The sequence below is a fragment of the Streptomyces sp. NPDC053513 genome, assembly GCF_044544765.1.
In the GTDB taxonomy this organism is placed as follows: domain Bacteria; phylum Actinomycetota; class Actinomycetes; order Streptomycetales; family Streptomycetaceae; genus Streptomyces; species Streptomyces litmocidini.
In genome coordinates, this window is the sequence record NZ_JBITXP010000006.1 from 127,304 (window position 1) to 242,646 (window position 115,343).

Genomic DNA, 115,343 nt, shown 5'->3' on the forward strand with positions numbered 1-115,343 from the left:
GACGCGGGACGCGGCGGAGGAGGCCGGGCAGGCGGTGGCGCTCCCCCTCCCCGGCGAGCCGTTCGAGCCCGCGGGGAAGCTGCCCGGGGACTCCTGGTGGCGGGCGGTGTCCCGCCCGATCGCGCGCCCGTGGCGCCGGCCCCCCGGCATCGAGGTCGCGGTCGAGGCCCACGGCGACGACCTGGACCTCGCGGCCGAGCGCTGAGACCGGCCGGGCCTCGGCGCTCGGGCGGCTGCCGAACCGTCTCCCGCCCGAAGGGCACGCCCGGCGGGACCCGGCTCACCCGGACCGCTGCGCCGGCTCCGTGCCCTTCGGCGAGCCGCGTGACGAGGCGGCCGTCCGGCCGATCGCCGCGCCCGCGCGGTGTGCGTCGTGGCTCAGCGGCCGGTCGGCCGCTGAGCCGGTGTCAGCCCTCCGCCCGCCCCGCGATGCCGTCGAGGACCCGGTCGAGCCCCCACGCGTACTGCTCGTCGGAGACGAACCGCGCGGTCGTGCCCGCCGCCCCGGCCGTGCGCGGGCAGCGGTCGGCGGGGACGGCCCGGAGCTGCTTCCGCCGCGCTCCGCCGTGCGCCTCGGGCTCCGGTGGACGGCCGGCTTCCTGGCGTTCCCGGTCGCCGGGCCCGCCGGTCGTGCGGTGGTCGGCCCCGTCGACGACGCGGTGAGCGCGCTGGCGGGCGGGTAGTGACGGGGGCGGTGACCGGCGCCGGGCAGGCGCTCGTCTCCTCCGGCCGGCTGAGCTTGCCGCGCTGGTCCACGACCACCGCGGCCGGCAGCGGGCTCGGGCTCCTGCTCGGCGCCTCCCTGGCCGGCCACGGACCGATCTCGGCTCGTTGGCGCTCATGGGGGCCGTCGAGGGCGTCCTGCTCGGCGCGGCCCGGACCCGCGCCCTGCCCGGACGCCGCCCGTCCGCCGTGGCTCTGGGGCGGCGGCGATGCCGGCCTGTGGGCGGCGGGCCGGACGGCGACCACCCCGACGCCCCGGGCCGCGTCTGGCACCTCCCCAGTGACCCGCACACCCGCACCACCCGCGAGCTCGCCGGCCCGGCCCACCGCGCCACCGGTCGGCCCGGCGCCGCCCGCCTGCGCCGGATGCCGACGGCGGCCCTGTACGCGATGGGCGCGTTCAACCGCACGGTGCGCGAACTGATCGAGATGCGGTACGAGTTCGCGGAGCCGTTCGTCGTCGACTCCACCCTGATCCGGGACCGCCTCGGCGCCGTCGCCACCCCTGTCGAGGAGGCGCTGGACCGGACGGTGGCGGCCTGTCGCGCCTCTCGGGGGACAGCTCCCCGGAAATGAGGCGTGAGCGCGGGGACGAGCGGAAGCCCCGGCCCGGAGGGCGGGCGCCGCCGGGCCGGGGCTTCCGCTCTCACCGACCGTCACCGGACGTTTGGGGAAGAGGCGGGCGTGCGGGCGGATTCGGGCACCGGGGGGCGGCGCCGATCCGGCGGCCGGAGCGGGGCCCGAGGGGGCCGGCTCGGGAGCGGGACGCCGTTCCCGCGGAGGTGTGGGCCGGGCGGGCCCGTCCTCCTCCGGAGATTCCGGTACGGGACGGTTTCCGCGGAAGGGCGGGGGCGGCGGCGTCTCCGTACTGTTCCGTTCCCGGCCGCCGGCATCCCCTCCGGGCCACGGCATCGAGTTTCGGACGAATATTCTCGGCCACTCATATGAGGGCCGATACCAGAGCGGGCCGGTCTACGGGTAAGTTTGTCAACTGCGCACCGCACATGAACGGTTGACGACTACAGTGTGTGGCTGATGATCATCGGTAGGCTCATCGAACGTCTGTAGAACACCTCCCCCGTACACCCCCTGCAGAACACACACCCCCGCAGTACGCCGATTCCTGGGCACGTACCAAGGACACTCATGTCTCAACTTCGCGCACCCGCCTCGCGGTCCGATCGACGCGAGGGCGGGCGGCACGGCCGGCCAGGCGCCCGCTCCGCCACCGGTACCCGCAGCAACCCCCCGGCGCAGACCTCCGCACGGCTCCCCGCCGAAGCCCGCATACGCCCCCAACTCCTGCGTACCTCCGTGCTTCCCGCCGTCGCGGTGGCCCTGGGCGGCGCGGCGGCCGTCCTCTTCACCATCCGCTCCACCGGAGCCAGCCCGAGCCCCGGCCTCTGGGCCGCGCTCACCGGCGCCGCCGCCCTCACCATCGCCTCCGTGACGGCCGCCGCGCTCGGCGCCGACCGGGCGGCCAAGGCCGTCCTCGACCGCTGCAACTCCCTGCGCCGAGCCAGCGCCCGAGGGCAGAGCGAACTCCTGTCCGTCGTCGAACAGTTGCGCAGGGGAGAGGACCCTTCGGTCCGGCCGGCGCAGCCGACCGCCCCCGCCTCCGGCGACGAGTTCGACCTCCTCGCGCACGAGTTGACGCGCTCTCACGAAGCCGCCGTAGCGGCCGTCGTGCAAGCCTCGCGGCTCTCCAGCAGTGTCGGAAACGAACAGAAGGTCGAGGTCTTCGTCAACCTCGCCCGGCGCCTGCAGTCCCTGGTCCACCGCGAGATCCAGCTCCTCGACGAGCTGGAGAACGAGGTCGAGGACCCGGAGCTGCTCAAGGGCCTGTTCCACGTCGACCACCTGGCCACCCGCATCCGCCGCCACGCCGAGAACCTCGCCGTGCTCGGCGGCGCCATCTCCCGCCGCCAGTGGTCGAACCCGGTCACCATGACCGAGGTGCTGCGCTCCTCCATCGCCGAGGTCGAGCAGTACCCGCGCGTGAAGCTCGTACCCCCGATCGACGGTACGCTCCGGGGCCATGCCGTGGCCGACGTCATCCACCTCCTCGCCGAACTCGTCGAGAACGCGACGCTGTTCTCCGCGCCGCACACCACGGTGCTGCTGCGCGCCCAGTACGTCACGGCGGGCCTCGCGATCGAGGTCGAGGACCGGGGCCTGGGCATGCCCGTCACCGAGCAGAACAAGATGAACGCCCTGCTCGCCGACCCCGACCAGGTCAACGTCGCGCACCTGCTCCAGGACGGCCGCATCGGACTCTTCGTCGTCTCGGCGCTCGCCCGCCGGCACGGCATCGCCGTGCGCCTCCAGTCCAACATCTACGGCGGCGTGCAGGCCGTCCTCGTCCTCCCGCAGGGCCTCCTCGGCTCCGACCCCGAGGGCCTCGCGCAGCACGAGCGCCAGACCGCCGCGACCGCCGGCTCCGCGGCGATCCCGCCCGACCAGGTGCAGATCCAGCCGCAGGCCCGACCGGCGGCCGCCGTCACGGCCCAGACCCAGGCCCCGGGCCACGCCCCGGTCCAGACCCCGGCCTCCGCGCCCGGTCACGCCCCGGTCCAGACCCCGGCTTCCGCGCCCGGTCACGCCCCGGCCCAGGCCCCGGCACCCCTGCCGCACCAGGCACCGGCCACGGCCCCGGTCGCGGCGCAGGCCACGGGCCACGCCCCCGGCCACGCTCAGGCGCCCGCGACGGCCGACACGAACGGGACGGCGGCCCCCACCGCTCCCGCGCCGCGGTCCGTACCCTCGCCCTCGCCCACCCCGGAGCGGGCCGCCGTCCGCCACGAGGAGGCCCCCGTGCCCGGCTCGCACCCGTACCTCCGTACGAGCGAGCGGCCGAGCGGATACGGAGACCCCGGCCCCGCCCCCGCGGTACCGGACGGGCCGGCCGGCGCCGGGCCCGCCGGCCCGCCGGACCACCTGCTCTCGCCGCTCCCCCCGGCCCCCCGTGCCGAGGACGGCGGCAGGCCCCTGCTCCCCAAGAGGCGCGCACAGGAGCACATCGTCCCGCAGCTGCGGGACGAGCCCGTGGCCCGCAAGACCGAGGAGCACGCCCTGCACGACCCGGGTCTGATGGCCGCGTTCCAGCGCGGCATCGGCCTCGCCGAATCCCAGCCCGCCCCCCACGAATCCCAGCGTCCCGGCGACGCCCACAAGGAGTAGATCACCATGGCGAGCAATGTGCCGACCGGCCATTCCTCGGACCTCGACTGGCTGCTCAGCGGACTGGTCCAGCGGGTCCCCTACACCCGCAACGCCGTCCTGCTCTCCTCCGACGGTCTCGTGAAATCCGTGCACGGTCTCGACCCCGACGCCGCCGACCACATGGCGGCCCTCGCCTCCGGGCTGTACTCGCTCGGCCGCAGCGCGGGCGCCCGCTTCGGTGACGGCGGCGAGGTCCGCCAGGTGGTCGTGGAGCTCGACTCCACCCTCCTGTTCGTCTCCACCGCGGGCTCCGGCACGTGCCTGGCCGTCCTCGCCGGGCGCGAGGCGGACGCCGCCGTCCTCGGCTACGAGATGGCGATGCTCGTCAAGAGCGTCCGGCCGTACCTGGTCACCCCCGCCAGACAGGCCGCCGGCGCGGTCGGCGGGCGCGGGCAGTAGACGTGACGTCCCATCAGGAAGGGCCCTGGCTCGACGACGCGGCCGGGCGGCTGATCCGCCCGTACACCGTGAGCGGCGGCCGGACCAAGCCCACCACCGCCCTGGACCTGCTGTCCATGGTGATGGCGACCGGTTCGAGCCCCCAGCCTCACATGGGCCCCGAGCACAGCCTGGCCCTCGGGCTGTGCGACGGGCCCACCTCGGTGGCCGAGATCGCGGCGCACTTACGGCTTCCGGCCGTCGTGACCAAGGTCCTGCTCTCCGACCTCGTGGACTGCGGGGCGCTGACCGCCCGGGCGCCCCGCTTCCACGCCAATCCAACCGACCGTTCCTTGCTGGAGGCAGTGCTCGATGGCCTACGACAACGGCTCTGAGCGCCACGACGGTTTCGCGACCGACCCCTTTCCCACCGCACTGAAGATCCTGGTGGCGGGCGGATTCGGCGTCGGCAAGACGACCCTCGTGGGCGCGGTCAGCGAGATCGAACCGCTGAGCACCGAGGAGCTGCTCACCTCGGTCAGCGCGGCCACCGACAGCCTGGAGGGCGTGGAGTCCAAGACCACGACCACCGTCGCCATGGACTTCGGCCGCATCACGCTCGACGCCCGCCACGTCCTGTACCTCTTCGGCACCCCGGGCCAGGAGCGCTTCTGGTTCATGTGGGACGAGCTCTCCGAGGGTGCGCTCGGGGCGGTCGTCCTGGCCGACACCCGCAGGCTCCAGGAGTGCTTCTCCGCCGTGGACTTCTTCGAGCGGCGGGGCATCCGGTTCATCGTGGCGGTCAACGAGTTCGACGGCGCCTACCGCTACGAACCCGACGAGGTACGGGCCGCCCTCGACCTCAAGCCGGAGGTGCCGGTCGTCACCTGTGACGCCCGGATCTCCAGCTCCGGCATCCGCACCCTGCTGACCCTCGTCCAGCATCTGCTCACCACCATCCCGGACACCGTGCCGAGCTACGGAGCCACGCCATGACCTACGACCCGACCGGTCACCTCCTGCTGACCCCCATCGACAAGGAGGCGCCCGCCCGCGTGCAGCGGCTGCGCGAACTCGGTCTCGGGGAACGGCCGGACCCGGCGTTCGACGACTTCGCCCACCGGCTCGCCGAGGTGACCGGCGCCCCGTTCTCGATGGTCAACTTCATCGACGAGAACCGGCAGTTCTTCGCGGGGCTCCACACTCCCGAGGGCACCCACTCCGGCAGCGACCTGGGCGCGGCCGCCGCGGGCGGCGGCGGTGTCGGCCGCTTCATGGCCCGCGACCACGGCTACTGCCCGCACGTCGTGGTGCGGCGCAAGGCGCTCGTCCTGGAGGACGTCTGCGACTACCCCCGCTTCGCGGGCAACCCGGTCGTGGACGAGATCGGCATCCGTTCCTACATGGGGGCGCCGCTGATCGACCGCACCGGTGTCGCCCTCGGCACCATCTGCGTGGTCGACACCGACGTCCGGCCGTGGGGGCGCGCCGGTCTGGAGACGATCAAGGCGATGGCGGTGGAGCTCATGGAGCAGATCCACCGCCGCGAGGACGGCATGTTCTGACCGTCACCGCCTGATGACGGCCGGGAGCCCCGGTACGGCGGCCGCCGTACCGGGGCTCCCGGCTCGTGGGGGAGGGCATCAGACGTGCAGGAGCTCCGGCTCCGGCGTGCGGACCAGCTCGGACAGGCGCTCCGACCAGCTGCCCTTGTCCTGGCCGAGGGCGACCTCGGCCAGCCGCAGCAGCTGGATGTCGGAGGTGCCGGCCGGGGCGAAGATGTGGTGCGCGTCCCGGAGGTAGCGCTCGATGGCCCGGTCCGTGAAGAGGCCGGCGGCGGCGTGGATCTCCATGGCGTTGCGACCGGAGTCGATCGCCGACTCGACGTTGACGAGCTTGGCGTTCATCAGCTCGGTGTCGCAGGAGAGTCCCTGGTCGAGCAGGTGCACGGCGTGGTACGCGGCCAGCCGGGCGGTCATCAGCCGGGACTGCATCTGCCCCAGCTTCAGCTTGACCGTGGGCAGCTCGTGGAGCGGCTTTCCGTAGCGGATGCGCTCGGAGACGAAGCGGGTGGTCTCCTCCAGGATCGCCTGGTGGATGCCGAGCGAGACGGCGGTGAGGTTGGCCCGTCCGTACAGCACGCTGGAGGAGTACGCGACGGCCAGGCCGTCGCCCTCGTCGCCGAGCCGGTTGGTGGCGGGCACCCGGCAGTTCTCGAAGATCAGCTCGCCGAAGCTGAAGCCGTGGAGGCCCATCGCCTGCTGCTGGGGACCGGTCCTGAACCCCGGACGATCGGATTCGACCAGAAAAGCGGTGAGCCCCTTCGATCCCGGACCGGTCCTGACCACGACGCCGTGCAGATCACCGACGTGGCTGTTGCCCACGTAGACCTTGCTGCCGTTGAGGATGTAGTCGTCGCCGTCCCGGACCGCGCTGGCGCTCATGCCGAGGACGTGACCGCCGGACTCGGGCTCGGTGACCGCGATGGTCGGCAGGCACGCGCCGGCGGCGATCTCCGGGAGCCAGGTCTTGCGCTGCTCGTCGCTGCCGAAGTGGACGATCTTGGCGGTGCCCAGCTGGGAGGCCTGGACCATGGCGCCCATGGCGCCGCTGACCCGGGAGAGCTCCTCGATGATGATCGTCTTGGCCAGGTGGCCGGCGCCCATGCCGCCGTACTCCTGGCCGATTGTCGCTCCCAGCCAGCCCTGCTCGGCGATCTTGCGGGACAGCTCGTGGTGGACCGTCCGGGACTCCTCCATCTCGGCTATCCGGGGCCGGACCTCACGCTCCGCGAAGTCGCGGACCGTCTCCCTGAGCTCATGATGCAGTCGGCTGCTGAAGTAGCTGTCCATCCGAGTCCTCATCTGCGAAATGCCTGCCCGGCGGTTTGTCCGAGCAGGTGGAGCATCGGCAGTGGTCCCGTCCCGAACAGGCCGACCCGTTCATGGTGTTGATCTTTCCGGAACGGATCAATATCGCCATGAAGTTTGTCCGAAACAGGAGCGGTTGACGATCGGATCTGACTGTGTTTCGTGTGGTCTTGGCCCTCTCGACCAGGTCCGGACCTCCTTCCCCATGGTCGTCTTTTTGCCACATGTCCACGGCGAAGAAGGTGCCGATATGGACTGACAGATGCAGGGGTATGGCTGTATCACCCTCTTCCTCCTCATATGGGAGGCATTCCGGAACCTCGTCCTCCTCTCTTCCCGCCCCGGCGGCGCCCCTCCCCGGCCCCTCCGTTCCCCCTCCCGCCCCCGCCGGAGCAGGCGTGCGGGCACGTGCGGAGGCGCGGAGGTGCGTCACGGAGAGTGAACACCGCCGGCCCGGCGTGCGCCCGACCCCGGGCGCCCGGAAAGGCGTGCGCGACCACCGGTGAAAGTGCGGTATTGTTCTCATGCGCGTTCGGCCAGGGGAAACCCCAGGTCAGACGGGTATCGGGACGTGGCGCAGCTTGGTAGCGCACTTGACTGGGGGTCAAGGGGTCGCAGGTTCAAATCCTGTCGTCCCGACTCGAAAGAGTCGCAGATCAGGGGTCGTTTCAGAGCAATCTGAAACGGCCCCTTGATCGTTTCCGGGGCTACTTGGGGACCAGCGCGCTCGACCGACCGGAGCGCACCTCGACTCGGTCGAGGTGCGCTCCGTGGGGGTCGGGCCTCCCTCGCCGAGAACCGCCTTCGTCGGCGACCTCATCGGCCACGGCCCGCCCGCCGCGGCCGCCAAGGGCCGGCTGTGCTCCGCGACCCCGTCACCGGCCGTTGCACCCTGGCCTCTGCCGGCCACCCGCCGCCCATCGTGGTCCCGCCGGACGCCGGACGCCGGACGCCGGACGCCGGACGCCGGGCTGCGGCGCCCGACCGACCGTCTGGAGGCTCACTGCCGTCCGGGCCGTCCGCTGCCTGAGATCGGTCACGCCGTGCTGGTCCGGGCTGGTGAATCCGCGCCGAGCGACGACGTCACCCTGCCCCGGCCCGCACGCGCGCCCTGCCTCCGCGGCCCATCGGCGCCTGGTGCTTTCCGGCCGATCCGGCCGTTGCCGCCGAGGCACGGAAGGTGACGTCGTGTCAACTCGATGGCTGAGGTCCGGGCGACCTCGCCTTCACCACCGGGCCGATGGTCGGCGAGCCGGTCACGACCGCCGTCCGCCGTGCCGGCGGCCCCGTGGTCTGCGGCTGATCCACGAGCACGTCCTGGTCTGCGAGGTCACCGTCCCCGGCGACACCCGGCCCCGCCTGCGCCGGGCCCGTCGGGCCGACGAAGGCGGCCGCGGCCGGTGCCTCGTCGCCCGGCTCACCTCACGCAGGGGCAGCTGCTACGGCCGGGCCGGCAGCGGGCAGGACCTGTTCGGCCCAGATGACCTTGCCCTCCGGCGTATACCGAGTGCCCCAGTGCTCGCTGATCTGCGCCACCAGGAACAGTCCGCGGCCTCCCTCGTCCATGCCGGCCGCGTACCGCAGGTGCGGGGCGGTACTGCTGCTGTCCCACACCTCGCAGGTCAAGGTGCGATCGCGCAGAAGACGCACGTGAACCGGCGCTGCGCCGTACCTTATGGCGTTGGTGATGAGCTCGCTGAGGATCAGTTCCGTACTGAAGGCGAGTTCCTCCAGGCCCCACTCCTCGAGCTGCTCGGCCGCGCGGCTGCGCATGGCGCCGACCTCGCTCGGGTCGAACGGAACGTCCCACTGGGCGACCCGGCCGGGTCCCAGGGTGCGTGTCCGCGCGATGAGCAGCGCGATGTCGTCGGACGGCTGGCTGGGGAGCAGGGCGTCGAGTACGGCGCGGCGGCTGGCGTCCGGGTCCCGGCCGGGGTGGCTCAGTGCCGTGCGCAGCCTTTCCATGCCCTCTGCGATGTCCCGGGTCCGCTCCTCGACCAGCCCGTCGGTGTACAGGACGAGCTGGCTGCCTTCCGCCAGGCGCAGTTCCATGGTCTCGAACGGCATGCCTCCCAGCCCCAGCGGGGGGCCGGCCGGCAGTTCCGAGATCGTCGTCGTGCCGTCCGGGGCGACCACGAGCGGTGGCATGTGTCCGGCCCGTGCCATGGCGCAGTTCCGGGAGACCGGGTCGTAGACGGCGTACAGGCAGGTCGCGCCCAGAACGCCGCCCTCGGGGGCGGTGCCGTCGCCTTCCTGGTCCATGCGCTGGACGAGGTTGTCGAGACGGGCGAGGAGTTCGTCGGGCGGCAGGTCCAGGGAGGAGAAGTTGTGCACGGCCGTGCGCAGCCGCCCCATGGTGGCGGCGGCGTGCAGGCCGTGCCCGACGACGTCTCCGACGACGAGCCCGACGCGGCTTCCCGGCAGCGGGATCACGTCGAACCAGTCCCCGCCCACTCCCAACTGGGCGGGCTGGTAGAAATGCGCGACGTCCACGGCGCTCTGCTCGGGCAGATCCTGTGGCAGCAGGCTGCGCTGGAGCGTCACGGCGAGATGGTGTTCGCGCGTGTAGCGGCGGGCGTTGTCCATGCTGACCGCGGCGCGGCCGACGAGCTCCTCCGCCAAGGACAGGTCGTCCTCGTCGAACGGTTCCGGCTTCTGCGACCGCCAGAAGTTGACCACTCCGAGCACGACGCCCCTGGCCTTCAGCGGAGCGGCGATGAGCGAGTGGATCCCGTAGTCGACGATCGCCGATGTCCGGCGCGGGTCCTGGGCGTGCCAGCCCGGCGCGTCACGCAGATCGGGCACGAGCTCGGCCGCGCCTGTGCCGTAACCGCGGGCCTGCGGTGTGGACGGCAGGAAGTCGATCAGACTGCCGAGCGGGTACAGCGGGTGGTCGGAGCGGATGCCGTTGACCGCCGTGCGCCGCATGTCGGCGCCCGGGCCGGGCTCGTCGCCGTTCAGCACCGGATCGGCCAGGTCGACCGTCACGAAGTCCGCGAACCGGGGGACGGCGACTTCGGCCAGCTCCTCCGCGGTCCGCACCACGTCGAGCGTGGTGCCGATGTCGCCTCCGGCGTCGTAGAGCAGCTTGAGCCGTCTGCGGGCCGTTTCCGCTCGGCTGCTCAGGAGCCGCATCTCGGTGGAGTCGCGGATGGTGACCGCCGAGCCCTGCGGGCGGCCCCCCGGTCGGGTGGGCCGCTGGTTGACGACGAGCAGCCGGTCCCCGGCCTCCAGCACCTCGTCGGTGGCGATCCGGCCGGACAGCAGCAGGTCCGCCATCCGGCGGTCCATGCCGACCTCGTCGACGGGGCGTCCTTCGGCGTCGTCCGGCAGGTCGAGCAGCCTTCCGGCCTCGTCGTTCGCCAGGAGCAGTCGTCCTTCGCCGTCGGTGATCAGCACCCCTTCGCGGACGGCGTGGAGCACCGAGTCGTGGTGCTCGTACATGCGGGTCATCTCCTGCGTGCCGAGCCCGTGGGTCTGGCGGCGGAGTCTTCGGCTGATCAGCGCCGTGCCGACGGTGGCCAGCGCCAGGCCGCCGGCGATGGACAGCAGGATGACCGGAAGCTGTCGGTTGGCGATGCCGGTCACGCTCTTCACCGTCAGACCCGCCGAGACGAGGGCGACGACATCGCCTTCGGGCGAGTCGACCGGCACGATCGCCTGGATCTCCTTGCCGAGCGGCCCCTGCACACTCTCGGTGTGCACCTGGCCGGCGAGCGAGGGCTCGATCGTGCCGACGAACCGCTTGCCGATGAGATCGGGCTGAGGATGGCTGTAGCGGATGCCGTGGGTGTCCATCACCACGATGAAGTCCACCCCTGCGGCCTTGCGCGTCTCCTCGGCGAGGGGCTGCAGAACCGCGGACGGGTCCGGCGTCTTCAGCGCTTCCTGCAGGCCCAGGGACTTCGCGAAGGTCTGCGCCACGGAGACCGACCGGTTGCGAGCCTCTCGGTCGATGTCGTGCCGCGACTGCAGCACCAGGGCCAGCAGAGCCCCGGCGGCGAGCAGCACCACGATCGCCACCTGAAGGACGAAGACCTGCCCGGCGACGCTTCCGGATCTTCTGCCTAGGGGCGACCGCACCGGTACGCCGGACACGAGAGACGAGACGGGCTCACAACCACAGTTGTAACACCTCCCCGCGGCCAGGTCTCCGGCGCTCACCGTATGCGTCGGGGCCGCCGCACAGGGTCTCCGCTCCCGAGGGGCCGCGGGGGCGGGCGGCCAGGTGGGGGTGTTCCTTGTTCCCGGCGTTCCCGGCGGGACGTCGCGTCCGGTCCGGCGCGGGAGGGCGGAGGCCCCGCCCGGGACCGGTCACCGGACGTCACCTCTTCCGTCGCCGTGGTCCACGGTCGCCCGCGTCACCCGTCGCAGGTGTGGAACGTGCAGCGGCGGATGTCGACGACTCCGGGGAGGCCGGCGATCTCGTCCCTGAGGGCGCCTTCGGTCCGGCCGTCGGTGAAGGTGTCCGGCATGCCCACCCGGAGGATGAGCCGCCCGGCGTACTCGTAGACCTCCACGCGGGTGGCGCCGTGGTCCAGGAGCCGTTCCTTGCGTTCGTTGAACTGCCGGTCGCGGAAGCGGTCGGTGGAGTCCAGGGTGGCACGGAAGGAGGGGGGCGGTTCGTTCTCCGGGTCGTGGTCCTGGCCGGGCGGGGCGGCGATCAGCACGATGGCCGCAGCGGTGACGACGGGTGCGATCGCCGAGAACCAGGGACCAGGACGGTTGCCCGGGTCCACGAACGGCGCGATCACCAGGAGCAGGGCCGCCGGCGCGAAAAGGAACATGCCGATGACGGCGCCGATCACTGCCCAGGCGAGCAGGGCCGGCCCGATGACGAGGCAGGTCCGTGCGCAGGCCTTCGGATGGTCTTGCATCAGCAGCGGTGTGACGGCCACCAGCGCTGTCATCAGGAACGACCCACCCGAGAACGGAGCGATCAGCAGACCCAGGGCGGCGGCGAGCCCCGCCGTCACGACCCCTGCCACGATCCACGCACGCTGTCGGGCGGACACCCTCCGGCCGTCCTCCATCACCCTTGCCCCCTTCTTGAACGTGTTCAAGTTAGCACTTCGCGGGGGCGGGGGCGGGGGCGGGGGCGGGGGCGGGGCGGGGGCTGGTGTCGACGTCACTTCCGCATCCGAGGCGGCCCCTTCTCGTCGTGGCGAGTCGTGGCGAGGTTGCCGTACGCCCTCGCGGAGCCTGCCGGTCGGGAACCCGCGGCCGGCCGCGGTGGACGGCTCTGCAGTCCTGGCGTACGAGGAGGCGCCCCATCTGATGGGCGGTCAGGGGGTGGCGTCCCGTGTTCCGAGCCCGTACAGGAGCCGCCCGTTTTTCACGTAGGCCAGAGGGGAGTCGTCCCTGTCGCATGCCAAGGAGGGCCGGCTTCCGCCCTCGGCGTCGACCGTTTGCGTGCTCCACCTGCCGGCAAAGCTCCGTGCGTGTCCCGCTTGGCCGGCTTCAGTCGGCCGTCGCCGTAAGCGACACACGATTCCATGCACCAGCTCATCTCCGCGGGCGGCGCGGTGTTCTGTGGGGGCCCGGTGGTCACCATCTCCTTGAACCGGCAGCGCGGCTGACGTCGTCGTACCAGTTGACGAAGGGCGGTCCCGTCTCCTCCGCCAAGCGCCTGTGGACCTCCGCGCACAGCGTGCGGAAGGGACCGGGGTCCCAGGCCCGGCCCAGCTCGGTCAGAGTGGAGTCGTGGAGGCTGCCCAGTGCGTACCGGCGGTCGAATCCGTATGCGAGAGGGACCACGGTCCCGTCCGTCTCGACGACCAGAGGCGTCAGCCACGTACCGAGACGCCGCCCCTCCCGGCCCTGAACGGGGACGAACATCTCCGGGCGAGCACGCAGTTCGCCGCGCGTGGTGACGTCCACCTGTACGGTCATGCCGCCGGAGGACCGTACCCGGACCGCCTCCAGCACCGCGAAGGCCGGCTCCTTCACGTCCGGCACCGCGCCGTCGAGGAGTTCGGCGGCGTACCCGTCGGGCTCCAGCGGATGGATCTGGAGAAGCCCCGCCCCGGCATCCGCCGCGAACCGGGACACCCGGTCGAGCTCGTGGACGTTGAACCGGGTCAGCGTGAAGACGAACCCGAAGGCGATGCCCGATTCACGGACCGCCTGGAGCCGGCGTTCCATCAGGGCGAAACTCCTGGCATTCCGCCTCATCCGCACATGGCTCTCGGGCGTCCCGTCGAGCGAGACGGCCAGGGCGTCGACCAGACCGGTGAGCTCCGCCGGCCGGCGCTCGGTGAGCAGCATGCCGTTCGTGGTCACCGTGGTCCGCATGCCCTGCTCGCGAGCCGCGGCGAGCAGGGCGGGGAGCGGCGGGTGGAGCAGCGGCTCACCACCGGACACCCCGAGCACGTCGTAACCCAGCCCTGCGGCCTCGACCACTGCTCCGCGCAGAAGCGGCAGGGGCAGGGACTCGTCGACGTGCGGGCCCGAGGAGGAGTAGCAGTGTCGGCAGGACAGGTTGCAACGCCGAGTGGGGTGCACCTGCAGGACGGAGCGAGAGCCGGTGAGGCCCTCGGTCACTGCGTACGTCCGACGGACACCTCGACGACGTGATGGTCGATCGCGGTCACGCCGCGCGGGAAGACTCCGACCCGGGGCTGCCCCTGCCGCACGGGACATCGGTTCCCAGTCGGGTGACCCGCCGGCACCGCACGGTTTTCGTGCGGTGCCGGCATCTGTGTGCGCCGTACCGACCCGCGGTGTGTACGACGACCCCGCGACCGTCTCCGTGTCCCAGTCGTACCCACAGACCGTCTCCGCGTCCCAGGCCCGATCGTAGCCGAGTCGCAGCCGTGCTCGGGGCGAGCCGTACACCTTGGTCCAGGGCATGCCGCCGCAGCCGTACTCCGCGGAGGTGCCGGTCGTCGCTGCCGGGCCGGGCCCCGGATTCCGGACGATCATGACCGGGCGCGGGCGGTCAAATCCCGAACCATTTCCGCGTCAGCGCAGGTCAGCGGATTGTTCGAGCTTGGACCGCCCGCGCCGTCCGCGCCCGGGGGACGGGATGGAGTACCGGAGCACCGTCTCTCAACTGGCCGAACGACCAGTCGGTAGGGGTCTGTCGAGGGTGCGGCCGGAAAGGTGCGACCACATGTGCGATCACCCTCCGCGTCGACAAGACTCCGGTGCGCAGCCGATCGGCTCGCATCACCCAGTCACCCGCGAAGGGACACCCCCGTGCGCTATTTCCGTACCCTCGGCGCCACCGCGTTCGCCACCGCGACCGGCCTCGCGCTCGTCGGCACCGCCTTCACCGGCACCGGCACCGCCGAGGCGGCGCCCGCGATCCTCTACGCCCCCTCGGCGCTCGTGCTCACCCTCAGCGAGGGCGCGCACCCGGCGACCGACACCGTCGCCCGCGCGGTCACCCTGAACTGCGCCCCCGTACCGTCCGGCAGCCACCCCGCGCCGGAAGCGGCCTGCGCGGAACTGGCCGCCGCGGGGGGCGACTTCACGAGCCTGACGGGCTTACGGGGAGGCCGCCCCTGTACGCGCGAGTGGAACCCGGTCACGATCACCGGTGACGGCGTCTGGCAGGGCCGGCGCGTCACCTGGTCGGCGACCTACGGCAACCCGTGCGAACTGCGGGCCCGCACGGCGGGCGGCGCGGTCTTCGCGTTCTGACGGACCCCCGGGCACGGCTTTCCGTCAGGGAACCCCGACCCACCGGCGCTCCTGGTGAGTGCGGGCGGGTCGGGAGCCCCGCGGCCCGTGGGAGCGAACTCGCGGGCCCCCGCCGCCTCCTGTCGGTGGGGGCCGGTGAGCGGTACCGGCTCTTGCCGTGGGGGTCGGCGAGTGGTGCCGGCCGGGGGCGGGCCGGTGGCTGGACCGGATCGGAAGGGGCGCGCCGACTGAGGCGCGTCAGTCGCTTCCGACGCCCAGCGCGGTGAGCAGGACCAGGAGCACGGTCGCGACGGCGAACAGGCCGTGGCCGATGACGACCGGCACCGGGAAGTGCCGCTCGGCCGGCGTCTCCGTGTCCGTGCCGGCCGAGCCGGCGCGCAGGACCGGCAGCCAGCGCGCCAGCATGAAGAAGCCGAGCAGGGCGACCGGCACCAGCAGGCCGAAGGCGGTCCAGGCCAGGAACGTCCTGTCGACGGCGAGGTAGACGATCCACACCACCAGACCGGCGGCGGCGAGCGCGAAGTGCCCGAAGAGCACGGGCGCGGGCAGCCGGCCGGTGCCGGTGCGCTGCTGACGCACACCGCCGCGCCGGATCCACACCCCCAGCATGAAGAAGCCGCCGAGTGCGGTGATCAGCCAGGTGACGAGAGCTGCGATGTCCACGGGGACTCCAGTGAAGTGATCGGTTCGGTTCAGCGGGAGCGGCCGGGGCGTTCCCCGCCCGCGACGGTGGGGACGTAGCCGTCGGCCTGGGTGGCCTCGTCGGCCACCCGCACGCCGTAGCGGTAGGCGAGCTTGCCGCCGAGGAAGCCGGACACCCCCAGGACGAGGAGGCTCACCGCGGACAGCGCGAGCATCCCCGCGCCGACGCTGCCGGCCGTCCCGGCGGCGCGCCGCCAGAAGAAGCCGCCGGTGTAGGCGCCGGTCACCAGCAGGTTCAGCGTCATGTGGACCAGGGCGGTGCGCATCGCCGGGGTGCCCGGAGGGATGGCGAACAGGTCGAGGAACCCGACCGTCGCCGCCGCCAGCGCGCCGAGCACGCCCACGGCGATCAACCACATCGAGCCCCGCGTCAGGAAGCCCGGATCGCGCACCACGAGCGACGCGACGTCGAAGACCAGGCTCGTCACCCAGGCGCCGATCGGGACGGTCACCAGGATCGGGTGGAACGGATGACCGTACGGGCCCGCGAGCGCCGCGCTGACCGGCCGTTTCGCCTGCGACTGCTGTTCGCTGTACATGCTCGGCTCCTCTCCGCTTTTCACCAACAAGTCTTGTCTTTATTCTTTCCTTCCGTCAAGACATCCAGGCCACGGGCCTGTGCGCGCGGGCCTTTCTTCACTCTTGGGAGTTATCGTGACCGTGTGACCAGTGACGAGAGCAGCGAGGGCACGGGCGCGGCCCCGGCCGACCGCATTCAGTCCGTGAGCGTCCTGGGGGAGGAGTCCCGGCGTCGGATGTTCGCCTTCATCCGGCGTGCGGGCCGCCCGGTGACCCGCGACGAGGCCGCCGCGAGCGTGGGCATCTCACGCAAGCTCGCCGCGTTCCACCTCGACAAGCTCGTCGACGTCGGTCTGCTGCGCGCCCGCTACGGCACTCCCGGAGCGGTGCGCAGGGTCGGGCGCCAGCCCAAGGTGTACGAACCGACCGACACCCAGATCACGGTCTCGATCCCCGAACGCCGCCACCAGCTGCTGGCCGATCTGCTCCTGGAGGCCGTCCTCGCCCAGGGCGCCGGCGGGAGCGCCGCCGAAGCCGCCGTGACGGCGGCGGGGCGACGCGGGCGCCGGCTCGGGGAGGACGAGCGCGAGGCCGGCCGGCCCGGACGGCTCGGCGCGGAACGCGGTCTGACGCTGTGTGAGCAGATGCTCGAGGCCTACGGGTTCGAACCCGTCCGTGAGAACCCGACCGAGGTGAGGCTGCGCAACTGCCCGTTCCACCCCCTCGCGGCCAAGGCCCCCGAGCTGGTCTGCGGCATGAACCACGCCTTCCTCGCCAACTACCTCCGGGGACTGGAGGTCTCGGGCGTGGAGGCCGTCCTCGCCCCGACCCCTGGAGAGTGCTGCGTCCAGCTGCGGCCGGCGTCCGACGACGCCTCCCGGGACCGGCCCGGAGCCGAGGGCTGAACCGGTGCCGCGGCGGCCGTGTCGCGGGTGGGCCACGCGAGGTCGTCGACGGCGAGGAACGGCTCGCCGGCCACGCTCGCCGGGGTCGCCCCGGTGAGCGCCATGACGTCCCGGTGCAGATGGGACTGGTCGGCGTAGCCGGTGGCGGCCGCGACATGGGCCGCGCTTTCGCCCGCGACCAGGCGATGGGCGGCGTGATCGAAGCGGACCAGCTTCGCGGCGTACTTGGGCGGCAGGCCGAGCTGTGAGCGGAAGCGGGACCACAGCCGCTTCCGGCTCCACCCGACCTCGGTCGCGAGTCCGTCGACGCGGGCGAGGCCACGGCTGACGGTGATCCGGTGCCAGGCCCAGACCACCTCGGGGTCGACCGGCGGCCCCGCCTCGTACCGGCGTGCCAGCAGCAGGTCCGTCAACCCGAATCGCTCCTGCCACGAGGAGGCGTCGGCGAGTCGCTCGCGGATCCGGGCGGCCTCCCGGCCCCACAGGCCGTCCAGCGGCACGACGGCGCCGTCGAAGTCGGCGGGGGAGGCGCCCAGAACCGCGCGTGCGATCGCCGGGGACAGGCGCACCTGCACGCACTCGACGTTCTCCCCCCACACCCGGACCGTGCCTCCGGAGCCGAGCCCGGGCCCCGCGACGAGGCTTCCCCGCTGCCGTCCCGCGGCGGAGTCGAGTACGGGCGCCCCGTCGCCGAAGTCCAGGAGCAGCGTCACGGCCGGGTGCGGGACCATCCGGAGCGCGTCCAGGTCGGGGACGCGGAACCCGGCCATGGTGACACCGGCCACCCGGCTGGGCCGCCGCGGGCACGCGACGTCCCACAGGGCCGCACCGTGCGCGAACGTCCGCATGGGCCCATGATGCTACGCGGGCCGACCGGGGGAACATTCGTCCAATACGCCGGCGCGTACCGGCGGAGACAGTGGGCCCATGACCGTTTCCGAAGAGAACCCGTACGCGAACGGCGGCGCCGGGGCCACCGAGAGTGCGATCCTGCCGCTCGACGACGGCGAGGTGCACGTGTGCCAGGACGGCCCCCGTGACGCCCCCACACTCCTGCTCATCCACGGGTCCGCGTCCTCGACCCGCTCGTGGGACCCGATGGTTCCGCTGCTGGCCGGAGCCCATCGCGTCATCCGGATCGACCTGCTCGGGCACGGGCGGTCGGCCAAACCGGCCGACCGCGACTACGCGGTCCCGGACCAGGCGCGCCGGGTCGGCGAGGCGCTGGACCGGCTCGGCGTCGCGCACGCCGTGGTCGTCGGCCATTCCAGCGGCGGCGCCGTCGCCACCGCCCTCGCCGAGCACCGGCCCGACCTGGTGACCGCGCTCGTGCTCGTCAACACCGGCCCCGGCCTCGGCGCCCTCGTCGCACCGCAGGCCGCCGCGGCCGGCCCTTCGCAGTGGCCGCCGAGCGACGAGGAGCTCCGCCACTTCGCGAGCACCGCCGTCAGCCGCGCCGGCTACCGGGTCCCGGAGGAACTCCTGCACGACGTACGCGACATGACCCCGCACACGTTCACCGCGACGATGTCGGCCATGCACTCCTACCTGGAACAGCGGGCGCTGCCGGACCGGCTTTCGGTCCTGGGCAAGCCGCTGCTCGTGCTCTTCGGCGAGGACGACCGCAGGTGGCGCTCCTCGTCCGCCTCCGAATACCGCGCCGTTCCGGGCGCGCAGGTCGAGTTGCTGCCCGGTCTCGGGCACTCGCCCCTGCTCGAGGATCCGCGGCGGACCGCCGCCCCGCTGTCGGCCTTCACCGCGACCCACGCCGTACGGGCGGAGTGAGGGAAAGGGAGGGGTGCCATGCGGATCCTCGTCTCCGGCGCCAGCGCCGGCGCCGGAGACGAGGATCCGGTCCGGTCCTGGCCCACTGGCTCACCAGGCACGGCTTCTCCGTCACCGTCGTCGAACGCGCGCCGGCCCCGCGCATGGCCGGCGGCCACGCGGTCGACCTCTTCCGGCCCGCGATGAACATCTCGGAGAAGACGGGCGTGCTCCCGCGCATCGGGGAACGGGCCACCGGCACGACCCGGATGACCGCCCATCAGGAGGGCTCACGGCGTCCCGTCCGGGTGGACCTCGCCAAGATCTTCGACGCCGCCTCGGACCGGCACGTCGAGATCATGCGCGACGACCACGAGCGGGCGTTCCCCGCCTACGAGCGCGCGAGGGCGGAGCACGTACGAGGCAGCCGCGCGGGCGCGCCGAGCGCGGCGAAGACCCTGGTCCCCACCTCCCGCCTCGAGGTGTGGGGACTGGCCCGGGGCGCCCGCCTGATCTCCTCCCTGCCCGCGGGGCCCGGCCGCGCCCTGCTGGTGGACAACACCGTCGGCACCTCGATCCACGAACTGGCCCTCGCGCGTCGCCGCCGGGAGCGGGGTCTTCGTCGACGACGCCGAACCGAACGTGCTCGGCGCGCGAACCGTCGGGATGCGGGCCCACCTGCACGTCGACGCCTCCTCCGCCCGTGCGGCCCTCGCCGCGCTCGTCCCGGGGCTGCGGCCCACGGCGGACGGGGCCTCCGCGTGAACCACCCCGAGGGGTGCTCGACGGCGGGCCGGAGCCATGAGCGAGCCGCGGAAACAGGCCGGGAGGCGCGCGTCAATATGAGCTATCCCCCTCGAACCGCCGGTGTCGCGGGAGGGCCGGGGCCCCCTAACGTGAGCCCATCCTCGACCAGGGAGCTCCGACGAGTTCGCCATGCCTGCGGAGCGGTCGCTCGCGATGGGTAGGGGAGTGGTGTGGCATGGATCACCGCCGACACGCTTCCGGCCGAGGTGGGAGCAGCCTGATTCTGATGAGGCCTGAACTCGAATCGAATTCGAGTCGGGGGACAGCCGTCGACGGCAACTGCAGCGAACGGAGAACACTCGTGATTGTCGGAGTCCTCAAGGAGGCGCGGGCAGGTGAGCACCGTGTCTCGGCCACACCCGCCACGATCGAACCGATCCGCAAACTGGGGTACGACGTGGTCGTCGACTCCGGCGCGGGTGCCGCGGCGGGCTTCACCGACAGCGCCTACGAGGCCGCCGGCGCGACCATCGGTGACGCGACGGCCGCGGACGTGGTCCTCGGGGTCAACGCCCCGAGCCCCGATCAGCTGGACGGGGTACGGCCGGAGGCGACGGTGATCGCCCTGTTCGCCCCGGCGTTCGACCCCGCGATGGTCGAGGAGCTGGGCCGCCGGCCGTTCACGGCGCTGTCGATGGACGCCGTGCCGCGCATCAGCCGGGCGCAGTCGATGGACGTGCTGTCGTCGATGGCGAACATCGCCGGTTACCGGGCCGTGGTCGAGGCGGCGCACACGTTCGGGCGGTTCTTCACCGGCCAGGTGACGGCGGCGGGCAAGGTGCCGCCGGCGAAGGTGCTCGTCGCGGGCGCGGGCGTCGCGGGCCTGGCCGCGATCGGTGCGGCGGGCTCGCTCGGCGCGATCGTACGGGCGACCGACCCCCGCCCCGAAGTGGCCGACCAGGTCCGGTCGCTGGGCGGCGAGTACCTGTCGATCGAGTCCCCGGAGGTCGAGGTCTCGAAGACGGGCTACGCCAAGGAGATGGGCGACGACTACAAGGCGCGCGAGGTCGAGCTCTACGCCGCGCAGTGCCGTGAGGTCGACATCGTCATCACCACCGCCCTGATCCCCGGCCGGCCCGCGCCGAAGCTGATCACCGCGGAGATGGTGGCGAGCATGAAGCCGGGCTCCGTGATCGTCGACATGGCGGCCGCCAACGGCGGCAACGTCGAGGGCACCGTGAAGGGCGAGAAGACCGTCACGGAGAACGGCGTGACGATCATCGGCTACACCGACCTGGCGGGCCGGCTGCCGGCCCAGGCCTCCCAGCTGTACGGCACGAACCTGGTGAACCTGCTGAAGCTGATGACCCCGGACAAGGACGGCCGGCTGGTCCTCGACTGGGACGACCCGGTCCAGCGCTCGATCACCGTCGTCCGCGAGGGCGAGTCGGCCTGGCCGCCCCCGCCGGTCCAGGTCTCGGCGGCCCCGGCCGCCGCGCCCGCGGCGACGGAGACGAAGCCGCCGAAGCCGAAGAAGGAGCCGATGACGCCGGCCCGGCGCTTCGGCGGGGTGGCCGTCGCCGCCCTGGCGCTGTTCCTCGCCGCCGGGTTCGCTCCGGCGGCACTGCTGCCCCACGTGACCGTCTTCGTGCTCGCGATCGTGATCGGCTACTACGTGATCGGCCATGTGCACCACGCCCTGCACACGCCGCTCATGTCGGTGACCAACGCGATCTCCGGGATCATCGTCGTCGGCGCGCTGCTGCAGATCGGGCACTCCAGTACCGCGGTCACGGTGCTGTCGTCCGTGGCGATCCTCCTGGCCAGTATCAACGTCTTCGGCGGCTTCGCGGTGACGCGTCGCATGCTCGCCATGTTCAACCGGAGCTGACATGTCTGCGACCATCGCCGCACAGGCGGCCTACCTCGTTGCCGCGCTGCTGTTCATCCTCGCGCTGGCAGGACTCTCCAAGCACGAGTCCGCACGACTCGGCAACGCGTTCGGAATGCTCGGCATGGGCGTCGCGCTCGTCGCGACGATCGTGCTCGCGATCGACGGCGACATCAGCACCGCCGGCCTCGGCCTGATGGCCGTGGCCATGCTGATCGGCGCGCTGATCGGTCTGCAGCGCGCCCGTGGCGTCGAGATGACCGGCATGCCCGAACTGATCGCGCTGCTCCACTCCTTCGTCGGCCTCGCGGCCGTGCTGGTCAGCTGGAACGGCTTCCTGAACGTCGAGCACGAGCCCCACGGCCGCGAGGCCGAGGCCCTCGACGCGCTCGGCACGCTGGGCATCCACCACGCCGAGGTGTTCATCGGCCTGTTCATCGGCGCGGTGACCTTCACCGGCTCCATCGTGGCCTACCTGAAGCTCTCGGCGAAGATCAGCTCCAAGCCGCTCGTGCTGCCGGGCAAGAACGCGCTGAACCTCGGTTCCCTCGGCCTGTTCCTCGCCCTGACGGTGTGGTTCGTGATCACACCGGAGCTGTGGCTGCTGATCGCCGTGACGGTCCTGGCACTCGCCCTGGGCTGGCACCTGGTCGCCTCGATCGGCGGCGGCGACATGCCGGTCGTGGTCTCGATGCTCAACAGCTACTCCGGCTGGGCCGCGGCGGCCTCCGGCTTCCTGCTCGGCAACGACCTGCTGATCATCACCGGTGCGCTGGTCGGCTCCTCGGGTGCCTACCTGTCCTACATCATGTGCAAGGCGATGAACCGCTCGTTCATCTCCGTCATCGCCGGCGGCTTCGGCATCGAGGCGCCCTCGGCCTCGGACGTCGACTACGGCGAGCACCACGAGATCACCGCCCAGGCCGCCGCCGAACTCCTCGGCGCCGCCCGCTCGGTGGTCATCACGCCCGGCTACGGCATGGCCGTGGCACAGGCGCAGTACCCGGTCGCGGAACTCACCTCGAAGCTGCGGGCGAAGGGCGTCGACGTGCGGTTCGGCATCCACCCGGTCGCCGGCCGCCTGCCCGGCCACATGAACGTGCTCCTCGCCGAGGCCAAGGTGCCGTACGACATCGTGCTGGAGATGGACGAGATCAACGAGGACTTCGCCGACACCGACGTCGTCCTCGTGATCGGCGCCAACGACACGGTCAACCCGGCCGGCGCCGAGGACCCCGGCAGCCCGATCGCCGGCATGCCGGTCCTCACCGTCTGGGAGGCGAACAAGGTCATCGTCTTCAAGCGCTCGATGGCCTCCGGCTACGCGGGCGTGCAGAACCCGCTGTTCTTCCGCGAGAACACCTCCATGCTCTTCGGCGACGCGAAGGACCGGGTCGAGGACATCGTCGGCGCGCTCTGAGAAGCGCGGACGGGAGGCCGTCCCCTCCTCCGGGAGGGGACGGCCTCCGCACGACCCGGCGGCGGGGCCTACGACACCAGCCCCTGCCCCTCCAGTTCGGTGAGGCGTACGGTGCACAGCCCGCCGCGTTCGCTCTTCACGTCCGTCACCTTCAGCCGGGTGCCGGGGGTCAGGATGTACTCCTCCTCGCCCGTGAACGCGGAGAACCGCCGGATCCCCACCGCACGCGCCGGCGTCACCTCGAACAGGGTCCGCCGGCCGCGGCTCCCGAGGAAGGCCCGGGCCACGCTCGGCTCGGACGTGCACGACGAGACGCCCCACCACGTCACCGTGCGCCCCAGCGGATACTGGGACCGCAGGTCGAGCGCCACACCGCGCCACAGCGGCCGCGTCTGCGGCGGCAGCTCGGCGACGGCCGAGAACAGCAGACGCAGGTACGGCAGATACGGCACGAGCCGCTCCCGGTCCGGGGACCGCAGCACGGCGTTGATCTCGCGGTAGAACGCCGACTCGCACGTGTACAGGTACAGCGCCGAGATCGCGTCGGCGGACAGCCCGGTCCCGGACGCCCCGCCCGCGGCCTCCGCCTCCGCCACCTTGGCCTCCGCGAACCGGCTCGACCGCTCCACGTACCGGTCCAGGTTCGCGAGCACCTTCGTCACCGGCTCGACGGCCTTCCGGAAGTCCATCACCGGCGTGTCGAACACCCCGGTGATCGGCGGCAGGACGAGCCCCTCGTCCTTGACGCTGGTGAGCCGCTCCAGATAGAGCTGGTGCAGCTCCATCGTCGACGCGATGAACGCGCCCATGCGCTCCGCGACACCACCGCCGGACCCTCCCGCCCCGGCCGCGTCCTGGTCCCAGCCCCTGCGCGGCAGCCAGTCGACCGGCTCGGCCCCCACCGCCGCCAGGGCGTCGTTCACCCGGGCGAAGTGGTCCCCCTCGCAGAAGAGGTCGCCCTGCGCCGCCGGGTTCGCGTGGTCCAGGTGCCGGACCTCGACCCCCGGGTACTTCTTCTCCAGCCGCTGGACGACCCGCTTCAGGCTCCGGGCGTGCGCGCCCCACCAGGCGAACACCACCCCGCGGTCCTCCTCCTCGGCGTCCTGCTTCGCCCGGAGGATCTCCTCGACGATCTGCTCGGCCACCGGCCGCCAGAAGGACGTGTGCCGCTCGGTCGGCACGGCCCCGTCCGCGCTCGCCGTGAGCGAGGCGTTCAGCAGCAGCACGCCCTGGGTGAGCATCGCCTGGAACCACTCCGGCGGCTGGACCGTGTCCTCCTTCTTCAACAGCGCCCGGACGTCGGCGATCGGCGTCTTCTTGGCGATGCCGTACTTCCACATCGCGGCCGCCTTGATGAGGCAGCGGATGCTGACCACCCGGCCGAACTGGCTGTCCTTCCAGTCGTGGAAGGTGTTGTCGAACATTGCGATGCCGGTCGCGCTCTCCGCCCGCGGGTACGGGTTCTGCCCGAAGGCGACCACCTTCCACTTGTGCGGCGGATGCGGCTTCAGCGCCTGGAAGGTCAGCTCGCGCACCGGAACCACCTCCGGGCTCCGCTTCGGCCCGATGAAGGCCTCCGCCCCCGGCTGCGCCTCGATCACCGGGGCGAGCAGCGGCAGCCACGGCTCACCACCGCCCGTGAACAGCCCGGCCAGCCCCAGCGGATCCGAGGCCGACGCGGCGGCTTCGGCAGCCGGCTCCGACGCGGCGACGTCCGGCGTCTCGGCCGGCCCCGATCCCGCGACGTCCGGCGTCTCGGACGGCTCCGATCCCGCGACGGCCGGCGGCTGCTCCGGCACCTTGATCCGCACCCGCTGCGCCGGACCCGCGCCCTCGATGTCGGCGAGCTGGGCGAGCACCGCGGCCCGCAACTCGTCGTAGTCCGCGAACCCGTGGTCGTGGAACAGCGTGTACCCCGTCCACATCAGATTGGCGCACACCTGCGCGGGCACCCGGCCCGTCCGCGCGCCCATCCCGACGAGCGCCACCGACCGGATGCTGCCGGGCTTCGCCAGGTTCTGCAGGTGCACCGCCTGGAACGCCGCCGCGCACGCCAGCGCCACGTTCATCGTGTCGCTGACGTCCTGCGAGGACTGCCGCATCGTCGGCGTCGAGATCAGATGGCGCGGCACGGCCGCCCCGGACGGGACGCAGACCGCGCTGCCCACCGGCAGGCTCCCGCCGAACCGCTCGCGGATCGCCCGCTGCACCCGCACCTGCACCCCGGCGCCGAGGTGCCGCTTGACGACGGCGTCGACCCCTCCGTCCATCCGGCCCCGCGCGTTCGTGGGGGACACCCACGCGTCCGCGTCGACGTCCAGGAGGGAGCCCCGCCGGATCTCGACCCCGGGCGTGTCCGCGAACGCGGACTTCCAGGCGGTCACCACCTCGTCGTTGACGTCGACGAGAACGACCTTCAACGCACGCTCGACACCCACGAATTCCCCCTCCTCGCACAACCTTCCGAACGATCACGAAGCTATCGCCCGCCACTGACAACGCCCGTGAGCCGTGTCTCATCGGTCCAGGTCGCCTTGCTATGCAACTCGTTGCATAGCAAGATCGGGCGCATGGCGCTCGACCACGCGATCCTCGTGTCCCTGCTCGAGAAGCCCGGATCCGGCTACGAGCTGGCCCGGCGCTTCGAGCGGTCCATCGGATACTTCTGGACCGCCACCCACCAGCAGATCTACCGCGTGCTCAAGCGCATGGAGAGCGACGGCTGGGTGGACGTCCGGGACGTTCCCCAGCAGGGGCGCCCCGACAAGAAGGAGTACTCCGTCGCGGGACCCGGACGGGACGCGCTCTCCACGTGGCTGCACGAACCGATCGAGCCCGAGAGCGTGCGGCACGACCTCGCGGTGAAGATCCGGGGAGCCGCCTTCGACGATCCGGCCGCGCTGATCGGCGAGGTCGAGCGGCACAGGCGGGCGCACACCGACCGCCTGGAGCACTACCTCGCGGGCGAGGCGCGCGACTTCCCCGAGACCGAGACCGAGACCGAGACCGAGACCGGGACCGAGACCGGGACCCGCATCGGGACCGGGACCGGGACCGGCGCCGGCGTTCCGCTCGACGCCGAACGGGAGCTCCAGCACGCCGTGCTGCGCGGCGGCATCGCGTACGAGCGGATGATGATCGCCTGGCTCGACGACGTCCTCGCCACGCTCGCCCGGTTCGAAGCCGCCCGCTGAACCGAGCCGTACCCACCCCTCGATCCCTGAAAGGCGGACGTCATGGCCGACCCGCTGCTGTTCAACCCGCACACCTACGATCCCGCCCACTTCGACCCGGAGACCCGCCGGCTGCTGCGCGCCACCGTGGACTGGTTCGAGGCGCGCGGCAAGCGACGGATCATCGAGGACTACCGGACCCGGGCCTGGCTCGGCGACTTCCTCGCCTTCGCCGCGGAGGAGGGGCTCTTCGCGACCTTCCTGACGCCGTCCGCCGCCGCGGGCGAGGGCGAGGGCGACAAGCGCTGGGACACCGCCCGCATCGCCGCCCTCAACGAGATCCTCGGTTTCTACGGCCTCGACTACTGGTACGCCTGGCAGGTGACCATCCTCGGCCTCGGCCCGGTCTGGCAGAGCGACAACGCCGCCGCCCGCGCCCGCGCCGCCGAACTCCTCGCCCAGGGCGAGGTGTTCGCCTTCGGCCTCTCGGAGAAGGCGCACGGCGCCGACATCTACTCGACGGACATGCTGCTCACGCCCGACGGCGAGGGCGGCTTCCGGGCCACCGGCTCCAAGTACTACATCGGCAACGGCAACGCCGCCGGACTCGTCTCCGTCTTCGGCCGCCGCACCGACGTCGAGGGCCCCGACGGCTACGTCTTCTTCGCCGCCGACAGCCGCCACCCGGCGTACCACCTCGTGAAGAACGTCGTCGACTCGTCGAAGTTCGTCAGCGAGTTCCGCCTGGAGGACTACCCCGTCGCCGCCGAGGACGTCCTGCACACCGGGCGCGCCGCCTTCGACGCCGCCCTCAACACCGTCAACGTCGGCAAGTTCAACCTCTGCACCGCCTCCATCGGCATCTGCGAGCACGCGATGTACGAGGCCGTCACGCACGCGCAGAACCGCATCCTCTACGGCCGCCCGGTCACCGCCTTCCCGCACGTGCGGCGCGAGCTGACCGACGCGTACGTCCGGCTCGTCGGCATGAAGCTGTTCAGCGACCGCGCCGTAGACTACTTCCGCACCGCCGGTCCCGAGGACCGCCGTTACCTCCTCTTCAACCCGATGACGAAGATGAAGGTGACCACGGAGGGCGAGAAGGTCATCGACCTGATGTGGGACGTGATCGCCGCCAAGGGCTTCGAGAAGGACAACTACTTCGCGGAGGCCGCCGTGGAGATCCGCGGCCTGCCGAAGCTGGAGGGCACGGTCCACGTCAATCTGGCGCTGATCCTGAAGTTCATGCGCAACCACCTGCTCGACCCGGTCGCGTACGAGCCCGTCCCGACCCGTCTGGACGCGGCCGACGACGCGTTCCTCTTCCGGCAGGGCCCGGCGCGGGGTCTCGGCTCGGTCCGCTTCCACGACTGGCGGCCGGCCTACGAGGCGTACGCGCACGTGTCCAACGTGGCCCGTTTCCGCGAACAGGCCGACGCCCTCTGCGAGTTCGTGCTCAAGGCCGCCCCCGACGAGGAGCAGAGCCGCGACCTCGACCTGCTCCTGGCCGTCGGCCAGCTCTTCGCGCTCGTCGTCCACGGCCAGCTGGTCCTGGAGCAGGCCGCCCTGACCGGCCTCGACGAGGACGTGCTCGACGAGCTGTTCGCCGTCCTCGTCCGCGACTTCTCCGCGCACGCGGTCGAGCTGCACGGCAAGGACTCGGCGACCGAGCAGCAGCAGCTCTGGGCGCTCGGCGCCGTCCGGCGCCCCGTCGTCGACGAGGCGCGGTCGGAGCGCGTCTGGCAGCGCGTCGAGGCGCTGTCGGGCGCGTACGAGATGAATCCCTGACGGCCGGTCAGCCCTGCACCACCCGGCCCTCGGCGTCGACGACGACCGTGGACCAGTAGCGGTCCCACTCATCGTCGACCCACTCGGGCACCTGGCCCTCGGGGTAGCGGACGTAGCCCTCGGGGGGCTCCTGGCCGTCCGCCACGCAGTCGCCGCCGCTGGTGTTGCCGACGGCCTTGACCGGGTAGTGGCCGGAGCCGCAGACCCGGTCGTGGATCTGGAACCCGCAGCCCGTCAGGAGGAGGGCCGAGGCCAGGCCCGCGGCGGCGAGGCCGGGGAGGGAGCGCCGGGCGAACGCCCCGCCGGTCGTGCGGTGCTGCGGACGGGGTCGTCGGGTCTGCTGTGCGGTCACTGTCACGGGCCTCTCTCGCTGGTGCGCACAGTCTCGGCGAGCCCGAGGTCCCCGTGATGAGTACGCGTACTCAACCGGCCCTGAGCAGGGCGCCCTCTCCGCCGGCCACCCGCGTCCGGGCGGTGGCCGGCGGAGAGGGCGGGGGTGTCACGGCTTGGGCAGGGCGCAGCCGGCGCGGTTCAGGTCGATCACGCTGCCGGGGCCGATGCAGGGGACGATCGTGTACGTCTCCTGCGCGTAGTTGATGCCCTGGCGGACCGTCACGGCGCCGTTCTGGTCGACCTCGCACGGGTTGTTCACCGTGCAGCTCTGGCCGTCCTCGTTGCCCGTGTTGTTGACGGCGACGACCTTGCCGGTGTTCCGGTCGATGACCGGCGAGCCGGAGGTGCCGCCGATGGTGTTGCAGGTCGAGGTGTAGCGGACCGAGTCCTTCCAGGTCCAGTCGCCCTCCTTGAGGCGGTAGACGAACCCGTCGATGTCGCAGCTGTAGGTCCGCTTCCAGTACCCCGAGACCACCGTGATCGGCGTACCGGCCACCGGGTGGGTGTCGTTGAGGGTCAGGGCGCTGATCCCGTACGTGCTCTGTATCTGCGCGTAGGTCTTGGTCAGCTGGTAGATCGAGACGTCGGTGTCGGTCATCGTGCCGTACGCGATCTTGCTCGCGCGCAGGGTGCCGACACCGGTGCCGGCCGAGTTGAGCAGCGTGAACGAGCGGCTGGAGCGCTTGTTCAGGACGACCTCGCCCGGCGCCGGGAAGCCGGTCTCCAGGCAGTGGCCGTTGGAGAGGACGAGCGCGGGGTCGCTCGGCAGGGAGCTCGGGGTGCGGACGACGGAGCCGGAACAGTTGCTGAGCGCGACCGTTCCCGCGAAGTCGACGGCGGTCACGGCCTGGGTCTGGGGTGCGGAGGCCGGAGCCGGGGCCTGTGCGACCGTCTCCCGGGGTGCGGAGGCCGCGGCCGGGACCGCTGTCGCGCCTGCCAGGAGCAGGGCGAGCAGGGTGCCGGCGAGAGGCTTCTTCATGTGGGGGTTCCCCTCTGATGGCTGTGCAACCGAAGATCCTTCGGTTGTCATGCACATTCTTTGGAGGGGGGACCCCAACTGGCAAGACCGCCGCCCGGGTTGAGGAGAAACGCGTCAGGGCCGCTTCGGAACGGTCCGAAGCGGCCCCGGGGGCGTCGCGGGGATCAGACGGCCGGCGGCTCCGCGGTGGAGGCCTCACCGCCCGAAGGGCGCGCGTCGGGGGAGAAGAGGATCTTCACGGCGCCGTCGCGCTTGGCCTGGAACATGTCGTACGCCTCGGGCGCCGCGTCCAGCGGCAGCCGGTGCGTGGCGAAGTCGTCCACGCCCAGGGGATCGTCGTCGGTGAGCAGGGGGAGCAGGTCGTCGACCCACCGCAGCACGTTCGCCTGGCCCATGTGGAGCCGGAGCTGCTTGTCGAACATGGCGAACAACGGCATCGGGTCCGCGGCGCCCCCGTACACCCCGGAGAGCGACACGGTTCCGCCGCGCCGCACCAGCTCGACCGCCAGGTGGAGCGCGGACAGCCGGTCCACGCCGTAGCGGCGCATCATGCGCCCGGCGAGCCCGTCCGGGAGAAGGGCGACCATCGTGTGCAGTCCCTTGGCGACCGGGGCGCCGTGCGCCTCCATGCCGACCGCGTCGATCACCGCGTCGGGGCCCCGTCCGTCCGTGAGGTCCCGCACCCGGTCGATCAGCCCGTCGTCGGACAGGTCCAGGGCGTGCACCCCGCGGGTCGCCGCCCGGCTGCGCCGCTCGGCCACCGGGTCGATGCCGACGACGAGGCCGGCGCCCCGCAGCAGGGCGATCCGCGCGGCCATGTCGCCGATCGGACCGAGGCCCAGCACCACGACCGAACCGCCCGGCGGGACCTCGGCGTACTCGACGGCCTGCCACGCCGTCGGCAGCACGTCCGAGAGGTAGACGAACCGGTCGTCCGGCGGCCCCTCCGGCACCGGGATCGGCAGGGCGTCCCCGAACGGCACGCGCAGGTACTCGGCCTGGGCGCCCGGCACCTGCCCGTACAGCTTCGTGTAGCCGAACAGGGCGGCGCCCGTGTCGTACGCGTGCACCTGCGTGGTCTCGCACTGGGAGTGCAGCCCCCGCGAGCACATCGCGCAGGTCCCGCAGGACACGTTGAACGGCACCACGACCCGCGCGCCCGGCCGCAGCCGCCGCACCTCCGCGCCCACCTCCTCCACCACGCCCATCGGCTCGTGCCCGAGGACGTCGCCGGCGTCGAGGAACGGCCCGAGGACCTCGTACAGATGCAGGTCGGAACCGCACAGCCCGCTCGACGTGATCCGAACGATCACGTCCGTGGGCTCCTGCAGCACGGGGTCCGGCACCTGCTCCACCGAGACCTTCCGCCGGCCCTGCCACGTGACGGCCTTCATGGCGGTCCACCTTCCCGTCCGTCCGGGAGCACGGGCGCTTCCCCGTCCCGGAAGCTCGGCGATGTCGCTGCGGCGGCTACCCGGGGCGAGCGGGCCTACTCGCCCCGCTCCGGAGGAGTCGACCGCACCCTCCCGGGTAGCCGCCCCTTCGAGACCCCGATGGCACCACCGGGCTCGACCCGAGGAGCCGGCCGCGATGAACACGCGGATCGACACGACCGCCGACGACGAGATGCACCGCCACGATTCCACCCTGCGCACCTGCCGACCCGCCCGGACGAGGCCGGACGACCTGGCACCGGACGAGCGGGACGGCGGCGACCCGGAGCGGCACATCGTCCGGGGGGACGACTGACCACCGGAACCCGCCACGCCACGGCCGCCGCACGCACCGCGCGGCGGCCCGCCCGCGTCCCGCCGGCGCGGAGCCGCCGCACGGAGCCGGTGATACGGAACCGGTGGACCGTCTCAGTCCGACACGGCCGGGCCGAGGACGAAGAGGCCCTCCGTGCCCGTCAGCTCCAGCAGCCGCACCATCTGATGGCTGGGGGCCGCGAGCCTGAACGTGTGCCCCGAGACCCACGCCCGCTCCCTGGCGGCCAGCAGCGCGTTGAGTCCCGCGGAGTCGCAGAACGACGAGTTCCGGAGGTCGACGACGACCTCGGAGCCGGGGGGCGTCTCCTCGACGGCCCTCATGAGCGCGGTGCGCAGCTCCTCCGCGCTGTTGAGGTCCATGTCACCGATCACACGGATCACGTACGGATCGTCACGGACTGCCATCACACGCCTCCTCGTACGTCCGGCACCTGCCCGGCACAGCCCGCTTCACGCCTTCCGGCCGCGCCTGCGCCGCCGGACGGGGCGGGCCCGGGCCCCGCACGACTCGTACGCATCGGCGAATGGATCACTCGTTGGTGAGTTCCGCCGCCCCGCCCGCCGGCCGGACGCCACGCTGGGGGCGAAGGGCGACAGGGGAGGGGACGTGACGCGAGGACCGGGATCCCGTGGGGGTCTGGACGAGCGGGCGGTGTTACTGGCGGCGGGGCTCGCGGATCTGGCGGTGAGCACCTTCGGCTCGGGCCTCGGGCTCGTACGGGGGCTGCTGAGGCGGTCGGACACCGCCGAGATGGCGGCCGAGGCCGAGCGCGAGCTGGAGGCGCGCGGCCGCCTCGTGCTCGACCGGTACGCGTCCCCACCGCCGGCGCACCTGGAGGTTCTCGCCCGGCACGTGCTGGCGCGGCGGGCCGGCGATGGCGGCTGAGCGCTGGGAGCCGGCCGCGTTCAAGGCGCGCGTCGACGAGGTGCTGCGGAACCACGCAGCCCAGGAGGCCGAGGAGCTCACGGCGGTCGACCCGGCCCTGGGCCCGGTGGCGGACCAGCTGGAGGCGGCGGTCGCGGACGGCAAACGGCTGCGGGCCGCGTTCTGCTACTGGGGCTGGCGCGCGGCCGGGCAGCCCGACAGCGACGCGCTGGTGCGGGCGGCGGCGTCCATGGAGCTCGTGCACGCGGCCGCCGTCGTGCACGACGACCTGATCGACGACAGCCCGCTGCGGCACGGCCGGCCCACCGCGCACATGGCCCTGCGCGGCGCCGTGGAGCACCACCCGCGGCCCGCCGCGGGAGCCCGGTCGCTCGCGATGCTGGTCGGCGACCTGCTCATGTCGCTCGCCGGGCAGCTCTTCGTCACCAGCGGCCTGCCCGCCGCCTATCTCGGCCGGGCCCGGCCGCTCTGGGCGGCGCTCGCCCGGGACCTCGTCGCGGGGGAGTCCCTGGAGATCCTGCGCACGGGCGCCGCCCCGGACACGACGGCCTCGCTGAAGGTGATCCGCTACAAGACCGCCAAGTACACCGTCGAGCAGCCCCTGCTGATCGGCGGCGCCCTGGCCGGCGCGGGCGGCCGACTGCGCGAGGGCTGTTCCGCGTACGGGGTGCCGCTGGGCGAGGCGTTCCAGCTGCGGGACGACCTGCTCGGCCTGTTCGGCGACCCCGGGGCCACCGGCAAGGCCGACGCCGACGACGTGCGCGGACACCGGCCCACCACCCTGCTCGCCGAGACCTGGCGGCTCGCCGGTGCCGAGGAACGCGGACGGCTGCGCGAGCTGCTCGGCCGGCGCGACCCCGACGGGGACGCCCTGGAGGCCGTACGCGAGGTGATGCGGCGGCTCAAGGCACCCGACCGGGTCGAGGCCATGATCACCGAGCGGGTCGAGGAGGCCCTCCGCGCCCTCGACGGGTTGAACCTGCCCGCGGCCCCCGCCGCCGCGCTCACCGCCCTGGCGCACTCGGCCACGATCCGCCGTTCCTGACGGAGACCGGCGAGGAACGCGCGGACCGATGCGGAACGCGCGGACCGCGCCAGAAGACGCAGACCGACCCGGAACACGCGGACCGACCCGGAACACGCGGACCGACCCGGAACACGCGGACCGGACCGGAAAACGCGGACCGACGCAGAACAAGGAGCCCTGCCCATGACCCCCACCGAGGCGTCCATGGACGCCCTGCGGCACGTCGGCGACGAACTCGCCGACGCCACGGTCGCCACCCTCTTCGAGCGCGGGGAGGTCGGCACGTTCAACACCCTCATGCGGTACGTCTCCACCGCCGGCTCCCCCCTGCCGGACGGGCTGCCCGAGGTCGCCCGGGAGTACCTCCACGTCACGAGCGCCCCGCCGTCCTGGGTGGACTGGGAGGAGATGGAGAAGGCCCGGCTGTTCTTCATCGACAACAGCGTGCACATCTCCACCGCGCTCTCCTTCGCCTCCATGCCCGCCTGCTACCTCGTCCCGCACGTGGCGAAGCTGCTGTCGGCGACGCACGGCCTGAAGTACCCCTCCAAGCGGATGGCGGAGACCGGCCAGTTCACCGTCTACCTCATGCGGCCGGACGCCTTCGAGGCCGGCGGCCGTTTCGTCCCGGCCGCGCAGAAGGTCCGTCTGCTGCACGCCTCCATCCGGCACCACCTCCGGCGCGAGAACCGCTGGGACGTCGGGAGCGACGGGGTGCCGATCTGTCAGGAGGACATGATCGGCGGGCAGATGTTCTTCTCGATGCTCGTCCTCGACAGCCTGCACCGCCTCGGCATCCACATGTCCACCGAGGGCGCCGAGGCCTACTCCTACGCCTGGCGCGTGGTCGGCGCGATGCTGGGCGTCGACCAGGACGCCGTCCCGAAGACCCTCGACGAGGCCCGCCGCTTCCTCGACCTGTACATGATCCGCCACATGGGGCCCTCGCCCGAGGGCGTCCACCTCACCCGGCAACTCATCGACCTCTACGAGGAGGTCGTCCCCGGCACCTTCTTCGACCCCGTCGTCTCCGCGCTCATCCGCCACCTCGTCGGCGACACCTGCGGCGACTGGCTGGAGGTCCCCCGCACGCCCTGGGACACCGTCGTCAAGGCCGTCCCCCACCTCCTCGGCGTCCTGGAGACCATCGAGGACCGCTCCCCGCTCGGCGCCTGGGCCCTGGACCGGCTCGGCCACCTCACCACCGTCCTCGAACTGTCCTCCCTCACCCGCGGCCGCGTCATGCACTACGCCATCCCCGAGCACCTCAAGAAGGACTACGGCCTCCCGACGGGACCGCCGCGCACCCGCCGCTGGACCCCGCCGGCCGCCACGGTCTCCCCGTGACGCCCGCCCCGCCCCGCTGACCACCGGAAACGTGGGTGAGGAGCACCCCGAAGGCCTGGTAGATTGTTCTCTGTCGCCGCGGGGGAAACCCCGGAACGACAATCACCCGTCCGGGTGGCGGAATGGCAGACGCGCTAGCTTGAGGTGCTAGTGCCCTTTATCGGGCGTGGGGGTTCAAGTCCCCCCTCGGACACAAGAAGAACACCACGTGGTGGTCGGGATCTCCCGGCCACCACGTGGTGTTTCCGCGTGTCGGAACGAGGGGCCGGGGCGGCCGCGGGCCGTGTTCCCGACCGGACGGTCGGACGAAAAATGCTTGGACCGCGCGAGCACCCGCACGGGAGACTCCTTTTGCTCACCTTCGGTACGACAGCACAGGGTTGGGTATGGGATCACCTGAATCGAGCGAAGGTCTGCCGAACAAAGGCTCGGTACTCCTCGCGGTCCGCTTCTACGCACGGGAACTGGTCCGCCTCCGACGGCTGGCCGCCCCCGCACTCCTCCTGCCGGCACTCGGCAACATCGGCATCAACTACATCGCCCCTCTGGTCGTCGCCAAGCTCGTCGGCCACCTCGCCGACGGCGGCACCGGCGGCCTCGGCCCGCTCCTCCCGTACGTCCTCGGCTTCGCCGGCGTCCTGCTGCTCGGAGAGGCCCTGTGGCGCGTCGGGCTGCACTGCCTGAACCGCGTCGACGCCCGTGGCATCGAGAACCTGTACGTCATCGGCATGGACGAACTCTTCGCCAAGGACGCCGCGTTCTTCCACGACAACTTCGCCGGATCGCTCACCAAACGGGTCCTCAGCTTCGCCTCCCGCTTCGAGGAGTGCGTCGACACCCTGACCTTCTCGGTCATGGGCAGCTTCGTGCCGCTCGTCTTCGCCTCGGTGGTGCTCTGGCAGTACGACCCGCTGCTCGTCGTCGGACTGCTGCTCCTCATCGCGGTCACCGGCGTGGGCGTGGTGCCGCTGATCCGCCGTCGGCAGGCGCTCGTCGCCCGGCGCGAACAGGCGATCGCCCGGGTCTCGGGCCACGTCGCCGACAGCCTGACCAACATGGACACGGTCCGGTCCTTCGGCGCCGAGCGCCGCGAGGCCGCCGAGCACCGCTCCCGCGTCGCGGAGTCGCGGAAGCTCACCCTGCGCTCCTGGGACTACGGCAACCTGCGCATCGACACGCTCGTCGCGCCGATGTCCGTCCTGACCAACGTCCTCGGACTCGTCCTCGCCGTCGCCCTCGGCGGGGGAGACCACGGCGTGGAGGCCGTCATCGTCGCCTTCACGTACTACGCCAACGCCACCCGGATCATGTTCGAGTTCAACCAGATCTACCGGCGCCTGGAGAGCTCGATGACGGAGGCCGCGCAGTTCACCGAACTCCTCCTCGACGAGCCGACCGTCCTCGACCCGGCGACCCCGGAACCCCTGAGGCCCAAGGACGCCGAGGTGCGGTTCGAGAAGGTGACCTTCGCCCACGCGGGCGCCGAGCCGCTCTTCGAGGGCCTCGACCTGGACGTGCCCAGCGGCGCGAAGATCGGTTTCGTCGGCCGGTCCGGCGGCGGCAAGACCACCCTCACCCGGCTGCTCCTGCGGATGACGGACATCGACGGCGGCCGGATCACGATCGGCGGCCAGGACATCAGCCGGCTCCGCCAGACCGAACTGCGCAGCATGATCGCGTACGTGCCGCAGGACCCGGCCATGTTCCACCGCACCCTCCGGGAGAACATCGCCTTCGCCCGGCCGGAGGCCACCGAGGCCGAGATCCGGCGCGCGGCCGAGGCGGCCCACGTCACGGAGTTCGCCGACGCCCTTCCCGAGGGCTTCGACACCATGGTCGGCGAGCGGGGCGTGAAGCTGTCCGGCGGCCAGCGCCAGCGGGTCGCCCTCGCCCGGGCGATCCTGCGCGACGCCCCGATCCTGCTGCTCGACGAGGCGACCAGCGCCCTGGACTCCGAGAGCGAGATGCTCGTGCAGGACGCGCTGTGGCGGCTCATGGAGGGACGGACGGCGCTCGTGGTCGCCCACCGGCTGAGCACGGTGGCCACCATGGACCGGCTCGTCGTCCTCGACCGCGGACGGATCGTCGAGCAGGGCACGCACCAGGAGCTGCTCGACGCCGGGGGCGCCTACGCGAAGCTGTGGCAACACCAGTCGGGCGGCTTCATCGACGACGCCCCCGCGGCGGCCGGCCTGCGGTGACACGGCCCCCTCGGGAGTCGTCCACAGGTTCTCCCGGGCGGGGCCGGGGTGTCGGCGCGGGCGGCTAGGCTTCAGAAATGGTCCTTTCCGACGCTCCCGCCGCCCCCGCCGAGACCTCCGACGCCGCGGGGGTGCTCCACCGCGTCTTCGGCTACAGCTCCTTCCGCGGGCAGCAGCAGGAGATCATCGAGCAGGTCGTCGGCGGTGGCGACGCACTCGTCCTGATGCCGACGGGCGGCGGCAAGTCGCTCTGCTACCAGATCCCGGCCCTCGTCAGAGCGGGCACGGGCGTCGTGATCTCGCCCCTCATCGCCCTGATGCAGGACCAGGTGGACGCGCTCAGGGCGCTCGGGGTGCGGGCCGGCTTCCTGAACTCGACACAGGACCCGTACGAGCGGCAGGCCGTCGAGCAGGCCTTCCTCGCGGACGAGCTGGACCTGCTCTACCTGGCCCCCGAGCGGCTCCGCACCGAGGGCACCCAGCGGCTCCTCGACCGGGGCACGGTGTCGCTCTTCGCGATCGACGAGGCGCACTGCGTCGCCCAGTGGGGCCACGACTTCCGGCCCGACTACCTCGCCCTCTCCATGCTCCACGAGCGGTGGCCGAAGGTGCCGCGGATCGCGCTGACGGCGACCGCCACCGAGGCCACCCACGCCGAGATCGCGAAGCGGCTGGGCCTGGAGGACGCCCGGCACTTCGTCGCAGGCTTCGACCGGCCGAACATCCAGTACCGCATCGTCCCGAAGAACAACCCGCTCAAGCAGCTCCTGGAGCTGATCAGGACCGAGCACGAAGGGGACGCGGGCGTCGTCTACTGCCTCTCGCGGGCCTCGGTGGAGAAGACGGCGGCCGCCCTCGTGGAGCACGGCATCGACGCCGTCCCGTACCACGCCGGCATGGACGCCCGGACGCGCGCGGAGAACCAGGCCCGCTTCCTGCGGGAGGACGGGGTCGTCGTGGTGGCGACCATCGCCTTCGGCATGGGCATCGACAAGCCGGACGTGCGCTTCGTGGCCCACCTCGACCTGCCCAAGTCGGTCGAGGGCTACTACCAGGAGACCGGCCGCGCCGGCCGCGACGGGGAGCCGGCCACGGCGTGGCTGGCGTACGGCCTCCAGGACGTCGTCCAGCAGCGCAAGCTCATCGACGGCTCCGAGGGCGACGAGACGCACCGCCGCTCCCTCGCCATGCACCTGGACGCCATGCTCGCCCTCTGCGAGACGGTCGACTGCCGCCGCGTGCGGCTCCTGGAGTACTTCGGGCAGACCGGCAAGCCCTGCGGGAACTGCGACACCTGCCTGACGCCGGGAGAGTCCTGGGACGGGACCGTCGCCGCGCAGAAGCTGCTGTCCACCGTGTGGCGACTGGCGAAGGAACGGCGGCAGAAGTTCGGCGCCGGCCAGATCATCGACATCCTCCAGGGCAAGAGGACGGCCAAGGTCATCCAGTTCGACCACGACCAGCTGTCCGTCTTCGGCGTCGGGTCGGACCTGGGCACCGCCGAGTGGCGCGGGGTCGTCCGCCAGCTCCTCGCCCAGCGGCTGCTCGCGGTGGAGGGCGACTACGGGACGCTCGTGCTCACCGAGGACAGCGGCGAGGTGCTCGGGGGACGCCGCCAGGTCCCGATGCGCAAGGAGAAGGCCGCCGCCCCCGCCCGCAAGGAGCCAGGGGCCCGCTCCGGCAAGGGCGCGCGCGTGCCGGTCGATCTGCCCGCGGCCGCCGTGCCGGTCTTCGAGGCCCTCCGCGCCTGGCGGGCCGAGACCGCCCGCGAGCAGGGCGTGCCGGCGTACGTCGTCTTCCACGACGCGACGCTCCGCGAGATCGCGACCCGCCTGCCGACCACCGTCGCGGAGCTCGGCACCATCGGCGGCATCGGCGAGGCCAAGCTCGCCAAGTACGCCGAGGGCGTCCTCGCCACCCTGGCGCAGTCCGGGGGCGGGGGGACGGACGACGCGGGCACGGGCGGTGCGGGTCCCGACGGGGCCGCCGCGTCCTCCGCGCCCGCGGGCCCGGCGCCCGCCGCCGCGGCCGCTCCGACCGCTGCCGTGCCGACGGCGCGCAGGGCCGAGCCGGACCTTCCGCCGTCCTACGACGAGGAGCCGCCGTGGGACGAGGACGAGCTCGAACCGCCGTGGGACGAGGACGAATAGGCCGGATCGCCCCGGTCGCCGGAGGCCGTATCGAGACATCCGATACGGCCTCCGGCCGTTTTCCAGCGGCGGGACACGGCCGGGGGATCCCTCGGTGGCGGTCCGCAAGTCGGCGCTCCGGGTGGGGCTTTGACCAGTGATGATCTTCGGATGTACGGTTCTCCCGAGTCTCCCGGGGGGCGACCGGGGTACGCCTCGGACGCGGACGACGACGGCGGTGTGGGCCGGAGCACAGTGCGCTTTTCGGCCACTGCTTCAAGGTGTCACCGAGCCGCCCCTCGCGCGGCTGCCAGGAGCCCTGAAACCCCGCACGTGAGGAACCCGCCGCCGATGACGAGCAGCCCGCACGGAATCCTGCGGACGGGTGTGACGCTTGCCGTGGCCGCCCTCGCGCTGAGCGCGTGCTCCACCGGACAGCGGCCGGCGGACGCGGCGCCGGAAGCCGCCGCCACCACCGCCGCGGTGCGCTCCGCAGCCGACCCGTCGTCCTGGACCCTGCCCATGCAGGCGTACCGCCCCACCGCCGAGCAGGCCAGGACCCTCGCCCGCGCGGAGCAGAAGCTCGTCGGCCGGTGCCTCCAGGAGTTCGGGATCCCCTGGAAGCCGGCGCCGGAGCTCCCCCCGATCGGCCCGAAGAACATGCTCGACTGGCGGTACGGGATCCACGACGCGGAGATGTCCGCGAAGTTCGGCTACCAGGTGGACCCGGCCCAACAGGCCCGCTACGACGAGGCTTTGCGCGAGGCCGACGCGCGCCCACGGCTCTCCGACGACCAGCAGCTGGTCCTGGGCGGCACCGACGTACCGGCCGAACTCCTGCGGAAGGTCGGCCCCGAGGCCCGGCGCGGTTACTACGAGGGGCGGAGGATCCCGGAGGGCGGCTGCTTCGGCCGGGCCCGCCGGACCCTGGGCGGTTCGGCCCAGGGAGTCTCCCCGCTCGTGCAGCGGCTCACGAACGAGTCGTACCCCGCGTCCATGGAGGACCCGCTGGTGAAGGCGGTGTTCGCCCGCTGGTCCGCCTGCATGAAGGCCAAGGGCTTCGCCTACCCGGCGCCCATGGCCGCCAACGACGACCCCCGGTTCCGGCCCCGGTCCGAGGGCGCGTCCCGCGCGGAGATCGACACGGCGCTCGCCGACATCGCCTGCCGGGCCACGCACCGGGTCGCGGAGGTCTGGCACGCGGCGGAGGTCCGGATCCAGCGCGCGTCGGTCGCGCGCAACGCCACGGCGCTCGCGGCGGACCGCCGAGCCCTCGACGCCTCCCTGCGCGAGGCGGCGGACGTCCTCGCCCGCCCCTGACCCCCGGACCTCCGTCCTCGTCCGTTCCTGTTCCCGTTCCCGTTCCTGTTCCCGTTCCTGTTCCGACGACCACTGTGGAGACCCCTGTGAAGACCTCGACCACCGCGCGGCGCGGCCGCCTGCGCACCGCCTTCGTCGCCGCCCTGATGGGCGCCTCCGCCCTGACCGGCGCGGGCACGGCCCACGCGGAGGGCAACCCCACCGCCTACATCAGCAGCGACGAGGACACCATCATGTCGAGCCAGAAGTGCGCCGGCTCCTCGGATGAGTTCCGCTTCCGCCTCTACTACAGCCCCAACTACTCGGGCGCCTGGGTGAACATCGGTCACGACATCTACGACATGCTGGCCCTCAAGATGCCGTACACCCCGGCCACGCCGCTCCGCTTCTGCCCCAACACCGGCTCGGGCAGCGGCCAGGCCGCCGGCAACAACGCGGCCTCCGCCTACAACTGGTACGACGGCTACTCCGCCAACGTGTACTACAGCGCCGGCTACAAGGGCGCCTACGACTACGTCGGCAGCCGGTCCGGCGTCTCCACGCTGGTGAACACCCGGAACGACAACCGGTCCATCCGGTTCAGCGTCTCCTGGTGACCGCTCGGTGATCGCTCACTCGGGCTGCGGCGTGAGGCGCCGCAGCCCCCTGCGGTCGTAGTAGTGGGTCATGGCGAAGCCGAACGCCAGGGCCCCCGCCGTGCCGACCGCGATCATGATCCAGCCGCGGGCGAGCCCCGCGTCGGCCCGGGCGTCGAAGTACAGGATGGACCGGACGCCCGAACTGAGCTGGTGCATCGGCTCGAAGATCCCCAGGAACCGGTAGAACGCAGGGGTGGCCTCCAGGGGGACGGTGGCCCCGGAGGAGGGAAGGGCCAGCGCGATGAAGACGAACATGGACACGAGCTGGCCGATGCCGCCGAAGGCCGCGTTGATGGCCTGGACGCCCAGGCCGACGGCGACCGTCGCGCAGTAGGAGAAGAGCCACAGCATCGGCAGGTGGTCGGCGTCCATGTCCAGGATCCCGATGGTGGCGACCATGACGAGCGTGGTGGTCAGGAGCGAGATCCCGGCGGTCATCAGCATCTTCAGGAGGAGCGTCTGGGTGCGGCTGACGGGAACGGTCGGACGGCGGGTGTGCCAGGGGCCGATCTCGCTGTCGGCGTAGCCGAGCGCGGTGTCGACGGCGCTGTTGACGAGGTTGCCCCCGATGAAGCCGCCCAGGACGAGCAGCAGCGTGTAGTAGAAGGCGGTCAGGCCCAGGCCGCTGTGCCGGCCGATCGGATGACCGACCCGGGTGACGACCGCGACGGGGTCGGACAGGAGCACCCGCGTGGTCGGCACGGCGGAGGTGGCCGCGAGCCGCTTGCCGATGGTCAGCGAGGCCTGGTGGGCCGCGCCCTGGTTGATCTGGGACGCCAGGGACGAGCCCAGGCTGCCGAGGCCGGGGTTGGTGAGCACGGTCAGCGTCGGACGGGTCGTCGCCCGGTTCGTGGTCAGGGCCGCGACGGACGCGGTGAAGTCCGCCGGGACGACCAGGGCGCCGAAGACCTTGCCCGAGGCCAGCGCCTCCTGGGCGGCGGCGCGGTCGAGACGGCGCCAGTCGATGGTGGTCTTCGAGGAGCCCACCGTGGCGACCGAGTCGGTGATCTGCTTCCCCAGGTTCTCCCGCTGCCCCGGCAGCGGACGGCCCTGGTCCTCGTCGACCAGGGCGATGGGCAGCCGGTCCAGGTGGTCGCTCGGGCTGAGGATGCCGCCCATGTAGAGGAGCGACAGCAACAGCGACACCAGGGCGCACAGGACGGTCGGTACGAGCCACAGCTTGGGGTGCCGTACGAGCGCGGAGGCGCGGACCTGGGGGCCGGGGGCCGGCTCCGGGGCCGGGGTGTTCGGGGGAAGCGCGGAGGTCATGGGGCCATCGTCGGCGGACGGAGCCGCGATCCGGGCATTTCGGGCGTCCGTGCGGGGTGGCGTGTCGGCGTGCGTACGGGGCGGCGGCCCGTCCCCGCGTCGAGCGGGCGTGCCGGCGTGCCGTCGGTCCCGCTCCGATTGCGGGGCGACCGGTGCCGGGTTTGAGTGGGGAAGACCCTCTTTCGCGCCTTCAGGAGAGCTGCCATGTCGATGGCGTTCGGTTCACCCTTCGGTTCGTCGGATCCGTTCAGCGACCTGTTCAACCGGTTCTTCGGCATGTCGCCGGCCTCGTCGCCCCCGGCGGTGCAGCGCGTGCCCATCGGACGGCTGCTGACCGAGTCCTCCCACGAACTGCTGAACACGGCCGCGCGCAAGGCCGAGGAGGACGGCAGCTCCGACCTGGACACCGAACACCTCCTGTGGGCGGCGACCCAGGTCGAGCCGACCCGCCGGCTCCTCTCCCAGGGCGGGGTGAACCCCGACAAACTCGCCGACCGGCTCGCCGCGGCGGGTCCCGGGGAGTCCGCCGAGCCGTCCGCCCAACCCGGGATCACCCCGGCGGCCAAGCGGACCCTCGCCGCCGCCCACGCCTACTCGCAGGCGGCCGGCCTCTCGTACATCGGCCCCGAGCACATCCTCAGCGCCCTCCTGCACGACGCCGACTCCGGGGCCTCCCGCTTCCTGCGGCCCGAGGACGTGGACGTGAAGAAGCTGCGCGGCCTCGCCGACCAGGCGGCCCGGCCGGGCCGCCCGGAGCAGGGCGGCGCCCCCGCCGCCGCGAAGCAGTCGGCCACGACCCTCGACGAGTACGGCCGGGACCTGACGGAGGAGGCCAGGGCGGGGAAGCTCGACCCGGTCGTCGGCCGGGCCGACGAGATCGAGCAGACCGTCGAGATCCTCTCCCGCCGCTCCAAGAACAACCCCGTGCTCATCGGCGAGCCCGGCGTCGGCAAGACCGCCATCGTGGAGGGCCTCGCCCAGCGCATCGTCGCGGACGAGGTCCCCGACACCCTGAAGGGCAAGCGGGTCGTCTCCCTGGACCTGTCCGGCATGGTGGCCGGAGCGCAGTACCGGGGACAGTTCGAGGAACGCCTCAAGAAGGTCATCGAGGACGTCCAGGAGGCGAGCGGCGACATCATCCTCTTCATCGACGAGCTGCACACCGTCGTCGGCGCCGGCGCCACCGGCGAGGGCTCGATGGACGCGGGCAACATGCTCAAGCCCGCCCTCGCGCGCGGCGAACTGCACGTCGTGGGCGCCACCACCATCGACGAGTACCGCAAGCACATCGAGAAGGACGCCGCCCTCGAACGCCGCTTCCAGCCCGTCCTGATCCCGGAACCCACCGTCGAGGAGACCGTGCAGATCCTCGAAGGACTGCGGGACGCCTACGAGGCCCACCACCAGGTCCGCTTCGCCGACGGCGCCCTCGCCGCGGCGGCCGAGCTCTCCGACCGCTACATCAGCGACCGCTTCCTGCCCGACAAGGCCATCGACCTGATGGACCAGGCCGGCGCGAGGGTACGGCTCCGCAGCGGCGGCCGCTCCACCGAGGTGGTCAGCCGCGAGGACAGGCTCGCCAAGCTGGGGCGCGAGAAGGACCAGGCCGTCGCCCGCGAGGACTTCGAGAAGGCCAAGGAGCTCAAGGAGCAGATGGCCGAGATCGAGGGCGAGCTCGCCGGGATCGAGGAGCGCCGCGAGGGCGTCGTCTCGGTCACGGCCGCCGACATCGCCGACATCGTCTCCCGCCGCACCGGCATCCCCGTCTCGCAGCTCACCGCCAGCGAGAAGGAGAGGCTCCTCAAGCTGGAGGAGGAGATGCACGCCCGGATCGTCGGCCAGGACGAGGCGGTCACCGCCGTCTCCGAGGCCGTGCGCCGCAACCGGGCCGGCATGGGCGACCCGAACCGGCCCGTCGGCTCCTTCCTCTTCCTCGGCCCCACGGGCGTCGGCAAGACCGAACTCGCCAAGACCCTCGCCGAACTGCTCTTCGGCGCCGAGGACCGCATGATCCGGTTCGACATGAGCGAGTTCCAGGAGAAGCACACGGTCGCCCGGCTCGTCGGCGCGCCCCCCGGATACGTCGGCTACGAGGAGGCCGGACAGCTCACCGAGAAGGTCCGCCGCCAGCCGTACAGCGTCGTGCTCTTCGACGAGGTCGAGAAGGGGCACCCCGACGTCTTCAACACGCTGCTCCAGATCCTCGACGACGGACGCCTCACGGACGGCCAGGGCCGCACAGTCGACTTCCGCCACTGCGTCGTCATCATGACGTCCAACATCGGCGCCCACCGCATCCTCGCCCACGAGGGCGACGCCGCCGAGCTCAAGGACGAGCTGATGGAGGACCTGCGGGGACGCTTCCTGCCCGAGTTCCTCAACCGTATCGACGACATCATCGTCTTCCACAGCCTCACCGAGAAGGACCTGTCGGAGATCGTCGACCACCTCCTCGACCGGAGCAAGCACCGCGTCCACGCCCAGGGCCTGACCCTGGAGGTCACCGAGGCGGCCAAGAAGCTGCTCGTCGCCCACGGCTACCAGCCGGCCTTCGGCGCCCGGCCGCTGCGCCGCACGATCCAGACCGAGCTCGACAACCGCGTCGCCACCCTCCTCCTCGGCGGCGAGGCGGACCCCGGCGACACGATCGTCGCGGACGTCGTCGACGACTCGCTGCACTGCACGGTCCGCAAGCACGCGGAGGCCGGGAGCACCGCCGTGGCCTGACGGCCGCCGTGCGAGAGCCGGGCACGGGGCCGTCCCGAGCGGCCCCGTGCCCCTTTCTCACCTCGGGCACCTCACCCCGGCCGTCTCACCTCGGTACGGAGTCCCCCGGGAGGCGGTCGAGCGTGCCGGCGACATCGGTGCGGCCCGCGACCTCCCGGAGCGCGCGGGCCAGCACCGACTCCGGCTCCCGGACGACCGTCACCAGGCCCATCGGCACCGACCGCGCCGGCTCCGTCATCGGCACCGCACGCATCCCGTACGGCACCCCGAAGACGTGCAGCCAGGTGTGCGGCACGATGCCGGCCCACCGGCCGGTCCGCACATGGGCGAAGAGCGCCGCCACCGAGTCGGTCTCCACCCGCGGCGAGGGCCGCACCCCGGCCTCGGCGAACACCTCGTCGAGCACCTGACGCCCCTGCATGGACCCGGTCAGCAGACAGAGCGGCAGTCGCGAGGCCTCCGCCCAGGTCGCCGTCGCCCGGTGCGCGGGCGTGTCGGCGGCGCCGGTCAGGAGCACGTACCGCTCCTCGTACAGCGGCACCGCCCGGAAGTTCTCCGCGAGCCCCTTGTGCAGATACGTCACCCCGGCGTCGAGCTCGAAGTCCCGCAGCTGCCGCAGGATGTCCTCCGACCGGAGGTCCGCCGCCACCTCCACGTTCACCAGCGGGTGCGCCAGGCAGAACGGCGCCGTCAGCAGGGCGACCGCACCGGACGCCGTCGGCACCGAACCGATCCTCAGCCGGCCGCTCAGACCCGTCCGCAGCGCACCGACCTCGCTCTTGAGGGCGTCACGGTCGGCCAGGAGCCGCTGCGCCCACACCACGATCCGCTCGCCCTCGGGCGTCAGCCCCTCGTACCGGCGGCCGCGCAGCACCAGCGGGACGCCGAGCTCGTCCTCCAGCTTCCGGACCGCCTCCGAGAGCGCCGGCTGGGAGACGTGACAGGCCTGGGCGGCGCGGGCGAAATGACGCTCCCGCGAGAGGGCCACCAGGTACTCGAGTTGACGGAACAGCACCCCACGGGTCTACCCGACCGCCCGCCGCAGCGCCAATCGGCGCCGCCGTCACCCCACGGCCGAGGGCTCCGCCTCCAGCCGGTCGTCACCGCAGTAGACGTTCATCGACGTGCCGCGCAGGAAACCGACCAGCGTCAGCCCGCTCTCCGCGGCGAGGTCCACCGCGAGCGACGAGGGCGCGGACACGGCCGCGAGCAGCGGGACACCGGCCATCACCGCCTTCTGCACCAGCTCGAAGGAGGCCCGGCCGCTCACCATCAGCACCGTCCCGCGCAGCGGAAGGAGACCCGACCGCAGGGCGTGCCCGACGACCTTGTCCACGGCGTTGTGCCGGCCCACGTCCTCCCGCAGGCACAGCAGCTCGCCCTCGGCCGAGAACAGCCCCGCCGCGTGCAGCCCGCCGGTGGCGTCGAAGACCTTCTGGGCCTCCCGCAACCGGTCGGGGAGCGCCGACAGGACCTCGGGCCCGACGCGCAGCGGGTCCTCCGCGACGGACCAGGCGGCCGTGGTCCGCACCGCGTCCAGGCTCGCCTTGCCGCACAGCCCGCAGGACGAGGTCGTGTAGAAGTTCCGCTCCAGGGACGCGTCGGGGGCGGCCACACCGGGCGCGAGGACGACGTCGACCACGTTGTACGTGTTGCCGCCGTCGGACGTGGCACCCGCGCAGTACCGGATCCCCGCCACGTCCCCGGCGGAGCGCACCACGCCCTCGCTCACCAGGAAACCGGCCGCCAGGTCGAAGTCGTCGCCCGGGGTGCGCATCGTCACGGTCAGCGGGCGCCCGCCGACCCGGATCTCCATCGGCTCCTCGGCGGCCAGGGTGTCCGGCCTGCGGGAGGAGGCCCCCTCCCGCAGGCGCAGGACACGGCGGCGCACGGTCACGCGTCCCATGCCCGGCTCCCCTCCGGCACGGCGGTACGGGCCGGCTCCAGGCGGATCAGGACGCCCTTGGACGTCGGGCAGTTGCTGATGTCGGCGACGCTGTCCAGCGGCACCAGCACGTTCGTCTCGGGGTAGTACGCCGCCGCGGAGCCCCGGCTCGCGGGGTACGCGACCACCCGGAAGCCCTCCGCGCGCCGCTCCCGCCCGTCGTGCCAGACGCCCACCAGGTCCACGAGCCGGCGGTCGGCGAGGCCGAGCTCGGCCAGGTCCGCGGGGTTGACCATGACCACGCGGCGGGCGTCGTGGATGCCCCGGTAGCGGTCGTTCGGCGCGTACCAGACGGTGTTCCACTGGTCGTGCGAGCGCAGGGTCTGCAGCAGCAGGTGCCCCGGCGGGACGTCCGGCATGGTGAAGTCGTTCCGGGTGAAGACGGCCTTGCCGCTCGGGGTGGGGAAGACCCCCCGGTTCACCGGATTGGGCAGGTGGAAGCCGCCGGGCACGGCCACCCGGGCGTTGAAGTCCTCGAAGCCCGGGACGACGCGGGATATCCGGTCGCGAACGGCGTCGTAGTCGGCCTCGAACTCCTCCCAGGGGACGTCCGGTTCGGCACCGAGGGTGAGGCGGGCGAGACGCGCGACGATCGCGACCTCGCTGAGCAGGTCGGGGGAGGCGGGCGGCAGCTTGCCCCGGGAGGCGTGGACGTCGCTCATGGAGTCCTCGACCGTGACGAACTGCTCGACGCCGCCCTGCACGTCCCGGTCGCTGCGGCCCAGCGTGGGCAGGATGAGGGCGGTCTCGCCGCAGACCGTGTGGGAGCGGTTGAGCTTGGTGGAGACGTGCGCGGTGAGCCGGCACCGCCGCATCGCCTCCTCGGTGACCGCGCTGTCCGGAGTGGCCCGGACGAAGTTGCCGGCGACGCCCAGGAAGACCTTCGCGCGCCCCTCGCGCATGGCGCGGATGCCGTTCACCGCGTCCAGGCCGTGGTGGGCCGGCGGGGTGAAGCCGAACTCCCGCCCCAGGGCGTCGAGGAAGGCCTGCGGCATCCGCTCCCACACGCCCATCGTGCGGTCGCCCTGCACGTTGCTGTGGCCGCGCACCGGGCACACGCCCGCGCCGGGCCTGCCGATGTTGCCGCGCGCGAGGAGGAAGTTGACGACCTCGCGGATCGTGGGGACGCCGTGCTTGTGCTGGGTCAGGCCCATCGCCCAGCACACGATGATCCGCTCGCTGCGCAGGACCCGCTCGAAGACCTCCTGGATCTCCTCCCGGGACAGCCCGGTCGCCCTCAGGACGTCCTCCCAGGAGACCTGCCGCGCGTGCTCGGCGAAGGCGGCGAAGCCGGTCGTGTTCCGCTCGATGAAGTCGCGGTCGAGGACGGTGCCCGGAGCGGCGTCCTCGGCCTCCAGGAGCAGCCGGTTCAGGGCCTGGAAGAGGGCGAGGTCGCCGCCGGCGCGGATGTGCAGGAACTGGTCGGCGATCGGGGTGCCGCGGCCGATGATCCCGCGCGCCTTCTGCGGGTGCCTGAAGCGCATGAGTCCGGCCTCGGGCAGCGTGTTCACGGCCACGATCCGACCGCCGTTGCGCTTGGTCTCCTCCAGGGCCGACAGCATCCGGGGATGGTTGGTGCCCGGGTTCTGCCCCACGACGAAGACCAGGTCCGCGTGGTGGATGTCGTCCAGGGAGACGCTGCCCTTGCCGATGCCCAGCGTCTCCGACAGCGCGGAACCGCTCGACTCGTGGCACATGTTGGAGCAGTCCGGCAGGTTGTTCGTGCCGTACGCGCGCGCGAAGAGCTGGAGGAGGAAGGCGGCCTCGTTGTTCAGCCGGCCGGAGACGTAGAAGAGGGCCTCGTCGGGGGAGTCGAGCGCCTTCAGTTCGCCGGCGAGCAGTCCGAGCGCCTCGTCCCAGCCGATCGGCTCGTAGTGCGTCGCACCGGGCCGTTTCACCATCGGTTCCGTGAGCCGGCCCTGCTGGTTCAGCCAGTAGTCGGACATGCCGTCGAGCTCCGCGATCGAGTGCTCGCGGAAGAAGTCCCTCGTGACGCGGCGCGAGGTGGCCTCGTCGTTGATGTGCTTGGCGCCGTTCTCGCAGTACTCGTTCCGGTGCCGCTCGCCCGGCGCGGGCTCGGGCCAGGCGCAGCCGGGGCAGTCGATGCCCTTCGGCTGGTTGATGTTCAGCAGGGTCAGCGCGGTGCGTCGCGGGGACGTCTGGCTCAGGGAGTACCCGAGGGCGTGCGTCACGGCGGGCAGGCCCGTCGCCCAGGTCTTCGGCGGGGTGACCCTCAGGTCGTCGACCGGGTCCTCGATGCCGCTCATGCTCTGGTCCGCCTCATTTCCTCGCGCATACCGGATTCTCGCCGCAGAGCAGATTCGGCCCGTTCCCGGGCGAAGTCAAAGAGAAGTTTTCGATGAGCTGATAGGTGCGGCCTATCGCTCGCTTTTTCTCTTCGCGGACGAGTACGGATACGAGTACGGGAACGAGCACGGGCACGAGTACCGACAAGTGATACCGATGACGTCATCAGAAATGCCTCTTTGACTTGCGAAAGGAATTCACCGAGGGTGAGCGGGTCATGAATTCCTGTCGCCGGCGCCCGTCGGGCGGGCCGCGGCGCGCCGCCGCCCGGCTGGGGCGCGCGCTCTCCCCGAGGGGCGCGCTCGCCCTGCAGAGCGTGGACGGCGCCCTGTCCTTCGCCCTGCGCGCCGCGCTCGCCATGGCGCTGCCCGCGCTGCCGATGGCGCTCGCGGGACGGGCCGACCAGGCCGTCTACGCGATGCTGGGGTCCTTCACCACCACCTTCGGCCGCAACCTGCCCTACGCGCGCCGCGCCCGGGTGCTCGCCGTCGTCGCCGTGGCGATGACCGCGTGCGTCGGCTGCGGCGCGGCCCTCGCCGCCTGGGCCCATCTCCGGGACGGCGGAGCGGGCGCCGCGGTGACGGTCGCGGCCACGGCCCTGGTCGCCGGTCTCGCGAAGTTCGCCTGCGACGCGGCCCGGCTGAGCGGACTCGGCGCGGTGCTGCTGCTGTTCTCCTTCGCGGTCGCCGCCAACGGCGCCTCGTCCCCCGCCGACGTCCTGCCCCGGGCCGGCCTGGCCGCGTGCGGAGCGGCCGTCGCCTGGACCCTCGCCGTGGCGGGCTTCCTCGTGCACCCGGACCGTCCGCAGCGGCTCGCCGTCGCCGCGGCCCTCCGCGAGCTCGCGGACCTGTGGGAGACGGGCGGCGACACCGGACCCGTACGGCACCGGGCGACCGCCGCCGTCCTCCAGGCGTACCGCACGCTCGGCGTCCTGCCCCCGTCGGGCGCCGAGCGGCGCGGCCGGGACGACACCTGCGTACGCCTCGCCGATCTGTCCTGGTCGCTGCTCGTCGGCTCCGCCCGCCACCCGCGGAACGAACCGGCGGGCCTGGCCCGCGCCCTGCGCGACCAGGCCGGGCTGCTGACCGGCCGGCGACGACGGCCTCCCCGGATCCTGCCCGACCCGGCGTTCTCGGTCCTGACCGCCCGGGCCGGCATGCCCGCCCCCGGTTCCGGGCCCGGCCCCGAACCGCGACCCGCCCCGGCTCCCGCCGGTCCGACCACCCTGCGCGCCGCCGAGCTCCGTGCCGCCGCCCTGGTGACGGGGGCGGCCCACGGGCGCGGGGCGGTTCTCCTCGTGCCGGCCCTGCGGATGGTCCTCGGTACCGGTCTCGCGGGCGGGGCGGCCCTCCTCCTGGGGCTCGGGCACGGCTACTGGGCGGCGATCTCCGCCGCCGCCGTCCTCCACTCGGTCAACGTGCGGACGGCGGCCCAGCGGGCCGTCCAGCGCACCCTCGGCACGGTCGCGGGCCTGCTGCTCGCCCTCGGCGTCCTCGCCCTGGGCCCCGGGCCCGTGGCGCTCGTCCTGGTGATCGTGCTCCTCGAGTTCCTCCTGGAGTACGTCGTCGCCCGCAACTACGGCCTCGGCGTCGTCTTCCTCACCCCGCTGGCGCTGCTCCTGACCGATCTGGCCGCACCCGCCCCGGCCGGGGACCTCGTGCGGGACCGGGCGCTGAGCAGCGTGCTCGGCGTCGGCGTCGCGCTCGGCTGCGCGCTGATCGTGGTCCACGACCGGGCGGCGGTGCGGGCGGAGCACGCGCTCGCCGCCTGCACGGCGGCGTCGGAGCGGGCCGAACGGGCCCTGGGGGAGGGCGCCGTGCGGTCGTTCCCGCTCGTGCAGACGCGGCTCGCGGCGGCCGCGGTGGAGCTGCGGGAGGCCGACGACGCCGCCGCGGGCGAGCTGTGGCAGGCCGAGATCGACCCCACCGAGCTGGCCGCCGCCGAGCGGCGCGCGTACCTCCTGCTGGACCGGCTGGCCCGCCAGGGGTGACCGGGCGTCAGGAAGCCGGTTCGATCGTCACCTTGACGTGCTTCATGATCGGCTGGTCGCTCTGGGTGCTGTAGTCGCCCAGGGCGCACAGCACGTTCATCTCCGGCATGTAGCCGGCCGCGCAGCCGCGCGGGATGTCGTACGGGACGGCGAGGTAGCCGTTCAGATGCCGCCGGCTGCCGTCCTTGGCGGTGCTCGTGATGTCGACGGGGGCCATGTCGGCGATCCCGCGCTCGCGCATGTCCGACCGGTTCATGAAGACGAGCGTGCGGAGGTTCTTGACGCCCCGGTAGCGGTCGTCGTCGGAGTAGATCGTGGTGTTCCACTGGTCGTGGGAGCGCATCGTCCCCAGGGCCAGGAGGCCGGGCTTCGGAACGACGTCCGGCAGGGGCGGCGCCGCGAACTCGGCCTTGCCGGACGGGGTGAGGAAGACCAGTTCGCGGGCGGGCTGCTTGATGCGGAAGCCGAGGGGGAGCCGTACGCGCCGGTTGAAGTCCTCGAAGCCGTCGAGGACCTTCGCCATGGTGTCCCGGATGCGGTCGTAGTCCTCGACGTACCACTCCCAGGGCGTGGCGCTGTCCGGCAGCGCGGCCCGCGCCATGCCCGCGATGATCGCCGGCTCGGAGAGCAGGTGCGGCGAGGCGGGCCGCTTCATGCCGATCGACAGGTGGACCATGCTCATCGAGTCCTCGACCGAGGTGCTCTGGATCCCCTTGCGCTGGTGGTCCTTCTCGGTCCGGCCGAGGCAGGGCAGGATGAGGGCCCGGCGGCCGTGCACGACGTGGCTGCGGTTCAGCTTGGTGCTCACCTGGACGGTGAGCTCGCACCTGCGCAGCGCCTCGTAGGTGTACGGGGTGTCGGGGGCGGCGAGGGCGAAGTTGCCGCCCATGCCGACGAACACCTTCACGTCGCCGTCGCGCATCGCCTTGATGGTGCCGACGGTGTCCAGGCCGTGCGCCCGGGGCGGGTCGATCCCGCAGACCTCGGCGAGCCGGTCGAGGAACTCCTCGGCGGGGCGGTGGTCGATGCCGCAGGTGCGGTTGCCCTGGACGTTGCTGTGCCCGCGCACCGGGGAGGGGCCCGCGCCCTCCCGGCCCAGGTTGCCGCGGAGGAGCAGCAGGTTGACGATCTCGCGGACGGTGTCGACGCCGTGCTCGTGCTGGGTGATGCCCAGGCACCAGCTGATGATCGAGCGGTCGGCCTCGCGATAGACCCGCGCCGCCTTCAGGACGTCCGCGCGGCTCAGCCCGGACTGCGTCTCGATCTCCTCCCAGGAGGTCGCCTCGCACACCGCCTTGTACTCCTCGAAGCCGGTCGTGTGCCGTGCGACGAACTCCTGGTCCAGCGCCTTGGGATCGGTGGCCGACTGCTCCAGGATCGCCTTGGCCATCCCGCGGACGAGCGCCATGTCGCCGCCGATGCGGACCTGGAGGTTGAGCGTGGAGGTCTTCGTGGCGTGGAAGGTCGCCATGTCCTTGAAGTCGTGCGGGATGATCGCCCGCCTGGCGGCGGCCTCGACGAGCGGGTTGACGTGCACGATCTGCGCGCCCCGGACGTGGGCCTCGGTGAGCGCGGTGAGCATGCGGGGGGCGTTGGAGGCGGCGTTGACCCCCATGATGAACAGCGCGTCGGCGGTCTCCCAGTCGGCCAGGTCGACGGTGCCCTTGCCGGTGCCGAGCGACGCCTGCATGGCCCTGCCGCTGGCCTCGTGGCACATGTTGGAGCAGTCGGGGAGGTTGTTCGTCCCCAGCTCGCGGGCCATCAGCTGGTAGAGGAAGGTGGCCTCGTTGCCGAGCCGGCCCGAGGTGTAGAACGAGGCCTGGTTCGGGTCCTCCAGCTCGCGCAGGGTGCGGCCCACGAGCGCGAAGGCGTCCTTCCAGCTGATGGGGACGTAGTGGTCCGACCCGGGGTCGTACACCATCGGCTCGGTCAGCCGGCCCTCGTTCTCCAGGTCGTAGTCCGTCCAGCCCGCCAGCTCGGTCACCGAGTGGGCGGCGAAGAACTCGCGTCCGACCCGCTTGCGGGTCATCTCCCAGGTGACGTGCTTGATGCCGTTCTCGCAGATGTCCAGGTGCAGGCCCTTGGTGTCGTCCGGCCAGGCGCACCCGGGACAGTCGAAACCCGTGTTCTCGTGGTTCATCTTCATGATCGCGCGCGGGCCGTCCACCGGAAGGGCGCCCTCGCGCGCCATGAACCGGGTCACGCTCTTCGCCGCGCCCCAGCCCGCCGCCGGATGGTGGTACGGACGGAACGCGGGCTCGCCCTCGGGCTCCGGGCCCACCCGGTGCTCCAGGGGTGCCCGCTCGTCCGGGGCGTCGCTCTCGTCACGGGTGGGGCTCTCGTCCTGGTCGGTGCTCAAGGCGTTTCACCCTCTCGCCCTGCGGACGCACGGGCATGGTGGGACAGAAGGACCCCTTCGGGCAGGCTAAGCCCGCCGTCCGGCGCCTGCCACCCGGTGGCCCCCGCCGGGCTGCGCACCGGATCACGCGCACCTACGCTGGCGCTGTCCCTTTCCTGGGATTCCTCCGGTTCATCCGGTTCCTCCGGTTTTCGTCGATCTCTCGTGGGAGCGCCATGGCCGTACCCCAGTACGTCGTCGCCCCGCCCTCGCAGGCGGCCGTCTTCCTGGTGGCCACCGTCAACCCGGGCGGCGAGACCGTGGTGCGGGAGGCGCTCCAGGACCTGACGGGGCTGACCCGTTCGGTGGGGTTCCGCGCCCCCGACTCGTACCTCACCTGCGTCGCCGGCATCGGCTCCGAGGCGTGGGACCGGCTCGTCGGAGGCCCCCGCCCCCGCGAGCTGCACCCCTTCCCGGCGCTCCGGGGCCCCCGCCACCGCGCCCCGGCCACCCCCGGCGACCTGCTCTTCCACCTGCGCGCCCGGCGCCTGGACCTCTGCTTCGAACTGGCCCGGCACATCGTGGCCGCCCTGGGCACCGCCGTGACCGTCGTCGACGAGGTGCACGGCTTCGCGTACTTCGACGACCGCGACCTGCTCGGCTTCGTCGACGGCAGCGAGAACCCCGAGGGCACGACGGCCGCCGACGCGGTCCACATCGGCGACGAGGACCCGGACTTCCGGGGCGGCAGCTATGTGATGGTCCAGAAGTACGTGCACGACATGGCGGCCTGGGACGCGCTCACCGTCGAGCAGCAGGAGCGCGTCATCGGGCGCGCCAAGGGCTCCAACATCGAACTGTCCGACGACGCCAAGCCCGCCGACTCGCACGTCACGCTGAACACGGTCACCGACGAGAACGGCGTCCAGCAGCAGATCTTCCGCGCCAACATGCCGTTCGGCCAGGTCGGCACCGGCGAGTTCGGCACCTACTTCATCGGCTACGCGCGGACGCCCGCCGTGACCGAGCGGATGCTCCGCAACATGTTCCTCGGCGATCCCCCCGGCACCACGGACCGCATCCTCGACTTCTCCCGGGCCGTGACCGGCGGCCTCTTCTTCGTGCCGAGCGCCGACCTCCTCGACGACCTCCCCGCCCCGCCGGCCGCCGCAGCCCCCGGGGAGACCCTGGGCATCGGCAGCCTGAAAGGAGCCCTCGCCCCATGACGCCCCCCGAGTCCACCAGCAACCTCCACCGCGAACTCGCCCCGATCACCGCGGCCGCCTGGGCCGAGATCGAGGAGGAGGCCCGCCGCACCTTTCGCCGCAACGTCGCGGGCCGCCGCGTCGTCGACGTCCCCGACCCGGCCGGACCGGAGCTCTCGGCCGTCGGCACGGGCCACCTCTCCGACCTGACCGCGCCCGCGCCCGGCGTCACGGCACGACTGCGCGAGGTGCGCCCCCTCGTCGAGGTCCGGGTGCCGTTCACCGTCGAACGGGCCGCCGTCGACGACGTCGAGCGCGGCTCCAAGGACTCCGACTGGCAGCCCGTCAAGGACGCGGCCCGCGCCCTGGCGCTCACCGAGGACCGCATGGTCTTCGAGGGGTACGAGGCCGCCGGGGTCGAAGGGCTGCGCGGCCGCAGCTCCAACCCGGTGCTGCGGCTGCCGACCGAACCCCGCGACTACCCCGACGCGGTCAGCCGGGCCCTCACCGCCCTGCGGCTCGCCGGCGTCGACGGTCCGTACGCCCTGCTGCTCGGCGCCGACCAGTACCGGGCGGTCAGCGAGACCTCCGACCACGGCTATCCGATCGCGGCCCACCTGGCCCGGATGCTCGACGGCTCCCCGATCTGGGCGCCCGCCCTCGACGGCGGTCTCGTCCTCTCCACCCGGGGCGGCGACTTCGAGCTCCGCGTCGGCCAGGACGTGGCGATCGGCTACACCGCGCACGACACGGCCGGCGTGGAGCTGTACCTCCAGGAGACGCTGACCTTCCTGACCTACACGGACGAGGCCGTCGTCGTCCTGGAGCCCTGAACCGATGGACCGAAGGCTCCTCGGCGCCGTGCCCCGGCTCGCCGTCTCGGCGCTCGCCGGGGCGGCGGCCGGCGCGGCCGTCGCCGCCCCGGCCCACGCCCCGCTGGGCGTCCTCGCCGGCATCGCCACGGCCGAGACCCTCTTCGTCGCCACCGGCTGGATCGCCCTGTGGCCCATGGACGCCGCCACGACGCACCGCAACGTCCGGCGCGAGGAGTTCCGGCCCGTCGTCGAGGAGCTCGTCGTCGTCGCGACCTCCCTGTGCGGGCTCGTCGGCATCGTCGTGCTGCTCCTGGTCGGCCGCACCGACCTGAGCCACGCCGCCGCCGCGACGGCGCTCTGCGGCGTCTTCATGGCCTGGGCGGCGCTCCACCTCATGTACGCCACCCGGTACGCGTACCTCTACTACGCCCTGAAGCCCGGCGGCGGGATCGACTTCAACTCCCCGGCCCCGCCGAAGTACAGCGACTTCCTCTACTTCAGCTTCAACCTCGGCATGACCTACCAGGTCTCCGACACGAACGTCTCCAGCCCCACGATCCGGTCGATCGTGCTGCGGCACTGCCTGCTGTCGTACGTCTTCGGGGCGAGCATCCTGGCCACCACCATCAACCTCGTCGCCGGGATCGTCACGGGCTGACCGGCCCGGCCGTCAGCGCCGCCACCACGGCTCGCGCACGTAGCGGCTCTCGTCGCCGGTGCAGCCGAGGCCGTTGGAGACCTGTCCGGAGTCCAGGTTCCAGCCGACCACGCCGTTCCCCTTGCGGCTCAGCTCGATCAGACGGTCGTTCCCGGTCCGCCCGCCCTCCGTGACCCGGCACTCGACGATCGACGTCCACGCCTGCCCGTCGAGCGCCGAGACGAACGCCAGGAGCGGCAGCACGACCACCGTCAGGCACAACGCCACCCACTGCTCCACCCCGGCGGCCCTGCGCAGCCAGGCGGGCGGCCGGTAGCCGGGATCGGCGTGTCCTGCCCGGTCCTGTCCGTGCCGGTGGTGCGGGCGGCGCCGCCCCGTGCGGTACTCCACGACCACGCCCTGGCGCAGCGCGAAGGCGGTGAGTCCGGTGCCGAGCCCCCACCACGGCCCGAAGAAACAGGCGTCGATGATCCCGACGGCGATCGGGTTGGCGGCCGTGAGCGCGGCCCGCCGGAAGGCCCGCACCGCTCCGCCGCCGAGGGGGACCGCCCCGCGCGCGGCGAACAGGGCGAAGACCACCCGGGAGACGACGACGGCGAGGACGGACCCCAGCAGCGGATCCGTGATCACCATGCCGACGAGGATGTCCGGCCAGTTCGCCGGCTCCATGCCGACCAGCACGTCGCGCACGGCGTCGCCGCCGCCGACCGTGTAGGCCAGCTTGGTGACGGGCACCGCGAGGGCCAGCGCCACCAGGACGGTGTGCCCGGGGCCGCCCTTGCGGTCGGCCTCCCCGATCTCCTGACGGCCGGACCCGGGGGAGGCGGCTTCCGCTTCCGGCACGCCGTCAGCCGAGCGAGACCACGACCGCGGAGGTCCGGCCCTCGGGTGTCTCGTACGTGACGGTGTCGCCGGCGCCGTGGCCGAGCAGGGCCCGGCCGAGCGGGCTGTCGGCGGTGACCAGGGTCGCGTCCAGGGCGTTCGCGAGCTCGCCGATCTGTACGGTCGACTCGGTGCCGTCCTCGAACCGCACGGTCACGCTGCTGCCCACGCCGACCGCGTCGGAGGACGGAGCCGGTGCGACGGACGCCTCCCGGAGCCGCCCCTCGATCTGCTGGATGTCGGCGTCCAGGCGGTCGAGGTCGTCGGCGCGCTGCAACTCGTCGGCCTGGTCGGCCCGGTCGCCGACCTCGTCGCCGCCGCCGTCCCGCAGGGTGGCGGCGACGGCCTCGCGTTCGGTGCGCAGCTCGGCGAGTTCGCGTTCGAGCTCCTCGCGGGCGACGGCGCTGATGGGCTCGGGTCCACCGGTCATTGCTGCTCCCGACTCTGCGGCGGCACGAAGGAGTGCTATGGGGCATTCAGGACATTTCCGAGATTATCAGGCAGGTCGTCGGAGGGGCGGGGGACTCGCGTCAGCTCCCGCTCGGACTCGGCTCGGACCGGGTCACCGGGATGTCGAAGACGTGGCCCGGGGTCACGATGCGGGTGATGGCCCGGCCGAAGAGCGTGCTCGGTTCGTTGCCGTCGTGCAGCACGTCCGTGTTGAGGAGCACGACCAGGGTGGCCCTGGCCTCCGGCAGGTAGATCGTCAGCGACTCGTAGCCCGGCAGGGAGCCGTTGTGGCCGATCCAGCCCTGGACGTCGAAGATGCCCATGCCGTAGCCCGATCCGGGGAGACCCGTGGGGTACGTCTTCAGCCGCTCGGCCTGTGTCTTCGGCGTCAGCAGGGTGCCGGTCGCGACCACGCGGGCCCAGGTGCGCATGTCCTGGAGGTCGGAGATCATCGCGCCGGCCGCCCAGCCCCAGGACGGGTTCCAGTCGGTGGAGTCCTGCAGCTCGCCCGAGGCGGTCTGCACGGTGTAGCCGTGGGCGTGCGGGCTCGGGAAGGCGGCGTCCGTCGGGAAGTACGTGTGCCGCAGCCCCGCCGGCCGGATGACGTTCTTCCTGACGAACTGGTCCAGCGGCGTCCCGCTGACCTTCTCCACCACCAGGCCGAGCAGGATCAGGTTCGTGTTGCAGTAGTCGAACTCGGCGCCCGGCTGGAACTGGACCGGATGCTTGAACGAGTACGCGAGCAGCTCCTGCGGTGTGAACGGCCGGTAGGGATCGGAGGTGAGCGCCTTGTAGAAGCCCTCGTCCGCCGAGTAGTTGAAGAGGCCGCTGCGCATCGAGGCGAGGTTGCGTAGGGTGATCCTGTCGCCGTTCGGCACGCCGTCGACGTACTTCGAGATCGGATCGTCCACGCTCAGCTTGCCCCGGTCGGCCAGTTCGAGCAGGGCCGTCACCGTGAACGTCTTGGTCTCGCTGCCGATCCGCATGTAGAGCCCGGGGTCCATGGGCTGTCTCGTGGCCTTGTCGGCGACGCCGAAGGAGCGGATGTACGTGCCCTTGCCGGGCGCCGAGAGACCGACCGTGACGCCGGGAACGCCCGCCTCCTTCATCACGTCCTGGACCGCCCGGTCCAGACGGGCCGCGACGGCCGGGGTGAGTTCGGGGAAGTCCGACGCCGCCGACGGGGAGGGGGACGTCGTCACGAGGGCGGCGGGTCCCGGGGGTTCGGCGGCGAAGGCCGCACTCGTGCCGAGCGGGGCGGCGAGGACGCCGAGGGCGGCGAAGGCCGCACAGACGCGCCGGCCCCGTGTGTGCGAGTACCTCACGGCGGGCCTCCTGCCGGCCGGGGACAACACTCCGGTTCCAGGCTAGGTCGGTGCGCACGCCCTCGCATCGCGACCCGGCCCGTCTGTTAGCTTGCCGTTCTCCACGCCCAGGCCGAGAGGAACGAGCACACACCATGGCCGTCATCCACCACACCACGATGCAGCCCACCAAGCTGGAGCTGCTCGCCGCCTGGCTGCCCACCCGCGCCTGGTACGCCGGTGGGGCCGGGGAGCCGCGGCCGGCCAAGGCCGGCGGCTTCCGGCTGGACGACCCCGCCGGCGAGGTGGGCATCGAGTTCATGGCCGTCACCGACGGCACCGGACCGGACGCGGTCGCCCACCTGGTCCCGATGACCTACCGGGGCGCGCCCCTGGAGGGCGCCGAGCACGCCCTCATCGGCACCTCCGAACACGGCGTCCTCGGCACGCGCTGGATCTACGACGGCGCCCACGACCCGGTGCTCGTCGCCCAGTTGTACGCCCTGCTCGCCGGCCGGGCCGAGGCGCAGCACCAGTCCCTCGACGACACGACCGACCCCACCGTCTCCGCCTCGCTCGCCGCCGCCGGGACCGGGGCGGAGCTCGTACGGGTCGTGGAAGGCCCCGACCACACCGACGTGGAGGTGCGGGAGACCGGGGCGGACGCGCCCCTGACGCTCCGGCTGCGGCGCGTCCTGCGCCCCGGCGCGGACGACGCACCGGCCCGCGGCAGGGTCACGGCCGAGTGGCGCCGCCCCGACGGGACCACCGCCCGCGGCACGTTCACCGTCGCCCTCGCCGGTCAGGCGTAGTTCAGACCCAGTTGACCTCCGCCTTCTCCAGCAGCGGGTCCTCCACCAGCTCCCAGAGCGGGACGGCGAAGTTTCCCGTGCGGTAGCGGCCGCCGAAGTGCAGCCCGAGGACCCGGTGGTCGGCGAGGTCGAACACCGGGGAGCCGCTGTTGCCGCCGAGCGTCGAGCAGTCGTGCTTCATCACCAGACCGCCCGGCGTGAACTCGGTGGCCGCGCCCGGCTGGAGGCGCTTCACGTTGTAGACGTCCATGAAGATCCGGCGCATCGACTCGGGCTCGTTGCGCCGGCCGTCCCAGGCCGGGTAGCCGATCACGTACACCGGGCGGCCCGGCAGGCTCGCCGGCGCGTCCGCGGCGACCGCGAGCGGCGTCGGCAGGCCGTCCTCGGTCAAGGGCTCGACGCGGAGCAGGGCCATGTCGACGTCGGGGTGGATACCGATGACGTCGGTGATCTCGTACGGCACCGAGGGCCCGGGCGGCTCACCCTCGACGGGCAGCTCCTCCGCCGGGTCGACCCGCGCCGACATGCCGAACTCCAGCATCCAGCGCTCGCCCTCCAGGCGGCTGAACTCCGCCGCCACGTGACGGTTCGTCATCACCGTGCGCGGGCCGACCAGGAACGCCGTGCCGATCCAGTCCAGACTGGGATGCCCGGTGACCTCGACCCGGCCGACCCGCGCCAGCGACTCCCGGATAGCGGGCCGCTGCGGCTCCAGGACCGCCCACTCGTCGTGCTGCGGGGCGAAGTCCTGGCGCTGGACCAGGATCGCGGGCCGGCCCTCCAGGAGGACGATCGCCTCCACGCCGAAGGCCTCGCCCTCGTCGAGCTCGTCCTCGCGGTGCCCGGCCAGCTTCTCCAGACCGCTGACCCCCGCCTCCAGCACACGGGCCCGCTCGTCACGGGCGAAGCGGGAGATCTCGGCCGCCGGCGCCGCGCCGGCGGGCAGCTCCAGCGCGGACTCGGCGATCTCCGCCTCCAGTTCCGCGCGCACCCGCGCGGCCACCTCCCGCAGATCACCGAAGATCCGCTCGGCACCGGTCGCCACCGGCGACACGCTCCGTGGTCCGTTCGGCATGGTCGCTCACCTCGGCTTCGCGTTCGCTTCCCCCCGGACGGGCCGCCCCGACTGGGCCGCCGTGATCTCCTCGTACAACCCGGGCCGAAACTCCCGCAGATGGGCCAGGATGCCGCTCATCTGGGTGCCCACGTTCACGAACCGCGTCCGGGCGCCCTGGAACTCGACCTCGTCCACCTTCCGCGTCCCCCGGTGCAGCCCCACGACCGTCCAGTCGTCGAGGCAGACCGGGGAACCGGAGGAACCGCCCCGGGTGTCGGTGAAGTACAGGATGTCGTGCTCGTCCGCCCGGTAGACCAGGTTGTTGCGCAGCGCGACCCGCTTCGGCAGCCCGCCCGGGTGCTGGATGATGTTGACCGGGACGCGCTGCCGCTCCCGGACGAGCAGCGGCCGGGTGGCGATCCGGAGCGTCGGCCGCTCCTCCTGGCCGGCGGAGAGCCGCACGATCGCGTAGTCGAGCGCCGCGTCCCAGGCCTCCAGTTCGCCGGCCGTCGCCTCCGGCGCGGTCGCCGCGTCCTCGACGAAGTCGAAGCGGGAGCGCGACATCAGCGCCTGGAGCCGCAGGTCCTCGTCGCTCACGTACGGCCGGACGCCCGACTCCCACGAACGGGCCATCACCACGTGGTGGTTGGTGATCAGCAGCCCCGGGGCGATCATCCAGCCGGTGCCGCCGTGCGGGTACGAGGGGAGGAGCGGCGCACCCGACTCGTACGGCGGGATCCGCAGCAGCGCGACGGAGGCACCGGCCCGGATACCGGCGCCCAGGAACCCGTACGGCACCGTGTCGTCCTGGAGGACGATCTCCTCCTTCATCTCCCTGGGCATCATCTCCGCCGGGAGCTCCGCCTCGCCGGTGATCGCGCGGGCCACGGTGTCCAGGGCGCCCTGGAGCACAGCGCGCGGGCCCGGCTCACGGGTCTGCTCGATCGCGTTGTGCAGCCAGATCTCCAGCGGCACCAGGCCGTCGAGGAGCCGCTCGACCCGGTTCATCGCGTCGAGGTCGGCGTGCGTCTGCTCCCGGGGGTCCTCCAGCGGTTCGAGCGTGGCCGTGAAGTAGCCCGGGACGCCCTTGAGCAGCGTCGGGCGCAGGGCCCGGTCGGCGAGCCCCGCCTCCATGGCGGCGTTGCGGACCCGGACCAGCTCCGCCTGCGGCAGGAACGGCACCTTGCGGAGCGCGGCCCCGGCGGCGTTCGGCGGCGGCCGGGTCCACAGGCCGGTGCCTCCCTGCCGGGGCCGGGCCCATCGGTCGGCGCCCCCTCCGGACGGAGGCGGTGGGGGAGGGCCGGCTCCGGGCGGGGCCGGGCCCGCGTCCATCGCGGAGGCCACCCCCACCAGCAGGGTCCCGCTGCCGTCCCGGAGGGCGAGCACCTGCCGGGCGACGCCGTCCAGCGTGCCGCGCCGTCGCGCCTCCCGCAGGGCCCGCTCGACGCCCTCCAGATCCGGACGGTCCTCGTCGAGGAAGGCCCCGGACCCGGCGGCGGACTCCAGGACGCGGGTCAGCGGTCCGCGCAGGCGGGGCTCGTCGGTGAGGGTGGCGTCGATCCAGCGGGCCAGCTCGGTCACCACCGCCTCCTCGTCCGCCGGGAGCCCCACGAGCCGCAGCGTGTGCTCCAGGAGCCGGGGATCCGCCCGGTACGCCGCGGCCGCCGCCGTACGGGCCAGGGAGGGCTGCCGGGCCAGGTCCGCGTCCGGCATCCCGCGCAGCGTCCGGGCCAGGCGCTCCTCCGCCGGGGCGGCGTCGACGTCCGCGAGCGCCGCGAGCCGCGACCGGGCGACCAGCACCCCCAGCGACTCGTGGCGCAGCCCGAGCCCCGCGGCGATCTCCTCCGCCTCCTGGAGGTCGCGGTCCGCCCCCGCGAAGTCGCCCGAGTCCTGGGCGAGCCGGGCCGACAGCTGGAGCAGTTCGAGCTGGGTCTCCGCGCACCCGGCCTCCTCCGCCCGGTCCACGGCCCGCCCGGCACCCTCGCGCGCCTCCGCCGTCCGCCCGGAGCGGGCGAGCGTCTCGGCGAGCAGCGCGTGCAGCCTGCTGCACGGCGTCCACGGCCGCCGCTCCGAGAGCCGCTGGTCCGCGGCCTCCACGTACCCCTGGGTGAGCAGGTCCTCCACCTCGCGCGCCGCGATCCGCTCCCAGTCCTCCTGGTCGGCCTCGGTCATGATCTGGTCCGGCACGTGGCCGCCGATCCGGCCGAGGAGGAACGCCGCCGAGCGGTGCGCCATCTCCCGGTACGTCGAGCCGCCCAGGTGGGGCGCGACGCCCGGTTCCCAACGGGCCTCCACCGTACGGGGGTTCTCGCCGAGCCGGAGCCGGTGGTAGATCTCCTCGGCGCGCTCCCGGGGCCCCTCGCGCGCCGCGTAGTACGCGACGGCCCTCCGGTCCACCGCCCGCATCAGATCGGTCCGCGCGCTGTCCGACAGGCGCAGCATGATCGCCCGCAGATCGGTCCGGTGCCGGATGGCCTCGGGTCCCGCCGACTCCATCAGGTCCACCCGGGAGGTGAGCAGCCCGTAGAGCCGCCGGGCCTCGCCGGGAGTGTCGACGTGCAGCCCCGCCGGCTCGGCCAGGACCTCCCGGATCAGGTCGGGGGTGATGAAGCGGAGGGCCAGGCCCGCCTGCACGAGGGCCCGGACGTCGTCCTCCGCGATGTGGTTGAGCAGCCGGTCGTACAGCGTGCCCTGGATGAGCATCTGGTCGACCTGCCGGTCGAAGTAGCGGCGCCGGGAGGGCAGTCCGCGCAGCAGCTCGCCGAGCGAGGGGGAGCCGGCGCCCAGGGCGACCGCCGTCCGCGCCGCGAGCTTGAGGCTCAGCGGATGGCCGCCGATCCGGTCGACGAGGTCCTCGGCGAGCGGCTCGTCGGTCACCCCGGAGGACATCAGCAGGTCCACGGAGGCCTCGTGGTCCAGCTCGGTCAGCTCCATCGTGCGCGGGGTCAGGACCCGTGCCGGATGGTCGATCGGCGCGCGCCCGGAGACGATGAACCGGAGCCGTGAGTAGGCCGCCCGCAGGGCCGTCCAGACGGCCCACATGCGGGCGATGACGGGCGAGCCCCGGTACTGGGCCTCCTCGAAGGAGTCGACGACCACGAGCAGCGGGGGCGGCGCCTCGCCCGGCGCCGGCCGGACGGCCTCGGCGACCAGGGACGCGACCCGGTGGGCGAGCTCCTGCTCGCGGGCGCTGGCCCGGGCGTGGAAGTCGGAGGAGTAGTCGCGGCCGAGCGTCGCCCGGGTGCCGGCCAGCCGGTGGAGCTCGTCGAGCTCGTTGCGCTCGCCGCGCTGGAGCGCCGCCGTCCGCTCGCACTCGTCGGCGAGCTCCTCGAAGGCCGCGCGGTGGGCCGGGTGGTGGACGCCCAGCTGCCGGGCCGTCTCGGCGAGCACGGTCGCGGGTTCGTGGACGGAGAGCGTCGGGCGGGCGAAGTCGATGTGGGCGAAGGGGAATCCGGCGGGGCCCGCGGCGTCGAGCGCGTCGACGAGGAACTTGGCGAGCAGGGTGCTCTTGCCGATCCCGCCGACGCCGTGCAGGAGGACGGGCGGCTCCGCCGGCTCCTCGGGCAGCGCGAGATAGGCGTGCAGGGCGTCGAGTTCGGCGGTGCGGCCGTGGAAGGTCCCCCGGATCAGCCGGCGCATCGGCTGGAGGAGCCTGGCCACCTCCAGGCGGTGCTGCACCTCGTCGACCTCGGGCAGCCCGGTCACCCCCGGGATCCGGCTCAGCCAGAGCGTGGCCTGGAGGGCGTCGGAGAGCGCCTCCACCTCGTCGTGGGGGTCGGCGCCCGGGCCCGCCGGTTCCGCCCCGGTCGGCCCCGTTCCCACCGGCTCCGTTCCCGCCGGCTCCGTTCCCGCCGGAGGCAGGCCCGCACCCGTCAGCAGGGCGAGGGCCGTGCGCTCGGGGCCCGGGCCCTCGGGCCGGAGGCCGATGTTGGCCCGCAGGGCGCGCAGGGCGGCGGCGGGTCCCGCGAGGCCGGCCAGCGCCGCGTCGCGGACCTCGGGCTTGAGCGTCCAGACGGTGGCGTCGAGGGGCGTCAGGGCCGTGCAGTCGTCGACGAGCTCCAGGACGGCCCGCCCGGTGGCCTGCTCCTCGTCGGCGATCCGGAGCCGGGCGGGATCGAACTCCTGGAGCAGACAGGCGGCCTCGCGGTAGGCCCTGCGCAGACCGGGCAGCGGGGCGGGGGCGGCGGGACCGGTGCGCAGCGCGTCCCGCAGCACGTGACCGGCGTCGCCCGGCGGCGACGTCGGAAGCGCCCGGTGGAGCCGTACGACGTCCTCCACGGCCGTGCACAGCCGCCGCATGCGACTGTCCTCCGAGGAGGGCGACTCGACGGCCCGCAGCACCTCGGCCACGGCCGTCTCCGTGAGCTCGCGGACGGTCTCCTCCTGCCCGGCGGGGACGGTGTCGGCGAAGAACTCCCGGAAGAACGACCGCAGGTCGTCCTCGTCGACGGGGCGGGTCGTGTCCCGGCACTCGTTCTTGCGGATCTCGTACGGGAGTTGGCGCATGGTCGTCGCGTAGCCGAGCAGGACGAGACGGGGCACGGTCTCGGCGCGGACCGGGGTGTGCTCGTAGATCGCCCGCGCGAGGACGCCGATGCAGTCCCACACGTCCGAGTGCGGGTCGAGCCGGTCGCAGTCGTCGAGGACCAGCCAGAAGCGCTCCTCGGCGGCGGTCGCCCGGGCGACGAGCCGGTGCGCGGCGTCCTCGAGACAGGGCAGTGGATCGTTCAACCGCGTGGGGTCCCAGGGGACCCGGTCGCCCTCCGGGCCCGCCACGAAGGCCGAGAGCCGCTCCATCAGCCGCGCCGCCGTGGACGTGCGGGAGAGCGTGACCCGGACCGGGCGGAAGTCGCAGTGCTGGCCGAGGTGGCGGATCAGCTCGTACGTGTAGGAACGGCCGCTGTCCGGGGGCCCGTCGACGACGAACACCGTCTGTTCCGGGTCGGCCAGGAAGTCCCGGAGCTTCTCGCGCAGCTCGCCCCGGTCCAGGAACGCCTCCGTGCCGTGCTTCAGGAGCGTGCTGCGGAACGGGTCCCGGGGGGAACGGCGCAGCCGCTCGTCCTCCCGCAGCCGGGTCAGCAGGTTCCGGGCCTCGGCGCCCTGCTCGAAGCCGTGCGGGTCGTCGATCGCGGCCAGCGCGTCGAGCCCCGCGAGCACGGAGAGCAGCCGGCGCTGGTGGGCGATGTCCCGGCGGGCCGCGGCGACCACCAGCAGGGAGTTCCGGCCGGGGTCCGGGGTGAGCGGCAGGTCCTCGACGAAGCCGGCCGGAAGGCCCGCGCGCAGCAGCCGGTCCCGCGGCTCGGGGGTGTCGAGGAGGTGGTCCCGTACCCAGCCGGCGACCAGCCCCCACTCCGTCTCGGTGAGCGGCATACCGCACCTGCCCGGCGCTCTTCGCGCAGCGCCGGTCGCTCCGGCGCCGGACCTGACGAGATCAGTCGTGACCGGACGTGACCGGTCGAGGCCAGACGAACTGGCTGATCTCTCTCATCGTTCCACCGGGCGGGAACGGTCGCAATCGCTGCCAGGGCCTGTCGGACCCGCCGGCGTCAGGGATGCAGCACCATGTCCGCGTACGACTCCAGGCGCCGCCAGCGCTCCTCCGGGGCGCGGAAGACCGGCATCACGTCCACGTCCGGCAGCGGACCGAACTCCAGCTCGGTGATCTCCGCGACGTCCGACACGGGCACCTGGTACGTGCGGAACGGGCCCAGCGGCGGCGGCGCGCCGGCCGTCGCCCCCGCCAGGGCCCGCTCCGCGTCCCGGCTGAGGTCGGGGCTCTGGTCGAGGACGTACGCGGCGGCGGCGAGCGCCCCGTCCTGCATGAACGCGGCCACCTTCCAGAACCGCAGCGGCACCTGGAGGCCCCGGTAGGGCGGGTCGGAGTCCTGGAGCACCGGGCCGGTGAGGACCGTCAGCTTCCGGTCGTACTCGGCGGCGTGGTCGAGCAGGTAGTTCTCCAGGCCCTGCCAGAGCTGCTTGCCCTGGTTGAAGACGTCCGCCTGGGGAGCGGCGTTGGTGAAGTGGAAGGTGTCCGTATTGGCCAGGGCCGCCACGGCGGGCGCGCCCCAGACCGGATCGAGCCGGCGGACCAGATGGCCCCGGTCGAGGCTGTTGTTCCGGTAGATCTCGTCGCCGGCCTGCTGCTCCTCCGGCAGCCGGGGGTCGTACTCCCAGACGTCCTCCCGGGGCACGTCCTCCAGGAGGCTCCCGCCCTCGATGCAGACCGCGGTCGAGGCGGCGAGCCGCCGGTCGGGCCGGAAGACCACGGTGAAGTGGGTGTACGGCAGGATCACCGTCTCGACCGTCTCCCGGACCGGGAGTGCCAGCGGGACGACGGGGCCGAGGAAGGTCTCGTCGTAGCCGGTCCGGCCGGCGAGGGCGGCACGCCGGGCGTCGGGTCCGGCGACGACGGGAGACGCGGGAGGGGGCGGAGGTTCGGAAGGGTTCATACGATGTAAGTACCGCGTGGAGGGGGTCGTGCTCGGCGCAGGAGCACAGGCCACTCGATCAGCCGCCCCGACGGCACCGGGCCTCCGGCTCCCCGGCTCCCCGGCGTCCCCCGCCCCGGCATCCCTCCCTTCCGCACGAGGAGGCACCCCATGGCCACCGGACTCTCCCTGCACATCGGACTGAACCGGGTCGACCCCGCCCGATACGAGGGCTGGGACGGCACCCTGGTCGCCTGCGAGAACGACGCCCGCGACATGGCACGGCTGGCCAGGACCGCCGGCTTCGAGGCCACCACCCTGCTCACCCCGGAGGGCACGGTCGCCAACGTCACCTCGGTGCTCGACGCCGCCGCCGCCCGCCTGGCCCCCGGCGACATCCTGCTCCTCACCTACTCGGGTCACGGCGGCCAGGTCCCCGACGTCACGGGCCCCGACGACGAGCCCGACGCCCTCGACGAGACCCTCGTGTTCTACGACCGCCAGTTCCTCGACGACGAGCTCGCGCAGGCCTTCCGCGCCTTCGCCGACGACGTGCGGATCGTCGCCCTCCTCGACTGCTGCCACAGCGGCAGCAGCATCGAACTCCCCGGCGGCGGACCGGACGACAGCACGGGCCGCTACATGCCGGAGCCACGGCAGCGGCAGCTCTACGAGCGCGACCGGACCTACTTCGAAGAGCTCCAGCGGACCCTGGCGAAGGACGCCCCCGCCGAGGGGACGGCGGGCCACGACGCCCTGCTCGTCTCGGCCTGCCAGGACAACCAGGTCGCCTCCGACGGCGACGTCAACGGCGCCTTCACCGAGGCCCTGCTCCAGGTCTGGGACGGGGGTTCCTTCCGGGGCGACTACCGCGCCTTCCACCGGCGGATCCAGCACCGGCTCCCCCCGACCCAGAGCCCGAACCTCTATCTGACCGGCACCCCGGACCCGGACTTCCTGAACCAGCGTCCCTTCACGATCTGAGCGGCCCGAGGAGGGCGAAGGGCCGAAGGGCGAAGGAGGAGGAGCCGAAGGGCCGGAAACGAAAAAGGCAAGGAGGGACACCCTCTCCTTGCACTCTCAACATATAGCGCACAGGGGGCCTTGCGGCAAGGCCCCCTCTCTGCCGCAGAATCTCCGCTCTACGCAAGGAACCGAGAAAAACGGGGCTGTTGATGATTGATGTGATCGTGGTCGGCGGTGGACCGACCGGTCTGATGCTGGCGAGCGAACTGCGGTTGCACGACGTGCGGGTGGTCGTCCTGGAGAAGCTGGCCGAGCCGACCCGGGAATCCCGCGGACAGGGCCTGCACGCGCGCAGCGTCGAGATGATGGCCCAGCGCGGCCTCCTGGAGCGGTTCGCCGCCGTCAGCGAGCAGTTCTCGGTCGGCGGCCTCTTCGGCGGTGTGATGAAGCCGTGGCCCGAGCGGCTCGACACGGCCCACCCGTACGGCCTCGCCACGCCGCAACCGGTCAGCGAGCGGCTGCTGAACGAGCGGGCGCTCGAACTCGGCACGGAGATCCGGCGCGGCACCGAGGTGGTCGGGATCGACCAGGACGAGGACGGGGTGACCGTCGAGCTCGCGGACGGCACCTCACTGCGCTCCCGCTACGTCGCCGCGTGCGACGGCGGCCGCAGCACCGTGCGCAAGCTGCTCGGCGTCGGCTTCCCCGGCGAGCCCGCCACCGTCTGGACGCTCCTCGGCGACATGGAGGTGACCGCCGACCCGGAGACGGTCGCCTCCGTCGTCGCGGAGGTCCGCAAGACCCAACTGCGCTTCGGCGTACAGCCCTTGGCGGACGGGCTGCACCGCGTCGGCGTGCCCGCCGACGAGGTGGCCGAGGACGGCGCGACCGCGCCGACCCTCGACGAGTTCAAGCGGCGGCTGCGGGCCGTCGCCGGCACCGACTTCGGCGTCCACTCGCCCCGCTGGCTCTCCCGCTTCGGCGACGCCACCCGGCAGGCCGAGCGCTACCGGGTCGGCCGGGTGTTCCTGGCCGGAGACGCGGCGCACATCCACCCGCCGACCGGCGGACAGGGCATGAACCTGGGCATCCAGGACGCGTTCAACCTCGGCTGGAAGCTGGCCGCCGCCGTCGCCGGCTGGGCGCCGGAGGGACTGCTCGACACGTACGAGGCCGAACGGCACCCCGTCGGCGCCCGCGTCGTGAAGAACACCCGCGCCCAGATGGCGCTGCTCGGCACCGACGCCGGCGCGACCGCGCTGCGCGAGCTGTTCTCGGAGCTGATGGACTTCGAGGAGGTCAACCGGTACATCACCGGCATGATCACCGCCGTCGACGTCCGCTACGACCTCGGCGAGGGCCATGAACTCCTCGGCCGGCGGCTGCGGGACGTGACGCTGAAGCGGGGGCGGCTGTACGAGCTGACGCACGGCGGCCGCGGACTGCTGCTCGACCAGACCGGCCGCCTCTCGGCGGAGGGCTGGGCGGACCGCGTCGACCACGTCGTCGACGTCAGCGAGGAGCTGGACGCGCCCGCCGTGCTGATCCGGCCGGACGGCCACGTGGTGTGGGTCGGCGAGGACCAGGAGGACCTGCGCGGCCCCCTGGCCGAGTGGTTCGGCGCCCCGGCGGCCCGAACCACGTGACGGCGCCCGGGGCGCGGGTCCGGGAGACCGGATCCACGCCCCGGGCGCTCCGGCCCGGGCCCGGCCCCGGTACGGGCGCCGGCCCGCCGGACGAGGGCCCGGAGCCGTTCGCACGGGCCGCGGACCTGCCGGACGCTCCGGCGCGGACCTGTCGTGGGGCGGGCCCCGGGGGGTGCGGAGTGGTGGGCCCCCGGGGGAGGAGCCGGTCGTGCGGGCTGCGGGGGCGCCGGGTGCCGGGGGCGGCGTATCGGCGTCGCCCGGAGACCTCAGGGGCGCAGGGCCGTCGCCAGCTGGGCGCGGGAGCGGACGTCGAGCTTCTGGTAGATGCGGGTCAGCCGCGCCTCCACCGTCTTCACGCTCAGGTACAGCTTCGCCGCCGCCTCCTGGTTGCTCGCGCCCTGGCCCACCAGGCGGGCGAGCCGCAGTTCCGCCTCCGTCAGGGAGGAGAGCGCGGGCACCGACTCCTCGACCCCGCCACCGGGGCCGGCGCCCTCGCCGGCCGGCGTCTCGCTCGCCAGGGCCAGCCATGGAGCCGCCCCGGCCCGCTCGAACACCGAGGCCGCCTCGTGCAGGGCCGCCTGCGCCGCCGACCTGCGCCGACGGCGGCGCTCGACCCGCGCCAGGGCGATCAGCACCCGGCCCCGCTCCAGCGGCAGCCCGGCCCGGCCGAAGCTCTCGGCCGTACGGGTGAGCAGCTCGGCCGCCTCGTCCGTACGCCCCTCCGCCGCCAGGCACAGCGCGTACGCCCGGTCGCAGCCCAGCAGCACCGTGGACCGGCCCAGGCGCTCCGCCACCGGCCGCACCTCCGCCAGGAGCGCCAGCGCCTCGTCGGCCGCGTCCTGGGCGAGCAGCGCCTCGGCCAGCTCCTCGTGCCAGCGCAGCATCGCGGGGTCCACCGTCGACTGGGCGCGCTCGTCGGCCTGCACCCGCCGCAGCGTCTCCAGGGCGGTGGCGACGTCACCGGTGATCAGCTGGACGCGGCCGAGCGCGTACCGGCTGCGGGAGAGGAAGACGCGGTCGCCCTCCTCCTCCGAGGCCTGCACGCTGCGGCGGGCGTAGCTCGCGGCCCGCGCGAAGCTGCCGCCGGCCGTCTCCGCGAGCGCCAGCGTGTACCAGGCGGGGCCGGGGGAGAGACCCGCCTCCAGGGTGAGCGCGAGCGCCTGCCCCGCGTGCGAGAGCGCCGCCGCGCAGGCGCCCCGGCGGGACTCGATCGCGGCCAGCGTGGAGAACAGCTCGATCGTGTCCTCCACCGAGCCGCGCCGCTGGACCAGGGGCAGGAGCGCGTTCAGCTCGTCCCGGGCGTCGTTCAGCCGGTCGTCGTAGAGGGCGTGACGGATCGTCAGGATCTGGGCGGCGTTCCGGATGCCGAGCGGACGCTCGGCCCGCTCCAGGCCGCGGGCCTGCGCGAGCACGGCCTCGGCGTCCGGGTTCCCGAGGGCCCGCTCCATCCGCGCCTGCACCGTCAGGGCCTGTGCCGCCAGCCGGGGATCGCCCATCGAGGAGGCCAGCGCGGCCGATTCGACCGCCGCCGTCCGTGAACGCTCCGGGTCGCCGTCCGCGAGCACGTACTTGAGGGAGAGCCGCAGCTGCACGGCGGCCCGCAGGGCGGTGTCCCCCTCGGAGTCCTCCATGGCGTGGACGTACATCTCGTCGAGCCCGGTGAGCCCCTGACCCGCCGTGTCGAGCACGGCGAGCCGCGCCCTGACCCGGTCGGACGGTCCCGCGTCCCGGGCGAGCAGATCGGTGGCGGCCCGCATCGCGAGGTCGGCGCGGGCGGCGTGGACGGCCTCCTCGGCGGCGTCGACGAGCCGTGCGATCCGCCGCGTCCCGTGCCGGCCGGGGGTCGTCTCGGCGGCGAGCAGCGCCAGTTCGGCGGCGAGCGCGCTGTTCCCCCGCCGCCGGGCCAGATCGGCGGCGGCCGCGACCTCGGCGGCGAGCTCCTCGTCCGGCCGCTCGGTGGCCAGCGCCCGGTGCCGCACCGCCTCGACGGGGTCGTCCACGACCTCCGCGAGGGCCGCGTGCCCGGCGCTCCGCTCGGCCCAGCAGGCGTCGTGCACCAGGGTGGAGGGCAGCAGTCCGGCGGTGAACGTCACCGAGCCGTCCTCGGACAGCGACACCAGGTCGGCCCGCTCGGCGGCGGCGAGGTCGGCCTCCGCGCTGGGCCGTCCGGCCCGCCGCACCAGCGTGGCGGAGGGACGCAGCGCGAGCGCCGCGAGCAGCAGCGTCTCGCGTACGGCGGGGGGCGCGGCGCCGAGGAGCTGGCGGGCCAGGTCGCGGGCGCGCCCGGAGAGCGTCAGCGCCTCCGCGTGGTGCACCGGGGTCCGCGCGTCGGCGAGGGAGCGGCCGACGGCGAGCGCGAGGCGCGGATTGCCGCCGCTCGCGCGGTGGATGCGGCCGGCCATCCGGGAGGGCAGCCGGTGGTGGATGAGGAGTTCGGCGATCTCGTCGGCCTGCAGCGGGGGGACGCGCAGCACGTCCGCCTCGGACGGCACCCAGAGGTGCGCGGCGTGCGGGTCCTCGGGACGGTGGCTCTCGCGGTGCGGCTCGTGGGTCTCGGCGTACGGCTCGGGGGTCTCCACCGCCACCACCCGCAGCGTGGGCGGGGCCAGGTGGAGGGCGAACCGGAGCAGGTCCGCGCTGTCCGCGTCGATGTGCTGCACCCCGTCGACGACGAGCAGGACGGGGCCGCGACAGGTCAGGGCGCGCAGGATCCGGGCGATGCCGAGGCGCAGCGCGATCGGGTCCCAGCCGCAGGCGTCGATCGGCGCCTCGCGGCAGAGCATGGCGACGGCGGTCCGCTGGGGGCCCGGCAGCTGGTCGAAGACGCCGGAGGAGAAGATCCCGGCGTTGAGCACGCCGGAGGTGAGGGCCCCGGAGGTGAGCGCACCGGGGTCGAGGGGGCCGGGGACGAGCGCGCCCGCCGCGGCCGGATCGACTCCGGACATGCCGGTTCCGGCGGTTCCGGCGGCCGCTCCGGCACCGTACGGCTCGGTGGTGGCGGCAGCGGTGGCCGTGGCGTGCGGGGCGGGCGGTTCGGGGCGGCTGGTGCCGAGCCCCGGCCAGGTGACGGTCGCCGCCACCGAGGCGACGAGCGCCGCGGCCGCGGCCCCGGGTATCTCGCGGTCGGACGGCAGGGTCGCGAGCCAGAGCACGGTCTCGCCGCGCGCCTCCGCGCGGGCCGCCTCGGCGAGCGCGACCTCGGTCTTGCCGACGCCGGCGGGACCGGTGAGCAGGGCACGGCCCCGGATGTGGAGGGCGCGCTCCAGACGGGTGAGGAGTTCCTCCCGACCCACCGGAGCAGGGCTCTGCGGAGCTGTCGTCACTGTCCACCACCTCCGGCCCCTCGGGGTCCGGCCCATGGACCCCGTGCGCAGAGGATACGGAGCGGACCGGCACAGTCCAGGCCTCCTGTCCGGCATACGGACAGGAGGCCTGGGGCGGGCGCGCTCCCACGGTGCTCCCGCAACGCCAGAACGCGCCAGTGGTGTAGACCACAGGCGCGTCGCTGACCAGCAAAGATGCTGATGTGGGGGGTGGTTCAGGGGTGGTGCGGGCGGTGCGTCAGAAAGTGAGGCTCCACGAGTCGATGTAGCCGGTGTCACCCGTGGCCACGTCGCGGACCTGGAGCTTCCAGGTGCCGTTGGCGACCTCGCTCGACGCGTCGACCGTGTAGGTGGCCTGGACGTTGTCGGCGCTGTCCGAGGAGGACGAGGTCTTCAGGTTGCGCACGGTGCCGTCGGGGGCGACCAGGTCGACGACCAGGTCACCGCGCCAGGTGTGCTTGATGTCCACGCCGACCTTGAGGGTGGCGGGGGCGTTGCCGGCGAGGCCGGTGACGGCGATCGGGGACGACACGGTGGTGTTGTCGGGGATCGCCACGTCCGTCGAGTTGGTGAAGACGGTGCCGGTCGGCGGGGTGGTGTTGAGGACCGAGTCCACGGCCTTCGCGGCGTCGGCGATGCCGGTGCCGCAGCCGCCGGTGCAGGTGCCGGGCAGCGGGCGGGCGGTGTTCTTGATCGTGGACTCGATGTCGGCCGGGGTGAGCGTGCTCTTGGCCGACTTCAGCAGGGCGGCCAGACCGGCGATGTGCGGCGCGGCCATCGAGGTGCCCTGGTAGGGCTTGTACGTCTCGGTCGACTGGACCGTGGTGCCCGAGTTCAGCGTGGAGTAGATCGCGTTCTCGGGGGTGGTGACGGTGCCGGGCGTGTCGGTGGCGTTGCGGGTCTCGCCGCCGGGCGCGGCCACGTCCACGATGGTGCCGTAGTTGGAGTAGTACGACCGGGCGCCGGCGCGGTTGGTCGACGCCACGGTGATGACGCCGGAGCAGTTCGCCGGGGTGAAGCCGGAGGCGTTGGCGTTGCTGTTGCCCGCGGCGACGACGACCGTGGTGCCGCGCGAGACGGCGCCGTTGATCGCGGTCTGGTAGACGCTCGGGCAGGTGGAGCTCGCGCCGCCCAGGCTCATGTTGATGACCTTGGCCGGGTTCGGGTTGGCCGGGACGCCCGGCACGGAGCCGCCGGAGGCCCAGGTGATGGCGTCGGCGATGTCGGAGGACGAGCCGCCGCACTTGCCGAGCACGCGCACGGGCTGGATCTTCGCGTTGTACGCGATGCCCGCGATGCCCTTGGTGTTGTTGGTGACCGCGGCGATGGTGCCGGCCACGTGGGTGCCGTGCCAGGAGGAGGTGGAGGCCTTGGAGCCGGTGCCGCACTCGCCGTCGGTGGCGTTCCAGTCGCCCTCGTCCTTCGCGTCCGCGTCGCGGCCGTTGCCGTCGCGGGCGTCGGCGGAGGTCGAGATGAAGTCGTACCCGGCGATGACGTTGGACGCCAGGTCCGAGTGGGCCGCGTAGCCGGTGTCGATCACGGCGACGGTGACGCCGGAGCCGGTCGTCTTGTCCCAGGCCGCAGGAACGTTCATGCCGCCGGTGGCCTCGAAGAGGTCCCACTGCTTGGCGTAGTCGGTGTCGTTCGGGGTGACCGCCATCGCGTAGGCGCGGACGTCGGGCTCGACCGAGGCGACGGACGGGTCGGCGCGGAACGCGTTCATGACCTCGGTCACGTCCTGCTTGGTCGCCTTGCCGCCCAGGTTCACCAGGGCGCCGCCGCCGGCGAGGCGGCGCTCGAAGGAGAGCTTCTCGCCCGTCTTCGCGGCCTTCTCGGCCGTGTCGCTCTTCGCGGCGGCGTTGGAACCGGCCTCGGCGGTGCGGCTCTTGTAGGTGACGATCACCTTCTCGACGGGGGCGCTGGGAAGCGCCCGCATCGCCTGCGAAGCCGGAACCGGCTTCGGGGTGGCAGCGACCGGGGTGGCGGCGAACGCCCCGGAAGTCATGGCAGCGGCACCGAGGATCGCGGCGCTCGCGACCACGGATATGACTCTCCGCCTGGAACCGTTCAAGGTGTGGCCCTTTCGAGTACGACGTAACTGCGGAGCAGTGGCGGCGGCGCGGGAACGCGCGGGGCGAAGTGGGGTCGCGTCCGAGGTTCCCTGGGCTTGGGGGGCCCGTGCGCCGCCACCGGCGCGACGGCCCGGGTCAAGGCCGCCACCGGCGGACAGCACCCTCCGCATGCACCTGTCATGGTGCGCTCGGGGGATGATATCTGCCGGTGCGGAGGACAGTAGGGAACGGGGGGGTGAACCCGATACGGGGAAAACCCTTGTCACCCCTCGGGGGGTGGTGGGGGTGCGGGGAGGGGAGGGGGCGGCCCGGGGCCGGCCGGGGCGGAGGACGGGCGGTCGGGCCGGCCGGATCAGCCGAGTTCGAGCGTGGTGACGCCGAAGACGCGCTCCCGTGCCACGGGGCGGACCGGGCCCGTGTACATCCGGGCCGTCTCGAACGTCGGCTCCAGACCGCGGTCCTGGGCCAGCCGGGCCGCCGCCGGGTTCGCCTCCGGCATGTCGACCGCGATCCGGGTCGCGCCGAACTCCCGCGCCTCGGCGGCGAGGCCGTCGAGCAGGGCCGCCGCGTCCGCCGGGGTGTCCGCGAACAGCGGCCCCACCCGGGCCTCGTCCTGGGCGGGACGAACCACGCCGTATCCGGTCAAACGGCCATCGGTCACGCGGGCCAGCGCCCGATGGCCGGGAGTGGCCAGCCAGGTGCTCAGGAACCGTGGCCGGTCGGCGTGGTGGCAGACGGCGTCGTACGCGGCGAGGGCGGCCGGATCGATCTGCCCGGCGGCCACGACGCCGGCCACGGGGCGCTCGGGGGCCGGGACCTCGCCCACGTACCGCGCGGTGCGATAGGCCGTGGTGAAGCCGGAACGGCGGTAGTTGTCCTGCTGGGCCGGCACCCCGTCGAGCCCGACGGCCCGGCCGTCGGCGTGCGCGAGCGCGGCCCGCCAGGTGGCCAGTCCGTGCCCGAGGCCGCGGAGTTCGGGGCGGACGAGGTAGAAGCCGAGGAAGGCGTAGGAGTCGTCGTAGTTGACGACGGAGATGGCGGAGACGGGTTCCCCGTCGACCCGGCCGAGGAAGAAGCCGGCGGGGTCCTGGGCGAAGAAGGCCGGAACGTCGGAGAGTCCGGGATTCCACCCCTCCTCGGCGGCCCAGGACCGCACGAGCGCCCACTCCTGCGGGGTGGCGGACGAGACGGAGAGGGAACCGGAGGGGGCGGAGGTCATGGGGTGTCCTTCGACGGCCGGGCGGGCGGACCCGAGTGGTCGGAACCCGGGCAAAGCGCGCCGAGCATAACGCCGCGCCGCCCTGCCGCCGCCCCTGACCGATCGATTCCGGCCGCCCCCGCGCGGAGCCCGCGCCCGGCGGGACGGCACCCCTCCCACACCTCCGTGCGGGGCCCGCGCCCGGCAGGGCGTTCGCCCCTGCCCGTGCGGGCCGCGCCCGCGCCCGGCTGGGCGGCTCCCCTTGCCCGTGTGGGCGTCCATCCTGCGGGGCGGTGCCCCCTGCCCGTGTGGGGCCCGCGCCCGGCTGGGCGGTGCCCTCGCCCACCCCCGTGTGGGCAATCGTCCCGCTGGGGCGGGACGGGTGGGCACACGGGACGGCGCCCATCAGCGGCGCCTCCGCGTTCCGCGCCTGAACCCGCACCACGAGCCCGGTGCACCAAGGGGTGCGGGTCAGGGCGCGACAGCCTTGGGCGCCGGCAGGGCGCGGGTCCGTTGTGCCCACCCGTTCCGCCCCAGCGGAACGACTGCCCACAACGGGGCGGCGGGAGCACCGCACCAGTGGGCGCAGCCCACGACGGGGGTGGGCGGGGGCACCGCCCCAGTGGGCGCAGCCCGCAGCGGGGGCGCGAGGGGTGGGCGTCGTGGGTCAGTGCACCAGCCGGAGGCGGGAGGCGGCGACGGCGAGGCGGACCGTCTGACCCCAGGTCAGTTCGAGGGCGTCCGACTCGACCCCGTCGCCGAAGGCGACCAGCCGGTCCGACTCGACGGTGAGCCGCAGCCCCCGCCCCGCCTCCAGGAGGCCCTCGACGCGGCTGGTGCCGGTCGTCGGTGACGGCCAGGCCTCGCGGACGAACCAGGCGAGCCGCGCGTCCACCGGCGCGGGCAGGGTGAGCGCGCTGGAGCGCTGCTCCCACAGGGAGCGGAGCCACCCCGTGGCGCCCGTGCCGGTGCCGACCAGGACGCCCGAGGAGGCCTGGGGCTCGGGCGGGACGTCCGTGCCGTCGAGTCCGAGCGCGTAGCGGGCGGTCTGGTGGCCGGGCGGGCCGACGTAGATCTCGTTCAGCGCGAGGAGCCGCTGCGCGTCGTCGGTGACGGCCTCGACCATCGTCAGCTCGTCGACCGCCGCCCCCGCCCCCGCCGCGTACGGCAGCAGCCGTCGCGCCCGCTCGGGCCGGTGCCGGACCAGGACGCCCGGATTGCGCCCGGGGTCGGCGTCGATGCCGATGACCGGCTGCCCGGTCAGGTACTTCGCCGCGTTGGCGACCAGGCCGTCCTGTCCGACCACCACGACGACGTCCTCGGGCCCGAACAGGAACCGGTCCAGGTCGGCGCGCTCGACCCGCGTCTGGCGCCACGTCAGCGGGACCGCGCCCGCCACTTCGGCGAGCGCCCGCCGGGTCCGCTCGTGCCGCTCGCGCACCGCGTCGACGGAACGGCCGCGCGCGGCGAGGAAGAACGCGGCCTGCCCGTGCGTCCCGTGCCGGGCGAGCAGCTCCTCGTACTCCGTGGTCCGGTGCACGAGCACCGCGCGCGGTGCGAGGCTCACGGCCGCGTCCCGCCCTCGCCGCCGCCGAGCCTGGCGAGCAGACCGGTCAGCACGTCCGGGGAGAGCGTGAGGTGCTCGACGCGCGGCAGGTTCTCCGCCGCCCGGGTCACGGCCAGGGCGTGCAGGACCGCCGGCTCGGCCTCCGCGTGCGCCCGCAGCCACGCGGACTGCGCTCCGGCGCGCGCCTCGCCGACCTCCCGTGCCGCCTCCGCCTCGGCCCGGGCCAGCCGGACCTTCCGCGCGGCCTCGGCCTCGGCCCGTACCGCGTCGGCGGCCGCGTTCTCCTCGGCCTCGCGGCGGGCGTTGGTGCCGCGCTGCTCGACGAGCCGCTCCTCCTGCCGGGCGAGCTCGATCTTGCTGGCGAGTTCGTTCTCGGCGATGGCGCGTTCCCGCTCGACGGCGACCGCGCGCCGCTCGTACGTGGCCCGGTCGGCCTCCTGCTGGATCTGTTCGCGCGCGGGCGTGCGCAGGGCGCGTTCGACCTCGGGCTCGGGGCGGATCGCGACCACGCGGACCGCGACGACCTCGATGCCGGTGTCCGGGAGGCGCGGTTCGGCGGCGAGCCCGGCCGCGATGCGGTCGCGTACGGCCGCCACGCCGTCGACGAGCGCGGCGGCGAGCGCGGTGCGGGCGAGGACGTCGAGGGCGTGCTGCTGGGCGGTCTCGGTGAGGAGGGTGGCGATCTGCTCCAGCGGCGTGCCGCGCCACGCGCCCGTGTCGGGGTCGATGGAGAAGTCGAGCCGGGTGGCCGCCGCGGCGGGGTCGCCGATCCGGTACGTGACGGTGGACTGCACGCTCACGTCCTGGAAGTCCGCCGTGCGGGCGTGGAAGGCCATCGCGAGTTCGCGGTCGTTCACCGGCACCTCGGAGAGGGCTGCGGTGAGCGGCCGGAACCAGAAGCTCAGCCCTTCGCCGTCGTGGACGAGCCGGCCGCGGCGTTGGTGGCGGATGTGGGCGGTGGGCGCGGAGCGCAGATGGCGCCAGCCGGCCCGCCGGGTGATGTCGGCCATGGAAACCCCCTTGTCGTCATGTTGACGATAGGGGGCGGGGTGGTTGTCGTCAAGGTGACGAATTCGGAGGTCCTTGCATGCGGAGGGGCGACGGCCGTGTGGCCGTCGCCCCCTGGGGCCGGTCGGGGCGGCCGCCGCGCTCACCCCGCGACGGGTGTCGGCAGCGGCTCGCTCTCGGGCGCTCCGAGGCCGGTGGCGCGGGGCGCCGGCGCCGGCCGTGACTCCGGGGCGAGGGGCGGTGCCGGAACGGCCGCGAGGAGCGCCTCTCCGACCGCCGGGACCGACGACGCGACCGCCGGAACCGGTGAGGCGACCACCGGGACCGACGACGCGACGGTCGGGACCGGTGAGACGGCCGCCGGGCTCGACACCGCAGCCGCAGCCGTAGCGGCCGCCGGCGCGGGCTCCGCCGCCGTGGCTCCCCCCTTCGTCAGCAGGACCACTCCCCGCGCCGCGACCAGCGACGCGCCGGCCGCGATCAGCCAGCCCCAGGCGCCCGCGCGGAAGGTCTCGCCGAGCAGGGCCACGCCGATCACCGCGGCGGCCGCCGGGTTGGAGAGGTTGACGACGGCCAGGGGCGCCGCGAGCCCGCCCCGGTAGGCGGTCTGGGACAGCAGCAGGCCGCCGGTGGCGAAACCGGATATCAGCACCGCGAGCAGCGCGGTCTGCCACCAGGTCGGCTCGGCGCCGGGCAGGTCGAGCGCGAGGGCGGCCGTCAGCGTCTGGGTGAGCGCGGAGGCGACGCCCGAGGCGATCCCGGAGGCCGTGGCGTGTCCGAGCCCGCGCGCGGCCGGGCCGTCGGCCCCGCGCTGCTCCCGCCCGCGCAGCCGCCCGGAGGCCAGTACGGCGATCAGGGACGCGGTCGCCGCGGCGACGATCAGGGACTCGCGCAGGCTGAGCGCCTCGCCGGGGGCCGTGGGCCCGGTCACGGCGACGAGCCCGACGAGTCCGCCCAGGGTCCACAGGGCCCCGCGCCATTCGGTACGGGTGACCCGGCGCCGTGCGCAGTACGCCCCCAGCGGCAGCGCCGCGACGAGCGTCAGCGCGCCGAGCGGCTGGACGAGCGTCAGCGGCCCGTAGTGGAGGGCGGCGACGTGGGCGAGGGCTCCGGCCGCGTTGAGGCCGACCGCCCACCACCACTGTCCGCGCGCGAGCAGGGCGCGCAGCGCGCCGCGCCCGTCGGGAGCGGCGGGGGAGGCGGCGGCGAGCCGGGCCTGGGCGACGGCGGCGAGCGCGTACCCGGCGGCGGAGACGAGGGAGAGGAGCACCGCGAGCGCGGTGCCGGCGGCGGGGTTCATCGCAGGGCTCCGACCGGGAGGGGCGCCGCACCGGGCGGGCGGGGGGCGGGTGGGGGTGCCGTCGGGCGGCCGGGCGCGCGGACGGCGAGCAGCGCGAGGCCGAGGAGGGCGGCGGCGGCGAGCGCGTCGAACCAGTAGTGATTGGCGGTGCCGACGATGACGAGCAGGGTGAGCAGCGGGTGCAGCAGCCAGAGCGCCCGCCAGCGGGACCGGGTGGCGGCGATCAGGCCGATCGCGACCATCAGGGCCCAGCCGAAGTGCAGGGACGGCATGGCCGCGAACTGGTTCGCCATCGAGTCCGCCTCCGGCGTCGCCCCGTACACGGAGGGGCCGTAGACGCGGGCCGTGTCGACGAGTCCGGAGGCGGCGAGCATCCGGGGCGGCGCGAGCGGGACCAGGAGGTGCAGCGCGAGCGCGGCGCCGGTGACGAGGGCCAGCACCCGGCGCGACCACAGGTAGTGCGCGGGGCGGCGCCAGTACAGCCAGGCGAGGAAGGCGATGGTGGCCGGGAAGTGCACGGCCGCGTAGTACGTGTTCGCCGCGTGGATCAGCGGTTCGCCGTGCAGGAGCAGTCGCTGGATCGTTCCTTCGCCCGGCAGGTGGATCGCCCGCTCGGCGTCCCAGACGCGGTCGGCGTTCCGGAAGGCGCGGGTCTCGTGGCCGTTGGCGAAGAGCCGGCCGAACTTGTAGACGAGGAAGAGCGCCGTGACCAGCAGGAGCTCGCGCAGGAGCGGCGGCCGGGCGGGCGCGGGCGGCGCGGTGGACGCGGGCGTGGGCGCGGGTCCGAGGCCCGGCTCCGCCGCCACCGTCACCGTCGCCGTCTCGGGCCCCGGTTCCCGTCCTGGTTCGGATTCCGGTTCCGACTCCGGTTCGGGCTCCTGGTCGGAGGCGGCTCCCGCGCCCTCCTGGCGCCCGATGCGCCCGGCGCGCCCGGCGGCGTCCGGGGTGGGGAGCACCCCCGGTTCCGCAGGACGTGGTCCTGGTATCCCGCGTATCCCGACAGCCATCGTGCGGCCCTCTAATCCGTCAAATCGCCAGCAAACGGAGCGAGCCTAGATCCGTTTTCATCGAGACGCAAGCGTCTCGATACGTTTGCGTCTCGATTGTGCGCCCCCTACTCTCGTATGTGCAGAGTCAGAGGTGTCCGGGAGGACCGATGTCCACAGAGGCCGCGACCGCCGCAGCCCGTCGCAGCAAGATCACGCCGGAGCGCGAGACGGAGCTCTACGACGCCGTGCTCTGCCTCCTCCGTGAGGGGGGCTACGACTCGGTGACCATGGAGGGCGTCGCCGCCCGCACCAAGTGCGGCAAGGCCACGCTCTACCGGCAGTGGGGCACCAAGCCCCAGCTCGTGACCGCCGCCCTCGCCCGGCGCCGCTGCGTCGTCTTCGCCGGCATCGACACCGGCACCCTCGCCGGCGACCTGCGGGAGGCCGCCCGGGTCGCCGCCTCCCGGCGCGAGCGGGACGCCGAGCTGATGGAGGCCGTCGCCCAGGCCTACATCCAGCACCCGGACCTGCGCGCCGCCCTCCGCGAGACCGTCATCGCCCCCGAGGTCGCGGCCCTCGACGCCGTCGTCGCGCGGGCGGTCGAGCGCGGCGAGGTCGACGCCGACAACCCGGCGATCGGATTCGTCGCCCCCTGTTTCATGGGCGTGCTCCGCATCGAGCGGCTCTTCGAGGACCGGTTCGCGGACGCCTCGACCATGCGCACCTTCGTCGACGCCGTGCTCCTCCCGGCGCTGCGCGTCGAGGGCTGAGACCACCGGTCGGCGGGTCGCCCGGAGCGGGCGCCGCCCCGCACGCCCCCGCCCCGCGCGTCGGGGAAGGCGGGGCCCGGTTCCGTCCCGCACCCTGGAGCCATGGCCGCCGCACGCACCCCCGCCGTCCGCGTCCGCCGCGTCTACGAGGAGCCGTCACCCGACGACGGGGTGCGCGTCCTCGTCGACCGGCTCTGGCCGCGCGGGCTCAAGAAGACGGACGCCCGCGTCGACGAGTGGCCCAAGGCGCTCACCCCGTCCACCGAACTCCGCCGCTGGTACCACGGCCCCGAGGGCGAGTACGAGGAGTTCTGCCGGCGTTACGAGGCCGAGCTCGACGCCCCGGAGGCCGCCGCGGCGCTCGACCGGCTCCGGGACCTCGCCGCCCGGGAGACGGTCACCCTCCTGACGGCCGCGAAGGACCCGTCCGTGAGCCACGCCTCCGTACTGCGACGCGAACTGGCCGGCTAGGGCCTGGCGAACCTCGGACCGCGAACCGGCCGGTCAACGGCTTCCGGTCCGCAGCCGGGGCGCCTCCGTCGCCGCGTCCACCGCCCCGCCCCCGCCCTCCGTGCGCTCGGCCAACCCCCGCGCCCACGCCACGAGACCGGCGACATCGATCCCGTACGCGTCGGCGGGAACGGGGCCCGCGCCCGTCAGTCGGCCGGCGCCCCGGCGCAGCAGCCGGGCGCCGCCCGCCGCGTTGCCGCGGGCCGCGTGCGTCAGGCCGACGGCCAGCTGGGCGAGCCCCTGCCACAGGTCCCGCTCCGCCTCCGGGCCGGACTTCCAGGCGTCCTCGAAGACCTCGTGCGCGTGGAAGGGCATCCCGGCGTCGAGCAGCCGCTGCGCCTCGCGCAGGGTCTCGTCGGGGCGGCGCACGACCCCCTCGGGCTGCCGCGGCACCCCCTCCGCCCCGTACGGCAGCGGACGCCCGAGCCCGTCGCGCGGCCGGGCGCTCCGGGCGCGTCCCGTCCCGTCGCGATCCCTGCCGCCGGCCCCGCCGCGTCCCTCCTGGTCACCCGTTGTCCGGTTCACCCGTCCATTGTCGCCCCCCGGACGATCACGAGCGCTAGGCTCGTCGGTCCGGCACTGTTCCGATCCGCGCGGGTGGTGCCGGACGCGTCATGCCAACAGTTCGTGTGTGGGGAGTGAGTCACCGGTGCCGACGGAACCCGAACAGTCGCCGCCCGCAACGCCGTTCGCGCCGGACGTCTCCGACGCGGAGCGGGGCGGGCTGCTCGAACGCGGCCCGGAGCTCGCCGCGGCCGCCCACGCCGTCGACGAACTCGTCGCCGGCGCCAGAGCCGGAGGCCCCGGACGCGGCGGCATCCTCGTCTACCGGGGCGACGCGGGCATAGGGAAGACCGCGCTCCTCGCCGAGATACACCGCACCGCCCGGGACCGGTGCACCGTCCTGACCGCCCGCGGCGGCGAGACCCTCACCTCCGTCCCCTTCCACCTCACCCGCCAACTGCTCCAGCCCGCCCTGGACGGCTTCGACGACGAGGAGGTGCGGCAGCTCTTCGGCGACCACTTCGACCTGCTCGCCCCCGCGCTGGGCATCGCCCCGCCGTCCTCGGACGTGCCCGCCGACCCGCAGGGCGTCCTGCTCGGCCTCGCCCGGCTCCTGGACCGCCTCGCGGACCGGCTGCGGGACCGGCCCCCGGTGCTGCTCGTGGACGACGTCCACTGGGCCGACGCCGAATCCCTGGCGTGGCTCGACGCCTTCACCCGGACCCGGCACGACGGCAGGCTGCCCGCCCTCGTCGTCCTCGCCCACCGCCCCTTCGTGCGCGAGCCGCAGGGCCCCGGCCCGTCCGCGACGCTCGCCGCGCTCGCGAGCCGCGCCGTCCTCACCCTGGGCCTGAACGCCCTCACCACCGGGGCCACCGCCGCACTCGCCCGGGAGACCCTCGGCGAGCACGCGGACGAACCGTTCTGCCGCGAACTGTGGACGGTGACCTCCGGCAACCCGTACGAGACGGTCGAGTTGCTCGCCAAGGCCCGCGACCGGATGCTCGAACCCGTCGCCGGTTCCGCCCGCCTCCTCCGCGACCTCGGCGCCGGGAGCCGCGACGGCGGACTCGTCGCCCGCCTTGAGGAACTCGGCAGCGGCCCGACCCAGCTCGCCTGGGCGACGGCGGTCCTCGGCACGGACAGCACGCCCGAGCTCCTCGTGTCCCTCACCGGCATGAGCGCGAAGCAGGTCGCCGAGTACACCGAACTCCTCCGGGCCGCCAGGATCGTGGCGGCGCCGCCGACCGGCCGGAACGGCCTCGCCCTCGTGCCCGTCCCTCCGCTGGAGTTCACGCATCCGCTCATCGCGACCGCCGTGTACGGCTCCGTGCCCCCGGCGAGGCGGACCGCCATGCACGGGCAGGCGGCCTGGGTGCTCACCCAGGCGGGCCACGGAGCGGCCGCCGTCTCCCGCCACCTCCTCGAAGTGCACCCCGACGACGACCAGGACGTCGTGAGCCGGCTGCGGGCCGCCGCCGTCGAGCACCTCGCCGTCGGCGCCCCCGACGCGGCCCGCCGCTGCCTGGAGCGGGCCCTCATCGAACCGCCCGGCCCCGACACGTACGCCAGGGTCCTGTACGAACTCGGCTGCTCCTCCCTGCTCACCGCGCCCGCCGCCACCGTCGGCCACCTGCGCTCCGCGCTCGAACTGCCCGGCCTCGACGACGACCTGCGCCTCGACGCGACCTTCAGGCTCGTCCAGGCCCTCGCCCACAACAACCAGCTCCAGGAGGCCGCGCGGACCGCCGCCGTCGAGCACGCCCGGACATCGCCCGGCACCGGCCGGCGACGGCTCCAGGCCGCGCACTTCATGTACGAGGGGTTCCAGGCCGCCGAGGCGGACGGCCCGGACCGCTCCCGCCGTCTCGCCGAACTCACCGCGGGCTTCACCGGGGCCGACAACTCGGAGCGGGCCCTCATCACCGTCCGCGGCTTCGACGCGATGATGCGCGGAGAACCCGCCGCCGAGGTCGTACGGCTCTGCGACCGCGCCCTCGTCGACGGCGCGCCCGCCCGGGGCCTCAGCTGGACCGATCAGGAGTGGGGCTTCGAGATCCCGTCCCTCACCGGCATCGCGTACGCCTTCTCGGACCGCCCCGACCGGGCCGAGGCCCTCTTCACCGAGGCGGTCCGGGCCTTCGAGATCTCCGGCTGGAGCGGCGCCCACCTCGCCTTCGCCCACACCCTCCTGGGCCTGGTCCACCGGCGCCGGGGCAACCTGCCCCGCGCGCAGCACCACCTGGAGGAGGGACTCCGGCTGGCCGACCGCGTCGGAGACGGCCTCCCCGTCCACTGGGACACCGCCTGCCTCCTCGTCGACACCCTCGTCGCCCGGGGCCGTACCGCCGAGGCGCGCGCCGTCGCCGACCGGTACTCCTTCGGCCCGCCCTGGCCGGGCGCGATCGTGCTGCCGGACGGCCCCAGCGTCCTCGGCCGACTGCTGCTCGCCGAAGGCCGCGTCGAGGAGGCCGTGTCCACCCTGGAGGGCGCCGCCGAGGCCCTTACCGTCCGGGGTCGCCACCACATCGTCTGGGCACCCTGGCCGCTCGACCTGGCCCGCGCCCACCGACCCGGACCGCGCGGCCCGGATCGCCCAGGAGGCCCACGCCCACGCGGAGCGCCTCGGCACGCACACCGCCCTCGGCGAAGCCCTCCGCTGCCTGGCCCTCTTCGCCGACCCGTCCGAGTCCCGCCGCCTCCTGGAGCGGGCAGTCGAGCACCTCGCGGCGTCGCCGTCCCGCTACGAGGAAGCCCGCGCCCGCCTCGACCTCGCGCACGCCACCGGCTCCGCCGAGGCCCTCGCCGAAGCCACCGCCCTGGCCGCCACCTGCGGCGTCGACCCCCTCACCCCGCAGGCCGTGACAGCCCGTGTGTCATCCCACCCGCCGGAGTGAGGTAATGTTTTCCCTGCACGGCGACGCGGGAGAAACCCCGCGGAGACGAGCACCGGGACGTGGCGCAGCTTGGTAGCGCACTTGACTGGGGGTCAAGGGGTCGCAGGTTCAAATCCTGTCGTCCCGACTCGAAAGAGTCGCAGGTCAGGGGCCGTTTCAGAGCAATCTGAAACGGCCCCTCGATCGTTTTCGGGGACCAGCCCGGCTCGCGCGCTCGATGGCGTGGCCGAGGCGGGGACATCACGGCGCCCTCATTTTCATCTGCTGTACGTGGAACGGCGGTTCCGCTTCACCTGTTCTCCTCTGGAGCGGTGGAAGCAGGGCACCGGCACCGGTGGTGCGCCCACCTGGTCCTCGTACGCGGCCGAGGACGGGCAGTGCACCGATGCGGAAGAGGCCGTTTCGGAGTGATCCGAAACGGCCTCTGGAGCGTGGGCGCGGAAGGTCAGGACACGGTGACCCGGGCCAGGGCCCAGGAGGTGTGGTCGTAGGACGTGCGGTTGTTGGCGTCCTCGACCACCAGCCGCAGGACGCGGACGCCGCGCACGTCCAGGTCGACCCGGACCGGGCCGGTGGCCGCCGTGAGGGTGGAGGTGGTGAGGAGCAGGCGGTCGTCGCCGTAGACCTTGGCGCGGGTGGCGCCGAGGGTGCTCTGCTTGGCGGAGAAGTCGTCGATGCCGACCAGGGACGTGAACCGTACGCCGCCGCCGCCGAGGTGGTAGGCGATGTCGCTGGGAGCGTGGACCCCCAGACCCTTGGGGTACGTCGTACCGCCGAAGGCGATCGGCGGGCCGTCTCCGGCGGCGTTCTTGCCGTTGGAGGCGTCGAGTTCCACCGGCCCCCAGCCGTTGGTAGCGCTGATCCAGGTGAGGTCGGAGAGGTAGGAGTCGCGCGTGGGGGCGGGGGGCGGGGTCGGGACGGTGCCCGTCGCCGGGTAGCGGACCGGGCCGGCCGCAGTGAGGGCGGTGCCCTCCGCGGTGAGCTCCCACGAGGTCGCGGGGGCGGCGTCCACGGGCGGTGTGACCTGCCAGGAGGCGGTGAGCCGGGCGCCGACGGCGAGCTCCTCGGCCGTGGACGGGGAGGCGGAGGTCACGGTCCATCCGGCAGGGGCGCGCAGGCCGAGCGCCGCGGTGGTCCAGGGCCGTGCGGACCCGTTGTCCAGGGTGGCGGTGACGGTGAACGCCTGGCCGGGGACGGCCAGGCGGGGCAACGTCAGGCGGGTCCCGAACGGTGTGCGCGGATAGGTGTCCTTCCAGGAGGAGCGCATCAGCGCCACCAGTTCCGCGGCCTTGGAGGGGTTCTTGTCGATGACGTTGCGGGTCTCGCCGAGATCGGTCGCCAGGTCGTACAGCTCCACCTGCCACTTGTCGTCGGGGAGGTCGTGGTCGCGTTCGGGGGCGAAGCGCACGGCTTTCCAGTTCTCCCTGCGGACCGCCTCGGCGAGCCAGGTGGCGCGCTTGTTGTCCTGGGCGTTGGCCCGGCTGGTGACCCCCAGCTCGTCACGGAACCAGTACAGGTGTCCATGGCGCGCCGAGTCGGGGCTGCCGGCGAGCAGGGGAGCGGCGGAGAGCCCGTCCACGTCGGTGGGGGCGGGGGCGCCGCCGAGCTCGGCGAGGGTGGGGAGGACGTCGGTCAGCGGGGTGGGGCGGTCGCTGGTGCCCTGCCGGACCCGGCCGGGGCCCCAGGCGACGAGGGGGACGCGTACGCCGCCTTCGTAGAGGTTGCGCTTGTAGCCGCGCAGCGGGCCGTTGGCGTCGAACAGGTCGGGGTTGACCCCGCCCTCCTCGTGGGGGCCGTTGTCGCTGGTGACGAGGACGACGGTGTCCTGCTCCAGGCCGAGGGCGCGGAGCCGGTCCACCACCTTGCCGACCAGTGAGTCGAAGTAGGAGACCTGGGCCGCGTGCCCCTTGTTCGCGGCCGTCCAGCTCCGGTCGGCGTAGGCGCTGGTGTCGGGGATGTCGCTGGGCGCGTGCGGGACGTTCGGGGTGAGCAGGAGGAGGAACGGTTCGGCTGCGTGGGTGTCGATGAACTCCAGGGCGCGCTGTTCGAGGAGGTCGGGGGCGTACACGGCCTTGGCGCCGCCGGCGTTGGCGGGGATGGGCTCCTTGACCGCGTTGTGCCAGAGGTACTCGGGGTAGTACTCGTGGGCGTGGGTGTGGTCGATGTAGCCGTAGAACTCCTCGAAGCCGCGGGCGGCCGGATGGCTGTCCTGGCCGGCGGCCTCCGGTCCGAAGCCCCACTTGCCGATCACGGCGGTCCGGTAGCCGCGCGCCCGCAGCACCTGGGCGAAGGTGGTGTCGGTGGCGGTGAGCGAGCCCTGGCCACCGGAGGAGGGGTTGGCGCGGACCGTGGAGTGGCCGGTGTGGAGTCCGGTCAGCAGGGAGCAGCGGGAGGGTGCGCAGACGGCGGCGGTGGAGTAGGCGTCGGTGAAGCGGAGCCCCTCGGCGGCGAGCCGGTCCAGGCGGGGAGTGGAGATCAGCTTCTGGCCGTAGGCGCCGAGTTCGCCGTAGCCGAGGTCGTCGGCGAGGACGACGACGATGTTCGGCAGCCGGGTGCCGGAGCCGTCCGCGGTGCCCGGGACCGCCACCGCGGACACCGCCTGTGCCGACCCGGCGGCGGTGGCGGTGACGGCGGTCAGACCGAGTGCCGTGGTCGATGCGGCGAGGAAGGTACGGCGACTTGGCATGGGGGACTGCTCCTCGGGTGCGGGTGGGCCTGGGCGGGGCGCCTGCCGATCATGCGCGGGGGAGCCGCACCCGGACCATGCACGGAGCATGAAGAACGTGTGACAGTAGTCGACTTGACGAACCCTCGGCGCGAACGCGACCTCCCGGTCCCGGTGAAGCACGGAAAGCCCGAGGAGCGGGCCCGGCCCCGTCGAGGCGAAGGGGCCGGGCCCGGGAAACCGCTCGGGGGCGCGCTGCGCCGCGTCACGGACAGCCGATCTCGGATCAGCGCCCCTGCTCGACCTCCTGCCCCGTCAGGAGCCTGTACTCGACGGCTGGGAAATCGGGTTCGGCATCATCCGGCGAGGTGATGCTGCCGAGCCAACCGAGGAAGAAGGCCGCCGGCACGGAGAACAGACCCGGGGTCTGGAACGGGAACCAGTCGAAGCTCGCCTCCGGCCACAGCGCATAGGCGGTTCCGGAGACGCTGGGCGAGAAGAACATGAGCGTGGTGCAGAGCGCCAGTCCCCCGTAGACGGACCACAGGAGTCCCTTGCGATGGAACCTGCGCCAGAAGAAGGAGTAGACCAGTGGGGGGAAGACGCACGACGCCGCGACGCTCATCGAGAACGTGACCAGGAAGTCGACCGGGTAACGATGGGTGGCGGCGGACAGCGACAGGCCCACGACGCACAGGACGACAACGGTCAGACGGAGCGCCGGCACTTCTCCGGTGCCGGTGCGAAGGCGCTTGCTCCGGCCGAACACGTCGTGGGCGAAGGAGACGGCGGCGGCGAAGGCCACACTGGTCGTGGTCGACAGGACGGCCAGGAAGGCGACACACGCCATGGCGGTGATGAGCACGACGCGTCCCGTCGAGCCGTCACCGAGCACGCCCGAGGCCAGCAGGACCGGGGCGGACTGTCCGTTGCCGTCGACCGCGCCGATCACCCTGCTGCCCACCACGGCCGCCGCGGCGAAACCCGTCGTGATCAGGAGCAGGGCGAACACGCCGACCAGTCCCACGGCGATGCCCATGGACCGTCGCGCCGCGCGCCCGCTTCGGGACGCGCTGACGCGCAGGAGCAGGTGAGGCGCCACGGCCGTACCGAGGATCACGACCATGTGGTCGCCGAACGCGTTGAGCGGTCCGAGCCCCGCCGTGTACGGCCACAGCCCCGGGCTCATGTACGCGTCCGGCGCCACGCTGTTGTCCACCGCGGCGGCCAGCAGACGCCCGGGGTCCCACGCGAATCGATGGAGGGCCAGCAAGGTGAGCACCGCCAGCGTCACCAGCGTGACGGGCACCTTGACGACGTGCAGGAAGCTGGTGCCTCGCAGATCGGCCACCGCGGCGAAGCACGCGACGAGGCAGCCCACCAGTACCGTGCACGCCACCTGGGCCTCGTCGGTCGATATGCCGATCACGAGCGCCGTGCTGATGCCGACCGCGCGCAGTTGGATCAGGAGGAGGGGGATCGCGATGGTCATCGTCACGACGGTCGCGGCGATTCGGGGTGCCGTTCCCGATGCGCGCAGGGAGAAGAGGCCGCCGAGGGTGTACCGGCCGCTGTTGCGTACCTTCTGGGAAATGAGCAGCGTGACGCCGAGGGTGATCAGGATGTCGACGGCATACCCGAACCCGTCGTAGCCGAACAGGGTGATGGCCCCGGGAATCGCCAGCAGGGTGACGACCGAGATCTGCTCGCCCGCCATGGCGAACCCGTTGAAGACGGGGGAGAGGGACCGGTCGGCGATGTAGAGCTTTTCCGGGTGGTCCTCCTGTGTGACGAGGTGGAAGATCCACAGGAGGGAAAGACCGATGAAGACCAGGAAGGCGACGATCACCGGAGCTCTGGCATCGGCACCGATCGGGTCGACGTCGCCCGAGCTCAAGGTGTGCAGGGTCATCCGCCTCACCGCCGGGAGTGGGCGACGGAGGAAGCGTCCGACGTCCCGGCCCGGGGCAGGGTGGAGGTCAGGGACTGCTCGATGGGATCGCACAGACGCGTCGACCGACGCTCGTACCACCAGGTGGAGGCGACGAACAGGCCGCCTTGCAGGACGCCCCACAGCACGCCCGTCGTGAGCTGCCCGTACACGCGCGCCGAGGGAAGACCCGTGAAGGGGAACAGCACGATGCCGATGGCGAGGGGCACCGCATTGACGACAAGGAATCTGCGTTGGGTGCGATGCACGGCTGCGCGGAGACCTTCACCGCGGTACGACCGGGGGGCACCTCCTGAAGCATGGGGCGTCGGTGGGCGACCGGGTGGCGCCGGGGGGAAGTGAGAGTGCATGGAACCTTCCTGAGTTGCCATCAGATTTCGCGGTGCTGAGCACGGATGAACCCCGTCCTCTCACGGCCGCGTTTCTCGGCGACCGGCATGGCTCTCCGCCGCGTCCCGAGGCCATGGGGCGCGGCGGAGAGCCTGCTTGAGGGCCGCCCTTCGTCACCGGGCCCGGTCAGTTCACCGGGGCCGCGCCGCGTCGGGCGTTCCGCCGGCTTCCGTTGATCAGGTCGTTGAAACGGTCGACGGCCCAGATGGTCCGCAGCCCTGGAGCGCCCATCATCATGGGGCGCGGGAATGTGGACTTCTTCACCCAGAGCGCCTTCAGGTCCTCGTGCTGTTCTCCGTCCACGATGTGGTCGGCGATGAGCGAGCCGAGGTACGGTGCCTGGGCCAGGCCGTGGCCGTTGCAGGCGACCGAGTAGAAGATGTTCTCGCCGATCCCGCCGGCGAGCGGGAGCCATGACGAGGTGATCCCGATCCATCCGCCCCAGGCGCGAGCGGCCGCGACGTCGGCCAGCGCGGGGAAGCGGGTTTCGAAGCCGCGTGCCAGGTCGGCGACGACCGCCTCGTCCGGCTTCCTCAGAGGAAGCGGGTAGCTCTTCCCCCGCTGGATCCGACGGACGCCGAACACGATCGTGTTGCGCGAGGTGAGCCGGTAGTTTTCCATGAAGTTGTGCTGGGTGACCACCCCCGACCGGCTGGTCCAGCCGAGCGCGGCCAGGCGCGCGGGATCGATCGGCTCGGTCTCCACCTCGGTGACCCAGATCGGCACGGAGAGCCGCTTCGGAGCGATGGCGAACTCGCCGCCGAAGGCGTTCGTCGCGAGCACGAGCTTCTTCGCGCGCACCACGCCCCGGGGTGTCTCGACGGTGACGTGATCGCCGTCCCGCTTGATGTCGGTGACCCTCGTCCGCTCGAAGACCCGTGCACTGGACGAGAGGACGGCGCGGCGGATGCCCAGGCTGAACTTGCCGGGGTTCATCATCCCGCCGACGGACTCGCGGAAGCCGCCGAGGAATCCGCGGGGGATGCCCAGCTCCGCACTCGTACCGAGTTCGACCTTCCCACCGGCCTTCCGCAGGATCTTGGTCACGCGACGCACGCGGCCCATCTGCCCACGGGACACCGCGGCGCAGACGTTGCCGGTGGCCTCGTAGTCGCAATCGATGTCCAGCCGTTCGATCAGGCGCTCCACGAAGTGCGCGGAGTTCTCGGCGAACCGGACGATGCCGGGGAACTTCCTGGGGTAGAGGATGTTCAGGAACTGGATGTCGCCGCCCGGGGCACCCGCCAGCTGTCCGGCGTTGCGCGAGGCGGAGCCGTGGCCGCAGAACTCGGCCTCCAGCAGCACCACGTCCTGGCCGCGCTCGGCCAGCCGCAGCGCCGTCGACATCCCGGCCAGGCCGCCGCCCACGACCACCACCTCACAGGTGACGTCCTCTTCCAGGGCGGACCGGACGTCGCCGGGCGGGTCGACCCATCCGGTGAAGGTGGTGTACTCGACGTTGTCCGTCTTCATCTCACGGTTCCTTGCTCGGTGTTGTATGGGGCAGCGGCTCGGCTTCAGGCCAGCCGGCGCTTGAGGATCTTTCCGCTGCCGGTCATCGGCAGGCTCGACACGATCTCGACGATGCGGGGGCACTTGTAGGAGGCCATCTGCTCCCTGCCCCAGGCGACGAGCTCGTCGGCGGTGAGGGCGGCGTCCTTCTCGGGGATCACGAAGGCCTTGATCTCCTCGCCGTGGCTGTGGTGCGGGACGCCGATGACCGCCGCGAGGCTCACCGCGGGATGGGTGTGGAGCACCTCCTCGACCTCGCGGGGGTAGACGTTGAAACCGCCGCGGATGATGAGGTCCTTGGCCCGGTCGACGATGGAGTAGAAGCCGTCCTCGTCGCGTCGTGCGAGGTCCCCGGTGCGGAACCATCCGTCGCGGATCGCCTCGGCCGTCGCCTCCGGGCGGTTGTAGTAGCCCTTCATGACGTTGTGGCCCCTGATCGCGATCTCGCCGACCTCCCCGGCCCCGGTGACCTCCGTCCAGTCCGGTCGGATCAGCTTCAGTTCCACGCCCCAGATCGGAACGCCGATCGAGCCCGGTCGGGACGGGAGCCGGGGGTCGCTGAACGTGGCGACGGGCGACGTCTCGGACAGTCCGTACCCTTCGAGCACGGTGACGCCGAGGCGCTGCTCGACCCGGTTGATGATCTCGACCGGCAGGGCCGCCCCGCCGGAGATGCCGATCCGGAGGTTGTCGGCGATCCGACGGACGTCGACGTCGTCGGTGAGGGCGTTGAGCAGCCCCCACCACATGGTCGGAACACCCGCGAAGAACGTGATGACCTCGCGGCTCATGAGCTCGACCACCTCACGGGCGGCGAAGCGCGGCACGAGGTGCAGGGTCGCCGCGACCGAGAACCCCGCGTGCATCTGCACCGTCGCGCCGAAGGTGTGGAACAGGGGAAGGCACACCGCGTGGCTGTCGGTGGCCGGTTCGTTGCGGAACAACCGGTTGTTGGCCAGCACGTTCATCATCGTGTTCGCGTGGGAGAGTTCGGCGCCCTTGGGCTGTCCCGTCGTTCCCGACGTGTAGAGGATGACCGCGGTGTCGGTCGGCTCCCTGACCACCGACTCGAACACGGTGCTCATGCCGGCGAGTGCCTGACCGAGCGTCTCGGTTCCGGCGATCGGGCTGGGTGCCTCGTGGTCGGCGGTGATGACGAAGAAGTGCTCGACCGTCCCGACCTCTTCGAATCCGGCACGGCCCTCCGCGGCCATGGCCAGCTCCGGAGTTCCCTCGAAGCAGAAGTACGCCGAGACGTCCGCGTCGTCCAGGTGGTAGGCGATCTCGCGGCCCTTGAGCAGGACGTTGAGCGGGACCACGACCGCACCCGCCTTGAGCACGCCGTAGTAGACGATGGGGAAGGAGGGCAGGTTGGGGCAGCTGAGGGCGACCTTGTCGCCGGGCCGGACGCCCCGGGACACCAGTAGGTTGGCGACCTGGTTCGCCGCCTCGTCGACCTGGCGGTAGGTCAGCCGGGTCGGACCGAGCACGAGTGCGTCCCGGTCCGGGAACGTGCGGGCGGAGTCTTCGAGGAGGATCGAGAGGTTCAGCAAGGTGGTTCTCCAGCGGCTCTGGGTTCGGTCATCGGGTGTCCCGACGGATGGGTCGAAGACGTCAGCTCTCGGCCGCCGCGTCCTTCTCCCGCGTCCCGGACACGACAGCGGCGCGGTTCACAGCGGAAGGTCCGGCGAGTCGACTCCGACCACCCGGTCACCGCAGAACACGCGCACCGACTCGGCCGGGCCGTGACCGCCGATGCCGGACGGTCCCCAGAAGCTCTGCGCGGAATCGTCGCCGAGGTCGGCGACCTTGGCGCCGTTGATCCGCACCTCGCCGGACAGCACGCGCGAGCCGACCTCGATCGCGCGTTCCGTGTCGCCGCCGAAGACATAGGCGTCGAGTCCCGAGGGGTGGGCGTTCGCGAGGCGCAGCGCCTCCTCGTCGGAATCGACGGCGTGCAGGGACACCACGGGACCGAACAGCTCCGCGGTGGCCTTCGCCGGGTCGGCCCCGGCGGCGACGGTCGGCGAGAGGAAGAACCCGTCGAGCTCGGGCAGCCGGGCCGGCCGGTGGACGCTCGCCCCCAGGGCGCGCAGTCCTTCGATCCGGCTCTCCAGCGTCGCGAAGTGCGGCGCGTTCGAGATCGGGCCGACCTCGGTGCCCTCGTCGAGCGAGTGACCGATCACGACCTTGGAGATGCGCTCGGTCAGGGCTTCGAGCAGCGGCCCCACCAGGCTCCGGTGGGCGAGCACCTTGCCCGGTCCCTCGCACCACTGGCCGTTCAGCTTGGTCATGCCCTCGAAGATCCCGTCGGCGGCGACCTCGACGTCGGCGTCGTCCAGGACGAGCGCGGGGTTGTTGCCGCCGAGCTCCAGCTGGAGGACCTTGAAGTCCTCCGCGGCGGCCCGGGCGATCGCCCGGCCGGCGGCCGGACCACCGGTGAACGACAGCACCTTGACGCGCGGGTCACCGCTCAGTGCGGCACCCACGTCGCCCCGTCCGTGCACGAGCTGCAGCGCCCCGCTGGGCAGCCCGGCTTCGACGAAGCACTCGACGACGATCTGCGCGCTGCCCGGGGCGTGCTCCGACGGCTTCAGGATCACCGGGCAGCCCGCCGCGACCGCGCTCACGACCTTCGCCGCGGGGATGAAGCTCGGGCCGTTCCACGGCGTGAGGATCGCGGCCGGCCCCCACGGGACCTTGTACAGGCGGACGTCGCGGCCGCCCGCCGCCAGAGCCCGTACCCGGGGGATGTCCCGCAGGTCCGCCGCCGTCGCCCGGATCCTGGCGGGCAGGAACGCCGCCACCTTCCGGGTGACGCCGATCGGCACACCGCTGGTCAGGGAATCCGTGCGGGCGATGTCCTCGGCCCGGGTCTCGATGAGCGCGGCGACGCGTTCGAGCACGTCCGCACGCTCCTGGCGGGCCTCGTCGTCCCACCGGCCGACGCCGTACACGCGCTCGGCGTGCCGCAGCGCCCGCTCGACGTCTTCGGATCCGGTCGTGACCGCGCGGTGCACCGGTTCCCGGGTGTTGGGGTCGACGTTCCATTCGCCCCGGACCGTCTCGCAGTCGCTCCAGGCGTCCGCGATGTAGTTCACCGGCTGGGGGACCGGCGTCTCGCCGTTCGACATGTGGGTCACCTCTGTGTCTGTTGTCGGTCAGGCCTGGAGGTCGACGACGACGCGCGTCACGTCGCCGCCGCGCATCGCCTTGAAGCCCTCGTTGATCTCGTCGAACGGGATGACCTGCGTGACCATCTCGTCGAGCAGCAGCCGGCCCTGCTGGTAGAGGCGCGCGAGCTGGACGATGTCCTGGCGCACCTGACCCGATCCCATGTACGAGCCGATGAGGCGCTTCTCGCCGAAGAAGAAGTCCGACGCGGGCACCTTCAGCTCGGTGCCCTCCGGGGCGATGCCCACCAGGCACGCGGTGCCGGTCTCCCGCACCACCGAGAGCGCCGTGGCCGCGGTGCGCGCCGAGCCGACGGCCTCGAACGCGTAGTCGACCCCGTCGCCCAACAGCTTCCGGACCTCCGCGGCGACGTCCTCGGCGCCCCCGTTCACGACGTGCGTCGCGCCGTAGCCGCGGGCGGCCTCCAGTCGCGCCTCGTCCAGGTCGATCGCGACGACGGCCGAGGCCCCCGCCAGCCTGGCTCCCTGGACGATGGCCGACCCGACGCCGCCGCAGCCGATCACCGCCACCGTGCTTCCCGGGCGCACCCGGGCACCGCGGAAGACGGCGCCGACGCCGGTGATGACACAGCACGCCAGGAGGCACCCCACGTGCAGCGGCACCGCGTCGTCCAGCTTCACCAGCGCGTTCTCCCGCATGAGGGTGTGTCGCGAGAACGCGCCGACGTCGCCGAGCCGCTCGACCGGCTTGCCATCGGTCAGCTGGAACGCGGGACGCGGTCGACGACGGACCTCCGCCACGCGCCGACACTGCGTCGACCGGCCGGCCTCGCAGTTGACACACCGGCCGCACGACGGCGTCAGCGCCCCGACCACACGGTCGCCGACACGCAGGCCGGTCACCGCGGAGCCGACCGCCTCGACCACACCGGCCACCTCGTGACCCACCACCACCGGCAGGCCGATCGGCACCGTGCCGGTCATGTAGTGCAGGTCGCTGTGGCACAGGCCCACGTGCGAGACCGCGACGCGCACCTCGTCGGGCTCGGGATCGTCCACCTGGATCGCGGTCATCTCGAGCGGTTCGTTCACCGCGGTGAGCACCGCGGCCTCCGTGTCGATCACGTCTTCTCCTCTGTCGTTCGTTGCGGAAGGGGCCGTGCCGACCCGTTCGTTGCGGAAGGGGCCGTGCCGACCCGTTCGTTGCGGAAGGGGCCGTGCCGACCCGTTCCTTGCGGACAGGGGCCGTACCGGCCCCTGTCCGGAGCTACTTGCCGGTGCCCTTGGTGTTCCAGAAGCCTTCGACGCCCGCCCTGAAGACCCCGCTCTCCCAGGTCTCCCGCGCGGCTTCGTCCTCACGGGCGAAGGCCTGCTCGATCTCGTCGAGCCGCGGCCGCAGGAGCGCCAGGTGGAGCGCCGTCGTGTTGTTCTCCGGCGTCCACTCGACGACCAGGTCGACCGCGCGGTCGACCAGTTCGCCGGGCGCGACGATCTCGTCCAGGAGGCCGATCCGCAGGGCCTCCTCGGCACCGATCCGCGGCGAGCCGAGGACCATGCGCATCGCGTGGTTCCGGACGAGCCGGGTCAGCAGCAGGCTCGACGCGTTCGAGATCGTGATGCCCCGGCCGTTCTCCGGCTGGTAGTACTCCGCCGCCGGGCTGCCGATCCGTGCGTCGCAGCAGAGGGTGATCTCCGAGGCGCCGCCCACCGCGAGGCCGTTCACGGCCGCGACGACGGGGACCCGTGTCTCCACGACGGCGCGGGTGATGTCGTGGAAGGTCTCGAACGCCTCCCGCATCTCCTCGTACGAGGTGGGCGGCGCCTGGAGGTCCTCGCCGGCGGAGAACGCCCGGCCCTCACCCGTGAGCACGATGCCGCGCACGCTCTCGCCGGCCCCGAACTTCCGTATGACCTGGGCCAGTCGGCGTCGCGTGGCGACGTCCAGGGCGTTCAGCTTCTCCGGACGGCGCAGAGTCAGCACCGCCACGCCCCGTACGACGTCGACGTCGAGGACGTCCGTGGACGGGGTGGGGGACGGGGCGGCGGGTGCGTCGGCGGAGCCGCGCCGGGCGCCCAGGTCGAAGGTGACGCCGGGCTCGGCCGCGGCGCGGGCCTTGAGCGCCGGCTTGGACACGCGCTCGGACGGCGTCCGCGGGAAGTCGGTGACGAACTCGACGTAGCGCGGCACCTTGAAACGGGCGAGCTGTCGGCCGGCCCGGTCGACGAGCCGCGCGGCGGTCGTACGGTCGGCCGGCACCCCGGCGGCGAGTTGGACGAAGGCCTTGACCTCTTCGCCGAAGGTTTCGTCGGGTTCGGCGACGACGGCGGCGGCCACGACCTCCTCGTCACGTTCGAGAGCGGCCTCGACCTCGGCGCTCGCGACGTTCTCGCCGCCGCGACGCACCATGTCCTTGATCCGGCCGACCAGTTGGATGCCCCCGTCCGGCCGGCGGACGACGACGTCGCCGGTGTGCAGCCAGCCGTCCCGCAACACGCGGGCGGTGTCCTCAGGACGGTTCCAGTAGCCGAGCATCATCGGCCTGCCCGAGACGATCAGCTCGCCGGGCTCGCCGTCGGGCAGATCGACTCCCTGCGGATCGACCACCCGGACCCGCTTCGTCGGCACCGGAAGCCCCAGGCTCCCGCTCCCCACGGAGTTCGCGTCGTCGACGGAACCGAACAGGTCGACGCCGGTCTCGGTCATGCCGTAGATCTCCCGCCACGGCGCGCCCCAGCGTTCCTCCAACTGTGCGTGGATCCCGACCGGGATGCCCGAACAGAGCACCAGGCGCAGCTGGTTGTCCAGGTCGTCGGGGTGCGGCGGCTGCTTGAAGAGCAGCGTCGGCATGGATCCGAGCACGTAGAAGAAGGTGGCGCGGTGGCGGCGGACGTCGGCGAAGAAGCCCGACGCGGAGAACCGGGGCAGCACGACCAGCGGGGCCCCGGTCGTCAGGGCGAGCGCGGTGTTCCACTGCGGGTCCATGTAGGAGAACGGCTGAGCGGTGAGCAGGACGTCGTCGGACCCGAGGCCGGTCACCGCGGCGCAGGTCCAGCCCAGCCGCACCCAGTAGTCGTGGGTGAGCATGCAGGCCTTGGGGAAACCGGTGGTGCCCGAGGTGTACTGCAGGTTCGCCAGGGTCCCGGCGGTGGGGCGCACCGCCGGAGCGGTCGCCGGGAACGGCGCGGACCCGTCCGCGGCGACGTCGACGACGCGCAGGTCCGCCAGATCGGTCTCGGTGTCGGTGACCTCCTTCAGGAGACCCGCCCGCTCGTGATCGGTGAACACGACCCGGGCTCCCGAGTCCCGCAGGAGGAAGGTGAGATCGGCCCGCTTGTACGAGGAGTTGACCGGTACCGCCACCGCGTCGGCCTTCAGCGCGGCCAGCCACACGACCGGCCAGTGCACGATGTTCGGGAGCATGATCGCGACACGGTCGCCGGGCCGGACGCCGTCCACCTCGATCAGCCGGTGCGCCAGCCTGGAGGTCCAGGCGTCGATCTCGGCGAAGGTCCAGGACCCGTCGCCGAAGCGCAGGAACTCCCGATCGGGTGATCGCCGCGCGCGCTCGGCCAGCAACCCGGTCAGCGTCGCGACGGACGGGTCCTCTCCCATCTGCTCGGGCCCGACGGCTGGCTGCGGACGGCGAGGGGCCGCGCCTCCCTCTCGCGAGGGCGTTTCCTTCACGACCACGACTGCTCCCCGGCCCCGGCAGGGCTCTGCTCGCGTCGGTTCGGCTCCGCGTCGACCGACTCGTTGTGCCTGTGCAGGGCGCGGTAGGCGAAGTAGTAGGTGAACATCTGGAATCCCCAGGTGCTCAGCGCGCCGATGTAGAAGAGGGTGTGCGCCGCGTCGTCACCCGGAATGTGGACGAAGTCGTACGTCCAGGCGATGGCACATGCGGCGGCGGTCGCCAGGCTCACGCCGAGCGCCATTCCCTTCGCGCCGATCGCCCAGAGCCGCTTCGCGAAGTAGATCAGGAACAGGGTGGTCAGAACATTGACCACGATGAGGAAGATCGCGACTCCCACGCCGATCCGCTCACTGAAGAACAGCAGGAAGAGTCCGACCGCGGCGGCGAACACGAACACCCCGACGTCCGTCCGCACGGACGGCTTGTACCGGTGCGTCACCTGCATCAGGCCCATGACGAGGATCAGCGTGATGCCGACCGACCGGGAGAACTGGTCGAAGAAGTACGCGACGGTGTACATGGGACTCGTCTCGTCGGCGCCCGCGAGCGCGTAGACGAGGAAGTTCGACCCGGAGGTGGCGACGATGATCCATTCGAGGCCGAGAAGGTAGTTCTTGAAATTCCGGATGAATTTCCACCCGAAGGTGAACCCGACGACGATCATCCAGACGTCGGCGAGCAGGAAAAGAAGGTCTCTGAATGCCATTTTCCTCGGTTCCTTGATCCTCGTCAGAGCGTGGTGGGCAGGCCGGCGTCGAGGGAGGTGTAGTCGTCCCGCTTGAGCAGGTCCAAGGGGTCGGACATCTGGCCGGCGACCTCGGCCCAGCCGAGGTAGTGCTCCGACGACCAGTCGAGGGCTCGCTGGATCTCTTCCGGGAGCTTCCGGATCTGCTCCAGGTTGTACGTGAGGAAGTGGTTCTCCTCCGTGCGGAGGAAGGCGAGGTCCCAGCCCATCGAAAGCCCGAAGCGATGGCTGTCCGTGGTCGTGTTCTCGCCGCCGCCGTGATAGGTCGATCCGATCCAGATGAGCGCGGAGCCCGCCTTCATCTCGGTGGGGACCGCCTCCTCGCGCCGGGGCGCCCGGTGGTCGTCCCAGAGGTGCGACCCGGGGATCACCAGCGTTCCGCCGTTCTCGGCGGTGAAGTCGCTGACCGCGACCATGATCTGGACCCGGGCTTCGCGCCGGTATTCCGGGTGCCGCCACAGCCAGACGGAGTCGTCGCGGTGGAGCGGCTGCGCGCCCTGGCCGGGGCCGATCTTGATGGCCATCGTGCCGCCGATGTGCATTCCCGCGGGGTGCGGCACCGCTTCTTCTCCGAAGAAGACGTCGATCGGCTTGTTGAGGATGAGCTCGGCGACCCGGTGGTACAGCGGGTTCAGCGCCACGGTGACCATGTGCTCGGTCTTCGCGAACAGGCCGCTCGCCCGGCGCGTGCGGTTGCCGGCGAACACCTCGTCGTGGCCCGTGTCCACCGCGTCGAGCACGGGATCCAGATCGGCCCTGAGGCCCTGGACCGTCGCCTCGTCGAAGAGCCCTTCGACGATCACCCCGCCGTCTCGCAGGATGATCCCGACCGCCTCTTCGGGGGACGTGCCGGCGGTGATGCGAGCGAGTGCTGGGTTCGACATGGCCGATCCTCCAATCGATGCCGGGACGGCATCGGGTCTTCGTGGGGGTGAGAGTCATGCTGGTTTATCTCGGTCATGCGATCAAGTCATATGAACAAGTATTTCGGACGGAGCTGTGGAGTCCGTCGATGTGGACAAACCGCCTGGTAGCCTGGGTGTCGACTTGATCAAACGTCCAACTTCGACAGGGGGCAGATGTGGCACGCGTACCGGCGGCCGAGCGACGCAACGACCTGGTGAACGCCGCCATCCAAGTGATCGCGAGCCACGGCGTCGACGGCGCGACGACCCGCCGTATCGCCGAGCAGGCGAACGCCCCGCTGGCCACGCTGCACTACTGCTTCCAGACCAAGGAGCTGCTGTTCGCGGCCGTCTTCGAGAGGCTGACGGAGCGGTACCGCGAGGTTCTGATCGAGAACGACGTGCACGGCGACCTCGTCACGACCGCGCGTGCGATCCTCCGCGGACTCCTGAACTGGTACCTCGAGTCCGATTCGGAATTCGCGTCCGCGAGCTTCGAGCTGATCAGCTGGGCACAGCGTCAGGAAGAACACCCGGCGGTGACCGTCTACAACGAGGCGTTCAACGTCGTGCGGTCGATCCTCGCGCGAGCCGCCGCCGGACAGGACGTCACGCCCGGGACGATCGACCAGATCGGCTATGTCCTCAGTACCCTGACGGACGGCTTCGTCGTGAACTGGCTGACGTACGCCGACCGGGCCCGAGCCGCCGAGCAGGCGGAGATCGTCGTCGAGGTGTTCGACGCATGGCTGGCCGCGAAGCTCGCCTGATCACGGACCTCGTACGGTCCCCGACCGGACCCGAGCGGCGTCTGCCCGCCGGTGACGTGCCGACGCGCTCGGGTCGGCCTCGTCACCGCAGGCGTTTGGCGGATTCCTCGACGATCCACGTCATCGTCGGGTCGTCGCTCTCCATCCATTCCGGGTGCCACTGGACTCCCAGAACCGGTGCGTCCGGAAGCTCCACCGCCTCGACCACGCCGTCGGCCGTCCGGCCCGTGACGACAAGCCCCGCGCCGCAGCGATCGACGGCCTGGTGGTGCCACGAGTTGGTGACGGCCCGCTCTCCGAACAGTCCCGCCACGATCGAGCCGGCCCCGAAGGTCACGACGTGATCGTCCGTGCCGTCGGTGAGCGCGGCCTCCTGCGACAGGTGCCGCACCTCGCCGGGCGGAAGGTCGGCGACGAGCGTGCCGCCGAGCGCGACGTTGAGGACCTGCATGCCCCGGCACACGGCGAGCACCGGAATCCCCCGGTCGAGCGCGGCACGCACGAGCGCGAGCTCGTACCCGTCCCGCTCGACGTCGTGGACCATCGGGTCCGTACGCGGGTCGACGTCGCGGACCACAGAGGGATCCCCTCCCCAGCACGCCGGATGCAGGTCCTGCCCGCCGGTGACGACGACGCCGGCCAGCCAGTGGCAGACCGCCTCCGGATCCGTCTCGTACGCGAGGTGTACGGGGAGGCCGCCGGCCCGCGCGATCCGGATCGCGTAGTCGGACATGTAGCTGTCGGCGCAGCGGTCGCCGTACCGGCGGTCCGCACCCTTGATGAGGTCCAGCCGGATCCGTCGGCCGGTGACGCCGATCAGCGGCCGCACCGCGGTCGGCGCGTCGTCCGTGGTGCTCACGGCAGTTCGAAGTATCGGGCGGACTCCCACTCGGAGAGTTCGGAGAACGGGTCCCCGCCCGCGGTGTGGAACTGCATCCACTCCCACCGGCGCGTTCCGACCCAGTAGTCCACGAACTCGGCACCGAGGAGGTCGCGGAGGACCGGGTCCGCCTCGAGCGCGGCGGCGGCCTTCGTGATGGTGTCCGGCAGCCGGGTGATCTCCCCGGGCGGCATGCACCACGCCATCTCGCTGACCGGCTCCGGCGGTTCGATCTTGCGCTCCAGGCCCGCGACCACACCGGCCAGCACGCCGGCGAGCGCGAGGTAGAGGTTCGCGTCGGCGCCGGGGACCCGGTACTCCAGGCGGGAGTACGAGGGGTGTCCGCACACCGCACGGACCGCGGTGGTCTTGTTGCTGATGCCCCAGGTGGCGGTGACCGGCGGGCCGCTGAGGTCCACCAGGCGCCGGTACGAGGTGATCTGCGGGAGCACGAGCGAGGTGTTGCCCTCGATCGTCGCGAGCAGACCGCCGACGGCATGGCGCATCACCTCCGACGGCCCCTCCTCCGCGTAGAACGCGTTGACGCCGTCGCGCTGGAGGGACAGGTTGATGTGCGAGGCCTGCCCGTAGCCCGCGGTGGGCTTGGCCATGAAGGTGACCGTGTGGCCGAGGTCGAACGCGACCTCGCGCATGATCTGGCGGGTCCGCGCCCAGGCGTCGCAGACCGTGATCGGGTCGCCGGGCGCCAGGTTGATCTCGATCTGGCCGGCGGCGTCCTCGTCGCTCCAGGCCTCCCACTCGATGCCGACCGCGGAGAGCCGGTCGGCGACGGCGTTCATGTAGCCGGTCCAGTCCTTGGACTTCGCCAGGTGATAGGCCGTGCCCGCGCTTCCGCCGAGCGGGGTCAGGTCGCGGTATCCGCGGGCGCGCGCCTCGTGGACGGCCTCCTCGAAGACGGTCGCCTCGATCTCGACGGCGACGGTCGCGGTGAAGCCGAGCGAGGCGAGCCGGTCGACCATCTTCTTCGTCAGGTTGCGCGGACAGATGGGGACCGGTGTGCCGTCCTTCAGCCAGTAGTCGCCGATCACGGCGTCCAGGCCCGGCTCCCACTCGACCAGGGTCGACATGTCGGGACGGAAGTAGACGTCGTCCAGATGCCCGCGCCAGTCGGGATAGGCGAAGCCGAAGGCCGGGGCGTTGCCCAGGTCGAGGCCGAACAGGAGGTCGGCGAAGGCGAACCCCGAGTCCGTGCCCGAGGCGAACTTCTTCGGCGCCAGGGTCTTGCCGAGGAACGAGCCGTCGTGGTTCGTCGCCTCGATCCGAACGGCCCGGGTCGTGGCGTCGGGAGAGTCAACTCCCCTGGTGGATCGGGTGAGTTCAGACATCGTAACGAACCTTCCAGGAAGCGCCGACCATGACCGACAGCTGGGAGAGGGTGCCCTGGATGCCGAGCACACCCGTGGAGAGAACGGCGAGGAGGTCGTCGGCTCCGGAGAACACGCCGGCGAGCGTCTCGGGGGCTCCGGCGACGAGGTAATGGGTCGTGCCCTCGCCGAGCACGACCTGCTCCAGGCCGTCGGGGCCTTCGGTGACCGCGATGAGCACGTCCGGAATCCCCGGCACGGAGCGTGCGGCGGTCCAGAAGTGCTCGGCGGCCGTCTGCCAGTCCGGCACCGGCGGCGACAGCGCGAGCAGCGCGTCCGCGGCGAGCTCGGCGTCGCCCGACGGGGCGTCGGCGGGCGCGAACCGGGCGTTCAGGTCGACGGTGATCGTGGCATCGGGTTCGTCGAGGACTCCGTTCGAGACCTCGACGACGCCTCCGGCGAAGGTGATCGTCGCCGCCTGCGGCGTCTCGTGGGACCGGATCGCCACCGTGGCGGCCGGCTTCCGCAGCGCCTGGAGCGCGTGGCCCGCGCGGGCGGAGTCCCTCAGGGTGCGGCCGATCAGCCGGACGAGGGGAGTCGCGTCGTCCTCGATCCTTACGTCGACCTCTGTGGCCGTCGCTGCGCCGGACACCGCAGGGGCCGTCGTGGTTTCGGTCATCCTCCAGTCCTTTCGACTTCGGGAGATCACGCACGCCGCGAATCGGCTGCTTCGGATCTCGGATGGACCGTGATCATCATGGTCAATTGACTAGATCAGGTGACTAGGATGGTGGGGTACAGCTCGCCACCTGTCAATGACTTCGGGGAGGCCCCGCAGTGAATGAAGTGAATCCTCCGTACTGGGACCGGCTGGACGCCGATGCGCGGTACGCGGCACGCGTCATCGCCGGAATCCTCGAGAAGCCCGTACGGGAACTGGGTGCGGAGACGGCCCGGAAGCTCCTGGCGACCCCGCCGTCGGAGCAGCCGATCACCCCTCTCGACCGGGTCGAACGCCTGACCCTGCCGGCCCGCTCCGGCGAGCTCCGCGCACGCCTCTACCACCCGGACGGCACGCCGCCGTCGGCCGGACCGCGCCCGGCGCTGGTCTACCTGCACGGTGGCGGTTTCGTCCTCGGCACCCTCGACGGAGTGGACGAGGTCTGCCGAGCGATCGCCGCCCGGTCCGGGTGGGCGGTGTTCTCCCTGGAGTACCGACTCGCGCCGGAGAACCCCTATCCGGCCGCGCTCGACGACTGTCTCGACGCGTTCGCCTGGCTGCGCCGAGAGGCTTCCGGGCTCGGCGTCGATCCGCACGTGATCGCCGTCGGGGGAGATTCCGCCGGCGGCAACCTCGCCGCCGCCCTGTGCCTCAAGCTCCGTGATCTCGGGCTCGCCCGCCCCGTGTCCCAGGTGCTCGTCTACCCCGCCGTCGACGACTCGTTCGCCACCCCGTCCTGGACGGAGTTCGCCGACGCGCCCCTGCTGACCAGCGCGGACGCCCGCTGGTTCTGGGAGCAGTACCTCGGTCCGGACCACGGGGGAGCGGTCGATCACTACGCCGCCCCGATGCACGCCGCATCGTTGCGGGACCTCCCGCCCGCGCTGGTCCTCACCGCCGAGGTCGACCCGCTCCGCGACGACGCCGAGGCGTACGCCGAGAGGCTGCGGCGCGACGGCGTCGAGGTCACCGTGACCCGCTGTGCCGGTGTCTTCCACGGCTTCTTCACCGAGGTGGGCGTGTTCGCCAGGACGGACGAGGCGATCTCGCAGGTGGCGCGCCATCTGCGGGGCGTCGCCGGCTCCTGAGTGTGCGCAGCCGGCGCGAACCGGCGCGCGTTCGGCTGTTGACGGCACCCGGACCCATGGCTAGATTCCGTTGGTCATACGACTAAGTCGTTTGACTAATACCTGCGCTCTGATGCGCCGAGGGGCGAACGGCCCCCGCCGAGGCGAAGCCCTGACGGCCAGATGTCATCCGCATTTCGACTATCCGAAGGCACACGCATGACTGAGACCGCTCCACCCACCGCACCCGTCGTCGACCTCCTCTGTGTCGGCGCGGGGTTCTCAGGCCTCTACGCGGCCTACAAGGCCGCCGAGAAGGGCTGGACGTTCGCGGGATTCGAGCTCGCGCCCGATGTCGGCGGCACCTGGTTCTGGAACACGTATCCGGGTGCCCGGTGCGACGTCGAGAGCATCTACTACTCCTACTCGTTCAGCCAGGAACTCCTGCAGGAGTGGACGTGGAGCGAGCGCTTCGCCCCGCAGGCCGAGATCCTGAGCTACATCAACCACGTCGCGGACCGCTTCGACCTGCGCAGGCACTTCAGCTTCAACACCAAGGTGACCTCCGCGACCTGGCTCCCGGACGAGCGGCTCTGGGAGGTGACCCTCGACTCCGGCGAGACCCGGCGGGGCCGCCACCTGCTCGCGGCCTCGGGCGGTCTCTCGACGCCCAAGGACTTCGACGTGCCGGGCCTGGAGAACTTCACCGGCACCACGGTCTCGACGAGCCGGTGGAACATCCCGCTGAGCGACCTGGCGGGCAAGCGCGTCGCCGTGATCGGCACCGGATCGTCCGCGGTGCAGTGCATTCCGCTCATCGCCGAGGTCGCCGAGCACCTCACCGTGTTCCAGCGCACCCCCAACTACGTGTTCCCCGCCCGGAACGCCCCTCTGTCGGCGGACTACGTCGACGAGATCAAGAGCAACTACACGGCGATCCGCGAGGAGTGCCGCCACTCGCTCGGTGGCATCCCGGACCGCATCCCGGACGCCGCGGCGTTCGACGTCTCCGACGAGGAACGGCGCGAGCGCTACGAACGGGCCTATGTGCGCAGCGGGTTCAACGGCGTCGGCGGCGAGTTCTCCGATCTGCTGACCGATGCGAGGGCCAACGAGACCGCGGCGGAGTTCGTGCGCGAGAAGATCCGCCAGATCGTCCGCGACCCGAAGACCGCCGCCGTCCTCGAACCCCGCTTCCACCCGCTCGGCGCCAAGCGCAGCTGCTTCGGCACCGACTACTACGAGACCTTCAACCGGCCCGACGTCTCGGTGGTCTCCCTGCGCGACGAGCCGATCGACACCATGACGGGCGACAGCATCGTCACGAAGGGCGGCTCCTACGAGGTCGACGCCATCGTGCTGGCGATCGGGTTCGACGCCTTCACCGGCCCGCTGTTCGCGCTGAACGTCTCCACCCCGGAGGCCGGCAGGCTGCAGGACGCGTGGAGCGACGGAGTCCGGACGTACCTGGGCGTCATGACCACCGGGTTCCCCAACTTCTTCATGATCGCCGGACCGCAGAGCCCCGCGCTCGCGAGCAACGTCGTGGTCACGATCGAGCAGGCCGTCGACTGGATCACCGATCTGATCGGGCACGCCAAGGCCGCGGGGGCCGACGTCATCGAGCCGACGGCCGAAGCCCAGGAGGACTGGGTGAAGATCACCGAGGACACGGTGAACCAGACGCTCTACGCGACCGCCGACTCCTGGTACCGGGGTTCGAACGTGGCCGGCAAGCCGACGACCTTCCTCGGTTACGTGGGCGGTGTCGGCAAGTACCGCCGGATGTGTACCGAGCTCGCCAAGCGCGGCTACCCGGGCATCGAGCTCGACGGCGAGACCGTCGCCCGCCGCCTCGGCCGCATCGACAAGGAGATCGCATGAAGGTCGTGCACCAGCGCTACGTCGCCCACTCCGAGGCGCACTACGCGGGGAACCTCGTCGACGGGGCCTTCGGGCTGAAGCTCTTCGGAGACGCCGGAACGCACCTGGCGATCACCATCGACGGCCACGAGAGCCTGTTCGCCGGGTACGCGTCGGTCGAGTTCCTCGCCCCGGTCCGCGGCGGCGACGTGGTCGAGGCCGAGGCGCGCCTGGCGTCGAAGGGGAGGCGCAGCCGGACCGTCGACTTCGAGCTGCGGATCATCTGCAGGTCCGTCGACGACAGCGGCCGGGCCGAGGTACTGGCGGAGCCCATCGTGGCCACCCGGGCGCGAGGGACGGCCGTCGTGCCGGCCGACGCCGCGACGACGGCACCGTGACCGTCGGGGCCGGCGTCGGCCGGCGCCGACGGTCCGAAACGCATCACGACAGGTAGCCGGTCACAGCGGCTCGGAGCAGTTCACGGCGGTGGGCCCGAAGGTCCACCGCCGCACCGGCAGAGGCCGTCCGGGCATCGACGGGACCTGGTCCCGACCGGGCGGCTGCCGGATGCGTACGGCCCGCCGATTCCGGCGGCAGGCCGTACCGATGCATGCGTGGTCCCGCACACAACCACTTCGGAGACTGACATGACCGAGACCAACGAACCGATCGGCCTGGCAGGGGAGTCGAGACCGCGCAGCGCGCCGCGGAGAGGGGCGCTCATCGCGGTCGGCGCCCTGCTCGTCGTCCTGACCAACGCGATCATGTTCATCCTGCCCCCGCTCCTGCCGGTCGTCCAGGCGCAGTACGGACTCACCACCGTGTCCGCCGTCATGTGGATCTTCACTCTGCTCACGCTGGGGGGAGGCGCGGGCTACATCCTGCTCCCGCGACTCGCCGACGTGTCCGGCGATCGCAACGCGTCCGTGTCCGCCTCCGGTTGTCTCGCCGTCGGAGCGCTCGTCCCCGCCGTGGGCGACTCGTACCCGGCCCTGCTCACGGGGTCCGCGCTCATGGGCTTCGGCAGCGCGGCCCAACTGCTGCCCCTGGGCTTCCTGCGGCGGAACCTGGGGGAGGAGGGGATCATCACGGCGGTCCGCGTCCTGGTCGTCGCGTCGGGAATCGGGATTGTCGTGGGCATGATCGGCGGTGGGCTCATCGTCGAGACCCTGTCGCTGCGCACGTTCTTCTGCATCCTCGCCGCGGCGTGCGTGGCGACCACGATCGCCTCGTTCGCGGTCATCCCCCATTCCCCGCCGGCCGAGTCCGGCGGTCGCATCGGCCTGCTCGGCACGGTGTGGCTGATCACCTGGGTCGGGGCGGTGCTGCTGACCCTGACGCAGGGCCTGGTGTGGGGCGGCGCGGCCGTCATCCCGTTGATCGCCGGTGTCGTCGGTGGAGTCCTGTGGGCGCGTGTCGAGCGGAAGTCCTCGGCCGCGGTGTTCGACGTGGTGCTGCTGAAGTCGCCCCTCGTCACCGTGGCGTGTCTGTCGATGGCGGTGTTCGGTGCCGTGAACGCGGCCTTCCTGCTGCTGCTCAGCACGTACAGCCAGGTCGTCCCCTCCTCCCTCCCGCCCGAGGACGCGTACGGTCTCGGGCGCACCGCGCTGCAGACGGGCCGGCTCATGGTGCCCTTCGCGGTGATGTTCGTGGTGGGCGGCAAGGTGGTCGAACGTCCGGTCGCCAAGGGGCGCGGTGCTTCCGTGCTCGTGACGGGGGCGCTCCTCAGCGCCCTGGGACTCGCCTGGCTCGCGCCGGCCCACGACCGCCCGTGGCACTATCTCGTGGGCGCCGGTGTGATCGGCCTCGGGTGCAGCATGGGATACGCGGCCGGTTTCGGCATCGCCCAGATGGCGGTGCCCGAGGAGAAGGCCGGGATGGCCGCGGGCGTGGCCGGCACCGCCATGGCGATCGGCATCGCCTTCGGATCGGCACTGATCACCGGGGTGCTGAGCGCCTCGGTCGTCTCCGTTCCCGGAACGGGGGCCGAGGTCGCCGAGAAGAGCCTCTACGGTACGAGCTACTGGATCTCGGTCGGCCTGGCCCTGCTGATCGTGGTCGCCGTGCTCGTCTCGCGAGCGCGCAACGGCCGACGCGTGCCCGCCGCGGCGTCCTAGGGCCTGTCTGACAATTCCCGTCGGGTCCGGCCCGCCCGGCACGCACGCTCGCCGCACGGCCGAAACGCCCAAGTAGCTCCTTCCCCGAGCTCTCGGCTTCGCTCGAGCAGGGGAGACCCCATTCGAGGACGCCCCGGCCGCACGCCGATCGCACGCACCGGACGACCCGGCCTGATCCGACGCCAATTGTCAGACAGGCCCTAGCCCGACCGCGAGCGGCCTCCCCCACGCCCACCGGAAACCGGCGCGCCGTCGGCCCCGCTCTCCACGAACTCCAGTGTTCGGGGGTCGAGTTGATGCGTTCTGACCTATCTTCTAGGGGCCCGTCGCGGTTCACGGCTCGCCCTGGAGGTCCGATTGCAGCCCAGACGCATACGCGCCCTTTCCGGAGCGTTCCGACGTTCCGCCCTGCTCATCGCCTTCGCCCTCGGCTCGCTGCTCGTCGGACTCACCCCCTGGCTGGGAACGGCGAGCACGGTGCCGGGCGGCCGCGGCCCCACGCCCCCGCCCGGGGGCGTCGACCAGCAGACGGCGCAGCAGTCGCCGCACCACGGCGTGGCTCCGGCGAACGCCATGGAGCCGACGGCCCCCGTGCTCGACCGGACCGGGTGGACGGCGACGGCGAGCGACGAGGAGACCGTGCGGGAGGACGGCCGCGCGGCCAACGTCCTGGACGGTGACGCCGCCACCCTCTGGCACAGCAGGTACTCGGGGACCACCGCCCCGCTGCCGCACAGCATCACCGTCGACATGCACCGCACCACGGTGGTCTCGGCGCTCGTCTACCGGCCCCGCACCGTCGGGGTCAACGGGCGCATCGGTGAGTACAGCATCAGCGTGAGCACCGACGGCCGGAACTGGGGCAGCCCGGTCGCCACCGGCACCCTCGCGGACGACGCCGGCACCAAGACCCTCGGATTCGCCCCGCAGGGCGCGCGGTTCGTCCGGCTCACCGCCGTCACCGAGGCCGGCAGGCGCGGCCCGTGGACCTCCGCCGCGGAGCTCGACATCCTCGGTGACCCCGGGACCCCGGCGGCCACCGTCGACCTGCCCCGGACCGGGTGGACGGCGACGGCGAGCGACGAGGAGACCGTGCGGGAGGACGGCCGCGCGGCCAACGTCCTGGACGGTGACGCCGCCACCCTCTGGCACAGCAGGTACTCGGGGACCACCGCCCCGCTGCCGCACAGCATCACCATCGACATGCACCGCACGGCGGCCGTCTCGGCGCTGGTCTACCAGCCCCGCAAGGACGGCGTCAACGGGCGCGTGGGCACGTACACCATCACCACCAGCACCGACGGCACCACCTTCGGCGCACCGGTCTCCACGGGCACCTGGCGCGACGACGACACCGTCAAGACCGCCACCTTCCTCCGCCCCGGCACCGCCCGCTACATACGCCTGACCGTGACCCGCGAGGCCGGTGGCCGCGGCCCCTGGGCCTCCGCCGCCGAGATACGCCTGAGCGGACCGGCCGCCCCGGCCGTCCACGGCTCCTGGAGCCGGATCACCGGCTTCCCCCTGGTGCCGGTGGCCAGCGCCGTCCTGCCGGGCGACAAGCTCCTGGCCTGGTCGGCGTACGCGCTCGACCGCTTCGGCGGCAGCAACGGCTACACCCAGACCGCGATCCTGGACCTGAAGACGGGCAAGGTCACCCAGCGCCGCGTCGACAACACCGGTCACGACATGTTCTGTCCGGGCATAGCGATGCTCGCCGACGGCCGGGTCCTGGTCACCGGCGGCAGCAACGCGCAGAAGGCGAGCATCTACGATCCGGCGACCGACACCTGGTCGACGACCACCGACATGAACATCGCCCGCGGCTACCAGGCCATGACCCTGATCTCCACCGGCGAGGCCTTCGTCCTCGGCGGATCCTGGAGCGGCGCCGCGGGAGACAAGTCCGGCGAGGTCTGGTCTCCGGACACCGGCACCTGGCGCAGGCTCCCCGGCGTCCCCGCCGTCCCGGCGATGACGGCCGACCCCCGCGGCCCCTACCGCGCGGACAACCACATGTGGCTGTACGCCACCTCGGGCGGCAAGGTGCTCCAGCTGGGCCCGAGCAAGCAGATGAACTGGATCACGACCGGCGGGAACGGGAGCATCACCTCCGCCGGCACCCGGGCCGACAGCCAGGACGCCATGACCGGCAACGCCGTCGCGTACGACGTCGGCAAGCTGCTCACCCTGGGCGGCTCGCCCGCGTACGAGAACGTGCCCGCCACCCGGCGCGCGTACACCGTGAGCGTCGACGGCGACCGGGCCACGGCCGCGCGCACGGGCGACATGGGCCACGCCCGTTCCTTCGGCAACAGCGTCGTCCTGCCCGACGGCAAGGTCGCCGTGTTCGGCGGGCAGTCGTACCCCGTGCCGTTCAGCGACGCCACGTCCGTGCTGACCCCCGAGCTGTGGGACCCGGCGACCGGACGCTTCACCCCGCTCGCCAGCATGGCCATCCCGCGCAACTACCACAGCGTGGCGAACCTGCTGCCCGACGGCCGGGTCTTCTCCGGCGGCGGCGGCCTGTGCGGCGACTGCGCCACCAACCACTCCGACGGGGCCGTGTTCACCCCGCCGTACCTGCTCAACGCGGACGGCTCGCCCAAGCAGCGTCCCGTCATCACCGGCGGCGTACCGCCCCGGGCCGCCCCCGGCGCCTCGCTCACCGTCTCCACCGAGGGGCAGGTGGCCTCCTTCGTCCTGATGCGGGCCGCGGCCGCGACCCACTCCACGGACAACGACCAGCGTCGGGTCCCGCTGGCGTCCACGGCCACGGGGACCGGCACGTACACGGTGTCCGTCCCGGCCGACACGGGCGTGGTCCTGCCCGGCACCTACATGCTGTTCGCCCTGGACGCCCGGGGGGTGCCGAGCACCGCCCGGTTCATCACCGTCTCCTGACGGTACGACAGCGGCGCCCGCCCCCGGCCCGGAGCACCCGCCGGGGCCGGGCGCCGCGGCCGGGGCGGGCGGACCATCCGGATGCCGTGACGGCGCGGCCCGTGACGGCGGTCGGCGGCGGTCAGGAGACGAGGCCGAGGCGCGGGCCGCCCCCGTCGCGCAGTCGGCGGAAGAAGGCCAGCACGCCCGCGGAGCCGCCGGCCCAGGTGGCGCTCGGCCGGGCGAGGCCGGGATCCGGGAACACGGGCCGGGACCAGGTGCCGCCGCTGCGGCTCAGGACGAGCAGGGCGACCGTCTCGGCCGCGTCCCGGAACTCCTCGGACGCGGAGGCCTCGGCGAGGTCCACCATCAGCTCGCCCACTCCGGCCAGTCCGCAGCACTGCGTGACCAGCGGCATCCGCGGTGCCAGGGCGGCGCAGGCGCGCGCGGCCCGCCCGGCGAGGTCGAGGTACCGGGGCTCGTCGAGGCGTGCGGCGGCCCGGACGAGCACGGTCCCGATGCCGGCCAGGCCCCGGCACCACGAGCCGTAGCTCCGTGCCGCCCCCGGCTCGGCGGCGGCCGCGACGATGTCCGGCGTCACGGCGGCCAGGCGCGCGACGGCCTTCTCGGAGCGGCCGATCGCGTCCGGGTCCCCGGTCGCGCCGCCGTACGCGAGCAGGAAACAGGCGACGCCCGCCTCGCCGTGCGCCATGCCCTCGCGCAGCGCGGCGCCGCCGGCCGTGTCCGAACCGGCCGGGGACAGCCGGGCGGTGCCCGACGCCAGCAGCCGGTCGCAGTCGGCGGCGACGGCGAGGTGCCGGTCCGCGGCGGCGCGGTGACCGGACCGGAGGGCGTGCCGGGCGAGCAGCAGCCGGCCGAGGCCGATCCCGGCGGCTCCCGCGATCAGGTCGGCCTCCGGCGGTCCGCCGTCCGGTGCGCGCCCCGGCAGGAGGGGGTGCGCGGGCGGCGCGTCCGTCCCCGGTCCCGCTTCCGGGCCCGCCTCGGCGAGGAAGAGCTCGACGCCGGTGCGTCCCGTGTAGAAGCCGGGCGGCAGGTTCCTGGACTGCTCCGCCGTCCACCGCGCCAACGCGTCGACGGCGGAGCGCACGGGGGACCGGTCCGCGTGGTGGAGGAGTTCCAGTCCGAGGCCCGCGCTGCCGCCGTAGACGTCGATCGAGGTGGGGACGTTCAGCCGGGCGGCCCGCTCCGGGTCCACGATCGCGTGCGCCTCCTCGACGCAGTACGCGGTCGTGTGCTCGATGATCTCGTCCAGCAGGTCGCCGTCGATCCGGGGACGGGCGGGCCGGCGTGCGGTTCCGGCCGTGCCGGTGCGCAGGCGGTCGGCGGCGGCGGTCCGTACGGCCGGGTCGAAGCTCAGGAGGCCGGTGATCGTCGACCGGATCTCCCGGTGGGCGCGGCCGGGCAGTGCCCAGTCCAGGCAGGCCAGGGTCCTGTCCCGGTTGACCTCGTGGTCGGCGTCGACGATCACCGGGTCCATGCCGGTGGCGGCGAAGAAGAGGGTCGCGCCGAGGGCGTAGTGGTCGTCGGCGGGGGCGGCCGGTCCGGTCGCGCGCAGCACCGGTTCGCCGTATCCGGGGGTCGCCCCTCCCGGACCGGTGCCGTCCCGCTCGCTGATCCCGAAGTCGACCAGGTGGCAGTGGCCGGGGCCCGAGTCGTCGAGCACGACGTTGTCGGGCTTGAGGTCGCGGACGACCACGTTCCGGCCGTGCACCGCGTCCAGGATGCGCAGGAGGCGGGAGGCGAGGACGGACAGGGAGCGCGCCGGCCGGGTGCCGTCGTCCCGGTAGGGGCCGCCGCGCAGGACCTCCTTGCGCAGGTTCCGGTCGCCGCAGTCGCTCATCACCAGGTACTCGTCCGACCGGTGGGCGAAGTAGTCCAGGGAGCGGGGCACGCCCGTGACGCCGTCGAGCGCGGTGAGGACCGTGTGCTCGTTGCGCAGCCGGTGGCGGGCGTCCGTACCGGATTCGTCCTCGCCCACGAAGGCCCTCGCCTGTTTGACCACCACCGGCCGTCCGAGGGTGCGGTCGACCGCGCGGTAGACGTTGCCCCGTGCGGCGCGCGCGATGCCGGCGGTGAGCGTGTAGCGGCCGCCGCCGAAGCCGGGCGCGGACGGTTCGTCACCGGGTCCGGAGCCGGCCGCGAAGGGGTCCTCGGCCCAGGGCGGGCACCGGTAGCGGCCCACGGCCAGGCCGTCGAAGATCCGGCCGTCCGGGCCGGTCATGATGGATTCGAGCCGCCCGCTCCGGCCGGTCCGGTAGTCGCCCGTGAAGGGGCCGTAGCGGTAGTAGACCGGGGCCCTCGGGTCGACCTGCCGGTCGCTGACGATCCGTGGCCCCTCCCGGTCGCGCAGGACGGCGACGAGCTCCCGGGCGACCTCGACCACGGCGCCGGCCACGGGGTAGACGGTGATCGCCTTGCCGACGGCCCCGGCGCTCACCGACCCGGAGTTGAGGCGGCGCAGCGTCTCCGGGTCACGGGCGAACTTCGCGTGGCAGACGTGCCGGGACAGCACCGGGAGGACGAGCCGGATCACGGCGTCGAGTTCGCCGGGGCGCGCCGAGACGTGCAGTTTCCAGCCGTGCTCCATCGCCGGCATCCGCGGATCGTTCAGATACGACCAGGTGTCGTCCGACCAACCGCTGCGGCCGGCGATGGAGGCGGCCACCGCTACGCGTTCAGGTCACAGGCGAACCGGGTGGTGGCGGTCACCCAGGGGTCGGCGAGACACGCCATGTGTTCGCGGTCGGCGCGGTCGTCGTCCTCGAACGCGATCGCCTCGTCGTCGATCTCCAGCGGACCCGCGTCGCGGATTCCGTCGATCTCCAGAAGTTCCGGCATGGCTATGGGCATGTGACGCCTCCATGTCTTGTCGTGCGCCGAAGTGCAGGAAACGGCCCGGCGGGCCGGTGGGCCCGCCGAGCCGGGAACTCGCTGGACAAAGGTATGGAGGGGCGAACCCGCTGACAAGAGGACGGTGAAGGTTCTGTTTCCGAACGGTTCAGGACTGCGGCACGGTGTTGACGTGATGGGTGCCGGCGCTGTAGAAGCCGTCCACCGTCTTCTGGACGTCCGCCGGGGACAGGGCCTCGTCGGCCTTGTGGTAGACCCAGTTGACCTTCACGTCCCAGGTGCGTGTGCCACCGGTGAAGGGGAGGTCGACGAACCAGTTGCTGAAGTGGATGTCCATCTTCTCGCGCGGGACGTACTTGCCGGAGCTGGTGAACAGCTCCTCGCCGTCCAGGGAGTAGGTGACCTTCCCGTCCATGGCGGTGATCACCATGGTGTGCCAGCCCTCGAGCCGCCGGTTGAGCGTGTGGCTGACGCGGT

At 72.7% G+C, this 115,343-nt stretch carries 86 protein-coding genes, 3 tRNA genes and 2 pseudogenes (2 of these 91 running past the window's edge); 44 read left to right on the forward strand and 47 right to left on the reverse strand.

The window, feature by feature from the left end:
• From ACIGW4_RS12825 to ACIGW4_RS12860, 8 genes are all read left to right on the forward strand, one after another.
• Positions 1-205, forward strand: partial view of an MBL fold metallo-hydrolase gene (locus ACIGW4_RS12825; protein WP_123456338.1) — the 3' portion only. The gene continues 995 nt to the left of window position 1, outside the view; 205 of the gene's 1,200 nt are visible here — the last part of the coding sequence; its start codon lies beyond the left edge, outside the window; the stop codon is at positions 203-205.
• 199 nt (positions 206-404) lie between these two features.
• Positions 405-683 (forward strand): hypothetical protein, encoded by a 279-nt coding sequence (locus ACIGW4_RS12830; protein ID WP_399580135.1) that lies wholly within the window; start codon positions 405-407, stop codon positions 681-683.
• 157 nt (positions 684-840) lie between these two features.
• Complete coding sequence (locus tag ACIGW4_RS12835) at positions 841-1,299, forward strand: hypothetical protein (RefSeq protein WP_399580137.1); 459 nt, start codon at positions 841-843, stop codon at positions 1,297-1,299.
• Between the two features lie 570 nt (positions 1,300-1,869).
• On the forward strand, positions 1,870-3,903 hold the full coding sequence (locus ACIGW4_RS12840) for an ATP-binding protein (protein WP_399580138.1): 2,034 nt from the start codon (positions 1,870-1,872) through the stop codon (positions 3,901-3,903).
• 6 nt (positions 3,904-3,909) lie between these two features.
• Positions 3,910-4,344, forward strand: coding sequence for a roadblock/LC7 domain-containing protein (locus tag ACIGW4_RS12845; RefSeq protein WP_123456341.1), 435 nt, complete (start codon positions 3,910-3,912; stop codon positions 4,342-4,344).
• A 2-nt stretch (positions 4,345-4,346) separates the two neighbouring features.
• Positions 4,347-4,718 (forward strand): DUF742 domain-containing protein, encoded by a 372-nt coding sequence (locus ACIGW4_RS12850; RefSeq protein WP_123456342.1) that lies wholly within the window; start codon positions 4,347-4,349, stop codon positions 4,716-4,718.
• Positions 4,696-5,319, forward strand: coding sequence for an ATP/GTP-binding protein (locus ACIGW4_RS12855; RefSeq protein ID WP_123456343.1), 624 nt, complete (start codon positions 4,696-4,698; stop codon positions 5,317-5,319). Before ACIGW4_RS12850 ends, ACIGW4_RS12855 begins: the two co-directional genes overlap by 23 nt.
• Positions 5,316-5,888: a GAF domain-containing protein gene (locus tag ACIGW4_RS12860; RefSeq protein ID WP_123456344.1), complete on the forward strand. Its 573-nt coding sequence runs from the start codon at positions 5,316-5,318 to the stop codon at positions 5,886-5,888. The genes ACIGW4_RS12855 and ACIGW4_RS12860 overlap by 4 nt, the downstream gene beginning before the upstream one ends.
• Before the next feature lie 78 nt (positions 5,889-5,966).
• Here ACIGW4_RS12860 and ACIGW4_RS12865 read toward each other — a convergent pair whose 3' ends face one another.
• Positions 5,967-7,175 (reverse strand): acyl-CoA dehydrogenase family protein, encoded by a 1,209-nt coding sequence (locus ACIGW4_RS12865; protein WP_123456345.1) that lies wholly within the window; start codon positions 7,173-7,175, stop codon positions 5,967-5,969.
• A gap of 583 nt (positions 7,176-7,758) precedes the next feature.
• Here ACIGW4_RS12865 and ACIGW4_RS12870 point away from each other — a divergent pair.
• Positions 7,759-7,832 (forward strand) — tRNA-Pro (locus tag ACIGW4_RS12870).
• Between the two features lie 783 nt (positions 7,833-8,615).
• On the opposite strand, the gene ACIGW4_RS12875 is transcribed toward ACIGW4_RS12870, so the two are convergent.
• The 3 genes from ACIGW4_RS12875 to ACIGW4_RS12885 form a co-directional block, all read right to left on the reverse strand.
• Positions 8,616-11,216 carry a SpoIIE family protein phosphatase gene (locus ACIGW4_RS12875; protein ID WP_398709414.1) on the reverse strand — a complete coding sequence of 867 codons (2,601 nt, stop codon included), beginning with the start codon at positions 11,214-11,216 and terminating at the stop codon, positions 8,616-8,618.
• Positions 11,217-11,554: 338 nt separating this feature from the next.
• Positions 11,555-12,208 carry a hypothetical protein gene (locus ACIGW4_RS12880; protein WP_398709412.1) on the reverse strand — a complete coding sequence of 218 codons (654 nt, stop codon included), beginning with the start codon at positions 12,206-12,208 and terminating at the stop codon, positions 11,555-11,557.
• Between the two features lie 532 nt (positions 12,209-12,740).
• Complete coding sequence (locus tag ACIGW4_RS12885) at positions 12,741-13,697, reverse strand: radical SAM protein (RefSeq protein WP_399580141.1); 957 nt, start codon at positions 13,695-13,697, stop codon at positions 12,741-12,743.
• Positions 13,698-14,393: 696 nt separating this feature from the next.
• On the opposite strand from ACIGW4_RS12885, the gene ACIGW4_RS12890 reads away from it, so the two are divergent.
• On the forward strand, positions 14,394-14,840 hold the full coding sequence (locus ACIGW4_RS12890) for an SSI family serine proteinase inhibitor (RefSeq protein ID WP_398709407.1): 447 nt from the start codon (positions 14,394-14,396) through the stop codon (positions 14,838-14,840).
• A 237-nt stretch (positions 14,841-15,077) separates the two neighbouring features.
• On the opposite strand, the gene ACIGW4_RS12895 is transcribed toward ACIGW4_RS12890, so the two are convergent.
• Both ACIGW4_RS12895 and ACIGW4_RS12900 read right to left on the reverse strand, forming a co-directional pair.
• On the reverse strand, positions 15,078-15,503 hold the full coding sequence (locus tag ACIGW4_RS12895; protein WP_399580143.1) for a hypothetical protein: 426 nt from the start codon (positions 15,501-15,503) through the stop codon (positions 15,078-15,080).
• A gap of 29 nt (positions 15,504-15,532) precedes the next feature.
• On the reverse strand, positions 15,533-16,081 hold the full coding sequence (locus ACIGW4_RS12900; protein ID WP_399580145.1) for a DUF2231 domain-containing protein: 549 nt from the start codon (positions 16,079-16,081) through the stop codon (positions 15,533-15,535).
• On the opposite strand from ACIGW4_RS12900, the pseudogene ACIGW4_RS12905 reads away from it, so the two are divergent.
• A pseudogene (locus ACIGW4_RS12905) lies at positions 16,013-16,411 on the forward strand (hypothetical protein); the annotation flags it as partial. The gene ACIGW4_RS12900 and the pseudogene ACIGW4_RS12905 sit on opposite strands and share 69 nt — an antisense overlap.
• Positions 16,412-16,839: 428 nt before the next feature.
• Here ACIGW4_RS12905 and ACIGW4_RS12910 read toward each other — a convergent pair.
• Positions 16,840-17,814 carry a helix-turn-helix domain-containing protein gene (locus ACIGW4_RS12910; RefSeq protein ID WP_399580146.1) on the reverse strand — a complete coding sequence of 325 codons (975 nt, stop codon included), beginning with the start codon at positions 17,812-17,814 and terminating at the stop codon, positions 16,840-16,842.
• Between the two features lie 79 nt (positions 17,815-17,893).
• Here ACIGW4_RS12910 and ACIGW4_RS12915 point away from each other — a divergent pair, with 79 nt between their 5' ends.
• The 4 genes from ACIGW4_RS12915 (at position 17,894) to pntB (ending at position 22,788) form a co-directional block, all read left to right on the forward strand.
• Entirely contained in the window at positions 17,894-18,751 is an 858-nt protein-coding gene (locus tag ACIGW4_RS12915; RefSeq protein ID WP_399580148.1) for an alpha/beta fold hydrolase, read from the forward strand.
• Positions 18,752-19,372: 621 nt separating this feature from the next.
• Complete coding sequence (locus tag ACIGW4_RS12920; RefSeq protein ID WP_399580149.1) at positions 19,373-19,495, forward strand: hypothetical protein; 123 nt, start codon at positions 19,373-19,375, stop codon at positions 19,493-19,495.
• Positions 19,496-19,838: 343 nt separating this feature from the next.
• The gene (locus ACIGW4_RS12925; protein WP_399580152.1) at positions 19,839-21,368 is read left to right on the forward strand and encodes a Re/Si-specific NAD(P)(+) transhydrogenase subunit alpha; all 1,530 of its coding nucleotides are present in this window, start codon (positions 19,839-19,841) and stop codon (positions 21,366-21,368) included.
• Position 21,369: 1 nt separating this feature from the next.
• Positions 21,370-22,788, forward strand: a complete 1,419-nt coding sequence (pntB, locus tag ACIGW4_RS12930; protein ID WP_399580155.1) for a Re/Si-specific NAD(P)(+) transhydrogenase subunit beta — start codon at positions 21,370-21,372, stop codon at positions 22,786-22,788.
• Positions 22,789-22,856: 68 nt separating this feature from the next.
• Here the strand turns inward: pntB and ACIGW4_RS12935 are convergent, their stop codons facing one another.
• Positions 22,857-25,226 (reverse strand): ADP-ribosyltransferase domain-containing protein, encoded by a 2,370-nt coding sequence (locus tag ACIGW4_RS12935; protein ID WP_399580156.1) that lies wholly within the window; start codon positions 25,224-25,226, stop codon positions 22,857-22,859.
• A 132-nt stretch (positions 25,227-25,358) separates the two neighbouring features.
• Here ACIGW4_RS12935 and ACIGW4_RS12940 point away from each other — a divergent pair, with 132 nt between their 5' ends.
• Together ACIGW4_RS12940 and ACIGW4_RS12945 are read left to right on the forward strand one after the other, a co-directional pair.
• Positions 25,359-25,982 (forward strand): PadR family transcriptional regulator, encoded by a 624-nt coding sequence (locus ACIGW4_RS12940; protein ID WP_399580158.1) that lies wholly within the window; start codon positions 25,359-25,361, stop codon positions 25,980-25,982.
• 42 nt (positions 25,983-26,024) lie between these two features.
• On the forward strand, positions 26,025-27,749 hold the full coding sequence (locus tag ACIGW4_RS12945; protein ID WP_398709395.1) for an acyl-CoA dehydrogenase family protein: 1,725 nt from the start codon (positions 26,025-26,027) through the stop codon (positions 27,747-27,749).
• 7 nt (positions 27,750-27,756) lie between these two features.
• On the opposite strand, the gene ACIGW4_RS12950 is transcribed toward ACIGW4_RS12945, so the two are convergent.
• From ACIGW4_RS12950 to ACIGW4_RS12960, 3 genes are all read right to left on the reverse strand, one after another.
• Positions 27,757-28,107: an SCO0607 family lipoprotein gene (locus ACIGW4_RS12950; protein WP_311319320.1), complete on the reverse strand. Its 351-nt coding sequence runs from the start codon at positions 28,105-28,107 to the stop codon at positions 27,757-27,759.
• 141 nt (positions 28,108-28,248) lie between these two features.
• A complete protein-coding gene (locus tag ACIGW4_RS12955) occupies positions 28,249-29,121 on the reverse strand; it encodes a serine protease (protein ID WP_359590593.1) in 873 nt (290 codons plus the stop codon).
• A 164-nt stretch (positions 29,122-29,285) separates the two neighbouring features.
• Positions 29,286-30,515 carry an alcohol dehydrogenase catalytic domain-containing protein gene (locus ACIGW4_RS12960; RefSeq protein ID WP_123456355.1) on the reverse strand — a complete coding sequence of 410 codons (1,230 nt, stop codon included), beginning with the start codon at positions 30,513-30,515 and terminating at the stop codon, positions 29,286-29,288.
• Positions 30,516-30,711: 196 nt separating this feature from the next.
• On the opposite strand from ACIGW4_RS12960, the gene ACIGW4_RS12965 reads away from it, so the two are divergent.
• Entirely contained in the window at positions 30,712-30,870 is a 159-nt protein-coding gene (locus tag ACIGW4_RS12965) for a hypothetical protein (RefSeq protein WP_185094688.1), read from the forward strand.
• A 113-nt stretch (positions 30,871-30,983) separates the two neighbouring features.
• Here the strand turns inward: ACIGW4_RS12965 and ACIGW4_RS12970 are convergent, their stop codons facing one another.
• Entirely contained in the window at positions 30,984-31,295 is a 312-nt protein-coding gene (locus ACIGW4_RS12970) for an STAS domain-containing protein (RefSeq protein WP_123456356.1), read from the reverse strand.
• Between the two features lie 202 nt (positions 31,296-31,497).
• On the opposite strand from ACIGW4_RS12970, the gene ACIGW4_RS12975 reads away from it, so the two are divergent.
• From ACIGW4_RS12975 to ACIGW4_RS13010, 8 genes are all read left to right on the forward strand, one after another.
• Entirely contained in the window at positions 31,498-31,776 is a 279-nt protein-coding gene (locus ACIGW4_RS12975) for a polyprenyl synthetase (protein ID WP_398709392.1), read from the forward strand.
• Positions 31,766-32,821, forward strand: coding sequence for a polyprenyl synthetase family protein (locus ACIGW4_RS12980; RefSeq protein ID WP_123456358.1), 1,056 nt, complete (start codon positions 31,766-31,768; stop codon positions 32,819-32,821). Before ACIGW4_RS12975 ends, ACIGW4_RS12980 begins: the two co-directional genes overlap by 11 nt.
• A 165-nt stretch (positions 32,822-32,986) precedes the next feature.
• Positions 32,987-34,150 carry an oxygenase MpaB family protein gene (locus ACIGW4_RS12985; RefSeq protein WP_399580163.1) on the forward strand — a complete coding sequence of 388 codons (1,164 nt, stop codon included), beginning with the start codon at positions 32,987-32,989 and terminating at the stop codon, positions 34,148-34,150.
• A 108-nt stretch (positions 34,151-34,258) separates the two neighbouring features.
• Positions 34,259-34,343: transfer RNA gene (locus tag ACIGW4_RS12990), tRNA-Leu, on the forward strand.
• 193 nt (positions 34,344-34,536) lie between these two features.
• A complete protein-coding gene (locus ACIGW4_RS12995; protein ID WP_123456360.1) occupies positions 34,537-36,351 on the forward strand; it encodes an ABC transporter ATP-binding protein in 1,815 nt (604 codons plus the stop codon).
• A gap of 77 nt (positions 36,352-36,428) precedes the next feature.
• Positions 36,429-38,501, forward strand: a complete 2,073-nt coding sequence (gene recQ / locus ACIGW4_RS13000) for a DNA helicase RecQ (RefSeq protein ID WP_399580166.1) — start codon at positions 36,429-36,431, stop codon at positions 38,499-38,501.
• A 330-nt stretch (positions 38,502-38,831) separates the two neighbouring features.
• Positions 38,832-39,800, forward strand: a complete 969-nt coding sequence (locus ACIGW4_RS13005) for a hypothetical protein (RefSeq protein WP_398709385.1) — start codon at positions 38,832-38,834, stop codon at positions 39,798-39,800.
• A gap of 86 nt (positions 39,801-39,886) precedes the next feature.
• The gene (locus ACIGW4_RS13010) at positions 39,887-40,396 is read left to right on the forward strand and encodes a hypothetical protein (RefSeq protein WP_399580168.1); all 510 of its coding nucleotides are present in this window, start codon (positions 39,887-39,889) and stop codon (positions 40,394-40,396) included.
• Between the two features lie 15 nt (positions 40,397-40,411).
• Here ACIGW4_RS13010 and ACIGW4_RS13015 read toward each other — a convergent pair whose 3' ends face one another.
• Positions 40,412-41,707 carry a YhgE/Pip domain-containing protein gene (locus ACIGW4_RS13015; protein WP_398709382.1) on the reverse strand — a complete coding sequence of 432 codons (1,296 nt, stop codon included), beginning with the start codon at positions 41,705-41,707 and terminating at the stop codon, positions 40,412-40,414.
• 204 nt (positions 41,708-41,911) lie between these two features.
• Here ACIGW4_RS13015 and ACIGW4_RS13020 point away from each other — a divergent pair, with 204 nt between their 5' ends.
• On the forward strand, positions 41,912-44,434 hold the full coding sequence (locus tag ACIGW4_RS13020; RefSeq protein WP_399580171.1) for an ATP-dependent Clp protease ATP-binding subunit: 2,523 nt from the start codon (positions 41,912-41,914) through the stop codon (positions 44,432-44,434).
• An 85-nt stretch (positions 44,435-44,519) separates the two neighbouring features.
• Here ACIGW4_RS13020 and ACIGW4_RS13025 read toward each other — a convergent pair whose 3' ends face one another.
• From ACIGW4_RS13025 to ACIGW4_RS13035, 3 genes are read right to left on the reverse strand one after another with little or no spacing between them, the layout of a single operon-like run.
• Positions 44,520-45,449, reverse strand: a complete 930-nt coding sequence (locus ACIGW4_RS13025) for a LysR family transcriptional regulator (RefSeq protein WP_399580174.1) — start codon at positions 45,447-45,449, stop codon at positions 44,520-44,522.
• Positions 45,450-45,497: 48 nt separating this feature from the next.
• The gene (gene fdhD, locus ACIGW4_RS13030) at positions 45,498-46,340 is read right to left on the reverse strand and encodes a formate dehydrogenase accessory sulfurtransferase FdhD (RefSeq protein ID WP_398709379.1); all 843 of its coding nucleotides are present in this window, start codon (positions 46,338-46,340) and stop codon (positions 45,498-45,500) included.
• Positions 46,328-48,646 (reverse strand): FdhF/YdeP family oxidoreductase, encoded by a 2,319-nt coding sequence (locus ACIGW4_RS13035; protein WP_398709377.1) that lies wholly within the window; start codon positions 48,644-48,646, stop codon positions 46,328-46,330. The genes fdhD and ACIGW4_RS13035 overlap by 13 nt, the downstream gene beginning before the upstream one ends.
• Before the next feature lie 257 nt (positions 48,647-48,903).
• Here ACIGW4_RS13035 and ACIGW4_RS13040 point away from each other — a divergent pair, with 257 nt between their 5' ends.
• Positions 48,904-50,676, forward strand: a complete 1,773-nt coding sequence (locus ACIGW4_RS13040; RefSeq protein WP_399580178.1) for an FUSC family protein — start codon at positions 48,904-48,906, stop codon at positions 50,674-50,676.
• 7 nt (positions 50,677-50,683) lie between these two features.
• Here the strand turns inward: ACIGW4_RS13040 and ACIGW4_RS13045 are convergent, their stop codons facing one another.
• On the reverse strand, positions 50,684-52,867 hold the full coding sequence (locus ACIGW4_RS13045; protein WP_399580378.1) for an FdhF/YdeP family oxidoreductase: 2,184 nt from the start codon (positions 52,865-52,867) through the stop codon (positions 50,684-50,686).
• Positions 52,868-53,250: 383 nt separating this feature from the next.
• Here ACIGW4_RS13045 and ACIGW4_RS13050 point away from each other — a divergent pair, with 383 nt between their 5' ends.
• Genes ACIGW4_RS13050 through ACIGW4_RS13060 form a run of 3 tightly spaced genes read left to right on the forward strand, consistent with a single transcriptional unit; the run spans position 53,251 to position 55,692 of the window.
• On the forward strand, positions 53,251-54,240 hold the full coding sequence (locus tag ACIGW4_RS13050) for a Dyp-type peroxidase (RefSeq protein ID WP_123456370.1): 990 nt from the start codon (positions 53,251-53,253) through the stop codon (positions 54,238-54,240).
• Entirely contained in the window at positions 54,237-55,052 is an 816-nt protein-coding gene (locus tag ACIGW4_RS13055; RefSeq protein ID WP_399580181.1) for a family 1 encapsulin nanocompartment shell protein, read from the forward strand. Before ACIGW4_RS13050 ends, ACIGW4_RS13055 begins: the two co-directional genes overlap by 4 nt.
• 4 nt (positions 55,053-55,056) lie before the next feature.
• On the forward strand, positions 55,057-55,692 hold the full coding sequence (locus ACIGW4_RS13060) for a DUF1345 domain-containing protein (RefSeq protein ID WP_399580183.1): 636 nt from the start codon (positions 55,057-55,059) through the stop codon (positions 55,690-55,692).
• A gap of 12 nt (positions 55,693-55,704) precedes the next feature.
• On the opposite strand, the gene ACIGW4_RS13065 is transcribed toward ACIGW4_RS13060, so the two are convergent.
• The 3 genes from ACIGW4_RS13065 to ACIGW4_RS13075 all read right to left on the reverse strand — a co-directional run bounded on the left by ACIGW4_RS13065 (position 55,705) and on the right by ACIGW4_RS13075 (position 58,349).
• Entirely contained in the window at positions 55,705-56,535 is an 831-nt protein-coding gene (locus tag ACIGW4_RS13065) for a hypothetical protein (RefSeq protein WP_185094689.1), read from the reverse strand.
• Between the two features lie 4 nt (positions 56,536-56,539).
• Positions 56,540-57,004, reverse strand: a complete 465-nt coding sequence (locus ACIGW4_RS13070) for a GreA/GreB family elongation factor (protein ID WP_399580187.1) — start codon at positions 57,002-57,004, stop codon at positions 56,540-56,542.
• Positions 57,005-57,104: 100 nt separating this feature from the next.
• Positions 57,105-58,349, reverse strand: coding sequence for a serine hydrolase domain-containing protein (locus ACIGW4_RS13075; protein ID WP_399580190.1), 1,245 nt, complete (start codon positions 58,347-58,349; stop codon positions 57,105-57,107).
• Positions 58,350-58,483: 134 nt separating this feature from the next.
• On the opposite strand from ACIGW4_RS13075, the gene ACIGW4_RS13080 reads away from it, so the two are divergent.
• Positions 58,484-59,140, forward strand: coding sequence for a 1,4-alpha-glucan branching protein (locus ACIGW4_RS13080; protein WP_359590617.1), 657 nt, complete (start codon positions 58,484-58,486; stop codon positions 59,138-59,140).
• Between the two features lies 1 nt (position 59,141).
• Here the strand turns inward: ACIGW4_RS13080 and ACIGW4_RS13085 are convergent, their stop codons facing one another.
• From ACIGW4_RS13085 to ACIGW4_RS13095, 3 genes are all read right to left on the reverse strand, one after another.
• Positions 59,142-60,215, reverse strand: a complete 1,074-nt coding sequence (locus ACIGW4_RS13085) for a serine protease (RefSeq protein ID WP_359590618.1) — start codon at positions 60,213-60,215, stop codon at positions 59,142-59,144.
• 6 nt (positions 60,216-60,221) lie between these two features.
• Positions 60,222-65,567, reverse strand: coding sequence for a trypsin-like peptidase domain-containing protein (locus ACIGW4_RS13090; protein WP_399580193.1), 5,346 nt, complete (start codon positions 65,565-65,567; stop codon positions 60,222-60,224).
• Between the two features lie 176 nt (positions 65,568-65,743).
• Entirely contained in the window at positions 65,744-66,646 is a 903-nt protein-coding gene (locus ACIGW4_RS13095) for a DNA/RNA non-specific endonuclease (RefSeq protein ID WP_399580195.1), read from the reverse strand.
• A 150-nt stretch (positions 66,647-66,796) separates the two neighbouring features.
• Here ACIGW4_RS13095 and ACIGW4_RS13100 point away from each other — a divergent pair, with 150 nt between their 5' ends.
• Both ACIGW4_RS13100 and rox read left to right on the forward strand, forming a co-directional pair.
• Positions 66,797-67,609 (forward strand): caspase family protein, encoded by an 813-nt coding sequence (locus ACIGW4_RS13100; protein ID WP_123456379.1) that lies wholly within the window; start codon positions 66,797-66,799, stop codon positions 67,607-67,609.
• Positions 67,610-67,800: 191 nt separating this feature from the next.
• Complete coding sequence (gene rox, locus ACIGW4_RS13105) at positions 67,801-69,237, forward strand: rifampin monooxygenase (RefSeq protein WP_399580197.1); 1,437 nt, start codon at positions 67,801-67,803, stop codon at positions 69,235-69,237.
• A gap of 266 nt (positions 69,238-69,503) precedes the next feature.
• Here rox and ACIGW4_RS13110 read toward each other — a convergent pair whose 3' ends face one another.
• From ACIGW4_RS13110 to ACIGW4_RS13140, 7 genes are all read right to left on the reverse strand, one after another.
• Entirely contained in the window at positions 69,504-72,560 is a 3,057-nt protein-coding gene (locus ACIGW4_RS13110; RefSeq protein WP_399580199.1) for an AAA family ATPase, read from the reverse strand.
• Between the two features lie 238 nt (positions 72,561-72,798).
• Positions 72,799-74,496, reverse strand: coding sequence for a S8 family peptidase (locus tag ACIGW4_RS13115; RefSeq protein WP_398709493.1), 1,698 nt, complete (start codon positions 74,494-74,496; stop codon positions 72,799-72,801).
• Between the two features lie 488 nt (positions 74,497-74,984).
• Positions 74,985-75,851, reverse strand: coding sequence for a GNAT family N-acetyltransferase (locus ACIGW4_RS13120; protein ID WP_399580202.1), 867 nt, complete (start codon positions 75,849-75,851; stop codon positions 74,985-74,987).
• Positions 75,852-76,497: 646 nt separating this feature from the next.
• Positions 76,498-77,397 carry a hypothetical protein gene (locus ACIGW4_RS13125; RefSeq protein ID WP_399580204.1) on the reverse strand — a complete coding sequence of 300 codons (900 nt, stop codon included), beginning with the start codon at positions 77,395-77,397 and terminating at the stop codon, positions 76,498-76,500.
• On the reverse strand, positions 77,394-78,407 hold the full coding sequence (locus ACIGW4_RS13130) for an SPFH domain-containing protein (protein ID WP_123456384.1): 1,014 nt from the start codon (positions 78,405-78,407) through the stop codon (positions 77,394-77,396). The genes ACIGW4_RS13125 and ACIGW4_RS13130 overlap by 4 nt, the downstream gene beginning before the upstream one ends.
• A gap of 140 nt (positions 78,408-78,547) precedes the next feature.
• Positions 78,548-79,705 carry a DMT family transporter gene (locus ACIGW4_RS13135; RefSeq protein WP_399580206.1) on the reverse strand — a complete coding sequence of 386 codons (1,158 nt, stop codon included), beginning with the start codon at positions 79,703-79,705 and terminating at the stop codon, positions 78,548-78,550.
• Positions 79,702-80,433 carry a phosphatase PAP2 family protein gene (locus ACIGW4_RS13140; protein WP_399580381.1) on the reverse strand — a complete coding sequence of 244 codons (732 nt, stop codon included), beginning with the start codon at positions 80,431-80,433 and terminating at the stop codon, positions 79,702-79,704. Before ACIGW4_RS13140 ends, ACIGW4_RS13135 begins: the two co-directional genes overlap by 4 nt.
• Positions 80,434-80,861: 428 nt before the next feature.
• On the opposite strand from ACIGW4_RS13140, the gene ACIGW4_RS13145 reads away from it, so the two are divergent.
• Both ACIGW4_RS13145 and ACIGW4_RS13150 read left to right on the forward strand, forming a co-directional pair.
• Positions 80,862-81,464, forward strand: coding sequence for a TetR/AcrR family transcriptional regulator (locus ACIGW4_RS13145; protein WP_123456385.1), 603 nt, complete (start codon positions 80,862-80,864; stop codon positions 81,462-81,464).
• Positions 81,465-81,566: 102 nt separating this feature from the next.
• Positions 81,567-81,935, forward strand: a complete 369-nt coding sequence (locus ACIGW4_RS13150) for a DUF488 domain-containing protein (RefSeq protein ID WP_123456386.1) — start codon at positions 81,567-81,569, stop codon at positions 81,933-81,935.
• 33 nt (positions 81,936-81,968) lie between these two features.
• Here ACIGW4_RS13150 and ACIGW4_RS13155 read toward each other — a convergent pair whose 3' ends face one another.
• Positions 81,969-82,499, reverse strand: coding sequence for a DUF309 domain-containing protein (locus tag ACIGW4_RS13155; RefSeq protein ID WP_398709345.1), 531 nt, complete (start codon positions 82,497-82,499; stop codon positions 81,969-81,971).
• Positions 82,500-82,698: 199 nt separating this feature from the next.
• Here ACIGW4_RS13155 and ACIGW4_RS13160 point away from each other — a divergent pair.
• Both ACIGW4_RS13160 and ACIGW4_RS13165 read left to right on the forward strand, forming a co-directional pair.
• A pseudogene (locus ACIGW4_RS13160) lies at positions 82,699-85,375 on the forward strand (ATP-binding protein).
• Positions 85,376-85,428: 53 nt separating this feature from the next.
• Positions 85,429-85,502: transfer RNA gene (locus ACIGW4_RS13165), tRNA-Pro, on the forward strand.
• Between the two features lie 318 nt (positions 85,503-85,820).
• Here the strand turns inward: ACIGW4_RS13165 and ACIGW4_RS13170 are convergent.
• The 10 genes from ACIGW4_RS13170 to ACIGW4_RS13215 form a co-directional block, all read right to left on the reverse strand.
• Entirely contained in the window at positions 85,821-88,061 is a 2,241-nt protein-coding gene (locus ACIGW4_RS13170) for a sulfatase-like hydrolase/transferase (RefSeq protein ID WP_399580210.1), read from the reverse strand.
• A 265-nt stretch (positions 88,062-88,326) separates the two neighbouring features.
• Positions 88,327-89,952 carry a transporter gene (locus ACIGW4_RS13175; protein WP_399580213.1) on the reverse strand — a complete coding sequence of 542 codons (1,626 nt, stop codon included), beginning with the start codon at positions 89,950-89,952 and terminating at the stop codon, positions 88,327-88,329.
• A 5-nt stretch (positions 89,953-89,957) separates the two neighbouring features.
• Positions 89,958-90,200, reverse strand: coding sequence for a hypothetical protein (locus tag ACIGW4_RS13180; RefSeq protein WP_398709341.1), 243 nt, complete (start codon positions 90,198-90,200; stop codon positions 89,958-89,960).
• Positions 90,201-90,507: 307 nt separating this feature from the next.
• The gene (locus ACIGW4_RS13185) at positions 90,508-91,854 is read right to left on the reverse strand and encodes an NAD(P)/FAD-dependent oxidoreductase (protein WP_398709339.1); all 1,347 of its coding nucleotides are present in this window, start codon (positions 91,852-91,854) and stop codon (positions 90,508-90,510) included.
• Between the two features lie 44 nt (positions 91,855-91,898).
• The gene (locus ACIGW4_RS13190) at positions 91,899-93,446 is read right to left on the reverse strand and encodes a long-chain fatty acid--CoA ligase (RefSeq protein ID WP_399580216.1); all 1,548 of its coding nucleotides are present in this window, start codon (positions 93,444-93,446) and stop codon (positions 91,899-91,901) included.
• Positions 93,447-93,563: 117 nt separating this feature from the next.
• Entirely contained in the window at positions 93,564-95,027 is a 1,464-nt protein-coding gene (locus tag ACIGW4_RS13195) for an aldehyde dehydrogenase family protein (RefSeq protein ID WP_399580218.1), read from the reverse strand.
• A 27-nt stretch (positions 95,028-95,054) separates the two neighbouring features.
• Entirely contained in the window at positions 95,055-96,152 is a 1,098-nt protein-coding gene (locus ACIGW4_RS13200) for a Zn-dependent alcohol dehydrogenase (RefSeq protein ID WP_399580221.1), read from the reverse strand.
• A 142-nt stretch (positions 96,153-96,294) separates the two neighbouring features.
• Entirely contained in the window at positions 96,295-98,640 is a 2,346-nt protein-coding gene (locus ACIGW4_RS13205) for an AMP-binding protein (protein ID WP_399580225.1), read from the reverse strand.
• A 68-nt stretch (positions 98,641-98,708) separates the two neighbouring features.
• Complete coding sequence (locus ACIGW4_RS13210) at positions 98,709-99,425, reverse strand: transporter (protein ID WP_359590437.1); 717 nt, start codon at positions 99,423-99,425, stop codon at positions 98,709-98,711.
• A 23-nt stretch (positions 99,426-99,448) separates the two neighbouring features.
• A complete protein-coding gene (locus tag ACIGW4_RS13215; protein WP_399580227.1) occupies positions 99,449-100,348 on the reverse strand; it encodes a phytanoyl-CoA dioxygenase family protein in 900 nt (299 codons plus the stop codon).
• A gap of 197 nt (positions 100,349-100,545) precedes the next feature.
• Between ACIGW4_RS13215 and ACIGW4_RS13220 the strand changes: the two genes are divergently transcribed.
• Positions 100,546-101,139, forward strand: a complete 594-nt coding sequence (locus tag ACIGW4_RS13220) for a TetR/AcrR family transcriptional regulator (RefSeq protein WP_359590435.1) — start codon at positions 100,546-100,548, stop codon at positions 101,137-101,139.
• Between the two features lie 82 nt (positions 101,140-101,221).
• On the opposite strand, the gene ACIGW4_RS13225 is transcribed toward ACIGW4_RS13220, so the two are convergent.
• The 3 genes from ACIGW4_RS13225 to ACIGW4_RS13235 are packed head-to-tail and all read right to left on the reverse strand — an operon-like array spanning position 101,222 to position 104,023.
• The gene (locus ACIGW4_RS13225) at positions 101,222-101,998 is read right to left on the reverse strand and encodes a gamma-glutamyl-gamma-aminobutyrate hydrolase family protein (protein ID WP_399580230.1); all 777 of its coding nucleotides are present in this window, start codon (positions 101,996-101,998) and stop codon (positions 101,222-101,224) included.
• Complete coding sequence (locus ACIGW4_RS13230; protein WP_399580233.1) at positions 101,995-103,365, reverse strand: glutamine synthetase family protein; 1,371 nt, start codon at positions 103,363-103,365, stop codon at positions 101,995-101,997. Before ACIGW4_RS13230 ends, ACIGW4_RS13225 begins: the two co-directional genes overlap by 4 nt.
• Entirely contained in the window at positions 103,358-104,023 is a 666-nt protein-coding gene (locus tag ACIGW4_RS13235) for a hypothetical protein (RefSeq protein WP_359590432.1), read from the reverse strand. The genes ACIGW4_RS13230 and ACIGW4_RS13235 overlap by 8 nt, the downstream gene beginning before the upstream one ends.
• Positions 104,024-104,181: 158 nt before the next feature.
• Here ACIGW4_RS13235 and ACIGW4_RS13240 point away from each other — a divergent pair, with 158 nt between their 5' ends.
• The 5 genes from ACIGW4_RS13240 to ACIGW4_RS13260 all read left to right on the forward strand — a co-directional run bounded on the left by ACIGW4_RS13240 (position 104,182) and on the right by ACIGW4_RS13260 (position 112,016).
• A complete protein-coding gene (locus ACIGW4_RS13240) occupies positions 104,182-105,153 on the forward strand; it encodes an alpha/beta hydrolase (RefSeq protein ID WP_399580236.1) in 972 nt (323 codons plus the stop codon).
• Positions 105,154-105,351: 198 nt separating this feature from the next.
• The gene (locus tag ACIGW4_RS13245) at positions 105,352-107,016 is read left to right on the forward strand and encodes a flavin-containing monooxygenase (RefSeq protein WP_399580238.1); all 1,665 of its coding nucleotides are present in this window, start codon (positions 105,352-105,354) and stop codon (positions 107,014-107,016) included.
• Complete coding sequence (locus ACIGW4_RS13250) at positions 107,013-107,393, forward strand: hotdog domain-containing protein (protein WP_367827074.1); 381 nt, start codon at positions 107,013-107,015, stop codon at positions 107,391-107,393. The genes ACIGW4_RS13245 and ACIGW4_RS13250 overlap by 4 nt, the downstream gene beginning before the upstream one ends.
• A gap of 249 nt (positions 107,394-107,642) precedes the next feature.
• Positions 107,643-109,112 (forward strand): MFS transporter, encoded by a 1,470-nt coding sequence (locus tag ACIGW4_RS13255; RefSeq protein ID WP_399580240.1) that lies wholly within the window; start codon positions 107,643-107,645, stop codon positions 109,110-109,112.
• A 357-nt stretch (positions 109,113-109,469) separates the two neighbouring features.
• Entirely contained in the window at positions 109,470-112,016 is a 2,547-nt protein-coding gene (locus ACIGW4_RS13260; RefSeq protein WP_260174558.1) for a discoidin domain-containing protein, read from the forward strand.
• A 121-nt stretch (positions 112,017-112,137) separates the two neighbouring features.
• Here the strand turns inward: ACIGW4_RS13260 and lanL are convergent, their stop codons facing one another.
• The 3 genes from lanL to ACIGW4_RS13275 form a co-directional block, all read right to left on the reverse strand.
• Positions 112,138-114,681, reverse strand: coding sequence for a class IV lanthionine synthetase LanL (gene lanL, locus ACIGW4_RS13265; protein ID WP_399580242.1), 2,544 nt, complete (start codon positions 114,679-114,681; stop codon positions 112,138-112,140).
• 2 nt (positions 114,682-114,683) lie between these two features.
• Positions 114,684-114,866 carry an SflA family class IV lanthipeptide gene (locus tag ACIGW4_RS13270; protein ID WP_123456390.1) on the reverse strand — a complete coding sequence of 61 codons (183 nt, stop codon included), beginning with the start codon at positions 114,864-114,866 and terminating at the stop codon, positions 114,684-114,686.
• Positions 114,867-115,014: 148 nt separating this feature from the next.
• On the reverse strand, positions 115,015-115,343 hold the 3' end of the coding sequence (locus ACIGW4_RS13275) for a glycoside hydrolase family 16 protein (protein WP_398709315.1). The gene runs 622 nt beyond the window's last position; the window shows 329 of its 951 coding nt (coding positions 623-951); the start codon falls outside the window, past its right edge — the gene reads right to left on this strand; its stop codon occupies positions 115,015-115,017.

Excerpts from the sequence above, each read along its gene's own strand:
- ACIGW4_RS12835 (WP_399580137.1), top strand. The coding sequence starts at position 841 with ATGGGGGCCGTCGAGGGCGTCCTGCTCGGCGCGGCCCGGACCCGCGCC.
- ACIGW4_RS12840 (WP_399580138.1), top strand. The coding sequence starts at position 1,870 with ATGTCTCAACTTCGCGCACCCGCCTCGCGGTCCGATCGACGCGAGGGC.
- ACIGW4_RS12845 (WP_123456341.1), top strand. The coding sequence starts at position 3,910 with ATGGCGAGCAATGTGCCGACCGGCCATTCCTCGGACCTCGACTGGCTG.
- ACIGW4_RS12855 (WP_123456343.1), top strand. The coding sequence starts at position 4,696 with ATGGCCTACGACAACGGCTCTGAGCGCCACGACGGTTTCGCGACCGAC.
- ACIGW4_RS12860 (WP_123456344.1), top strand. The coding sequence starts at position 5,316 with ATGACCTACGACCCGACCGGTCACCTCCTGCTGACCCCCATCGACAAG.
- ACIGW4_RS12865 (WP_123456345.1), bottom strand. The coding sequence starts at position 7,175 with ATGGACAGCTACTTCAGCAGCCGACTGCATCATGAGCTCAGGGAGACG.
- ACIGW4_RS12900 (WP_399580145.1), bottom strand. The coding sequence starts at position 16,081 with ATGTACAGCGAACAGCAGTCGCAGGCGAAACGGCCGGTCAGCGCGGCG.
- ACIGW4_RS12910 (WP_399580146.1), bottom strand. The coding sequence starts at position 17,814 with ATGCGGACGTTCGCGCACGGTGCGGCCCTGTGGGACGTCGCGTGCCCG.
- ACIGW4_RS12915 (WP_399580148.1), top strand. The coding sequence starts at position 17,894 with ATGACCGTTTCCGAAGAGAACCCGTACGCGAACGGCGGCGCCGGGGCC.
- pntB (WP_399580155.1), top strand. The coding sequence starts at position 21,370 with ATGTCTGCGACCATCGCCGCACAGGCGGCCTACCTCGTTGCCGCGCTG.
- ACIGW4_RS12940 (WP_399580158.1), top strand. The coding sequence starts at position 25,359 with ATGGCGCTCGACCACGCGATCCTCGTGTCCCTGCTCGAGAAGCCCGGA.
- ACIGW4_RS12945 (WP_398709395.1), top strand. The coding sequence starts at position 26,025 with ATGGCCGACCCGCTGCTGTTCAACCCGCACACCTACGATCCCGCCCAC.
- ACIGW4_RS12955 (WP_359590593.1), bottom strand. The coding sequence starts at position 29,121 with ATGAAGAAGCCTCTCGCCGGCACCCTGCTCGCCCTGCTCCTGGCAGGC.
- ACIGW4_RS12960 (WP_123456355.1), bottom strand. The coding sequence starts at position 30,515 with ATGAAGGCCGTCACGTGGCAGGGCCGGCGGAAGGTCTCGGTGGAGCAG.
- ACIGW4_RS12965 (WP_185094688.1), top strand. The coding sequence starts at position 30,712 with ATGAACACGCGGATCGACACGACCGCCGACGACGAGATGCACCGCCAC.
- ACIGW4_RS12970 (WP_123456356.1), bottom strand. The coding sequence starts at position 31,295 with ATGGCAGTCCGTGACGATCCGTACGTGATCCGTGTGATCGGTGACATG.
- ACIGW4_RS12980 (WP_123456358.1), top strand. The coding sequence starts at position 31,766 with ATGGCGGCTGAGCGCTGGGAGCCGGCCGCGTTCAAGGCGCGCGTCGAC.
- ACIGW4_RS12985 (WP_399580163.1), top strand. The coding sequence starts at position 32,987 with ATGACCCCCACCGAGGCGTCCATGGACGCCCTGCGGCACGTCGGCGAC.
- ACIGW4_RS12995 (WP_123456360.1), top strand. The coding sequence starts at position 34,537 with ATGGGATCACCTGAATCGAGCGAAGGTCTGCCGAACAAAGGCTCGGTA.
- recQ (WP_399580166.1), top strand. The coding sequence starts at position 36,429 with ATGGTCCTTTCCGACGCTCCCGCCGCCCCCGCCGAGACCTCCGACGCC.
- ACIGW4_RS13005 (WP_398709385.1), top strand. The coding sequence starts at position 38,832 with ATGACGAGCAGCCCGCACGGAATCCTGCGGACGGGTGTGACGCTTGCC.
- ACIGW4_RS13015 (WP_398709382.1), bottom strand. The coding sequence starts at position 41,707 with ATGACCTCCGCGCTTCCCCCGAACACCCCGGCCCCGGAGCCGGCCCCC.
- ACIGW4_RS13020 (WP_399580171.1), top strand. The coding sequence starts at position 41,912 with ATGTCGATGGCGTTCGGTTCACCCTTCGGTTCGTCGGATCCGTTCAGC.
- fdhD (WP_398709379.1), bottom strand. The coding sequence starts at position 46,340 with ATGGGACGCGTGACCGTGCGCCGCCGTGTCCTGCGCCTGCGGGAGGGG.
- ACIGW4_RS13035 (WP_398709377.1), bottom strand. The coding sequence starts at position 48,646 with ATGAGCGGCATCGAGGACCCGGTCGACGACCTGAGGGTCACCCCGCCG.
- ACIGW4_RS13040 (WP_399580178.1), top strand. The coding sequence starts at position 48,904 with ATGAATTCCTGTCGCCGGCGCCCGTCGGGCGGGCCGCGGCGCGCCGCC.
- ACIGW4_RS13045 (WP_399580378.1), bottom strand. The coding sequence starts at position 52,867 with ATGGCGCGCGAGGGCGCCCTTCCGGTGGACGGCCCGCGCGCGATCATG.
- ACIGW4_RS13050 (WP_123456370.1), top strand. The coding sequence starts at position 53,251 with ATGGCCGTACCCCAGTACGTCGTCGCCCCGCCCTCGCAGGCGGCCGTC.
- ACIGW4_RS13055 (WP_399580181.1), top strand. The coding sequence starts at position 54,237 with ATGACGCCCCCCGAGTCCACCAGCAACCTCCACCGCGAACTCGCCCCG.
- ACIGW4_RS13060 (WP_399580183.1), top strand. The coding sequence starts at position 55,057 with ATGGACCGAAGGCTCCTCGGCGCCGTGCCCCGGCTCGCCGTCTCGGCG.
- ACIGW4_RS13070 (WP_399580187.1), bottom strand. The coding sequence starts at position 57,004 with ATGACCGGTGGACCCGAGCCCATCAGCGCCGTCGCCCGCGAGGAGCTC.
- ACIGW4_RS13080 (WP_359590617.1), top strand. The coding sequence starts at position 58,484 with ATGGCCGTCATCCACCACACCACGATGCAGCCCACCAAGCTGGAGCTG.
- ACIGW4_RS13085 (WP_359590618.1), bottom strand. The coding sequence starts at position 60,215 with ATGCCGAACGGACCACGGAGCGTGTCGCCGGTGGCGACCGGTGCCGAG.
- ACIGW4_RS13090 (WP_399580193.1), bottom strand. The coding sequence starts at position 65,567 with ATGCCGCTCACCGAGACGGAGTGGGGGCTGGTCGCCGGCTGGGTACGG.
- ACIGW4_RS13095 (WP_399580195.1), bottom strand. The coding sequence starts at position 66,646 with ATGAACCCTTCCGAACCTCCGCCCCCTCCCGCGTCTCCCGTCGTCGCC.
- ACIGW4_RS13100 (WP_123456379.1), top strand. The coding sequence starts at position 66,797 with ATGGCCACCGGACTCTCCCTGCACATCGGACTGAACCGGGTCGACCCC.
- rox (WP_399580197.1), top strand. The coding sequence starts at position 67,801 with ATGATTGATGTGATCGTGGTCGGCGGTGGACCGACCGGTCTGATGCTG.
- ACIGW4_RS13115 (WP_398709493.1), bottom strand. The coding sequence starts at position 74,496 with ATGCGGGCGCTTCCCAGCGCCCCCGTCGAGAAGGTGATCGTCACCTAC.
- ACIGW4_RS13120 (WP_399580202.1), bottom strand. The coding sequence starts at position 75,851 with ATGACCTCCGCCCCCTCCGGTTCCCTCTCCGTCTCGTCCGCCACCCCG.
- ACIGW4_RS13130 (WP_123456384.1), bottom strand. The coding sequence starts at position 78,407 with ATGGCCGACATCACCCGGCGGGCCGGCTGGCGCCATCTGCGCTCCGCG.
- ACIGW4_RS13135 (WP_399580206.1), bottom strand. The coding sequence starts at position 79,705 with ATGAACCCCGCCGCCGGCACCGCGCTCGCGGTGCTCCTCTCCCTCGTC.
- ACIGW4_RS13145 (WP_123456385.1), top strand. The coding sequence starts at position 80,862 with ATGTCCACAGAGGCCGCGACCGCCGCAGCCCGTCGCAGCAAGATCACG.
- ACIGW4_RS13150 (WP_123456386.1), top strand. The coding sequence starts at position 81,567 with ATGGCCGCCGCACGCACCCCCGCCGTCCGCGTCCGCCGCGTCTACGAG.
- ACIGW4_RS13170 (WP_399580210.1), bottom strand. The coding sequence starts at position 88,061 with ATGCCAAGTCGCCGTACCTTCCTCGCCGCATCGACCACGGCACTCGGT.
- ACIGW4_RS13175 (WP_399580213.1), bottom strand. The coding sequence starts at position 89,952 with ATGACCCTGCACACCTTGAGCTCGGGCGACGTCGACCCGATCGGTGCC.
- ACIGW4_RS13185 (WP_398709339.1), bottom strand. The coding sequence starts at position 91,854 with ATGAAGACGGACAACGTCGAGTACACCACCTTCACCGGATGGGTCGAC.
- ACIGW4_RS13195 (WP_399580218.1), bottom strand. The coding sequence starts at position 95,027 with ATGTCGAACGGCGAGACGCCGGTCCCCCAGCCGGTGAACTACATCGCG.
- ACIGW4_RS13205 (WP_399580225.1), bottom strand. The coding sequence starts at position 98,640 with ATGGGAGAGGACCCGTCCGTCGCGACGCTGACCGGGTTGCTGGCCGAG.
- ACIGW4_RS13210 (WP_359590437.1), bottom strand. The coding sequence starts at position 99,425 with ATGGCATTCAGAGACCTTCTTTTCCTGCTCGCCGACGTCTGGATGATC.
- ACIGW4_RS13215 (WP_399580227.1), bottom strand. The coding sequence starts at position 100,348 with ATGTCGAACCCAGCACTCGCTCGCATCACCGCCGGCACGTCCCCCGAA.
- ACIGW4_RS13230 (WP_399580233.1), bottom strand. The coding sequence starts at position 103,365 with ATGTCTGAACTCACCCGATCCACCAGGGGAGTTGACTCTCCCGACGCC.
- ACIGW4_RS13235 (WP_359590432.1), bottom strand. The coding sequence starts at position 104,023 with ATGACCGAAACCACGACGGCCCCTGCGGTGTCCGGCGCAGCGACGGCC.
- ACIGW4_RS13245 (WP_399580238.1), top strand. The coding sequence starts at position 105,352 with ATGACTGAGACCGCTCCACCCACCGCACCCGTCGTCGACCTCCTCTGT.
- ACIGW4_RS13250 (WP_367827074.1), top strand. The coding sequence starts at position 107,013 with ATGAAGGTCGTGCACCAGCGCTACGTCGCCCACTCCGAGGCGCACTAC.
- ACIGW4_RS13255 (WP_399580240.1), top strand. The coding sequence starts at position 107,643 with ATGACCGAGACCAACGAACCGATCGGCCTGGCAGGGGAGTCGAGACCG.
- ACIGW4_RS13270 (WP_123456390.1), bottom strand. The coding sequence starts at position 114,866 with ATGCCCATAGCCATGCCGGAACTTCTGGAGATCGACGGAATCCGCGAC.